Source organism: Flavobacterium araucananum, from assembly GCF_002222055.1.
GTDB classification, from domain to species: domain Bacteria; phylum Bacteroidota; class Bacteroidia; order Flavobacteriales; family Flavobacteriaceae; genus Flavobacterium; species Flavobacterium araucananum.
The window spans coordinates 288,358-403,700 of sequence record NZ_MUGS01000004.1; the positions used below are offsets into that span (position 1 = coordinate 288,358).

At 34.4% G+C, this 115,343-nt stretch carries 50 protein-coding genes (2 of these 50 only partly in view); 43 read left to right on the top strand and 7 right to left on the bottom strand.

Annotation, left to right across the window (positions count from 1 at the left end):
* The 9 genes from tssD to B0A64_RS03790 form a co-directional block, all read left to right on the top strand.
* Positions 1-683, top strand: the 3' portion of a protein-coding gene (gene tssD, locus B0A64_RS03750) for a type VI secretion system tube protein TssD (RefSeq protein ID WP_123875873.1). The gene continues 889 nt to the left of window position 1, outside the view; 683 of the gene's 1,572 nt are visible here — the last part of the coding sequence; its start codon lies beyond the left edge, outside the window; it ends in the stop codon at positions 681-683.
* Entirely contained in the window at positions 658-1,092 is a 435-nt protein-coding gene (locus B0A64_RS03755; RefSeq protein WP_089478206.1) for a hypothetical protein, read from the top strand. The genes tssD and B0A64_RS03755 overlap by 26 nt, the downstream gene beginning before the upstream one ends.
* Positions 1,093-1,126: 34 nt before the next feature.
* The gene (locus B0A64_RS03760; RefSeq protein WP_089478207.1) at positions 1,127-1,414 is read left to right on the top strand and encodes a hypothetical protein; all 288 of its coding nucleotides are present in this window, start codon (positions 1,127-1,129) and stop codon (positions 1,412-1,414) included.
* Positions 1,392-1,919: a hypothetical protein gene (locus B0A64_RS03765; protein ID WP_089478208.1), complete on the top strand. Its 528-nt coding sequence runs from the start codon at positions 1,392-1,394 to the stop codon at positions 1,917-1,919. Before B0A64_RS03760 ends, B0A64_RS03765 begins: the two co-directional genes overlap by 23 nt.
* A 184-nt stretch (positions 1,920-2,103) precedes the next feature.
* Positions 2,104-2,568 (top strand): hypothetical protein, encoded by a 465-nt coding sequence (locus B0A64_RS03770; protein ID WP_089478209.1) that lies wholly within the window; start codon positions 2,104-2,106, stop codon positions 2,566-2,568.
* Between the two features lie 37 nt (positions 2,569-2,605).
* Positions 2,606-3,085 carry a hypothetical protein gene (locus B0A64_RS03775; RefSeq protein WP_123875874.1) on the top strand — a complete coding sequence of 160 codons (480 nt, stop codon included), beginning with the start codon at positions 2,606-2,608 and terminating at the stop codon, positions 3,083-3,085.
* Between the two features lie 54 nt (positions 3,086-3,139).
* Positions 3,140-3,574, top strand: coding sequence for a hypothetical protein (locus B0A64_RS03780; protein WP_089478211.1), 435 nt, complete (start codon positions 3,140-3,142; stop codon positions 3,572-3,574).
* 159 nt (positions 3,575-3,733) lie between these two features.
* Positions 3,734-4,195, top strand: a complete 462-nt coding sequence (locus B0A64_RS03785; protein ID WP_123875875.1) for a hypothetical protein — start codon at positions 3,734-3,736, stop codon at positions 4,193-4,195.
* A gap of 234 nt (positions 4,196-4,429) precedes the next feature.
* Positions 4,430-4,915 carry a T9SS type A sorting domain-containing protein gene (locus tag B0A64_RS03790; protein ID WP_165769752.1) on the top strand — a complete coding sequence of 162 codons (486 nt, stop codon included), beginning with the start codon at positions 4,430-4,432 and terminating at the stop codon, positions 4,913-4,915.
* Positions 4,916-5,139: 224 nt separating this feature from the next.
* On the opposite strand, the gene B0A64_RS03795 is transcribed toward B0A64_RS03790, so the two are convergent.
* Positions 5,140-7,260 (bottom strand): M13 family metallopeptidase, encoded by a 2,121-nt coding sequence (locus B0A64_RS03795; protein ID WP_089478214.1) that lies wholly within the window; start codon positions 7,258-7,260, stop codon positions 5,140-5,142.
* A 270-nt stretch (positions 7,261-7,530) separates the two neighbouring features.
* Complete coding sequence (locus B0A64_RS03800; RefSeq protein ID WP_089478215.1) at positions 7,531-8,199, bottom strand: response regulator; 669 nt, start codon at positions 8,197-8,199, stop codon at positions 7,531-7,533.
* A gap of 345 nt (positions 8,200-8,544) precedes the next feature.
* On the opposite strand from B0A64_RS03800, the gene B0A64_RS03805 reads away from it, so the two are divergent.
* The 33 genes from B0A64_RS03805 (at position 8,545) to B0A64_RS03970 (ending at position 111,753) form a co-directional block, all read left to right on the top strand.
* Complete coding sequence (locus tag B0A64_RS03805) at positions 8,545-8,775, top strand: hypothetical protein (protein WP_089478216.1); 231 nt, start codon at positions 8,545-8,547, stop codon at positions 8,773-8,775.
* A gap of 109 nt (positions 8,776-8,884) precedes the next feature.
* Entirely contained in the window at positions 8,885-10,897 is a 2,013-nt protein-coding gene (locus tag B0A64_RS03810) for a tetratricopeptide repeat-containing sensor histidine kinase (protein ID WP_089478217.1), read from the top strand.
* Between the two features lie 212 nt (positions 10,898-11,109).
* Positions 11,110-11,832 (top strand): thioesterase II family protein, encoded by a 723-nt coding sequence (locus B0A64_RS03815; RefSeq protein ID WP_089478218.1) that lies wholly within the window; start codon positions 11,110-11,112, stop codon positions 11,830-11,832.
* A gap of 52 nt (positions 11,833-11,884) precedes the next feature.
* Positions 11,885-13,528 carry a cyclic peptide export ABC transporter gene (locus B0A64_RS03820; RefSeq protein ID WP_089478219.1) on the top strand — a complete coding sequence of 548 codons (1,644 nt, stop codon included), beginning with the start codon at positions 11,885-11,887 and terminating at the stop codon, positions 13,526-13,528.
* 76 nt (positions 13,529-13,604) lie between these two features.
* A complete protein-coding gene (locus tag B0A64_RS03825; RefSeq protein WP_089478220.1) occupies positions 13,605-18,053 on the top strand; it encodes a non-ribosomal peptide synthetase in 4,449 nt (1,482 codons plus the stop codon).
* A 99-nt stretch (positions 18,054-18,152) separates the two neighbouring features.
* Positions 18,153-19,043, top strand: a complete 891-nt coding sequence (locus B0A64_RS03830) for a DUF6734 family protein (protein WP_089478221.1) — start codon at positions 18,153-18,155, stop codon at positions 19,041-19,043.
* Between the two features lie 9 nt (positions 19,044-19,052).
* Positions 19,053-21,008, top strand: coding sequence for a lanthionine synthetase LanC family protein (locus B0A64_RS03835; protein WP_089478222.1), 1,956 nt, complete (start codon positions 19,053-19,055; stop codon positions 21,006-21,008).
* A 1-nt stretch (position 21,009) separates the two neighbouring features.
* Positions 21,010-21,648, top strand: coding sequence for a 4'-phosphopantetheinyl transferase family protein (locus tag B0A64_RS03840; RefSeq protein ID WP_089478223.1), 639 nt, complete (start codon positions 21,010-21,012; stop codon positions 21,646-21,648).
* 7 nt (positions 21,649-21,655) lie between these two features.
* Positions 21,656-23,593, top strand: coding sequence for an alpha/beta fold hydrolase (locus B0A64_RS03845; RefSeq protein WP_089478224.1), 1,938 nt, complete (start codon positions 21,656-21,658; stop codon positions 23,591-23,593).
* A gap of 2,049 nt (positions 23,594-25,642) precedes the next feature.
* Positions 25,643-34,363 (top strand): non-ribosomal peptide synthetase, encoded by an 8,721-nt coding sequence (locus tag B0A64_RS03850; RefSeq protein ID WP_089478225.1) that lies wholly within the window; start codon positions 25,643-25,645, stop codon positions 34,361-34,363.
* A 101-nt stretch (positions 34,364-34,464) separates the two neighbouring features.
* Positions 34,465-42,333: a non-ribosomal peptide synthetase gene (locus tag B0A64_RS03855; protein ID WP_089478226.1), complete on the top strand. Its 7,869-nt coding sequence runs from the start codon at positions 34,465-34,467 to the stop codon at positions 42,331-42,333.
* On the top strand, positions 42,330-43,319 hold the full coding sequence (locus tag B0A64_RS03860) for a TauD/TfdA family dioxygenase (RefSeq protein ID WP_089478227.1): 990 nt from the start codon (positions 42,330-42,332) through the stop codon (positions 43,317-43,319). Before B0A64_RS03855 ends, B0A64_RS03860 begins: the two co-directional genes overlap by 4 nt.
* A gap of 57 nt (positions 43,320-43,376) precedes the next feature.
* Complete coding sequence (locus tag B0A64_RS03865) at positions 43,377-54,224, top strand: non-ribosomal peptide synthetase (protein ID WP_165769753.1); 10,848 nt, start codon at positions 43,377-43,379, stop codon at positions 54,222-54,224.
* Positions 54,225-54,238: 14 nt separating this feature from the next.
* Positions 54,239-58,705: a type I polyketide synthase gene (locus B0A64_RS03870; RefSeq protein WP_089478229.1), complete on the top strand. Its 4,467-nt coding sequence runs from the start codon at positions 54,239-54,241 to the stop codon at positions 58,703-58,705.
* Between the two features lie 76 nt (positions 58,706-58,781).
* Complete coding sequence (locus tag B0A64_RS03875) at positions 58,782-60,383, top strand: MBL fold metallo-hydrolase (protein ID WP_089478230.1); 1,602 nt, start codon at positions 58,782-58,784, stop codon at positions 60,381-60,383.
* Positions 60,384-60,433: 50 nt separating this feature from the next.
* Positions 60,434-63,841, top strand: coding sequence for a non-ribosomal peptide synthetase (locus B0A64_RS03880; RefSeq protein WP_089478231.1), 3,408 nt, complete (start codon positions 60,434-60,436; stop codon positions 63,839-63,841).
* 13 nt (positions 63,842-63,854) lie between these two features.
* Complete coding sequence (locus B0A64_RS03885) at positions 63,855-71,621, top strand: hybrid non-ribosomal peptide synthetase/type I polyketide synthase (RefSeq protein WP_089478232.1); 7,767 nt, start codon at positions 63,855-63,857, stop codon at positions 71,619-71,621.
* A 16-nt stretch (positions 71,622-71,637) separates the two neighbouring features.
* Entirely contained in the window at positions 71,638-76,083 is a 4,446-nt protein-coding gene (locus tag B0A64_RS03890) for a type I polyketide synthase (RefSeq protein ID WP_089478233.1), read from the top strand.
* 835 nt (positions 76,084-76,918) lie between these two features.
* A complete protein-coding gene (locus tag B0A64_RS03900) occupies positions 76,919-79,291 on the top strand; it encodes a condensation domain-containing protein (protein WP_089478235.1) in 2,373 nt (790 codons plus the stop codon).
* A 97-nt stretch (positions 79,292-79,388) separates the two neighbouring features.
* Entirely contained in the window at positions 79,389-80,747 is a 1,359-nt protein-coding gene (locus B0A64_RS03905) for an aminotransferase family protein (protein WP_089478236.1), read from the top strand.
* 13 nt (positions 80,748-80,760) lie between these two features.
* Complete coding sequence (locus B0A64_RS03910) at positions 80,761-86,481, top strand: non-ribosomal peptide synthetase (protein WP_165769754.1); 5,721 nt, start codon at positions 80,761-80,763, stop codon at positions 86,479-86,481.
* A 223-nt stretch (positions 86,482-86,704) separates the two neighbouring features.
* Positions 86,705-97,153, top strand: coding sequence for a non-ribosomal peptide synthetase (locus B0A64_RS03915; protein WP_089478238.1), 10,449 nt, complete (start codon positions 86,705-86,707; stop codon positions 97,151-97,153).
* 81 nt (positions 97,154-97,234) lie between these two features.
* On the top strand, positions 97,235-99,601 hold the full coding sequence (locus tag B0A64_RS03920) for a TonB-dependent receptor domain-containing protein (RefSeq protein WP_089478239.1): 2,367 nt from the start codon (positions 97,235-97,237) through the stop codon (positions 99,599-99,601).
* A gap of 45 nt (positions 99,602-99,646) precedes the next feature.
* Positions 99,647-100,024, top strand: a complete 378-nt coding sequence (locus tag B0A64_RS03925; protein WP_089478240.1) for a hypothetical protein — start codon at positions 99,647-99,649, stop codon at positions 100,022-100,024.
* Positions 100,025-100,051: 27 nt separating this feature from the next.
* Positions 100,052-101,002: an NAD-dependent epimerase/dehydratase family protein gene (locus B0A64_RS03930; protein WP_089478241.1), complete on the top strand. Its 951-nt coding sequence runs from the start codon at positions 100,052-100,054 to the stop codon at positions 101,000-101,002.
* 74 nt (positions 101,003-101,076) lie between these two features.
* Complete coding sequence (locus B0A64_RS03935) at positions 101,077-101,832, top strand: hypothetical protein (protein WP_089478242.1); 756 nt, start codon at positions 101,077-101,079, stop codon at positions 101,830-101,832.
* Between the two features lie 299 nt (positions 101,833-102,131).
* Entirely contained in the window at positions 102,132-102,653 is a 522-nt protein-coding gene (locus B0A64_RS03940; RefSeq protein ID WP_089478243.1) for an RNA polymerase sigma factor, read from the top strand.
* Between the two features lie 46 nt (positions 102,654-102,699).
* Entirely contained in the window at positions 102,700-102,909 is a 210-nt protein-coding gene (locus B0A64_RS03945) for a hypothetical protein (protein ID WP_089478244.1), read from the top strand.
* Positions 102,910-102,921: 12 nt separating this feature from the next.
* A complete protein-coding gene (locus tag B0A64_RS03950) occupies positions 102,922-103,764 on the top strand; it encodes a FecR family protein (protein ID WP_089478245.1) in 843 nt (280 codons plus the stop codon).
* A 100-nt stretch (positions 103,765-103,864) separates the two neighbouring features.
* Positions 103,865-106,483 carry a TonB-dependent receptor gene (locus B0A64_RS03955; RefSeq protein WP_089478246.1) on the top strand — a complete coding sequence of 873 codons (2,619 nt, stop codon included), beginning with the start codon at positions 103,865-103,867 and terminating at the stop codon, positions 106,481-106,483.
* Positions 106,484-106,487: 4 nt separating this feature from the next.
* Positions 106,488-107,327, top strand: coding sequence for a DUF4249 domain-containing protein (locus tag B0A64_RS03960; RefSeq protein ID WP_089478275.1), 840 nt, complete (start codon positions 106,488-106,490; stop codon positions 107,325-107,327).
* Between the two features lie 539 nt (positions 107,328-107,866).
* Complete coding sequence (locus B0A64_RS03965; RefSeq protein WP_089478247.1) at positions 107,867-109,123, top strand: M12 family metallopeptidase; 1,257 nt, start codon at positions 107,867-107,869, stop codon at positions 109,121-109,123.
* Between the two features lie 389 nt (positions 109,124-109,512).
* Positions 109,513-111,753: a DUF6055 domain-containing protein gene (locus B0A64_RS03970; RefSeq protein WP_089478248.1), complete on the top strand. Its 2,241-nt coding sequence runs from the start codon at positions 109,513-109,515 to the stop codon at positions 111,751-111,753.
* A 145-nt stretch (positions 111,754-111,898) separates the two neighbouring features.
* Here B0A64_RS03970 and B0A64_RS03975 read toward each other — a convergent pair whose 3' ends face one another.
* Together B0A64_RS03975 and B0A64_RS03980 are read right to left on the bottom strand one after the other, a co-directional pair.
* Positions 111,899-112,669: an SDR family oxidoreductase gene (locus B0A64_RS03975; RefSeq protein WP_089478249.1), complete on the bottom strand. Its 771-nt coding sequence runs from the start codon at positions 112,667-112,669 to the stop codon at positions 111,899-111,901.
* Between the two features lie 33 nt (positions 112,670-112,702).
* Positions 112,703-113,458 (bottom strand): SDR family NAD(P)-dependent oxidoreductase, encoded by a 756-nt coding sequence (locus B0A64_RS03980; RefSeq protein WP_089478250.1) that lies wholly within the window; start codon positions 113,456-113,458, stop codon positions 112,703-112,705.
* A 109-nt stretch (positions 113,459-113,567) separates the two neighbouring features.
* Here B0A64_RS03980 and B0A64_RS03985 point away from each other — a divergent pair, with 109 nt between their 5' ends.
* Positions 113,568-113,921, top strand: coding sequence for a winged helix-turn-helix transcriptional regulator (locus tag B0A64_RS03985; protein ID WP_089478251.1), 354 nt, complete (start codon positions 113,568-113,570; stop codon positions 113,919-113,921).
* A gap of 65 nt (positions 113,922-113,986) precedes the next feature.
* Here B0A64_RS03985 and B0A64_RS03990 read toward each other — a convergent pair whose 3' ends face one another.
* The 3 genes from B0A64_RS03990 to B0A64_RS25480 all read right to left on the bottom strand — a co-directional run.
* On the bottom strand, positions 113,987-114,484 hold the full coding sequence (locus B0A64_RS03990) for an SRPBCC family protein (protein WP_089478252.1): 498 nt from the start codon (positions 114,482-114,484) through the stop codon (positions 113,987-113,989).
* Between the two features lie 253 nt (positions 114,485-114,737).
* The gene (locus tag B0A64_RS25475) at positions 114,738-115,307 is read right to left on the bottom strand and encodes a M20/M25/M40 family metallo-hydrolase (protein ID WP_244285341.1); all 570 of its coding nucleotides are present in this window, start codon (positions 115,305-115,307) and stop codon (positions 114,738-114,740) included.
* Positions 115,304-115,343, bottom strand: the end of a protein-coding gene (locus B0A64_RS25480) for a M20 metallopeptidase family protein (RefSeq protein WP_244285342.1). The gene runs 686 nt beyond the window's last position; 40 of the gene's 726 nt are visible here — the last part of the coding sequence; the start codon falls outside the window, past its right edge — the gene reads right to left on this strand; its stop codon occupies positions 115,304-115,306. Before B0A64_RS25480 ends, B0A64_RS25475 begins: the two co-directional genes overlap by 4 nt.

A 115,343-nucleotide genomic window follows, 5' to 3' on the forward strand; every position in this document is an offset into this window, starting at 1 on the left:
CATTATGTGGCACTGCAGCTCTTTTGTATTTTTACGCTCAAGATTTTAAAAATGATTTTTATAACAATTATATGAAGTTCTTTAGAACAGGAGAAATAATAATAAATAGATTTAGATTGACTCCAAATTCTGCTTTGTATGATTTCAATCCAAACTTAAGTAATTTAAAATATCCTCATTATGACAAATTTTCTAACGGAAAGCCATGTATACCTCACCAATTAATGCATCAAACAGATTGGATCATCTTAGCAGGAACCAGGAGTTCTTCTAATAAAAAATATTTAGGAGAGAAAGGAGAAGACTGGGATGCTATAAATTGGCCTAGTTATATGAGTGATGTTGCTGTTAATTTATATGGAGCTAGTCTCGTTGCAGATGAAACATTTATTACAACGGGTAAAAATTTTTCAAATAAATTATTAGAGATACAGAAACTGTATATTCAAGGTTGGCATATTATTTTGCTAATAGATTCAGATATGCTAGATGATTCAATAAGTTATTTAGGATGTGCAACTCAGTATCACTGGATTGCTTTTGAAGGGGATTTACAAATAGATCCAATAAAGGGAGTCTACAGCTTTTCATATTATTGCTGGCAGAACTTAAATATAGGTACACATATACGTAACACCGTTTTTAATACTAATTTTTATGGATACATCAAATTTAAAAAATAAAACTATATTTCTTTTTATCCTTATTTTAATGGGATGTAAGAGAGAATATACTTGTAAAGAGTATGTTTTATCGTATAACTATACTTCGCTTCAAATAGAAAGAATAAATGAAAATGAAATTAAAAATTTGCGATTTTTTGTAAAACGCAATGATAGTATAATTAATAAAGGTCATTTAGAAGTCATTGAAAAACTTTCTAAAAATAGAACATTAGTTAAATTTAAATTTTTTAAGGTAGATACAATCTATAAAACGGATACTATATATTTAAATTTGAAAAACGCATCACATTACATAACTGGAACAGAAGAAGTTTGTGTCGAAACAACTGTAGGAGCACCTTTTATAAAAGTATATAAAATTGATGGTGTTGAATTTACAGAAGGAGAAGGTTTTTTGAAAAATTGATACATAATTTAAAGCTGGATACAAATTAATCTTAATGATTGATTCGGATTTAATAGATGATGATCCAGATTTTTATTTACCAAAAAATCTTTCAATTCAAGAATTAAAAAAAACAATAAAATCACCTTTTGAGTTTGAATATCATTGGATAGTTTTAGAATCACAAATTATAGAATTTCCTTGGTTAACACGAGAAGGAGAAACAGAATATAAGCTTGATTTTAAAGTATATTCTTGGGGTACTAAAGGAAAAAAATTAAAACAACAAATTACTTTCGGGCATTTTATAAACAATTTTTATGGATATATTAAAGTTAAATAAACAAACAATTATCCTATCACTATTAATCATATTTCTAGGATTTTACATCTTTAAAGGGCTTCATGGAGAACAAGAAGACGAGTCAAAAAAAGATGCTAAAATAAAGGAATGTAAAAATGATCTTTTTGTCGCTCAAAATATTTATTGGATATATTGTAATCAATATAATTTACACGATTTAGTAAATTTAAATGCTAATATTATTCGCAAAAATAAAATCATAAAAATATTTTACAAAAAGAATATGGCAGATAATTATTTTTCTTTTGAATATAGTGATTTAATGAAATCAGATACCATAATGGTAACAATAAAGAACGATATTTATTATATCCATAGTTTTGAAAATGATTATTGGATAGGCTATAAGCCACAAGATTGTTACTTAAAAAAGTATAAAATAAATAAAACAGATATAAAAGATAAGGGTGTTATTTATGAGAAAAAACATTATGATTTATCTCCAACAAATAAAAAAATCTACTTAATTAAAGAAGATTTATAATGAAAAGCCAGACCTACTAAAATAGTTTTAGAATCACCGATAGTGTGGAATTATACGCCAAAATTTTTAGGCTCAAAGATCGATGAAATTGATTTTAAGGTTTATTCTTGGGCTACAAACCCGTTTGGTCCTTCTAGATATTTAAAAAAGAAAATAACATCAAATCATTTTATGAATAATTATAATGGATATATCAAAATTAAATAAAGTTGTATTAATATTTTTAATTCTTATAAGTTGTAATAATAAAGATCACAACAATTGTGATTCTTATATAGCTGCCGGAGAAGGATTTTGGATTTCATTTAAAAATTATTCAAAAGAATACTCGCAAAAAGACTTAGAAAATTTAAAAATACAGATTAATAGTAAAGATATTAAATATACAAAAGAGGACTTAAAAGATTATTTATATCAAAACAATTATAATATAGGTGTCTCTGAAAAAGTATTGCTTAAGGATACTATGGTTATCAGTATCAAAAGTAAAATTATTAAGATATATGATTTTACTAATATTGTTGAAGAAGGATTTGATCAAAGTCATAATAAAATTCGAGTTTGCCGTTATTGTAAATCTACCGTGAATAATCAAAAAATGGAAGATTATGGTAACAATATTATTATAATAGATTTAGAAAAATACTAAAGAATAATTTTAATCAAATTACAATGGATATATGAAAATGAAGAAAATCATATTTTTTTTTAGTAACAATTGGTTTTTTCGTTTTCTATATATTAAAGTAGAAGATTTTAAAAATGAAGCTAAATGTGAATCATCGAAGTTTATTGCAGACGGAGGCAGGATTTATATTGGTTTTTCCAGGAATATAAGTCATGCTAAAATGATGAGAAAATTTTCTATTGTTTCAATAGGAAAAGATGGCAAAAGAAAACAAATTAAATATCAAAAAAAATTAGATGCAGTAGATAAATATTATACAGATAATAAAATTTTAAAATCTGATACTCTTATAATTAAAGGAAACGAAAATAAAGTACAGAAACTCTATGACTTCAGAAATATTACGACAAGAATAAGAGCGGGAAAAAATAGAGGAAATTATTATTGCAGTCTAATTTACAAAGATAATTTTCATAACGAAGGTCATTATCAGGATAATTCTACATCAATTAATTATATATCAATAGATCTTAATTAATAAAACTAAGGGCTAATCCTTTTTGTTCTATTTAAACCTTTAGCACTAATTTTTATGGATACATCAAATTTAAAAAATAACTTAAAAATATTCCTTTTCTGTATTCTATTTATTGGTTGCAAGAATACAGACGATAAAGAATATGTTCTCACAAATCAACTACCTATCATTTCTATTGTAAGTAGTACTGAAGCAGAACTAGTAAATTCTAAATTGATTCTTAAGCGCAATAATGCTAATATTGATATAGGTAGCCTCATTATATATTCTAAATCTAATAATACGATTGACGTTGAAGTGTCATTAAAAAAAACCGATACTGTATATAAAACTGATACTATTGTTATTTCTATAAAAGATAAAAAAATTACACTTTCTGAAATTGAAAGAAAAGGTGTTATTAGCTCTGGAAGACCATTTTTTCTTAGTTATAAAATTAATGGTGAAAAATTTATTGATAGAAATGGAGTTTATATTTTACCAAAATAGATCAAAAGCATCTTTAGTATGTTAAGATCTATATCTTCTATTTAAGCCTTCTACTTGATTCTTACTAATAGTTTAAGGCAATAACGTTGTGAGACTTATGATTATTTTATCATGAATACATCAAATCATTTTATGAATAATTACAATGGATATATAAAAATGAAGAAAATCATATTATTACTAGGCGGAATTATTCTGTTTTTTATTTTTCGATTTTTCATTATTAAAGTAAATAATTACTCTAATATAAATGAATGTAATACTTCTGAATATGTTGCTGACCGAGACAGAATATGGATAAAATTAGATTCACACTTCAATAATATGAACCTAAAAGACATTAAAGTAAAAATTTCAAATAATAAAGAATCTATCTATAATACTGATTCCATAAACAAGCTAAATTTTTATGTTGATTCCAAAATTCTACTAAAAGACACTTTAACTATCTCACTAAAAGATAAAATCTATAAAATTTATGATTTTAAAAATGGTAGCCGGTTAGCAAAATCAGGACAAGACAGAGGTAATTTTCATTGTGGTATTTTAAAAGCTAAAATAAATGGTAAAAGTTGTGATTTCTATGGATATAACGAAATTTATTTAGATGTTGAAAATTAGTAGCACATTCCACGCCATAGTTTCAAATATAAATAAATCAGAATAATTAAATAAAACTTGATATCGTAAAAATGAAGCTATTGCCAATCCCAACTGGTCTAAAGATAACGGAGCAAATTATTCATCCGGTACTATAAATGTTACTACAGAATCTGCTTGTGAGAGTTATACCTGGCCCGTAAATAATACTACTTATACAAGATCAGGAAAATTTACGGTTGTACTACCCAAGAATTGGATTTGACCGTAAACGATCCAATTGATCCAATAGTCGAATATAGCGGTGGGGTGCTGACCTCAAAAGTATCCAATGCAACATACCAATGGATAAATTGCAGCAATGGCAATTCGCCAATTTCAGGAGCAACAAACCAAACTTTTACGCCTGCAACAACCGGAACTTACAGTGTTGTTGTTGCTTTAGGAAGTTGTTCTGCAACCTCAAATTGTATCGCGGTTACCACTTTAGGAACAGCCAATTTTGATCCGGTTTCAGCATTAAAAGTATATCCAAATCCTTCTCACGGCATCTTTAATATTCAAATAGAGAACAGCTCAAAACTAGAGGTTTATGATAATCTTGAAAAAGAATTGAAAAGCGAAAATCTTACTGAAGGAATTTCAAAAATAGATTTAAGCAGATTCCCAAGCGGATTGTATTTTCTAAAAGTAACAAATGAAAACAATCAGGTTAAAACAGTTAAAGTCGTTAAGAAATAACTTAAAACCTTGGAGGTAATGTCTCAAAAAATTTCTTTAGCACATAGTACGTATGTCTAACAAGAATACAAAAACAAATACATTTTTTTCATAAAAATAGTTAGATGTATTTTATAAGAAGTAAAAGCCAGTGAAAAATGATTTCACTGGCTTTTTTTATTGCTTTATATCATTAGTGTTACAAATTATCTGGAGGAGTATTTTCTTGTACATTTAGAGAAAAATCACCAAATACGAACTCTTTTTTCCGGCACCAGATACAGCACATCTTCTTTATTGATATCGAATGCTTTGTACCAGGCATCAATATTTCTAACCACACCGTTTACACGATATTCTGCCGGAGCATGATAATCTCTGGATATCGTTATGCGATAGGCTTCCGGGGTATAAAGGCTTCGATTAACCTGAGCAAAAGACAAAAAATAACGCTGGTCAGGAGTATAACCATTCAAAGTTACAGGTTTGTCCCTCTGGTCCTTACAATACAATTGATATGCTTCGTAAGCAACTGAAACTCCGGTCAGGTCACCAATATTCTCGCCCAGAGTTTGTTTTCCGTTTATAGGAACACCGTCGGCTGTCGAGAAGGCATCATATTGTTCCGTAAGCAATTTGGTTTTTTCTTCGAATGATTTTCGGGTTTGAGGAGTCCACCAGTCCCGCAACAAACCATTACCATCAAACCTTGATCCTTCATCATCAAAGCAATGTCCCAATTCATGACCTATAATAGCGCCAATAGCACCAAAGTTTACAGCAGGATCAACAGAAGGATCAAAAAAGGGAGGTTGTAATATTCCGGCAGGAAATTCGATTGAGTTATAGAGCTTGCTGCTGGTTGCATCGACAATTTGCGGAACCTGATACCAATCTTTGGTCGTATATGTTTTTTGAAGCAGTGACCGCTCATACTCCCAATTTGCTTTTGCAATAATATGCTCATTACCAACAGGATTTTTAACATCAAACTCAATAAACGAATAATCCCGCCAAACATCAGGATATCCAATCCTGACCGTAACAGCATCCAGTTTTGCTTTTGCTTCTTTCCTGCTGCTGTCATCCAGCCAATCCAGTTTTTCCAGTCTAATTGCAAAAGCCTTACGAATATAAGTCACCAGATCGTTGATACTTTTGCGGTATCCGGCAGGAAAATACTGTTCGACATACAATTTCCCAACCACTTGTGCCAGACGGTTGTTAACGTACAAAATTGCTTTTTGCTCTCTGGAAACATCACTTGCAATTCCGTTTAAAGTAGTAGAGTAAAATTCAAACTGATTCTTGCGAAACTCCGCAGGCAAAAGCGCAGCGTGATTTACGATCCAATGAAAAGCAAGATAAGAAGACCAAACTTCGATGGCGGTATTGGCAAACAAAGCAGCTTTTGCTTTTATAGCAGAATTTGCCTGTAAGATCACCTGATCTACAGTATCTACCTGTCTGGTTGCCAAAAATACTTTCCACGGAAATCCCGGTGCATAACTATTAAGTTCTGATGTACGAAGCAAAGCCGAGTTAATTTTGCTGTCCCGCATTTGGGCAGGTGTCCATTGTACAGCTGCCAATTTGGTTTCGATTTCGAGGATATCGTTCGCACGTTTTTCAGGATTTGAAATTCCGGCAAGCTTAAAGGTTTTTATGATATATTCTAAATAAGCTTTGCGATAACCCGGATAAGCACCATCTTGTTTTTGATAATAGTCCGGAGCAGGTAAACCAATGCCACTTTCGCTAAGCAGGACCAGAAATCTACTCCTGTTAGTAATATCCGGTCCGGTATGAATGGATACAATGGAGAAAGATTTTGGATTCGCCATCCATTTTGCAACATCATCATAATTGTTCAGGGCAAGTATTTGTTTTAGATCCTGCCCGATAGGTTTAAGCCCTAGTTTTTCGATGTTGTCTGTATCAAGATAGCTTAAGTAGAGTGTACCTACTTGTTGCAACGCTGCTTGAGAACTGCCTTTAAGAGTTGCTCCCTGATGAATGATACCAGCAATTCGTTTGTTTATTTTGGCGCTGGCTTCGCTATAGTTGCTAAATCCTGAAGAGCCTGCCGGAATTGTTTTCGACTCTAACCAGCCTTCATTTACATACTTGTAAAAATCATTGCCGGGTAAAATGGTCTTACTGATAAACGCTGTTTCGACCCCCGAATTTTCGACATTGGTTTTGTTTTTATCACTGTTTTCAGATTGTGCTTTACTATAATAAGGATGCAAACACAATGCAACAATTGCTATAAAATGTACTATTGGGCAGTTTAGTGCTAATACTCGACTTTTTTGAGATGGCAAAGCGATTGGCAATCTTGAAGATTTTATTTTATAATTCATTTTAGATTCTTAGTAAGTGCCAAAACTAGCTCTAGAATTTGAATTATAATTGTATAAATGCGAATGTTTTTTAAGTTATGCAATTACAATCGCTATAGTAACGGGTTGGGTGTAATTGTGTAAAATTTTCTTTGACATAGAGGGTCATGTGTTTTTAAAATAAGTGAAACATCTTTTTTTGAGTAAACAGATTTGTGTTTCTATATTATCGAAAATAATTACACCCAACAAGTTATATTGGTTTAAGGAAAAGAGGTAAAATAAGTAAAATTACAATAATCCTAATTTTTTAGCCTTTCCAATCAGGTCCCGGTCGCTGCCTTTTCCCATTAATAATTGTCCTTTTATATTGGCCTTTCTTTTTTCTATAGCGCTCATTGATAACGGAATATAGTTAGGAAGATTGACCGTTTTGACCCCCTGACATATTAATGTAAGGATTTTATTGTCGTGGTTGTCCCAATTAATATTCTTTTTAAACAAATCTCTTTGCGATTGTATAATAGTGGGGCTACGATATATTTCGTCATCCATAATTTTTTTACAGATAACCGGAAATAGCTCAAAGTTTATATCACTTTTAGCAATAAAACCTTCCGGATTTATCTCTTTAATGATTTTATCAACCGTAAGAGGCTCACTGTGCATAGTAAGCAGAATTATTTTGCAAGAAGGGTTTTTTTTTCTAAGAATTACGGCAAGATCAGCACCGGTCTCGATGTTTAATTCTTTGTAAGGTGGAAGATTGATATCTAAAAGAGCCAGATCAATCTTTAGGTTTTGTTTTAGTTGAAAATTAATTTTGTTATGAGCATCTTCACAATTATAGCTTTTTAAAAAAGTTGGTAAATTTTCTTTATAGTCGACACTAGATAATAGGTTTATATATCCATCAACTGTCATAGGATGATCATCAACAATCAAAATATTATAGCTCATAAATTGTACTTTAAATTTGTATCAATATTAATTAATAATTTGATATGTCTGTTACGTGATCGCGTAAAATGTTATAGTTTGTTATGAATTTTAACATTAAGACAATATATAATTCAAATTTCTAGGTTTTTTACTACTTTTTTTTGAAGTTGAAGGAAAAATTTCACAATTTATTTACTTCCTTTTTTTGTAAAAATTAGCCATTTTCTTACTTAATTATTTTAATTCGATAGGGTTACTATTGTTTATTTCTTTTTAAATGTAATTTAAAGTTTACGGATATACCGTAATATGAAAACAAAATGTAGTCTTTTTTTTGTATAAATGATACTAAACCAAATTATTATGAAAACAAGATTATATGTTGCTGCATGCGTTTTTCTTTCCTTTTCTATCTTCTCTTGTTCTACAGATGATATTGATCAACAGACTGAAGCTAGCGGTAATAATTTAAAAAAAGAAGTGCAAAAAAACGGCAATGAAAATATTTATGCCAGAGCAAAAGATACTATAAATGCAAGTACAAATACAACAGAAGGAGACCCAATTATTGTAAAACCACCAAGAAAGGATTAAGTTAGTTATTATTATTTTTCACAAAAAGACTATTTCATTTATTCTTAAATTTTATAGTCTTTTTATTTCAAAACGCTATATTTGAAATTGTAAAATAATACTTAAACTTTTGACGACACCTTTTAAAATAATTTGCTTACTTCTTGTATTGTTATTTTTTTCATGCAAGAAAACAGAACTTGCCAGTTCTAAAATTAAATCAACTATTTCGTTTGATGATAAACACTTAGTTGGTAAAAAAAAGGAAAAGTATTTAGATTCTATTTTTGATTTGTTAAAGACTCAAAAAAATGATTCGGTCATTAGAAATTTATATTTTAAACTATCTACGGAGTATTATTATAATAATAATCTGAAAAAAACTTTAAGGGCTAGTTTAGAAGCATACAGGTTATCAAAAGAGGTTGATGACAAGGAAGGAATTGCAAAGGCACTTTATTATATTGGAGACAGTTATGGAAATGTAAAAAAGGATAGTGCCTATTTTTATTATTTGCAGGCAGAAAAAGTATATTACAAGTTGTCTGATTTTGACAATACAGCAAGGATGTTATTTTATAAAGCCTGCGTTTTATTTTATGACGGAAATTATATAGAATGCGAAGTCGAAATTTCTAAAGCTTTACAGTTTTTAAAAGAGTCCAAAGATCAACGGCTCCTTTATTCCTGCAATGGATTAATGGGTAATTGCCTGGAGAAGTTGCTTAATTATGATAAGGCATTGTGGTACCACCAGATGGCTTTGAATAATTTAGAAAAAATGAAATTTAATACTATTGATAAAGACGAAATAAGTAATTACAACGTTGCGTCTACGATCAATATCTGTAATCTTTATGATTTGAAGGGAGAATATTCAAAATCTATCATAAAGTTGCAGGCTTTGCTTACTAAAGATCTGGAAAAAAAATGGCCCAGATTATATGCTAATGTTCTTAGTAATCTGGCTTATTCTAAGATGAAAAGTGGGCAATATCATACTGTTTATGCGATGTTTTCGAAATCATTGGAGATTTTGAAAAAATATGGCGATGAGTCGGATATTTTATATAAAAAGATTCATATTGGGGAGTATTTTTTAACGCAAAAAGATACCTTAAGGGCTATTGAAATCCTTAAGGAAGCAAACCAATTGGCGAGTAGGATCCAGAACAGTAATGAAGTTTTGACAACATTAAAACTACTTTCTAATCTGGATAAAAAAAACAGCTTGTGTTATGCAAATGAATACATTACGTTGAGTGACAGTATTAACATTGTTCAAAAAAATGCGCATCAAAAATATGCAAGAATTGAGTATGAAACCTCAAGAATAGAGGACGAGAATAAAATTTTGACTAAAAAAAACTTTTATATTTTGATTACTTCATTTGGATTAATTCTATTATTGGTTATCGTTTTTGTTTTAAGATATTTTAAATATAAAAACAAAGAACTCCGGTTTTTAAAGATACAGCAAAAAGCTAATGAAGAAATATATGTATTACTCACGGAACAAAATGAGAAAATAAATGCTGCCAAAGACTATGAAAAAGCTAAAATAGCCCGAGAACTTCATGACGGTGTTATGAATAGAATTTATGGTGTCAGGATGAATTTAGGTTTTTTTAACTCGAAGATTGAACAGGATATAATCGAAAAACGAAAAGAATATATTTCTGAGTTGCAAAATATCGAAAATGAAATTAGAACTATATCGCATGACTTAAGCCGAACTTCTTTTTTGGATGGGAATGATTTTAATATCTTACTGTCGAGCTTAATCGAAAATCAAAAAGATATTAGTCAAACCAATTTCAGGTACATAACAGATTCAAATTTTGACTGGGGAGATGTCCAGAATATTTATAAAATAAACTTATACCGCATCGTTCAGGAAGCTATTTTGAATGTTAATAAATATGCCCATGCAAAAAATTGTGAGATAAGCATCCAGAAATACAATAATAAATTCCTGACAATGTCTGTCGTAGATGATGGACAGGGCTTTGATACTAAAAGCAAAAAAAATGGTATAGGATTAACCAATATCAAAGAGAGAACAGAGTCACTGGAAGGCGAATTTTATTTGGAATCAAAAATAGGAATAGGAACAAGAATTGAGATTACACTTCATTTTTAAATCCATACTTCACATAATTTTTAAAATTATCTCTTTTAGTATTTCTTACTTTTAGAGCAATATACTACGACCTTAAATTACTGATTTTAAATAATATTATCTTCAAATAAATACAATTCCGTAATTTTTATATCCAAAGCCCGTAATTTTTAGATAAATGTTACAGCTATTTTCGTGAAAGAAAAATCGACAATTATTTTTACGAATTAACAATGTATTTAGAAAAACATACACAATTATTTTTATTGCATTTTGCGGGAGGAAATATCTACTCTTTCAATTTTCTTAAAAGGTTTATTAATCCTGCTTTGGAGTTTATTTCTTTAGAGCTTCCGGGAAGAGGTATGAGGCATCAGGAAAAACTTTTAAGGGATAAAAATGATACTGTAAACGATCTTGTTACTCAAATTAAGAAGTTACGAAACGGTAACCCCTATATCATTTTTGGTCATAGTATGGGGGCAACACTAGGTTTGTCTGTTGTCAACGAAATGGAGAAAGCAGGCGATTTGCCTAATGCCTTAATCGTCTCCGGCAATGCAGGTCCGGGATTACCAAAAGAAGATAAACCCAAAAGGTATTCATTAGAAGATGCTGAGTTCAAGGAAGCACTTAAAAAATTAGGAGGAGTACCACACGAACTTCTCGAAAATGATGAATTGTATAATTTTTTTAGCCCAATCATGCGAGCTGATTTTGAAGCGCTTGAAAAAGATGACTTTTTAGAACGCGATATAAAACTAAAAACGCCAATATATGCCGTAATGGGATCTGAAGAAAAAACGTGTGACAAAATCGAAAACTGGGAAAATTTTACCACCGGAAATTTTCAGCATAAAGTACTACCCGGAAATCATTTTTATATCTACGACCATCCAACAGAACTTGCCGGTATCATTGCAAACTTTTCTCCTAGTTCAGTTATTAAAGAATAAAAAATAAATGTTTTAAATAAAACTTATATAAACACCAAAATCCCACTAAAGTATGTTAAAATTAAAATTCGTAAATATTATTTACATAATACTATATGCAATTCCTAACACGATATTAAGTTTTGGAACTTTATATATTATTAATAATGCAATTTCGGGGAATAAAGAATTTATAAAAGGGTACATGTGGATTGTTTTTGTAGCCGTTGTTGTTTATACCTATTTGTTGAATATTATTTTTCAGAAAAAACTGAATCAATATACCTACAACATACTTTATGAAAACGAAAAAAACGTTTTTAAAAAAATATTACAGACACCGCTTATCGTTCTTGAAAAATTTGGTTCGCAAAGATTTTATACGGCAATAGAAGATATCAGGGTTTTTGGTTCATTTTCAGGAGTCGTAACCCATACCGTAAACTCCTTATTGATGCTGGTACTTTGTCTGGCTTATATGTTTGCGATCTCTTTATATTCTGCATTAATTGTTCTGGGATTGATCATTTTAATAGCGGCAATTTTTTTCGTAGTTATCAATTCAATGTCTCAAAAACTCGCTGTTTTAAGAAAATTCAACGAGCACTATTATAACTATGTAAACGATGTTATCAAGGGATTTAAAGACCTGAAAGTAGATCGAAATAAAAGAAATAATTTGATGAACAGGCATCTGACCCCAAACAGGGATGATGCCAAGGATTTGGACTATAAAATTAATTTTGTTTTTTTATCGATTAACCTGATCAGTCAGTACGGATTGTATCTGGTAATTGGCGCTATTTTATTCTTGTTGCCGGCTCTTAACCTTCTTACCAGAGAAGAGGTAGGATCTTATGTTGTTATTTTATTATTTATTACAGGACCTATCAATAATTTAATAAACATGCAAAATGTTTATGCACAATATATGGTGTCAAACGACAGAATTAAAAAGTTTCTGTTTGATTTTCAGATTGCAAAAGAAGAAAGCACAGTGCCAACCGAAGTTTATACCGGCGAATTCGATTCAGTAGAATTAAACAACATTGGGTTTCGTTACAACAATAGCGATGCCGATACTATTTTTGAATTAGGACCATTAAATCTAAAAATTGACAAAGGCGAAGTAATCTTTGTTATTGGAGGAAACGGAAGCGGAAAAAGTACTTTTATAAATATTTTGACCGGTTTGTATGAGCCTTCAAGTGGCGAATTACTCTTGAATAATGAAGATATAACAGCAGATAATACCGTAATTCAAAACCTGATAGCAGCCGTTTTTACAGACAATCATATCTTCTCGCACAACTACGACGATTATTTGTTAGAGAATAATGATAAATATAGAAAACTGTTGGAAACAATGGAGTTGGATAAGGTTATTGTAGATGATAAAGAAGAATCTGCAAGACGTTCTTTCTCTAAGGGTCAAGGCAAGAGAATGTCATTGATTTTTGCTCTTTTAGAAAATAAACCAATTTTGGTATTAGACGAATGGGCTGCAGATCAGGATCCTCATTTTAGAAAATATTTCTACGAAAAACTGGTCCCTAAATTAAAAGAAGAAGGCAAAACAATTATTGCCGTTACGCATGATGATGCTTATTTTAAGTATGCTGACAGAATTATTAAATTCGATTACGGACAAATTGTAAAAGATTTTGAAGTAAAAGAAGAGGTACTGCATACAGAAAGTTTGTGGCATAGAGATTAACCAAACTCAAAACAAGCTGCAATGACACCTTAAAATTTGTATTACACAACCTAAACGGCTAACACCAATTTTTTTCATGAAACTTACTCTTCCGCAACAAGATGTTTATTTCGAGCATTTATTATATCCCAGCGAGCCTATACATAACATAGGTGCCAAGATTGAAATTAAAGGAGTAATCGATATCGAAATATTTAAAAAAGCATACCATGAACTCATTAACCAGCATGATGCTTATCGCAGTACGCTCGTTAATGACCAGGAATATGTTACCATAAAAATAGCCGAAGAGCATCATACAACATTAGGTTTTGTTGATTTTTCCGGAAGCGAAGACGCTTCTGAAAAAGCAAATTTTTATATGCAGGAAGAGTTTTCTAAACCATTTGATTTATTTGGCGAGCACCTCCTGCATACCTTTACAGTAGTAAAAGTAACCCGGGATTTTCATTACCTGTTTTCTGTCTATCACCATCTGATTACAGATGGCTGGGGAACCTCATTGATGTTTCAGAGATTAGTGCAAAACTACAATGAGATTTTTGAATTTGGAGAAGTTAGAACCGTCTATCCTTTTAGTTATAAGGATTTTATAGAAGATGATTTACTGTATCAAAATTCAGAATCCTATACTCAGAATAAAAACTATTGGGTTCATAAATTTGAATCCCTGCCGGAAAATTTGTTCGAAAAAACAGACGACACACTTCCGGCAAACAAAAGCGATCGTAAAGAACTAATTGTCAAGAGAGAAATTTATAACCAGTTAAATACACTCGCTTCCCAATACAAATGCTCCACCTTTAATTTAATTTTAGGGGTCTTATATGCTTATTTTGGACGAAAACATCAAAACAATGATTTTGCGATAGGGCTGCCTGTTTTAAACAGAAGTAAATCGAATTACAAAAAAACAGTCGGGCTTTTTATGGGTGTAACCCCCTTAAGAATTGCTGTAGACTTTGACGCTACTGTCGAAGAATTACTAACAGACATCAAAAATCAGCTCAGATATGATTACCGCCATCAAAGATTTCCGTTAGGCAAACTGATTCAGGAACTCAGATTGTTTAATGAAAAAGAGCGTTTGTTTAATATTACACTTTCTTACGAAAAACAGAATTATTCGAGCGATTTCAAAAACACACAAACCAGTGTAATTCCGTTAACACATAAATCAGAGCGTGTCGCTTTGGCCATTTATATCAGAGAGTTTGATGAACTTGAAGATGTAAAAATCGATTTTGATTATAATTTAAGTTATTTCAATGAGGCACAAATTGCACAAGTTGTCGCTCATTTTGAAAACCTTTTAACAGACCTGTTAAACCATCCCGAAAAAAAGCTAAAAGAACTCGATTATCTGTCTCCACAAGAAGAAAATCAGTTATTAAAAACATTTAATAATACAGAAAGCGAATATCCAAAACAGCAGACCGTAATTGATTTATTTGAACTTCAGGTACAAAAATCACCCGGAAAAGAAGCCTTAAAAGACGATTATAAATCCTATTCATACTCAGAACTGGACAAAATATCCAGCCAGATAGCAGAGCAGATCATTGGTGTTTATGGCAAAAAAGACAAATCGCCAATTGCAGTACTATTAGGCAGATCTGCCAATATGGTGGTGGTTTTGCTGGCTATATTAAAGTCTGGAAGATCTTACATTCCGCTTGATCCTGCGTTTCCAAAAGACAGATTGCGATACATCATCGACAATAGTGCGTGCAAAGTACTTATTATCGAAAAAGAATATCAATTAGAAGTACTTGATGATGTAGCAGTCGTGCCATTAGAAAATATCTTAGAAGGGATAAATGACTTTAAAGGCATAATCTCAAAAAAAACTTTACCAACAGATACTGCTTACATAATCTATACCTCAGGTTCTACAGGAAACCCTAAAGGCGTTGAAATTGGGCATCGCTCACTCGTCAATTTTTTGACCAGTATAATAAAAGAGCCCGGAGTAAAACCTGCCGATATCTTATTTTCTGTAACAACGTACTCCTTCGATATTTCGATATTAGAGTTTTTTGTACCCCTGTTATCAGGAGCTACTTTGTACATTGCAGACCAAAACACACTAGCAGACCCTAACTTGATTATAAAAAAGTTAGAAGAAATAAAACCAACCATTATTCAGGCAACACCCAGCTTTTATCAAATGCTTTTTAATGCCCAATGGCAAGGAGACAAACAACTAAAAGTAATGTGTGGTGGTGACCTTTTGAGTGAGGCACTGGCAGAGAAATTGATTTTTAGTACGATGGAACTCTGGAACATGTACGGACCCACAGAAACTACAATCTGGTCCAGTATCAAAAGAATTACACATCCCGCTGAAGCCTCAAATATTGGAAAACCAATACACAATACCCGGTTTTATATACTGGATCAATTTTTTAGTCCAATGCCAATTGGTACGGCCGGTGCAATTTATATTGCAGGAGACGGATTGGCAAAAGGATATTATAAAAATGAGTTGTTAACCACCCAAAAATTTATTGCAAATCCGTTTGACGCAAATACCTTGTTATATGAAACCGGAGATGTTGGAAAATGGAATAATAAGGGCGAGATAGAATTTTTAGGACGCAATGATAACCAGGTCAAAATAAGAGGATATCGAATAGAATTAGGCGATGTAGAAGCACAATTAAATCAAATTTCAGGTATTAAAGAAGCAGTTGTTATTGCTAAAAAAGAAAGCCAGCAAGAAGCTTTTTTAGTCGCTTATATTTTAAAGACCGAAGAGGAAATAGATACCGAAAAAATTATTTCGGTCTTAAAAATCAATCTTCCTTATTATATGATTCCAAATGCAATTATCGATTTGGAAGAGTTTCCGCTTACACCCAATAAAAAGATTGACAGGAAAGCCCTGATGCTCAAAAGTATTCAGGTAAATATAAAACAAGACGATTATAAAGCCCCGGTTTCTGATCTCGAAAAAACATTGGCAACCTATTGGAAACAAGTTTTAGATCGTACAGAAGACATCAGTACAAAAGCAAATTTCTTTTCGCTTGGTGGTCATTCCTTAAATGCCGTTAGATTGATAGGCTTGATTAGCCAAGAACTGTCGTTTGCCATAACCCTAAAACCAATATTTGATCACCCTACAATCGAGTCACTAGCGCAATATTTGCAAGTGCTAAAAGTAAGTGTACCTATAGAAATTCCGGTATCAGAGCCTAAATCATTTTACTGCCTGACGCCATCTCAACATAATATTTGGTTGGCATCGCAACAAACAAATACTTCAATCGCATACAATATGTCTGCCGGATATAGTATACACGGTGCTGTTGATCTTGAAAAAATGATTGCGGCGATCAATGCAATCCTGTATAAATACCAAATTTTAAGAACCAATTTTATCGAAATCGAAGGTATTCCGTACCAAAAAATCAATGCTTTCGACAAAGAAAAGTTTAAGATCATAAACAACAAATTAAAACCTGAAAACCTGGCTCAAGCCATAGATCAGTTTATAAATACCGAATTTAATTTAGAGACTGATCTATTAATACGAGTAGAACTTATTCAGGTAGAAACAGGTCAGATCCTATTGCTTTTCTCTACACATCATATCATTATGGATGGATTTTCGCTGGAGATTTTTACCAGAGAATTTATTAAAAACTATAATGAAAAACATAATCCTTCCGAATTTTTAGGCGAAGATGCTTTAAAATTTCAGTTTAAAGATTATGCAGAATGGTTTAATCAAGCCCTAAAAGATGATGTTTTTGATAATGAGCTCGTTTGGGAAAAATACCTTCACGGATATCAGAAAAAAGCCTCTTTTGATCAGGATTTTAGCAGTGATAACAATCAGCAAAACGGAAGTAAGCATTTGTTTGAGTTAGATCCTGAGGTAACGATTGGCTTAAAAGAAGTAGCCTTTGCTAAAAAAGTCACTTTGTATACCGTACTGGCAGCCGCTCTAAACGTTCTGATTTTTAAAATTTCGAATCATACTGATATTTGCATCGGAACAGTAAATTCCGGGCGAAATTCTGTCCAATTAAACGATCAGATTGGCATGTTTGTTAAAACACACGTTTTAAGAACACAAATAGGATCAGATCAGGATTTTGATGCCCTGCTCCAAAATACTCAGGAAAATTTATTGCTTATTAATGATTATCAATCCGTTCCTTTTGATCAACTCCATGCATCCTTATTTGATGTTATGCTGGTGTATCAGAATCCGGAGTTTTCGTTTGAAAATATCAATGAATTCAACGATTTAAAATTAACATCTTATAACGTTGATAATAAGTACAGCCGCATTCCTATTGTATTTAATGTATTTGAAAGCAACGGCAAATTGAAAGGTATCATTGATTATAACGCTGATTTATATGATCCGGAAACCATTGCGATTATAGCACAAAAATACTGTAATCTTTTAAGTCAGATAGCCCAAAAAAGCGTAGAGAAAATTGATCTGATTGATGTTAAACTGGATTTCGAAAAGAATGTTTCCTTCGATTTTGATTTTAATTTTTAGAGGTCATTTATTAAATATAAAAAATGCTATCAAGCTTTTGATGTGTTTAAAAGAATGGAACCAACAGGTAAAAAATAGTAATTAATGTAAAACTAGTGAATGAAAATTGTTCAAAGTCTTTGGATAAAGCCTAGTCTGAAAAAAGAAAACGTAAACGTTTCTGATCGAAATAAAGGCGGTTGGTTTGATAAAAAATACAATTATATGAGTTGGGCACTTAGTTGTCTGCAATTCAAAAAATATTATGACAAAGTCGAGTTAGTGACAGATGCACTGGGCTATGATTTGCTTATAAACAAATTAGAATTGCCGTATACCAAAGTCGATGTAAGTCTGGACGTTCTTAACGATTATCATCCGGATTTGTGGGCATTAGGTAAAATTTATGCATACAGTATTCAGGACGAACCTTTTATACATGCCGATGGGGATATTTTTATTTATAAAAAGTTTGAAGAAAGTTTCGAAAAATCGGCACTGATCTCACAAAATCTGGAAAAAGGATTTGATTATTATGATCAGGTCTTTACATCGATAAAAGAAAATTTTGATTATGTACCGGATTATCTATATGAGTCTCAAAGCAAAAACAATCAGATTATTGCTGTAAATGCAGGATTGTTAGGTGGCTCAAGTTTAGATTTCATGAAAGAGTATACCGCAGAGGCCTTTAGATTTGTGGACAATAATACGGCAAACCTGGACAAAATTAATATAGGTATGTTTAATACTGTTTTCGAGCAGTTTTTATTTCATTCGATTGCAGAGAAAAAAGAGATCGATGTTAGTTACTATCTGTCTAATGTAAATCATGTGTTTGATGGTCTGGCAGATTTTACGGCTCTCCCAAACAAAGGCGCTTATATTCATACCGTAGGCATCTATAAAAGAGTAAAATATATTTGTGATTTATTGGCACACAGATTATTAACGGATTATCCCGAATATTATTATAAGATTATGACCCTGATCCGTACCAACCAAATCTAATTTTGACTCATGGAAATAGCAGAAGAAAATAAAACGGATATAGTACTAAGGATCGAAGAATTCCTGAAGATAATAGTAAACGCAAGTTTTGAGGAACTTGTCGAAATTGCAAAAAAGAATAATAAAGAGATCAAGCACCATTTAGTTTCAGATAATTTAGAGAATCTGGAAACGGGTATTGCCGGATTTTTACTTTTTGTATTAGATTTTTACAAATATGCTAAAGACCACTATTACCTGAAAAAAGTGGAGTTTTTGTCTAAAGAATTGCTCTCTTATTGCAAGAATAATGCAACAAACAATTATTCGTTGTATAACGGCAGAGCGGGATTTATTTACTTTTTGATAGAATTGTATCGAGTAAATCAAGACGAAACTTTATTGCAGGAATGCGAAAATCTAATCATTGCGGCAGAGCAGGACTATTTAGAATCAAGTTATACCTCAGATTATTTGTATAACGGCAGGGCAGGAACATTGCTGGTTTTAACAGCTTTGTATTCCTTATCTCCATCAGAAAATATCCTTAGGCTGATTCATAAATTTAGTGCAGCTATATTTCAGAATGCTTTTTTTACAGAAAATGGTATTTCATGGAAAGCAACTGACGAAATAAACCTTAAAAACTCCTGTGGTTTTGCTTTGGGATCTTCGGGAATCGAATATGTTTTAAAACATCTTGATGCCAATTTTTCCAGTGATTCTCTGGATTATAGTATTAAAAATACAGGCAAGTACAAAGAATCTTGTTGGAATCAGGAAAAACAAACGTGGTTAAATTTTGAAAAAGACATTCTTGACAACAACGTTTTGGACCAGCTTAGAGAGCAGTATAAAGCTCATGATTCCTTATTATACACACCAACAACCAAAATAAACTGGTCGCAGGGAAGCATCGGAATATTGTTGTCTGAAGCATCTTCAAAAGAAATAAATTTTGAATTGCAGAGAACTGATTTAGCCCATAGTCCAACCAATATTTACGAAGGTTTATCCGGAATAGGACTGGCATTATTAGAAAATAATACTATAAAAAACAAAGGCGAATATCTCAAAGCAATTCAAGAAGAAATAGTAAACAGAGAATTGCCAGCCACACTAAACGGTGGTTTGTTGTTTGGTAGTTTAGGAGCGCACTATTTTTTATTAAAAGTCATTACAAAAGATATTTCGGCTACTATCGTGAAGCCATTTAAGATAAATGTCGTACCAAAAAAAGGAGTTTTGGACCTGAATCTTAGAGAAGTAAAAAAAGTTTTATTGTCTAAAACTTTTACGAAAACAATGCCATTGTTAGAAAAGATCTTCAGTCAGGAATTAAACAATTTTTTTGATAATCCTGATCCTGAATTACACGATTCAGACTTTACAAAGTTTGAAGAATTTATAGTAAACAAACTTATAAAAGTAGAAACTCCTGTCAATAATGTCATCAGAGATGCGTATGGCTTTGACAAAAACAGAAACGCATTTTTTAATAGAGAAACGCGAACCCATTTGCAAGTATATCTCGATCAATTGCAGCATTGTGATACCGTTATAAAAGCCCTGAACAATCCTGATGAATGGATTTTAGAGCAAAAACTAAAAATTTCTGATACCGTAAAAATAGTACATTCAAAATGGGATTGGGAAGCAACCAATAACAGTCAGTTCACAGAGAATTTTTATAAAGAATCCGGAAACAATGAGTTTTTGTTTCTACTCACAGAAGAGAATAAAGTACTGGAATATTCGCTAAAAATTGATGGTTTAATCCTGCACCGTTTCGATTATACCAAAAAAATTGGTGATGCCCTGCAGGAAATAAAAGGTTATTGCCAGACACAACCGGCAGAAATGCTAAAAGAGTTCTCTCAAAATTCAGGCTCAAGAGACGTGAATGATTTTATAGGCAGATTAGACTTTTTAGTACTGCACAAAGTAAAACAGCTTTTGTATCAGGGTATTTTAGAAATCGTTTAAGATGCTGTTGTTATATTCAAAAATTTCTGAGGATGCCCATGACAGTATCGTAAAACAATACCTGAATGATTTTGACCAGGATTTTCAGAAAAAAATTTTAAGATATCGGAGATGGCAAGACAGTCAGCTCTCCTTGTTAGGCAGGCTTATGTTGCTAAAGGCCTTTGAAGAATACGGAATTTGCGGTGCCGAAATAAATAATCTGGAGTACAATAAGTTTGGGAAACCTTTTTTAAAAACAAAGGCGGTGTTTTTTAATATTTCGCATTCCGGAGATTTTGTCATTTGTGCCGTAAGCAAAAAATCTGAAATAGGAATTGATATCGAGAAAATGACAGCGATTGATCTAGCCGATTTTAAACCGCAAATGACGGCTGATGAATGGAGCAGGGTTGTAGAGTCTGAAAACAAACGAACCTCTTTTTTTGAATATTGGACCCAAAAAGAGGCCGTAATAAAAGCACACGGGCACGGATTAACATTGCCCCTAAAATCATTTGAGGTTTTAGATAACAAAACGATGATTGATGGTGAAGATTTTTATCTGAAAGAGATAGAAATAAACGAGGAGTACAAATGTTACATTTCGCAAAGCATTGCTATTGATGAAATTTTAATAAAAGAAATTCTAATTAATTAATAAAAAAATGAAAAATTTAATACGCTTATTTCTACTGCTGTGTCTGCTACCGACCTGTTTGTTTTCGCAGACAAATTCTTTTAAATTAGAGAAAACAAGTACTTTTTTTCCAAATTGGGAAGATTTAAAAAAAGAGAAAATAGACTTTTATTACTTGTCAGTACCAGAGGATTGGAGTAATCCGGCGAGTAAAAAAATTAAAATTGCCGTAGCAGTTGTAAAGAGCACATCAAAAAATCCAAATTCAAATGCTACCGTTTATATAGAGGGAGGTCCGGGTGCAGGAGGTCTTAACGGATTATGGAGATGGCTTGGACACCCCATACGAAAAAACAGTGATATTGTAGTTGTAGATGTTCGCGGAACAGGATATTCGTTTCCTAAATTTTGTCCGGACTTAGGAAAAAAATTCTTAGAAATCCTGGCCGAAAACCAAAGTAAAACGCAGGATGAACAACAAAAAACAATTGCTGCAGTAGCGTGTAAACAAGAATTAATAAGCAAAGGAATTGATATCAATGCCTACAATAGCAAAGCTATTGCACAGGATTTGAATGCACTGAAAAAAGAATTAAAATATACAAATTGGAATGTTTACGGTGTTTCTTACGGAACTTATACCGCTCAGGTTTATGCAAATGATTTTCCGCAAGATATAAAGTCATTGATTCTTGACTCTTCGATTTCAGATATAGCACAGTATTATAATGCCAATGCCTCTAATTATGTGCACAGCTTAAACAAGATTTTTGAGGATTGCAAAAATGATCCAAATTGCAATAAACAATTTCCGGAATTAGAAAAAGTTTATTACGAAACAATCGAAAAACTAACCAAAAATCCCGTAACCGTAGCAGTAGATAAAAATATTATCCCAAAAGGGAAATTTACTTATAATGCCGAAGATTTTAAAATCGCTATTCAGCAAGGCTTATACAACAGCCAGTTGATAGAGGTTATCCCAATGTTGATTTATGAATTTAACAAAGGAAATAAAAGTACGTTGAGCTCACTTGTTGCTGCTTTTTCCGGTGCGTTAGGGTTAGATTACGGACAATATTATTGTGTGAGTTGCAATGAAGCATTACCAAACAATTCGATTACAGCTTTTGATAAAGATGCCCAAAAATATAAAAAATTACTGGGAGGATTGTCGTTTTACAGATCAGACTTTTTAGTTTGCGATAAATGGAATTCAGACAACAAAAAGTCTCCGGCAGTTATAAACGATTTATCAAACTTATCGACGCTAACGGCACCGGTATTAGTATTCTCCGGTGGTTTTGATCCAATTACACCCTCTACAAACGGAAAACTAACAGTAGATAAATTTAAAAACGGTTATCTGATCAAAGCACCAATATCAGGGCATGTACCGGGTTTCTCGAATGCAGGAATTCAAATTGTAGATCAGTTTATACAAAATCCGGGAAAAACCCCAAATGCCAAAGAATTAGAGTCAGAAACTAAAGTTCATTTTGTTTCAGACGTAACTATAAATGGTGGTGTAGCCAATTTTGGAAACAGCTTAAACGAATTTAATTTATTGTTTTTTGCTCCCCTATTTATTGCTGTTACGATCATGCTGGTTGCCATTTTTAGTTTCATCTATGTGTTAATAAGAAGAAAAGAAACGTTACCAAATAAGATCATTAAAATTTTATTGATAATAGCCTCAATAGTATGTCTGTTTATCTTTGTTCAGTTGGCATTGGCTTTAAACAGTACAGCTCAGGGTAATTTTTATATTCTTGCTTTTGGTTTACCAAATCAGTTTGGTTATTTGTTTACGCTGCAATGGATCTTTGTTGCAATAACGGTACTTGCTATAATTTACTTTTTGTTTACTATTAAATCAATCTCTAATGCAAGTGTTACAGCGGCGATTTTATTCTCGCTTGTTTTAATTGGAGTTTACTTTCAATATTGGGGTTTTTTGTTCTAGAAACTTTTAGAATTTAGCCAGCAACTACAAAAAACCATTCGCCGAGGCGAATGGTTTTTTTTTGAATTATGCTGAAATCCTCACTCTCAAATCCTGTCTTATTTTGATGCTTTAATATCTTATAGGTTCTGTTACTACATAAGGACGGATTAAAATCCGTCCCTACAAAATAATCCGAGCCGAAGGCTCTGAAAAAATTCCGTAGGTATGATCTATCTTGTAGCAACGGATTTTAATCCGTTGGTTTAAAAAGAAAATCAACATAAAGTTCCATAGGAACGCCATATATTAGGCGTTACAAAATGAATGAAAACTTGACAAAAGTTTTTTAATTTTCCTTTTTGCTTCTATCCTTCACGCGAAACCGTTAAACGAGATATTTGGATATTTGGATCGTTTTGGACGGATTAAAATCCGTCCCTACAAAATAATCCAAGCCGAAGGCTCTGAAAAAATTCCGTAGGAATGATCTATCTTGTAGCAACGGATTTTAATCCGTTGGTTTAAAAAGAAAATCAACATAAAGTTCCATAGGAACGCCATATATTAAGCGTTACAAAATGAATGAAAACTTGACAAAAGTTTTTTAATTTTCCTTTTTGCTTCTATCCTTCACGTGAAACCGTTAAACGAGATATTTGGATATTTGGATCGTTTTGGACGGATTAAAATCCGTCCCTACAAAATAATCCAAGCCGAAGGCTCTTAAAAAATTCCGTAGGAACGAGCTATCTTGTAGCAACGGATTTTAATCCGGTGATTGAAAATAAAATCAACATAAAGTTCCATAGGAACGACATATATTAGGCGTTACTAAATGAGGGACGGATTAAAATCCGTCCCTACAAAATAATCCAAGCCGAAGGCTCTTAAAAAATTCCGTAGGAATGATCTATCTTGTAGCAACGGATTTTAATCCGTTGGTTTAAAAAGACGATCAACATAAAGTTCCATAGGAACGCCATATATTAGGCGTTACAAAATGAATGAAAACTTGACAAAAGGTTTTTTAATTTTTTCTTTTTGCTTCTATCCCTCACGCGAAACCGTAAAACGAGATATTTGGATATTTGGATCGTTTTGGACGGATTAAAATCCGTCCCTACAAAATAATCCGAGCCGAAGGCTCTGAAAAAATTCCGTAGGAATGATCTATCTTGTAGCAACGGATTTTAATCCGTTGGTTTAAAAAGAAGATCAACATAAAGTTCCATAGGAACGATGTATATATATATTAGGCGTTACAAAATGAATGAAAACTTGACAAAAGGTTTTTTAATTTTCCTTTTTGCTTCTATCCCTCACGCGAAACCGTAAAACGAGATATTTGGATATTTGGATCGTTTTGGACGGATTAAAATCCGTCCCTACAAAATAATCCGAGCCGAAGGCTCTGAAAAAATTCCGTAGGAATGATCTATCTTGTAGCAACGGATTTTAATCCGTTGGTTTAAAAAGAAAATCAACATAAAGTTCCATAGGAACGCCATATATTAGGCGTTACAAAATGAATGAAAACTTGACAAAAGGTTTTTTAATTTTCCTTTTTGCTTCTATCCTTCACGTGAAACCGTTAAACGAGATATTTGGATATTTGGATCGTTTTGGACGGATTAAAATCCGTCCCTACAAAATAATCCGAGCCAAAGGCTCTTAAAAAATTCCGTAGGAATGATCTATCTTGTAGCAACGGATTTTAATCCGTTGGTTTAAAAAGAAAATCAACATAAAGTTCCATAGGAACGATATATAATACACCTCTTAATCGTTTGTTTATCAAGGTGCTAAATCCCTTATTTCTAATCCGTAATTTTTCTCTGAAAAGTCCGTAATTTTTAGAGGTATGCTGTACTTAATTTAGCTCAAAATCAACTTTTCTTGTCGATGAGCAAAATTATTATTTTGATGATTCTTCATAAACTTTTGTTGTCTTTAAAACAGGATTGTAATCCTATCGAATAGAAAACAAAAACCTGAAAAAAGCTGATTTTTATAAAAAGTAGTATAAAAGAAAAAACTGTCTGTCATCAAAAAGAAATTTTAAGGTTTATGAGTAGAAGCGAATTTCGAAGTAATAATTTTATCTCAAAATATTGGAAAAAGAAAACATTAAATAAAATATCTTTTAATGGATCAGATCAATTTCAAATAAATCTTGAAGACGTTTTTATTGATGCAACAGCACTAGATTATTTTAATAAAATCACCAATAAAAATACAGTAGCACAATACACGGTTATTAGCGCTGTTTACTCCTTTTTGCTTAGGCGATTAGCGAATGATTTTGATGGGAGTATTGCCTCCGGATATGATCAGGCGAATCCGTTATTATTGTCATTATCTACAGATCTCAAACTGTCTTTTAAAGAATACCTTCAAAAAGTAAAAAGTGAAATCCTCGAAACATTAGAAAATGAGGATTATGAGCCAACAGAAATTCAGGATTTAAGCCTGTTTTCAAATTATGGCTTACGTTTTAATTCCGGCTTGGCATTAAGCTGCAATGGCATTTTGCTGGATGTAACGATCAATGATTCCGGTAATATACATATTAAGGCTTCCTATCTCGAAGGGTTTGTAAAAAATAATATAGCCCAATATCTGGTTCATCATTTTAAAAATTTTATAGCACATCTGGAAGATAACTTAAATGCAAACTTATCAGAATATCAATTATTATCTCAGGAAGAAAAGAATCAGCTATTGGTTGATTTTAATGCTACTAATATTGCATTTCCAACAGATAAAACGATTGTTGATTTGTTTGAAGACCAGGTATCAAAAACACCACAGAATATAGCTGTTGCGCTCGATGGCAAAGAAATAACTTACTTAGAGTTAAACAAAAAAGCAAATCAGTTCGCGAAGTACATTGCTGCACAACATCATATAACCAAAGGAGATATAGTGGGTGTGCTTTTGTCAAAGTCAGAAATGGGAATCGTTTCTTTATTGGCGATTTTAAAGATAGGAGCAGTGTATTTGCCTATTGATGCTAATTATCCTGTCGAAAGAATCAATTATTTGATACAAGACAGCGGTTTAAAATTGCTAATTACTGCTGATACAACTACTTTGAATGTTAATAATTGCGATTTAATATCTATAGATTCAATAGAACTGGACGATAATAATTGGACTAATATTGATACCGCTATTTCGCCAAAAGATTTAGCGTACATCATTTACACTTCTGGTTCTACAGGATTGCCAAAAGGAGTAATGGTAGAGCATCAGAGTACGATAAACATGTTTCTGGATCAGATTCGATCTTTTGAAATTACAGAAAAAGACAAAATTATATGGTTTGCTTCTGTTTCTTTTGATGCCTCTATATCAGAGATTTTAATGGCTTTGATAAGTGGGGCCGCATTATGTATTCCTGCCGAAGATGTTATTAAAGACAAAGAACTGTTTAAGGTCTTTTTGAAAGAGACACAAGCAACGGTAGTCACTTTTCCGCCAAGTTATTTAGCCTTATTGTCAGATGAGGATATTTTAGGATTAAGATGTATTATAACTGCCGGAGAGTCTGCCAATCCTGCAAAAGCATTTAGCGTTACAGCACTTGGTATTGACTATTATAACGCTTATGGTCCTACAGAATGCACGGTTTGTGTGTCTATTTATAAAGTTACCAAAGACGATTTCGACAAATCTATGATCTCAATAGGCAAACCCATTGCAAACACCAGGGTTTATATTTTAGATCAGGATTTGCAACTATTGCCTGTAGGAGTTTCAGGAAAAATATATGTTTCGGGAGCAGGATTAGCAAGAGGTTATCTCAATAAAACAGCCCTTACCAACGAAAAATTTATTGCAAATCCGTTTATAGAAGGAGCGCTACTGTACGATACAGGCGATTTAGGTCGTTGGTTGGCAAATGGCACGATCGAGTTTTTAGGACGAAAAGACGAGCAGATAAAATTACGCGGATTTAGAATTGAACTGGGCGAAATCGAGAATACGATTTTACAATATTCAAAAGCTATAAAACAAGTCGTGGCAGACATAAAAGAGCACAATAACGAGAAAACACTTGTTGCTTATTTTGTGGGAACAAACCTTGTTGATAAAGCAGATTTGCGCACTTTTTTGCAAAACAGATTACCGGATTATATGGTTCCCGGTTTTTATGTACCACTAGAAAAATTGCCGTTGACTCCTAATGGCAAAATAGATAAAAAATCATTGCCTGCAATTTCTGGCGCTGATAGTATTAGAAAAATATATGTTGCGCCACGCAATAAAACCGAAGAAGATCTGGTAGCAATCTGGCAACAAGTTTTGGATGTTAGAAAAATTGGTATTACAGATGATTTTTTTGAATTAGGCGGACATAGCTTAATTGTAGGGCAGGTAATCAATAGAATAAACCAAGAATTAGGGAAAACAGTTTCTTTTAAAACATTTTTTTCTAATGCTACTGTCGAAAAAATAAGCACACACTTAAAAGACAATAATTATACAGCAATCGAGAAAGGAGCCAACGCAGGGTCTTATCCGCTAACGGCATCACAAAACCGATTATGGATTTTGAGTCAGCTGGAAGGTGGATCATTGGCTTATAATATGCCTGCTACAGTAAAGTTAACGGGAGATCTTGACAGCAAAAAGTTCGAAGAATCTTTTGCCTTATTAATAGAACGTCACGAAATTTTAAGAACCTGTTTTAAAACAAATGCAACCGGAGAAGTGCAGCAATATGTATTGCCTGCCGAAGAGGTTAATTTCAAAATTTTGTACGAAGATTTTACTTTGGCGGAAAATCAGGAAGACGAAGTTCAAAATTATTTGTACCACAGAAATAAGGTAACTTTTGATCTGGAAAAAGCACCACTTTTACGAGCTTCTTTATTAAAATTAAAGAATCAGGAACAGGTGTTTTTCTTGTCATTGCACCATATTATTGGCGATGGCTGGTCGATGGAGTTGTTAATTTCTGAAGTTATAAAAACCTATAACGCCTTAATACAAGGAAAAAATATCGATTTGCCGGTATTAAAGATTCAGTACAAGGATTATGCTTTGTGGCTTAATACTGCCATACAACAACAAAAACAACAAGAATCAGAACAATATTGGCTGGAACAATTTTCAGGAGAAATACCGGTTTTAAACTTACCAAGTTTCAAAACGCGTCCCTTGGTTCAAACCTATAATGGTGATCAGAAAAGACACGAATTTTCGGAAACATTTTTAGAGCAATTAAAAGCATTTTCGATACAGCAGGACGTTACCCTTTTTATGACTTTAATGGCAGGAATAAACACCTTGCTTTATACTTATACCGGTCAGGATGATATTATTTTAGGAACACCAATTGCAGGAAGAGAGCATCCGGATTTAGAGAATCAGTTAGGGTTGTATCTTAACACACTTGCGATCCGCACAAAATTTAACGAGAACCATAGCTTTGCAGCTCTTCTTATTGCCCAAAAAGAAACGTTGTTAGAAGCCTACGAACATCAAAATTATCCTTTTGATGCCTTGGTGGGTAAACTTAATTTAAAACGTGACACCAGTCGCTCTGCTTTATTTGATGTCATGGTGGTTTTGCAAAGCCAGGGACAATTAAATAATATAGAGAAAGAAGCACTTTCTAATCTGGCAATAAGTCCATACGAGTTTAAAAGCAAGACTTCTAAACTGGATTTAAGTTTCACTTTTATCGAAAACGAAGGATTAAGTTTGGTAATCGACTATAATTCTGATACCTACGATTCGTATTTGATCGAAAGAATGTTTGCGCATTTTGAGAATCTTATTACGGCAGCTGTGGCAAAACCAGAGACGGTATTGCATGCCATAGAGTACCTGACAATAGCCGAAGAATACCAATTATTAAAAACATTTAGTGATACGGCAGTAAATTATCCAACAGATAAAACAATCATTGATTTATTTGAAGAGCAAGTTGCCAGAACACCGCATAATATAGCCGTCGTTTTTGAGGATAAAGTGCTTACTTATAGTCAACTAAACGAGAAAGCGAATCAGTTAGGGCATTATATCAGACAAAATAATAAGGTACAGCCAGATGATTTAATAGGTATTAAACTGGAACGAAGCGAAAAAATGATTGTTTCTATTTTTGCCATCTTAAAGTCAGGAGGAGCTTATGTGCCTATCGATCCCGGTTATCCGCAGGAAAGAATCGAATATATAGAAAAAGACAGTAAGAGCAAGTTTGTTATTGACGAACAGGAACTCGAATTGTTTTACAAACAGCAAGACCAATATTCTAAAGTAAATCCGGAGAAAATAAATTCGCCGGAGAATTTAGCCTACGTTATCTATACTTCAGGAACCACTGGAAATCCTAAAGGTACATTGCTGGAACATAAAAATGTAGTACGCTTATTTTTTACAGACAAACCCTTATTTGATTTTGATGAAAAGGATGTCTGGACAATGTTTCATTCTTATGCTTTCGATTTTTCGGTTTGGGAAATTAACGGAGCCTTATTGTTTGGAGGGAAATTAGTAGTAGTTCCCAAAATTATCGCTCAGAACACACCTGCATTTTTAGAATTGCTGTACGATCAGTCTGTAACAGTATTAAATCAGACACCTTCGTCGTTTTATAATCTAATTCAGTACGAAAAAACAGAAGCAAAGAAAGACTATAAACTGCGCTATGTAATTTTTGGAGGAGAAGCATTAAATCCTTCTTTATTAGGAGACTGGCACAAAAAATATCCCGATACAAAATTAATCAACATGTACGGTATTACAGAAACTACCGTACACGTGACTTACAAAGAAATAGGATCAAATGAAATCGCATCTGAACAATCGAATATTGGAAAACCAATTCCAACTTTGGGCTGTTATATTCTTGATCCAAATAAAAATATTGTTTCTATAGGTGTTTTTGGAGAATTGCATATTACAGGATCCGGATTAGCAAGAGGATACCTGAACCGTCCGGATCTAACTTCAGAAAAGTTTATACCAAGTCCGTTTGTCGAAGGCGAATTGATGTATAAAACAGGAGATTTAGGAAGATGGTTGCCTGACGGCGATATTGAGTATGTGGGACGAATTGACCATCAGGTAAAAATAAGAGGCTTTAGAATTGAACTTGGAGAGATCGAAACCGCAATTGCACAATATTCTGATACGATCGAAAAAGTAGTTGTCGAAGCAAAAGAAGTCAATCAGGAAAAAGTATTAATCGCTTATCTGGTTGCCACTAGTGCTATTGATAAAGCAGAATTACGATATTATTTGCAAAGTAAATTACCAGAATATATGGTTCCGGTTTTTTATACAGCACTAGAAGCTATCCCGCTTACCTCAAACGGAAAAGTAGATCGTAAAGCTTTGCCTGTCATAAAAGGAGAGGATTTATTGCAAAAAGAATACAGCGCTCCAAGAAATGCAACCGAAGAGAAACTGGCAGCAATATGGAAAGAAGTATTAGCAATTGACCAGATCGGAATTACGGATAACTTTTTTGAATTAGGAGGTCATAGTTTATTATTAGGTCAGGTCATTAATAGAATTCACAAACAATTAGGGCAAACAATCTCTTTTAAAACATTTTTTATCAGTCCAACAATCGAAGGACTCAGCAAACAATTACAAGAAAATAGTTATAGCGCTATAGAACGAGCGCCGGAGTCAGAATTTTATCCTCTAACGCCTTCCCAAAACAGATTATGGGTTTTAAGTCAGTTAGAAGGTGGCGAAACTATCTATAATATGCCTGCAGCTGTAGAGCTGAAAGGGATTATTGATATTGTAAAATTCAATCAGGCATTTATTCAATTGATAGCGCGTCACGAAATATTGAGAACCTCTTTTAGAACGAATGAAGATGGAGAAGTGAGCCAATTTATTGTTGGGATCGATCAGGTAAAATTTAAAATTACAGAAAAAGATTTTACTGCAATAACAGATAAAGAGCAACATATTGCTGCTTATTTAGAACAAAAAAATAACGAAATTTTCGATTTAGAGCAAGCACCTTTAATCAAAGCTTCGGTCATAAAATTAGACCAAAACGACTATCTGTTTTTCTTATCCCTGCATCATATTATTGGCGACGGCTGGTCTGTAGAGGTATTAATAGCCGAGGTTACAAGAATTTATAATGCCTTAATGCAAGGCAAAGAAATTAATTTGCCGGCATTAAACATTCAGTATAAAGATTATGCCGTATGGTTAAATAAAGACCTTCAGCAAGAAAAACACCAGAAATCAGCGCAATATTGGTTGCAACAGTTTGCGGGAGAATTGCCTGTTCTGGATTTGCCAAGTTTCAAAAAACGTCCGTTAATACAAACCCATAACGGTAATAATATAACGCATCAATTTTCATCTGATTTTTTAGAAAAACTAAAAACATTTTCAAAAGAACAGGATGTAACCTTATTTATGACTTTAATGACAGGTATCAATGCATTATTGCATTTGTACACAGGTCAGAGTGATATTATAGTAGGAACACCAATTGCAGGCAGAGAACATCCTGATTTAGAGAATCAGATAGGTTTGTATCTTAATACATTGGCGATTCGTACCCTATTCGAAGAAAATATCAATTTTGCAGATTTGCTAAAAAAGCAGAAAGAAACGTTAGTAGATGCTTTCGAACATCAGAACTATCCGTTTGATGAGTTGGTAGGCAAACTAAACTTAAAAAGAGATAGTAGCCGTTCGGCTTTATTTGATGTTTTGGTTGTACTGCAAAACCAGACACAGTTGAATAATCCTGGTACCAAAGAATTAACCAATCTTGAAGTTCGCAATTATCAATTTTCAAGAAAATCATCTCAGTTTGATCTTAGTTTCACCTTTGTAGAAAATACAGGATTAGACTTAAAAGTGGAGTACAATACAGATATATATGATGCGTATTTGATCGAAAGAATGTTTTCGCATTTCGAAAAATTACTTACTGTATCTATAGCGCAGCCAGAAATAGCGGTACAAAAAACAGCGTATTTAAGCGAGGATGAAAAACAAAAAATACGAGTCGATTTTAATGCGACCAAAGTTATTTATCCAAGCGACAAAACGATTGTAGATTTATTTGAAGAACAGGTAACTAAAACGCCTGATAATAAGTCTGTTTTATTCGAAGAAACCGTATTGAATTATACAGATCTAAATAAAAAAGCCAATCGATTAGCACATTATTTAAGAGCAAACTACAGCATAAAACCAGATGATTTAATAGGCATAAAACTGGACAGAAGCGAGAGCATGATTGTTGCTATTTTGGGTGTGTTAAAATCAGGAGCAGCCTATATACCAATAGATGTTAATTATCCGCTGGAAAGAATCGCTTATATCGAGAAAGACAGTAATAGTAAGGTCATTATTGATGCAGCTCTATTCGAATCCTTTATCGAAATTCAGGAAAAGTACTCCGCAAATAATATTCAAAAAATTAATGTGCCAGGTAGTTTAGCTTATGTAATTTATACTTCGGGTACAACCGGCAATCCAAAAGGAGTGATGGTAGAACATACCAATGTGATTAATTTAATATCACATCAGTCTTTTGTTTTTGGTATTAGAGATACAGAAAATATACTACAGTTTTCTAATATTTCTTTTGATGCATCTGTAGAGCAAATATTTTTAGCTCTTTTAAACGGAGCTGCATTAAGTATCCCTAATAATGAGACATTACTAAATGGCAAAAAGCTGGAAGAATTTATTGCCATACAAAATATTACGCACCTGCACGCTGTACCTTCTTTATTAGAAAATATAGAACCTCAGAAATTCCCATTTTTAAAGCGTGTTATTTCCGGAGGTGATGTTTGTCCTGTAGAACTGGCAAATAGCTGGAGTACGTATTGCGATTTTTACAATGAATATGGTCCAACGGAAACTACCGTAACGGCGATCGAATTATTGTATCATAAAGAGGAAGATTTCTCGATAGGCAGACCCATTGCAAATACACAGGTTTATATTCTAAACCAGGCATTGCAGCCATTGGCAATTGGGGCTACCGGAAAAATATTTATAGCCGGAGCCGGAGTTACCAGAGGCTATCTAAACAAACCGGAGCTTACGGCAGAAAAATTTATCGCCAATCCTTACAGCAAAGATTCCCTGATGTACGATACAGGAGATTTAGGCAGATGGTTGCCTAATGGTACGATCGAATTTCTGGGACGAAAAGACCAGCAGGTAAAACTACGCGGATATCGAATAGAGTTAGGAGAAATAGAAACCGTAATAGCTCAGTTTTCCGGAGATATTAAACAAGTTGTTGTAGAACTAAAAGAGATCAATTCTGATCAGTTTCTGGCGGCTTACCTCGTTTCAAATGTAGCTGTAGATACGCAGCAACTTAAACATTTTCTACTGGGGAAACTACCCAATTATATGATTCCGGGTTTTTATATAACACTCGATAATTTTCCTTTAACGCCTAACGGAAAAATTGACAGAAAAGCACTGCCGGATGTTTCAGGAAACGACATTATAAAAAAGGAATATACTGGTCCCCGAAACGAAACCGAAGAAAAATTGATCGAAATATGGCAGGAAGTTTTAGGAGTAGAAACCATAGGCGTGTACGATAATTTTTTTGAACTGGGAGGACATAGCCTAAAAGCAATGAAGCTTATTAGCCTTATCTACAAAGAATTTGAAATAAAAGTTTCTATAAATGATTTGTTTCAAAATATCGTATTAGAAGATCAGGCGCTGTTAATAGAAAATATTTATACGGCTTATAATACTGAAATGAACCAGGATGAAAATGATATTGATGTAGAAATATTTTCTATCTGATATCCTTTTTAAAATAGTTGAAAAACCAACATAATTAGGTTAAGATTCATAGAGAATTAAAGAGATAAGGTAATTAATTAGATTTTAATAGACCAAAAAAGATGCAGACGTTACTAAAAAAGATAAACAAGTTTAATATCAAACTGGATTACGTAGACGAAAAATTAGACATTCAGGCTCCAAAAGGAACGATGACCAAAGAGCTATTGGATGAAATTAAACTGCATAAAAATGAGCTAATAGAATTTATTACCCTGCATAGAAAAGCCGAAAAACAAATATTTATATCCAAAACGTCTCAGAAAGAAGGGTATGTTTTATCCTCATCGCAACGCAGGCTTTGGCTGTTAAGCCAGCTTGACGGTGGTAATACGGCTTATAATATGCCAAGTATTTTTAAGGTAAACGGTAAACTCGACAAAGAGTCTTTGCAAGCTGCTTTTAAGGCAGTTATCGAACGTCATGAATCGTTACGCACTATTTTTAAAGAAACAGAATCTGGCGAGGTGCAGCAAATTATAGTACATCCTGAGGCTACCAATTTTTTATTGCAATACCAGGATTTAAGCAACCAAACAATATCTAAGGAAACGATAGAAGAACTTATTCAAAAAGAAATCGACTATTCATTCGATTTGTCATCAGACTCTTTGGTACGTGCCAAATTAATAAAAAGAGCTCCTGAAAGTTATGTTTTTATTTGCTTAATTCATCATATCGTTAGTGATGGATGGTCTTCAGGAATACTTACCACAGAATTATTTACAATATACGATGCTTTTGTAAACCAAAAATCTAATCCGCTGCCCCCGTTAGAACTGCAATACAAAGATTATGCAGCATGGCAACAAGAGCAATTAAAAAAGGATACTATTGAAATTCATAAAACCTATTGGTTGCAAAAATTTCAAGACGAAGTGCCGGTGCTCGAAATTCCGGCTCAGCACCTAAGACCCACCATAAAAACCTATAACGGCAAATCGATCAAAAGATTTTATGACCAGCAAATACTAAAAGATTTTGATGCTTTATGCAAATCTCAGGACAGTACTTTGTTTATGGGACTTTTGTCTGCGGTAAAAATTTTGTTTTACAAATATACCCATCAAACTGATATTGTAATTGGAAGCCCAATTGCAGGAAGAGAACAAATCGAATTGCAAAATCAGATTGGTTTTTATGTCAATACACTTGCCCTAAGAACACAATTTGCAAAGACAGACAGTTTTAAGGAAGTATTAAAAAATGTTAAACAAGTTACCCTTGGCGCTTATGAGCATCAGGTTTTTCCGTTTGATGATCTGGTAGAAGCCTTGCCGCTAAATCGTGATATAAGCCGCAATCCGCTATTTGATGTAATGGTGCGAATTCAGGAAAATGCCGCAAAAAGCTACAATCAGGAGTTATCAGGAATTACAATTCTCGAATATGAACCGGAAGAAGATAATTCGAGCAAGTTTGATCTTGAATTTGCTTTTAAAGAAACGGATGGAAAACTGGGTTTATACCTGTTTTTTAATACGGATATCTACAGTACAAAATTTATAGAAGAGGTATCCAGCCATCTCGAAGTGGTACTAAAAAGTATTGTCGAAAATCCCGATACAGCTATTGCTTCATTGGCGTATTTGACCGAAACCGAAGAACACCAAATTTTATCCGGCTTTAATGATACTGCTGTAACTATTAATAAAGAAGCATCGATCATAACTTTGTTTGAAGAACAAGTTCAGAAAAATCCAAATCATATCGCCGTACAGTTCGAAGAAACGGCACTTACCTATCAGGAACTAAACGAAAAAGCAAATCAGTTTGCCGCTTATTTAATCGCAAATTATGCGATTGAAGCAGATGATTTTGTGGGTGTAAAATTAGAAAAAAGCGAAAAATTAATTATTACCATCGTAGGGATTCTAAAATCCGGAGCTGCGTATGTGCCTATAGACCCGCATTATCCACAAAACCGAATCGATTTTATAGAACAAGACAGCAATTGCAAAGTAGTTGTAGACGATCCGGAACTGGAGAAATTTGAGAACGTTCAGGAAAAATACCCTGTTGACAATATCAATGTCCACATAAAAAATAACAGTCTCGTTTACCTGATTTATACCTCTGGCTCTACAGGTCAGCCTAAAGGAATCATGATGGAGCACATTTGTATGCTCAATCTGATCCTTTTTCACAATGAGGAGTTTAAAGACGAAAATGTTCAAAAAGTACTGCAATTTACAAGTATAAGTTTTGATGTTTCATTTCAGGAAATTTTTTCAACGCTCTTATGCGGAGCTACTTTATATCCTATTAACGAAGCGGCAAAAAAAGATTCTGAAGAGCTGTCTTTCTTTATCAAAAACAATACTATAGATACTATTTTCCTGCCTACTTCTTATTTTAAGATTTTAATGAATTTTAGTTCCTTTTATTCCTTACTCGAATCAAATGATATAAAAAACATTATTGTAGCCGGAGAGCAACTAACATTGAATGAAGATGCTTTAGAAAAAATAAAAAATTCTAAAACAAACCTTCATAATCATTACGGTCCTGCCGAGACTCATGTGGTTACGACCCTAACACTAAAAGACAAACACTTAATCGCAAATCCGTCTATTGGCAGCGCAATAGCAAATACCCAGCTTTATATACTCGACGATGCAATGCAACCTGTTGCTATTGGCATAACCGGAAAATTATACATTGGTGGTTTAGGAGTTGCGAGAGGCTATCTGAACAGAGCAGAACTAACCACAGAAAAATTTATACCAAATCCTTTTACCGCAGGTTCCCGCTTGTACGATACCGGAGATTTAGGAACATGGTTGCCGGATGGTAATATCGAATTTAAAGGACGAAAAGATCATCAGGTTAAAATAAGAGGATTTAGAGTAGAATTGGGAGAAGTAGAAAATGCGATTTTGCAATATTCTGAGGATCTAAAACAAGTTATTGTAGAGGCAAAAGAAATCGATCAGGTAAAAGTTTTGGTTGCTTATTTTGTATCTGTAACCGTAATAGATAAATCTGATTTAAAGATTTTTCTACAAGACAAGTTACCGGATTATATGTTGCCTGCTTTTTTTATAGCACTGGAAACTATGTCGCTAACGTCTAACGGAAAAATAGACCGTAAAGCGTTGCCTGAAATTCAGGCCCAAGACCTTATAAAAAGAGAATATGTAGCACCAGAAAATGCTACCCAAGCCAGTTTTGCCCTGATATGGCAAGAAGTATTGGGAATTGACCGAATAGGAATTACAGATAACTTTTTTGATCTGGGCGGACACAGTTTAATTGTTGGGCAGGTTATTAACCGCATTTACAAACAATTAAACAAAACTGTAAATTTTAAAACCTTTTTTGCAAACCCAACCATAGCCGCATTAAGCAAAGTAGTGCACGAATCTTCGTTTGTAGCGATTCCTAAAGCTATCGAAGCATCCTCATATCCTGTAACCGCTTCGCAAGGTCGATTATGGGTTTTGAGCCAGCTCGAGGGAGGTTCACTTGCTTATAATATGCCCGCAGTTATTGTACTAAAAGGTATTGTTGATGTAGATAAATTTAGAGAATCGTTTCAGTTATTAATAAGTCGTTACGAGATTCTAAGAACTTACTTTAAAACAAGCGATCAGGGAGAAATTCGCCAATATATAGTTCCTGCCAATCAGGTAAATTTTGATATAACCCTTAAGGATTATAGCCAGACCAGTAATCAGGAAGAAGTGGTTGCCCGGTATTTGAAGGAAATTAACAGCGAACCTTTCCATTTAGAAAAAGCACCGCTAATAAGAGCTTCGTTGCTTCATTTGAAAACAGCAGAACAAGTGTTTTTCTTGTCCATGCACCACATTATTGGAGATGGCTGGTCGATAGAATTATTGATGTCTGAGGTTATAAAAGTTTATAATTCATTGTTGCAGGGACAAAAAATTGTGCTGCCGGAATTATCCTTACAATACAAAGATTATGCGGTATGGCTTAACGAAGAATTACAGCAGGAAAAAAATACCTTATCAGAGGAGTATTGGTTAAAACAGTTTTCAGGAGAGCTTCCTATACTGAATTTACCAAGTTCAAAAACACGTCCGTTAGTTCAGACTTATGCCGGCGACAGTCTTTCGTACAGATTTTCGGGTTCGTTTTTAGAGCAGTTAAAAGCGTTTTCAAAATCGCATGATGTTACTTTATTCATGACCCTGATGAGTGGTATCAATGCATTGTTGTATCGCTACACCGGCAATGATGATATTATAATTGGTACTCCGGTAGCAGGCAGGGAACATCCGGATTTAGAGAATCAGTTAGGTTTGTATTTGAATACACTTGCCATACGATCAAAAATAGCAGAGCAAAACAGCTTTCTCGATTTAGTAGCCGTACTAAAAGAGAATTTGCTTGGAGCTTACGAACATCAAAATTATCCTTTTGATCTTTTGGTGGGAAAACTAAACCTGAAAAGAGATACCAGCCGATCTGCTTTATTTGATGTTCTGGTGATTTTGCAAAATCAGGGACAATTAAATAATATAAACAACGAAGAACTGCTTAGCCTTCAGGTAAGCGATTACGAGTTTAAAACCAAGACCTCTAAGTTTGACCTTAGCTTTACTTTTGCCGAAGACGAAGAATTAATCTTAACCATCGAATACAATACAGATGTTTATGATGCCCATTTGATCGAACGCATGTTTGCCCATTTAGAGAATCTCTTGACCAATTGTATAGCGCAACCAGAAACTGATATTCTTAAAGTTGCTTATTTAACCCAGCAGGAAAAAGATCAGGTACTTACTCAATTTAATGCCACAGCAGTAGCCTACCCAAAAGAAAGTACAGTTCTCAATTTATTTGAAACACAGGCACAAAAAGCGCCGGACAGCATTGCTGTGAGCGATGATCAATTTTCGTATACCTATAGAGAACTGGACGAATTATCCAATCAGATTGCTGCTTATTTAAGCACAGAACTTGGCGAAAACGATAAATCTTCGATAGCAGTAATGCTTACCAGATCATCAAAACTTATCGCCGTATTGTTGGGTATTTTAAAATCAGGAAGATCTTATATACCATTAGATCCTAAATTTCCTGTAGATCGACTGGCCTGGATTATATCCAACAGCGAAGCAAAACTATTAGTTACAGAGAATAGTATTGAGGTTGATTTTGAAGAAGGCAAAATTGATAATGTAATTTATACAGAAGAGTTATTTAGCAAATTACCGGACACAAAAGCAAAAAATCAGCTTAAAGTATCGCAAGACGATACCGCTTATATCATTTATACATCCGGTTCTACCGGCAACCCAAAAGGGGTAGAAATTGGTCATGGGGCATTAGTTAATTTTTTGTTGAGTATGGCTCATAAACCCGGAATAAACAAGGATGATATCTTGTTTTCGGTTACTACATATTCGTTTGATATTTCGATTCTCGAGTTTTTCTTACCCTTAATCACAGGCGCAAAATTGTATGTGGCAAGTCATGAAACGTTGATCGATTCCGGATTAATTATAGACAGAATAAGTGCTGTAAAGCCAACAATACTACAAGCAACTCCAAGTTTTTATCAGATGTTATTGGATACCGGCTGGAAAGGAAGCAAGGAATTGAAGGTACTTTGTGGCGGGGATTTACTGAGTGAGGCTCTTGCCGAAAAATTGGTCGATCATACTCTGGAAGTCTGGAATATGTACGGACCAACCGAAACTACGATCTGGTCCAGTGTCAAAAAAATAGAGCACCCAAAAGAGGCTTCGAATATAGGTAAACCCATCAACAATACACAGTTTTATATACTCGATCAATTCCTGAACCCTAAACCGGTAGCAACAGCAGGATCGCTGTATATCGCCGGAGACGGTCTTGCCAAAGGATATTATAAAAATGAAGTTTTAAGCAAAGAAAAATTCATTAAAAACCCATTTAAAGAGAACAGTTTAATCTACGAAACGGGCGATGTGGGCAAGTGGAATGAGAAAGGCGAAATCGAATTTTTGGGCAGGAATGACAATCAGGTTAAAATTCGCGGATTTAGAATAGAACTGGGAGATATCGAAACCGCAATACTGCAATATTCGAATGATCTAAAACAAATCGTTGTCGCCGTAAAAGAAAATAGCGGACAAAAATTTCTGGTAGCCTATTATACAACTACTGCCGAGATCGAAAAAACGGACTTAAGAGATTTTCTAAAAGAGAAATTGCCGGAGTATATGATTCCTGGTTTTTATGTATCGCTCGAGGTTTTGCCCCTAACATCAAATGGTAAAATAGACAGAAAAGCGCTGCCCGAAGTAGTGCAGGATGATATTATAAAAACAGAATATGTTGCTCCGGGAAATGATACTGAACAGAAACTGGTATCGATATGGCAGGAAGTTCTGGGAATTGACAAAATAGGGGTAACGGACAATTTTTTTGAATTGGGCGGAAATAGTCTGGTTATAGTTCAGGTTATAAATCAGGTTTTTAAAGAATTAGGTAAAAAAATCTTATTTAAGGATTTCTTTTCTGATCCTACAATTGAAAGATTATGCAAGAAGTTCATCGCATCAGATTATACAGCAATACCTAATGTTCCGGTGTCGGGATCTTATCCTGTATCCTCTACTCAAAAACAATTATGGGTCTTAAGTCAGTTTGACGGCGGTTCATTGGCGTATAATATTCCGTTGGCATTAAAAATAAGCGGAAACTTAGATATTGATAAACTCGAAAAGTCTTTTGACAGGCTTATAGAACGTTACGAAATATTAAGAACGTATTTTAAGCTGAGTGATTCGGGAAATATTGAGCAGTTTATTGTAGATAAAAAAGAGATTGATTATAAAATTGAAGTTGTTGACTTTTCATCAAAAAAAATGGAAAGAACAGAAATTTCAGATTATCTAAATAATATCAATGCCCAACCGTTTGATTTGCAAAATGCGCCCTTACTCAAAAATGTATTGATAAAGACAAACGAAAAGGAGTTTGTATTTTTCTTTTCGATTCATCACATTATTGGAGACGGACAATCGTTGGAAATTATTATCAGAGAGATCTTAAAGGTTTACAACCAGTTAAATAAAGAAGGTATTGAAGAGGTTAGGGACTTAAAAATTCAATATAAAGATTTTGTTTCCTGGAAAAATAAGGAAACTGAAAATTATATAAAATCCGAGCAATATTGGCTGGAAGAGTTTAAAGGAGAATTGCCAACGCTTGACATACCAACTTTTAAGAAACGACCTTTAATTAAATCGTACAACGGAAATAAAAAATCGTATCAGTTTTCGAATGAATTTTTGAATGATACCCTGCTTTTTGCCAAAAATAATGATGTTACGTTGTTTATGACTTTATTATCCGGTTTCAATTTGTTTTTATACACCTATTCAAATCAGCAGGATATAATTTTAGGTACACCATTTAGCGGAAGAAGTCATCCGGACTTAGAAAATCAAATCGGATTGTTTATTAATATTTTTCCAATAAGAACCAAAATTAATGTTGAGGGGACTTTCAAGGATTTACTGACAGATCAAAAAGCCAATATCCTGAATTCGATCGAGCATCAAAATTATCCGTTAAATGATTTGATCGAAAAATTAAATATTAACAGAGACACCAGTCGCTCAGCATTATTTGATGTAATGATGGGTTTAAATACAGAAATTCAAAGCATTGATTATACTGAATTTAAAGAATTTAAGATCGAAGATTTTAAATTTAATAAGCAGTCATCTCAATTCGATTTAAATTTTGTATTTCATAAATATGAAGCTTTTGGACTAGACATAGAATACAATACTGACGTTTTTGAAGAATTTGAAATTGACAGAATGTTCAAAGATTTTCAAAATATTATGAATAAGGCATTTCATAATCCGGACTTGAATATCAAAGGATTTACAGAAAAAGATAAAGCAATTAAAAACCGAAACATAAATAAACTTTCTAATTTTTCAAAAAAACAGTTATGATAGACAGAATTAATAAATTAAAGAATCAGGATCATAAAAGAGTCAATCTGGAAGAAAGTGTAAAAGCTACTTTTTTTGATAATAAAACATTTCCATTAGTAATTTCTTCTGCTAACTCAGGATATAGCTTAAAAAATTGGTTATCAGAAAACAGTAAAAAATTTGAAACCGATCTTTTAAAATATGGTTCTGTATTGTTTAGAAACTTCAGGATTAATTCGATTGAAAAATTTCAGGAATTAATGACCATTTTTCCTAAAGAGCTCTTAGAATATAAATTTAGATCGTCTCCAAGGTTCGAGTTGGTCGAGAATGTATATGTGTCTACAACTTATCCTGAGGATGAAACAATCAATATGCACAGCGAAAACTCTTATGCTGCAAATCCTCCGGCAAGAATCGTATTTTGTTGTATTACCGCTGCAGAGTATCGTGGAGAAACGCCTATTGCAGATAACAGACTTGTTCTTGAATATATAAGCGAGCCCCTGAAGAAAAAATTTAAAGAAAAAGGAGTCTTATACCGTAGAAATTTAAACGGAGTGCTGGGATTATCCTGGCAGGAAGTTTTTCAAACCTCAGATAAAACAATAGTGCAGCAAGAATGCGATTCAAACGGTATTAACTACACCTGGGTAAAAGAAAATGAGCTTGTACTAACCTGGAAAAAAGAGGCCATTTGCCAGCATCCTGAAACTAATGAATGGGTTTGGTTTAACCATAGCTTATTTTTTAATAAGTACATGCTTCATGAAGATTTTCTAAATTCTATTGATAGTGATGATGAATTGCCCAATAACACTTTTTTTGGTGATGGCTCAGAAATTTCAAGAGACGAAATCTTAGAATTAAAAGCAGCGTATCAAAAAGCAACTATCGAATTTACGTGGATCAACGGAGACGTATTGTTCTTAGATAATTTACTTTTTTCTCATGGCAGAAATCCATACAAAGGAGATCGAAAAATTATCGTCTCAATTCTATAGTCTGTAAACAGGACATCAATAAAAAATAAATTTTAAAATCACATAAAGGTTATGAGTATGAATGATAATATTGTAGGCTATGAATTATCTGAAAACCAAAAGAATTTATGGAATGTTTCAAAAAACAGTCCTGACTTTTTTTACAATCAAGTTATATTGAATGTAAAGAGTAATTTATCTATTGATGATTTTTTAAATGCGTTAAATGTTGTTATTAAAAACAATGATGTTTTAAAATTCAGGTTAGTTCAGGATTCAAACTTCACATATCCATTTCAGATAGAGTCAACTGATACTGCTGTAGTATGGCACGAAATTGAGTTGGACACTAATACTGTTGAGGCCAACTCTGTTTTAGATTATTCATACAACCCCTTGACGGATAATCCTGTCAGAGTTTGCTTTGCAAAAGAAGCCGGACAATTAAAACAAGTGGTTGTAAGACTTTATTCTTTATGGGGAGATGCCTACAGTTGCCTTTATTTATGTGATGAAATTGGTAAAATAATAGTATCAGACAAAAAGGAAGATATTCAGGATAAGGAAACAATTGATTACGCCAGTTTTAGCACCTGGCAAAATGATTTAATAAATGAACCTGAACGTGAAGCGATTGTATTCTGGAAAAATTATAATTATCAATTAACAAATACTTTAATCCCTTTTTCTAACGAAGCAGCTTCTTTTAGACCTGAGAAAAAACAAATTGGGACTATAACAGGGGATGATTATCTTAAAATTAAAAATTATTGTCTGACAAACAATTGCCAGATTAAAACTCTTTTTTTATTAAACTTTATCTCGTATCTGTTTCAGTTCTCTGAAGATGAACTGACTATTGGTTTATCAGGATTTAAAAGAGAATATACAGAACTTGATGCTACTTTAGGACTTGTATCGAAGAATATTCCTTTGAAAATCAGTAAGATAAATGAATTTGGTTTTGCCGAAGCAGTAAAAAATATAGAAACACAAATTGAATTTGTACAAGAGTGGTCAGATTTTTTTACTTTAAACAGAGGCGATGCAACTACACGTTTTTCTAAAACAGCCTACTTTAATTATTGTTTCGAATTTATCGATTTGGCTACAACTTTTCCCGAAGCCACTGATCTGTTTGAATTTAAGGAGTTGTATGCTATTCAGGATATTTTTGATCTGAAAATTTCCTGCATAGATTCCGGCAATTCATTTTCTGTAGCGTTGTATTATAACCAGGAATCTTTTAATGATGTAGCTATTGATATTATTTCAGGACAGTTTCAAAAAAACTATTTAGCCCTGATAGACAATACAAACTTTGAGATAAGCGATATAGAAAAAAGTATTATTGAATCGTCGAATAATACGCATGCAAATTTTCAGGAATACAGTTCTGTAGTACAATTATTTGAGCAACAAAGTAAACTTTTTCCGGATCGCATTTCTTTATTTAATGAGCACACTCAGCTCAGTTATTCTGAGCTTCAAACACGATCTAATCAATTTAAAAATTATTTGATCGAAGAGCATAATATTAAAAAAGGTGATGCAATATGCATTGTAGGCGAAGGATCAGAATGGCTCATAACTTGTATTTTAGGAATCATAAAAGCGGGTGCTTATTATATACCTATTGATAATAAATATCCAAAAGACAGAATAGAATATATTATAAATGAATCTAATTGTAAGGTTTTAATCAGCGATCCTGCTAATGAAATTGTCAATGCCATTTCTCACATCGTAAAAATAGATCCTTTTAATCCCGAAATTTATACTACAGAAAGAAAAAATTACCCAATCGAAATAAGACCCGAAGATTTAGTTTATTGCATCTATACTTCAGGTTCTACAGGAAACCCAAAAGGGTGTATCATTAGCCATTCCAGTTTATTGAACTATATACAATGGGCAAACGAATATTATTTTGAAGGTTCTGATTGTGGAAATTGGGGATTAATTACTTCTATTTCTTTTGACTTGACTGTAACATCAATATTTACGAGTTTAACAAGAGGAAAAAAATTATGGCTGGGTGATTTTAAAAAAGATATTAACGACTTATTGATTGAAGCCTTTAGTAATTCTCAAATAGATACTCTAAAACTTACACCGGCACATATTTCGCTTTTAGGCGAATTGGAAATTAAGAGTTCGACCATTAAAAAAATAATTTGTGGCGGCGAAAAATTACTAAAATATCAGGTAGAAGTATTAAAAAGCATTAATAACGAAATAGAAATTTATAATGAATACGGACCTACAGAAACTACTGTTGGTTGTAGTATTTATGAAGTTAAGTCATCGAATGAGGCTATTACGATAGGCAAACCTATTGCTAATACAGCAATTTATATCCTAACCGATACTAAATTGTATGCGCCAATAGGTGTGAGCGGAGAAATCTTTATTGGCGGTTCAGGACTGGCACAAGGATATCTGAACCGATTAGATCTTACTACAGAAAAATTTATTGTAAATCCTTTTATCAACGGCGAACGCCTGTACAAAACCGGAGATATAGGCAGGTGGTTGCCTGATGGTACTATAGAATATCTGGGCAGGATAGATGATCAGGTAAAAATTAGAGGGTATCGAATAGAACTTGGCGAAATCGAACAATTTATCTCGAATCAGGATTTTATAAACCAATCTGTTGTTATTGTAAAAGAAAGAGAAAACGAAAAGTTTCTCGTTGCTTACTATGTGGCAGAAAAAGAGATAGACAAAAAAGTACTTCAGGACAATCTAAAAAAGGTTTTGCCGGATTATATGGCACCAAGCTATTATGTTCAGCTAGAGACAATCCCTTTAACCTCAAACGGTAAGGTAGATCGAAAAGCTTTGCCGGGAATCGATAAAAATGATTTAATAAAGGCCGAATATATTGCAGCCCGAACCACAGAAGAAGCATTACTGGTACAAATCTGGGGAGATATTTTAAAGCACGATTCAATAAGTATCAAGGACAGTTTTTATAACCTGGGAGGAGATTCTATCAAATCGATATTAGTAGTTTCAAGACTTAGACAAAAAGGATATTCATTAAAAGTAGATCAGATATTACGCAATCCCGTACTCGAAAACCTGGCTAAATTAATAGAAAGCAATACACAATTTATTGATCAGGCAGAAGTAAAAGGGAGCGTTGTACTCACACCGGTTCAGAGAGATTTTTTTGAGAATGAAACCATCACCAACAAAAATTATTTTAACCAGTCTGTACTCTTAAAAAGTAACCAGAATATAGATCCGATTATACTGGAGCGTTGCATCGCTGCTTTGGTTTTGCACCATGATGCTTTAAGAATGGTGTATACTCCTGAGCAAGGTTCATGGCAACAATACAATGGCGATAGTTCAGAAGCGCATTATAAAATTAATTTTTATGATTTACAGGAAGATTCAAATCAAGTAGAATCTTTAAGTACAATAGGGGCACAATTACAAGCTGGTTTAGATATTAATTCAGGAATTTTATTTCAGGCAGGACATTTTAGAATGTCTGATGGGGATCGTTTGGCATTAATTATTCACCATCTCGTAATCGATGGAATCTCCTGGCGTATTTTATTAGAAGATTTGTCGAATTTGTATGAAGCGTTTCAAAATAATAGTGTTTTTAGTTTACCCTTAAAAACAGATTCTTTTCAGCGTTGGGCATCACTGCAACAAGAATATGCTTTGAGCGACAAAATGCAACAAGAACGTTTGTATTGGGAAGAACTTAGTAAAACCCCGATTGCGTTATTGCCAAATGACCGTAAATTGGGCGAAGATTCTAAAACCAGCCAATCCAAAGGTTTTGTTCTGGATGCAGCGATAACCCAAAAACTGCAAACCCAATCTCATCAGGTTTATAATACAGAGATCAATGACATTCTTCTAGCGAGTTTAGGACTTGCAATACGCGAAGTTTTTGACGTAGAAAAGACCGTTGTAAAGATGGAAGGACATGGGCGTGAAGACATTATTGACGGAGTAGATATAGGACGAACAATAGGATGGTTTACCAGCTTATATCCTTTTATTTTGGATGTTTCAGAGACAGAAAATCATGTATTGATATCTGTTAAAGAAGCATTGCGTAAAATACCAAATAAAGGAATTGGTTACAGTATTTTGAAATACATGGATAAAGATTTCTCTAATGAATTGATTCCAAGTATTCAATTTAATTATTTAGGGGATTTTGGCAACAATGCAGTTGGCAGCAACAAAGACGCTCTGTTTAATTTTTCATCAGAAGATATAGGTCCATCCGTAGCAGCATCAAATAAGCAGAGTGAAGTATTATTGGATGTAAACGGAATGATGGTTTCAGGCGAATTAAGCTTGAGTATCAATTATTCATCTCATGCATTTAGTCCTGAAACTATAGAAAAGCTGGTAATTTCATACGAAAATCAATTGCGTGATTTAATAGAAGCATTGACAAGTATTGAAGAAAACCATCTAACACCTTCTGATCTAACGTTTAAGGGTCTTGCATATAAAGAATTAGCAGCATTAAATAAAGAAAATAATGTAGAGGATATCTATGAGCTTTCTCCTTCGCAGCAAGGAATGTATTACCATTGGCTAGTAGACAATTCGAGCCCAATGTATAGTATACAAACCTCGTACAGGTTGCATTTTGAAGATTTAGCGATTGATACCGTCAAACAAGCTTATGAGCAATTAATAAAAAGATATTCTATTTTGCGTACAAGCTTCTCTAACAGTTATGGCGGAGTCCCTTTGCAAATAGTTCATAAAGCAGCTCCTGATACATTTTCGTACGAACAAATTTTAGAAATAAACGATCAGGACGCCTATTTGCATCAGGTCAATGTCAACGATAAATTGAAAGGTTTTGATTTTGAAACTCCTGCTTTAATGCGCTTAAAAGTACTGGAATTAGCAGCAGGACAATACGAGTTTCTCTGGAGTTATCACCATATTCTTATGGATGGTTGGTGTATAAGTATTGTAATCAATGATTTCTATAGCATTTTGTCTGCTATAAAAAATAATCAGGAACTTAGTTTACCGGAACCCATCAAGTATTCAAACTATATTAACTGGTTATCTAAGATTGATAAAAAAAGTGCTCTGGGATACTGGAAAAATTATTTAAAAGATGTAGCGTCCATAACTCAGATTCCTTTTCAAAAAAAGAAAGCAGTATCAGATAACGTTGTAACGTTTAAGAGTCAAAATTTTAATGTCGAAGGCGAATTGTTTCAAAAAATAAATCAGGTTTGTCAGGAACTGGAGATCACACCAAATACTTTTATACAAGGTGTTTGGGGTTACTTGCTATCGTCCTACAATAATACAAATGATATCGTTTTTGGCTCTATAGTTTCAGGAAGACCCGGAGACCTCGCAGGAGTAGAAAACATGATAGGATTGTTTATGAATATGATCCCTGTAAAAGTGTCCTATTCGAGAGGCGAGACTATAAAATCATTCTTAAAAAAGATGCATTCAGAGGTACTAGAAAGTGCCCCTTATCACTATTTTAATTTGTCTGAAGTACAGTCGCAAAGTAGTTTAGGAATGGATTTGATTAATAATTATATCGTATTCGAAAACTATTTTATTGAGAGTTCCAGAGAGCATCTGGCAGATGAAAGTTATACTAAAAGTGAATCAAACATCGCTTTAGAAAGAATGATTTATACAGATCAGTCCAATTATGATTTTAGTATAATCGTGCTGCCATCAGCAACATCATTTGATATAGAATTTAAGTATAATTCAGATTTATTCGAGTTAGAAGCAATTCAAAATATTGTATCTCATTTTAGTACTGTAACAAAACAATTTAGCGATAAAAACGACATATTATTAGAAGATATTACATATCTATCTGAGCAAGAGCAACACCAATTGTTGGTAGACTTTAATGCAACGGCAACCGTTTATCCGGGCGATAAAACATTCGTAGACCTTTTTGAAGAGCAAGTAGCCCGAACACCAAACCAGCCTGCCATTGTTAGCGCAGACGAGCAAATAAGCTATAAAGAACTCGATGCAGTATCGACCACCTTATCAAAAATCCTGCGCAAGGATTATGCCATAGCAAAAGGAGATATGATTGGTGTACAGCTCAATAGAAGTCCTTGGAGTATGATTTCGATTTTGGCCATCTTAAAATCAGGCGCCGTATATATCCCAATCGATTCAGAACTGCCAACCAATCGCAAAACTTTTATCGCTGAGGATACCGCCTTAAAATTATTGATAACCCAAAGCTCTTTTATACCCGAATTAGATTTTTATCAGGGAGCGGTTTTAGACATTACCCAGGATTTTGATACAACACTTTATCACGATATTACTTTAGATCCTGTTGCCTTAGAACCTCATGATCTGGCGTATATCATTTATACCTCAGGATCAACCGGTAACCCAAAAGGGGTAATGATCGAACAAAGTTCCCTGACCAATTATTTGAGTTGGGCAAAAGCCTATTATTTAGGTCAGGAGTTGCAAAACACCAACTTTGGACTCTTTACCTCGTTGTCATTTGATTTAACGATTACCAGTTTGTTTTTGCCGCTAATAAGTGGCGGACATCTCAAAATATTTAAGGCAGAAGACGATGTTTTAACCGTACTAAAAGACTATTTCGAGAGCGATTTGTCTTGCATAAAACTAACACCTGCACACATAAGTTTGCTGGAGAGTTTAGAGATCAAATCAGACCAAATAGAGATTGCGATCGTTGGAGGCGAAGAACTAAGAAAAGATCATGTTGCGATTTTAAAACGTATCAACCCATCGATAAAAATTTACAACGAATATGGCCCGACCGAAGCTACAGTAGGTTGTAGTATCTATGACGCTACACAAGCAGAGCAGGACATCACCATTGGAAAACCAATTGCCAATACAGCAATCTATATTTTAGACGAGTTCAACAACCTGCAAGGCACAGGAGTTATAGGAGAACTTTGTATAGGAGGCGCCGGATTAGCAAGAGGATATCTAAACCGTAGTGATCTAACCACCGAAAAATTTATTGCGAATCCGTTTGTAGCAAACGAGCGCATTTATAAAACCGGAGATCTGGCCAGATGGTTGCCAGACGGTTCGATCGATTATTTAGGACGAATCGACAACCAGATCAAAATACGCGGTTATCGCATTGAGTTTGGAGAAATCGAAAGCAGTATTTTTCAATATTCTGCTGCCGTAAAACAAGTTGTTGCCGAGGTAAAAGTTATCAACGACGAGAAAGTAATTGTGGTTTATTACGTTTCAGAAACCCCAATAGACAAATCAGATTTAAGAGCCTATTTGTCACAAAATATTCCGCACTACATGGTACCCGGTTTTTATGTAGCGCTGGATGCTTTGCCTATTACTTCAAACGGAAAAGTAGATCGAAAAGCCCTGCCGGAGGTAACAGGCGTTGATATAATTAAAAAAGAATACCAGGCACCCCGAAATGAAATCGAACAAAAGCTTGCTGTAATCTGGCAGGAAATTTTAGCGCTGCAAAAAATAGGGATAAGCGATAATTTTTTCGAACTGGGCGGAAACAGCCTTTTAGTTCTTCAGGTATTTAATAGAATAAAACTCGAACTGGGCAAAAATGTAGCTTTTACTATATTTTTCGAAAACCCGACAATAGCATTTCTAAGTACTCAATTGCAGGATTCAGAATATGTTAGAATTCCTCAGGCACTAGTTTCAGAATCATATCCGTTGAGTAATTCCCAGCAAAGATTTTGGTTGTTAAGCCAACTCAAAGGTGGCGGTTTAGCCTACAATATGTCTACAACAGTACAGCTTACCGGAGTAGTCGACCAAGCTAAATTTCAGCAAACCTTTGGATTCTTAATGGAGCGCCATGAGATCTTGCGAACAGCATTCAGAACCAATGAGCAGGGAGAAGTTCGCCAGTACATCATAGATCCGTCAGTATTAGAATTTACAATTCAGCAAAAAGATCTTACAGGGCAATCAGGGCAACAAAATGGGGTAGCAGACTATTTGCAGCAAAGTAACAGTATCCCATTCGATCTGGCACAATCGCCACTTTTGCGCGCCAGCATGATTCGTCTGGACAACAACAGTCATGTATTTTCGATCACCATGCACCATATCATAGGCGATGGCTGGTCTATAGAATTGTTAATCTCAGAGATGGTACAAGTCTACAATGCCCTTGTAGAAGGACAAACTGTAAACCTGCCCGAACTGCCAATTCAGTATAAAGATTATGCCCAATGGCAGAACCAGGAATTGCAACAAGACAAAAACCAACAATCAGAACATTATTGGTTAGAACAGTTTGCAGGAGAATTGCCTGTTTTAGAGCTTCCAGGTTTTAAAGCACGTCCAATTGTACAAACCTATAACGGTGAGAGCCAAAAGCACAGTTTTGGAAAAGAACTGTTAGAAAAATTAAAGAAATTTTCAGAAACACAAGATGTTACCCTGTTCATGACCCTGATCTCCGGCATCAATGTATTGCTTCATAAATATAGCAGCCAGGACGATATTATAATTGGAACTCCAATAGCCGGAAGAGAACATCCGGATTTAGAGCACCAGATAGGCTTGTATCTCAATACACTTGCTATTCGTACCCGCATACAAGCACAAGATCAGTTTTTGGAGCTGTTAGCAGCACAAAAACAAACCTTATTGAAGGCGTACGACCATCAAAATTATCCATTTGATTTGTTGGTAGGTAAATTAAACCTGAAACGTGATACCAGCCGTTCGGCCTTATTTGATGTTATGGTTGTGTTGCAAAACCAAGCACAGCTTAACACTCTCAATAACGGAGACAGTTTGCAGGGATTACAAGTTCAAGCGTATGATCTCGAACAAAAAACCTCAAAACTGGATCTCGAATTAACCTTTGTAGAAACAGCAGACGGCTTATTGCTAAACATCGTTTACAACACTGATATCTATGGTCAGGACCAAATACATAAAATATTTAAAAACCTCGAAAATGTATTCGATCAGGTTTTAGAGCAACCTGCAATCCAGCTTCAGGATATCACATATCTATCTGAGCAAGAGCAGCACCAATTGTTGGTAGACTTTAATGCAACGGCAACCGTTTATCCAGGCGATAAAACATTCGTAGACCTTTTTGAAGAGCAAGTAGCCCGAACACCAAACCAGCCTGCCATTGTTAGCGCAGACGAGCAAATAAGCTATAAAGAACTCGATGCAGTATCGACCACCTTATCAAAAATCCTGCGCAAGGATTATGCCATAGCAAAAGGAGATATGATTGGCGTACAGCTCAATAGAAGCCCTTGGAGTATGATCTCGATTTTGGCCATCTTAAAATCAGGCGCCGTATATATCCCAATCGATTCAGAACTGCCAACCAATCGCAAAACTTTTATTGCTGAGGATACCGCCTTAAAATTATTGATAACCCAAAGTTCTTTTATACCCGAATTAGATTTTTATCAGGGAGCGGTTTTAGACATTACCCAGGATTTTGACACAACACTTTATCAAGATATTACTTTAGATCCTGTTGCCTTAGAGCCTTATGATCTCGCGTATATTATCTATACCTCAGGATCAACCGGTAACCCAAAAGGGGTAATGATCGAACAAAGTTCCCTGACCAATTATTTGAGTTGGGCAAAAGCCTATTATCTGGATCAGGAGTTGCAAAACACCAACTTTGGACTCTTTACCTCGTTGTCATTTGATTTAACCATTACCAGTTTGTTTTTGCCGTTAATAAGTGGCGGACATCTCAAAATATTTAAGGCAGAAGACGATGTATTAACCATACTAAAAGACTATTTCGAGAGCGATTTGTCTTGCATAAAACTAACACCGGCACACATAAGTTTGCTGGAGAGTTTAGAGATCAAGTCAGACCAAATAGAGATTGCGATCGTTGGAGGCGAAGAACTAAGAAAAGATCATGTTGCGATTTTAAAACGTATCAACCCATCGATAAAAATTTACAACGAATATGGACCAACCGAAGCTACAGTAGGTTGTAGTATCTATGACGCTACACAAGCAGATCAGGACATTACCATTGGAAAACCAATTGCCAATACAGCAATCTATATTTTAGACGAGTTCAACAACCTGCAAGGCACAGGAGTTATAGGAGAACTTTGTATAGGAGGCGCCGGATTAGCAAGAGGATATCTAAACCGTAGTGATCTAACCACCGAAAAATTTATTGCGAATCCGTTTGTAGCAAACGAGCGCATTTATAAAACCGGAGATTTGGCCAGATGGTTGCCAGACGGTTCGATCGATTATTTAGGACGAATCGACAACCAGATCAAAATACGCGGTTATCGCATTGAGTTTGGAGAAATCGAAAGCAGTATTTTTCAATATTCTGTTGCCGTAAAACAAGTTGTTGCCGAGGTAAAAGTCATCAACGACGAGAAAGTAATTGTGGTTTATTACGTTTCAGAAACGTCAATAGACAAATCAGATTTAAGAGCCTATTTGTCACAAAATATTCCGCACTACATGGTACCCGGTTTTTATGTAGCGCTGGATGCTTTGCCTATTACTTCAAACGGGAAAGTAGATCGAAAAGCCCTGCCGGAGGTAACGGGAGAAGATCTGATTAAAAAAGAATATCAGGCACCCCGAAATGAGATCGAAGAAAAATTAATTGGAATGATTGCCAATATTTTGAATTGCGATGAGAACGAAATCGGAATTAACGATAATTTCTTTGACTTGGGAATGAATTCTTTGACGTTGATAAAAATGGTCAACTTAATAAAAATGGAATTAAAAACCGAGGTTACAATTTCGATGCTTTTTGAGTTTTCGAATGTGAATCGCTTATCTGATAAAATTTTTAATTTGATAAGTGCCCAGGTAGATGATTTATTTGACAACAGCGAAGATTATGTCGATCTGTCTCAGGAGACAGAGGATTTTTTAGAACAATTTATTGATTAATTAATTAGATTTTTATGAACAGAGAATCCATAAAGAAAGATATTGCTATTATTGGTATATCCTGTAAATTTTCGCAATCAGAGAATATAAATCAGTTTTGGAAAAATTTAAAAGAAGGAAATGAATTAATACAGTTTTATACAGATGAAGAGCTTATTAAATCCGGAATTGATCCGGCGGTATTAAGCCATCCGGATTTTGTTAAAATAAAAACTTTTATAGAAAACTCAGACAGTTTTGATTATCCGTTTTTTTCATATACCAAAGATGAGGCGAATTTAATGGATCCTCAAATCAGGGTTTTGCATGAACAGGTTTGGCTTGCAATCGAAGATGCAGGTTATAATCCTTTGGCCTATAAGGATAAAGTTGGAGTCTACACCGCCGCGGCAGATAATTTTAATTGGGTGGCACATAGTTTAATGAGTGATAATAAAAATATTGATCCTTTTTTCTTATCCCACATCAACAATAAAAATTTTATCAGTACCCTGATATCTTATAATTTTAATTTTAAGGGACCAAGTATTGTTATAGATTCTGCATGCTCAAGTTCATTAACAGCAGTACACCTGGCCAGTAGAGCATTGTTGCTAAGAGAGTGTTCTCTGGCAATTGCCGGAGGTGTGCACCTAAATACAAGTACTACAAAAGGATATTTTTATCAGGAAGGAATGATTTCGTCCAAAGACGGTTATTGCCGAACCTTTGATGAAGAATCGTCAGGAACTACAGAGGCAAACGGAGCAGGTATTGTGGTCCTGAAAAGATTAGAAGATGCGATAAAAGACAGGGATAATATTTATGCTGTTATTCGTTCTTCGGCAATTAATAACGATGGAAAACATAAAGTAGGTTATACCGCACCAAGTATTGCCGGACAATCAGATTGTATAAAAATGGCGCATAAGTTTGCTAATATTCCGTACCATACAATATCTTATATCGAAGCTCACGGAACAGCAACCAAACTGGGAGATCCTGTCGAGATCGAAGCGCTTAACAGAGCATTTGATTATGATACGACTTACAAATGTGCAATAGGATCCTTAAAATCAAGCACAGGACATTTGGGTCATGCAGCTGGAATAGGAGGATTTGTAAAAACAACACTCGCGCTAAAAAACAAAATTATACCGCCTTCCTTACATTACAAAAATTCGAATCCTGAAATTAATTTTAAAGGAGGTCCATTTTATGTCAATACCAAAGCGACAGCATGGTTGCAAAAAGATGCATTGCCGTTAAGAGCGGGAGTAAGCAGCTTTGGGATAGGCGGTACGAATGCACATGTAGTTCTGGAAGCATTTGATCCGGATAATAAACCATCAGAATCGAGACCTTTTCAGTTAATTTCATATTCTGCAAAAAGTTTAAAATCTCTAAAAAATTACACACTTAAACTTAAGAAATATGCAGATAATGAGTTGTTTAGTCTTCCTGATTTAGCGTATACCTTAAACACAGGAAGAGAAGTGTTTAACTATAAAAAGTTTATTGTTTCGAAAAGTAAAGAATCTTTATCCACCAGTTTAAAAGATACAATTAGCAGTAATGCGACGCAATTTACAACTCAAAAAGACAAGAAGAACCTCGTTTTTATGTTTTCAGGGCAAGGAAGTCAATATTTTAAAATGGGGAAGGATTTATACCAACACGAACCTGATTTTAAAATGATAATGGATCAGGGTTTTAAAATATTACTGGAACGTACCGGCGAAAATTATTTAGAAATAATAGGCTATCATGTAAACGATACCGTAGATACAGACCTTATAAATAATACAAAGTATACACAACCCCTTCTTTTTTTAATAGAATATGCTCTTGCTACTGTTTTATTAAAATGGGAAGTACAACCTAATTATATGATAGGTCATAGTTTAGGCGAGTATACAGCGGCTTGTATTGCAGAAGTATTTTCGCTTGAGGATGCTTTAAAATTAATTGTAAAAAGAGCACAATTAATGAGCGATTTAGATCAGGGCGACATGATTGCAGTAGCAGCAACAAAGGAAGCAATTGCTCAAATATTGCCTGCAACGCTCTCTATTGCAGCAATAAACGCTGAAGATTCATGTGTTATTTCGGGTAATAAAAATGATATAGAGGGCTTTGTAGCGGTATTGAATTCTAAAGAAATTGCATATTCAGTACTAAAAACTTCTCATGCATTTCATTCAGAGATGATGGATCCTATTTTAGAAAGCTACAAAGAAGAACTGGCACAAGTAACATTTTCGAATCCTAAACTGCCGTTTATCTCGAATTTATCCGGAAAAGAAATTCTTGATTCAGAGGCAACTTCTCCTGAATACTGGATTAAACATTTAAGAGAAACAGTTCATTTTAGAGATGGATTAGACTTTTTACTGGACCAGAACACTTGTATTTTTATCGAAATTGGACCAGGTAACACATTGTTGAAATTAGCAAAGCAAAATAAAAAATACTCCAACAAGAATGCAACAATAGAGTTGTTAAGGCATTATAAAGAAGTTATCGACGATAATGAGAAATTTACAACCGGTATAGGCGAAATCTGGAACCAGAATATTAAAATCAACTGGGAAAAGTATTATTCGTTAGAACTGCCCAACAGAATCTCGGCACCTACTTATTGTTTTGATCATTATAAGCTTGATTTTATAGTCGACCCTTTTCAAAAATTAGTCAATAAGCAAAGCATTCATGATATAAAACCATCTCACGAATGGTTTTACATGCCTGCCTGGAAAAATACATTTTTGATTAAGAAAGAGGAAAATAGTACTGAAGTCAAAAAATATTTAATTTTTTCTGATGGGGGCAAATTGATTACAGCTATAAAAGAAGAACTTGAAAAAAGAGGAAATGCTGTATTTGAAGTTAGAAAAGGACAGATTTACAGTCGTATAGAAAAACAATTATCGATAGTTAATCCGGCGGACGAAAATGATTTCATCTCCTTATTTAAAGACTTAGAGAAGGACAATACCCGTTTTGATCAAATTATTTTTAACTGGTCTTTTCAGGATGAAAGTTATAAATCTGTAGGAGCAACTTTTTCGATCTTTAATAGTCTGTGCAAAAACAGTATAGATCATTTTCCGGAACACAAAAAAAAGATCACAGTTTTGAGCGAACTAAATCATGAGATTTTAGGTCACGAAAAAAGAAATAACACCATGATATCAGCTATCAGGCAACTTTATGTGTGTTCTCAGGAAAATCCAAATATTTTTAGTTGTAGTATTGATATCAATCAGGAGATTATTGATAATCAAGTTGTTTCAAGGGTTATAAACGATATAAACTTTAACTACTCTGATACTACTATAGCCTACAGAAATACAAACAGATGGGTCGAATTTTATGAGCAACTGGATCTTGATACAGTAAACAAAAATAAATATCTGGGGCATAATAAGACTTATTTAATCACGGGAGGATTAGGAAAAGTGGGTAAAATTCTGGGCAGTTACCTAAGGGATACGTACAATTCTAAAATTATCCTTACCGGTAGAAAATCTCTGCCCTCTGAGGATCTATGGGATGCTCTTTTACAAAACCCGGCAACAGATAATGGTATTGCAGATACGATTACAAGTATTAAAGAACTCAGAAAAGAAAACAGACAATTTTTTTACTACACCGCAGATGTTTCTGATTTTAATTCTTTTAGCGAAGTGGTTCGTAAGATAGAAAACGATCACGGAACGATCACGGGAGTTATTCATGCTGCCGGAAATGTAGACGATGCTACTTTTAAACCTATTGAAAATCTAAATAGCGAGATCGCCGTAAAACAGTTTTTGCCTAAAGTAAACGGAATCATTAATCTGGAAAAAGTATTTGAAAATCATGCATTAGATTTTGTATGGATTACGTCGAGTTTAGCATCGATATTGGGTGGCTTAAGTTTTGGAGCTTACTCAGTTGCAAATGCTTTTATGGATTCGTTTATAAATGACAAAAAGCAAGAATTAAAAAACTGGTTTTGTGTTAATCTGGATGGAATTAACGAAAGCAGAATTGGCAATGATAAGCTAATCGAAGTATTCGAAAAATCATTTGCGATTGATTTTTATCCTCAGGTAATAGTATCGGTAAAAGACCCTAATTTATTCAAATTAAATCAGGACGTCGCACCCGAAGAAACGGTAGCTGATGAGATTGATCTCGAAATAGACCGAAATGATTTAAGCGAAGATTATGTAGCGCCTGAGACAAAAACCGAAATTATTATCTGCGAAATGATTGAGTCTTTTTTTGGACATAAAAACATAGGCATTCTCGACAATTTCTTTGATATAGGAGGCGATTCGCTTAAAGCAATGACATTTATACGAAGAATCAATAAAGAATTTAAAGTAGAGGTAAGCATTCAGGATTTCTATTCGAATCCAACCATAAAAGACCTATCCAACGAAATTGATCTGGCGATAAAAGTTATCAGTATCAAACAAAATGCAAAAAGAGAAAATACACTTACGATATAATTCAAAAATTAATATCGCATTACCACATAAAACAACCAAACAATTAACTGTCGAAAATAAATAATTAAATATTAAAATGGAAAACGAAGTAAAACATTATTTGAAATTAAACGTAGCAATAGAAGCATTAATAGACAGATGGTACGCATGGTCTCATCTGGTATCGCCGGCTACTGCTGCTATGAATATCAAAGAAAGACACTTAAAAATAATGCAGTCCTATATAAAAAATCCTAAAACTCATGCAGCAGCCGTCAAAAAGCCCGAAATGTTAGGAGGACCTTTTATCGATTATAATGGCGAACGAGTAGATGAAATAAGCGAATTGTATGAGCAAACATTAGTAAAACGCGAGAACATGTTGTTGCTGTACGACGCTGTTCATGAGCTAAACACCATGTTGCAAAAAAATGCCATAGGATACTCCTTAAATCCGTTATACAAAGAAGTACCTGATAGCTTAAAAGGTTTGGTCGAATTGTATTATGATTTGAACAATAAACCCAACTTTCGCTTTTTTGAGCATCTTTTATATAAAACCGAGTTTTATGATGAAGCAACACAATCAATTTCGCTGCAATTAATAAGTGCAGATGATTCCCGATCGTTCGTTTTAAGCACACCAAGATTAGATGATGAACATTTGATTCACCTGGATCTTGAATTTAAAAACGGTTTGATAGACGAATTATTCAAAATGAAAAGAGTTCCCGGAGACGCAAAATCAATCCTGAAAAAACTAGGAATAAAACCGGAACAAGAAGGTTTGTTCGAAAGTTTTTTTACAACCGAAGCACCAAAAAAATATCAAAAATACGAAGGAGACGGTATCAGAACCAGATATTTTGGACATGCATGCGTTCTTGTAGAAACAAAAGACATTTCGATACTTGTAGATCCCGTTATTAGTTACGACGGATACGAAACAGATGTGAACCGATATACAATCAATGATTTACCGGAACAAATAGATTATGTTTTAATCACACACAATCATCAGGATCATATTTTGCTGGAGACTTTATTGCAATTGCGACACAGTATAAAAAATATTATTGTGCCTTCGTCCGGCAAGGGCGATTTGCAGGATCCTAACCTAAAACTGATGTTTAATGCAATAGGTTTTAATAATGTAATTGAGCTAAATGATATGGAATCTATTCAGTTAGATAAATGCGAGATCACTGGAATCCCTTTCCTTGGCGAGCATTCAGACATTGACATTCGATCTAAGTTGTGTTACCACGTTAGTTTGCATAATGATTTTAAAGTAATGTTTGTTGCTGATTCGTGCAATATAGAACCTATAATTTATGAAAGAATTCATGCTGTTATAGGAGCAGTAGATGTTATTTTTCTTGGTATGGAGTGCGATGGAGCACCATTAAGCTGGCTTTACGGACCCTTGATGTTTGACAAATTGCCTCGCGAAATGGATCAGTCAAGACGTCTTGCAGGTTGTGATTTTACACAAGGAGTAAACCTGATCGATATTTTTAAACCCAAAAACGTCTTTGTTTATGCAATGGGACTTGAGCCTTGGCTGGAATTCATAAGCTCAATAAAATACACAGATGAATCAAGACCTATAATCGAATCCAATAAACTGGTAGACTATTGCAGAGAACGAGGAGTTGAGGCAGAACGTTTATTTGGCGAAAAAACAATCGAATATTAATAAAAGGCAGGTTTTAATAATTGCAAAATAAATAGCATTAAATTTTAGATATGAAACACTTATTATCTGAGTTAGAGAATCACAATATTCAAATTTCGTTAAATGGAGATAATCTTGATTTAAGTTTCGATGGTACCGAAATAGATCAAAATTTACTTAATGAGATACGAACACACAAATCAGAGTTAATTGACTATTTGAAGAAATATGCTCATTTTAATAAAAATGAACATATAAACCCTATTGATAAAAATAGTAGTTACCAGTTGTCTGATACCCAACGCAGATTATGGGTGCTTTGTCAGTTCGAAAATGCTTCAAATGCTTACAATATGCCAACACGTATTTTTCTTGAAGGAGAATACGATCCGTCAAAATTTGGTTTTGCAATTGCTGCAGTATTAGAGCGCCATGAAATCTTGCGTACCCTATTTAAGAAAGATCAAAACGACGAAATCCGTCAATGGATACAGCCGTTAGAAGACTTAAATTTTCAACTGGATTATAAAGACTTTACAAACGAAGCTTCTCCCATTGCCAACGCCGAAAATTATATTGCCAATGATTCATTTAAGGCATTCGATTTAGAGAAAGGCCCCTTAGTACGTGCCAGTTTATTGCAGGTAGCGGCAAACAGTTATATTTTTTATTATAATATGCACCATATCATAAGCGATGGCTGGTCTATGGAAATCCTGGGAAGAGATGTAATGTCGTACTATCATTTTTATCAAAACGATACACCTTTAAATCTTCCTGAATTAAAAATTCAGTACAAAGACTATGCAGCATGGCAAATTACACAAATCGATAGTGATGTTCTAAGCACCAGCAAAAAATATTGGTCAGAAAGGTTCAAAGGAGATCTGCCTACAATAGCTTTACCCAGTCAAAAAAAACGACCAAGAGTTAAAACATTTAATGGTCATAGTCTTAGTACACAAATTCCTTTTGAACAAACGCAGGGATTGCGCAATCTTTCGCAGGAAGCAGGAGGTAGTTTATTTATGGCATTATTAGCTGTCTGGAAAGTTTTAATCTATCGCTACACCTCGCAGGAAGACCTGATAGTTGGAACCGCTGTGGCAGGCAGGGATCATACAGATCTCGAAGATCAGATAGGTTTTTATGTAAATACGATAGCTTTTAGAAATAGTATAATACCCGAAGAAACTTTTAATCAGACCTTTGCCCGAATAAAAGCAAGCACACTAGAAGCCTACAACCATCAAATGTATCCCTTTGATCGATTGGTCGAAGATTTAAACGTAGTAAGAGATTCCAGCCGAAGTCCAATATTCGAAGTAATGTTTACAATTCAGAATCTTGGAGACAGGCAGGCAAAAAAACAATTTGAAATAAGTGACGCTATAAGGGATTTGGGAGAAAGCAAATCCAAATTTGATCTCGCAGTAACTTTTGAAGAAATGGGCGAACATTTGTCTTTTGTAATTACCTACAATTCAGATGTTTATAAAAACGAAATGATTACACAATTAATGATTCATTTCAAGTCACTATTGAAAGAATTATTAAAAAATCCGGATCAAAAAATTAGTACTGTTGATTTTTTATCTCCAAGTGAGAAAAACGTATTATTACTTGATTTTAATACTACCGAAGTTAACTATCCAAAACATCAGACAGTTTTAGATTTATTTGAAGAACAAGTAGCTGCTAACCCGGAAAAAATTGCAGTATCATACGAACAGGACAAGCTTACTTATAGAGAACTTGAAGAAAAATCGCGTCAATTGGCGCAGTACTTTATTGGTAACGGGATTGAGAAACAATTAATTCCTATTTGTGTAGACCGTTCTCTCAAAATGGTAATCGGGATATTAGGAATCCTGAGATCAGGCAACGGTTATGTACCTGTCGAAGGCAGTTTTCCGCAAGAAAGAATACAGTATATCCTAGAAGATGTTCGATCAGAATATGTTGTAACCAATACTCTTTATGCATCAGTTTTTGATACGGTAAAGTGCATAAATCTGGATACTTTCGAGTATCATTTGCAAAACACAGCAGCAATAGACATAAAGATAGCGCCAACAGATCTGGCATATTGTATTTATACCTCCGGAACAACGGGAGTGCCAAAAGGCGTGGTAAATGAACATGGAGGATTATTGAATCGCCTGTTATGGATGCAGAATGATTTGCAAATAAACTCAGATTCAGTACTGTTGCACAAAACACCTTATGTATTTGATGTTTCGGTATGGGAGTTAATTATGCCGTTTATTGCAGGAGCGCAGTTAGTGATTGCTAAACCGGATGGACATAAAGACCCTGAATATTTACTGGATATAATAGAGGGAGAAGCTATATCGATTGTACATTTTGTTCCTTCTATGTTTGGAATGTTTTTAGAATATGCTGTCGAAGAAAAATGTAAAAACCTATCGCATATTATTTGCAGCGGCGAAGCTTTGCCCATACAAATGGTTCAAAAATTTAAGGAAATATTCAAAAACGTAAAACTTCATAATTATTACGGTCCTACCGAAGCAGCAATAGATGTAACAGCAATAGATTTAACACAAAGCAATTTGCAAAAAGATACCGTTAGTATAGGGAAACCTGTTGCAAATACTAAAATTTATATTGTAGATAAATTGTTGAACCTACAACCATTAGGTGCTGTTGGAGAATTGCTTATAGGAGGAGTTCAGGTAGCAAGAGGTTATCTCAATAAAGCAGAATTAACGAGGGAAAAATTTATAGAAAGCCCGTTTACAAAAGGCGATCGCTTATATAAAACAGGCGATCTGGCACGTTGGTTGCCTGACGGCACCATCGATTATATTGGCAGGAAAGACAATCAGGTAAAAATAAAAGGACATCGTATTGAACTTGGAGAAATAGAACATGCTTTATCTAATTATGAGGACATAAGTAACAGCGTAATAGTGGTAAGGGAAAGAAACGAAAACAAATATCTCGTTGCTTATTATACTGCAAAAGAAGAGCAGGACGCTCTGGAACTTCGGAATTTTTTACAGAATAAATTGCCAATCTATATGGTGCCGGAGTATTTTATGTATCTAAAAGAATTTCCGTTGACCGTAAACGGAAAATTAGATGTAAAATCTTTACCGGATGTAGAAGTTACAGTAGGCAATAATTATGTAGCTCCTTCGAGCGAGTTAGAAGAACAACTGGTTGAGATTTGGGCAAACGTACTTAAACTCGATAAAGAAGTGATAAGCGTAAACCGAAATTTCTTTGAACTGGGAGGTAATTCAATGGATATCATAATACTAAACAATAGAATAAACCTCGAATTTAATTCCAGTATTTCGGTTACAGAAATGTTTGGATTAAGCACCATACTCGAAGTGAAGGAATTTATTTTGAAAGGCGGAAACGGGCAATTGCACCAGATAGAAGATAATATTGAGCATGCTATTAATGATGCTACTGAAAATTTAAGACTACTAGATAATTTTTAAAAAGTTTACGCACATGAGTAATTACACAGGTTTAGAGGTAGCGATTATAGGAATGTCCGGAAAATTTCCGGGCGCAAATGATATAGAGAATTTTTGGGAAAATCTAAAAAACGGAGTAGAATCAATTGAGTTCTTTACTCCCGAAGAGTTATTGGAAGAAGGAGAAGATAAACGAAATATAGAAAACGAAAGGTATGTAAATGCCAATTCGTATCTAAAAGACAAAGAATATTTTGACGCTGATTTTTTTGGTTACCTGCCGGACGAAGCAAAATTAATGGACCCACAAGTTCGTTTGTTTCATCAGGTTTGTTGGGAAGCCCTGGAAGATGCAGGATGTAACCTTAAGGATCCTTCAAACAAAATAGGATTATTTGCAGGAGCAGCCTCAAATATAAACTGGGAAATGTATGCGGCGCTAATCAATAATCAGGGATTAGTAGATGATTTTTCGGCTTTTCAGTTAAGGAACTCGAGGTTTCTTGCTACCAGAATTTCGTATGCTTTTAACCTGAAAGGAGTTTCAATGTTTGTTGATTCTGCTTGTTCTACTTCCTTGGCGGCAGTACATCAGGCATGCAGGAGCTTATTGGTTGGCGATTGTAACATCGCTATAGCCGGTGGTGTTGCGATTACCAATAAATCCAAAAAAGGATACATGCATCAGGAAGGAATGATAAATTCCAGAGATGGTCATTGCAAAGCTTTTGATGATGATTCGACTGGTACCGTAATAGGTGAAGGCGCGGGAGTTGTTATTTTAAAATCTTTAAAAAATGCAATAAGAGACAGAGATCATGTATATGCTGTAATTAGAGGAACAGGTATAAATAATGATGGCGATAACAAAGTAGGATATACAGCACCCTCTATCGACGGACAAATGGAGGCTATCATGACGGCTCAAAGATGGGCAAAAGTAGATCCTGCCTCTATTGGTTATATAGAAGCCCATGGAACGGGAACGAAACTGGGAGATCCGGTAGAAATTGCAGCCTTAAAAAAAGCATTTAATACGGATAAAAAACAATTTTGTGCAGTAGGATCTGTAAAAACAAATATTGGTCATCTGGATACTGCATCCGGAGTAGCAGGATTAATAAAAGCCGTTTTAGCCTTAAAACACAAACAAATACCACCAAGTTTACATTTCAAAAATCCAAATAAAGCGATAGATTTTGCCAACAGTCCTTTTTATATCAATACAAAATTGCAAAACTGGAAACAAGGCGATACACCACTTCGAGCCGGAGTAAGCTCTTTTGGAATAGGAGGTACCAATGTGCATATTGTTTTAGAAGAAACACTTACCAAAGAAAAAGGCTCCGCAAGCAGACCTTATCAATTATTGTCATTGGCAGGTAAAACCCCCGAGGCGTTAAACCGAAACATAAATAAGTTTACCAATTTTTTAAAAAATAATACCGAAGACGATCTTGCAGATATTGCCTATACGCTACAAACAGGGCGAGAATCATTTGCTTACAGAAAGACTGTAGTTTGTAAAGACAGAGCAGAAGCAATTGCATTATTGTCATCAGAAAACACAATCGACGCTCATAAAACAGCCGGTGTATCAAATAACAGTACACCAAAAATAGCATTTATGTTTTCTGGTCAGGGATCGCAATACCACAATATGTGTGTAACGTTATATCAAAACGAACCTGCTTTTAAGGCTATTACAGATCAATGTCTGACCTTTATAAAAGAAAAATACAATAAAGATTTAAGTACTGTATTGTTTAGCGATCAGCAGGCAAAAGAAGATTCAGGCATTGATGATACTGAAAACACACAACCTGCCTTATTTATAATAGAATATGCTCTGGCACATGTCTTAGAATCCTGGGGTATAACTCCGGATATCATGATTGGTCATAGCATAGGCGAATATGTTGCAGCTTGTATAAGCGGCGTTTTTACTCTTGAAGAAGCCTTGCATCTGGTGGTAAAAAGAGGAGAGCTAATGCAAAAAATGCCACGAGGTAAAATGGTAAGCATTGCAATAGCAGAGCAGGAGTTACTACCTTTATTAAAAGATCATAAAAACATATCGTTAGCCGCAGTAAACAGTACTGAATTGTGTGTGGTTTCAGGAGAAGATGATGCAATCGAAGCATTTCGATTAGCTCTGGAAGAAAAAAACTACGTGTGCAGACCTGTGAGAACCTCACATGCGTTTCATTCTTATATGATGGATGAAGCATTGGAGGACTATAAAAAAGAATTTGCAAACATAAAATTCAAGAAACCTCAAAAAAGTTTTATCTCCAACCTGTCCGGTACAATTGCCTTAGATCAGGAAGTTACAACAGCAGAATACTGGTTGCGCCATTTGCGTGAAACTGTTTTGTTTGCCAAAGGTATCGAAACTATTTTAGACCATAAAATTAGTACCCTTGTAGAAGTTGGACCCGGAAAAGTGCTGAGCTATTTAGTAGCAACCAACAACAAAAAAAGTGCTAACCATAATATTGTAAACTTAGTAAGAAGCGTTAAAGAAGAGGGAGATGATTTGCAGCACCTTCTTGTCGCTGTTGGCAAATTGTGGGAGCAGGGATTTTTGCCACAATGGTCAAAATATTATCAAAACGAACAAAGAAACAAAGTCTCGTTGCCAACGTATGATTTCGAGAAAACATCTTATCCAGTTAATGTAAACGCTGTTGACTTAATAAAAGAACAATTTGATGCAGTTGGTTACAGCAATAAGAACGAAACCATTGGGGTAAATGTATCTTCGTGGAGAAGTTCATTATTGCCCAATTCAGGATTTGGACAGAGCGAAAAAAGAAATTCTTTTTTGGTTTTTTCAGGAAACGAAAATTTCAGTCCGTCAGTAATCAAGGAGCTTGTTGCCAACAATCATAAAGTAATCGAAGTTAAGTTTGGAGCAGAATTTAAGGAAATTTCAAAAGAGATTGTAGAAGTAAATCCTCAAAATATTTCTCAATTGTGGCACTATCTTAAACAAGCTTCGATCACGATTGGAGATATTGTTTATTGTGCAGCATTAAGTCAGGAATCAGGAACCGTAAACTACGAGGTGATAGACGACCAACTAAATCAGGGATATATTGATTTATGTTATATAATGCAGTCTTTACCACATCTTGATCCAGATGAAAAAATAAGTATAACCGTATTTAATAATCATATTGCAAAAGTTTTTGACGAGGATAAATTTAATTCATTAAAAGCCACCATACTTGCACCTGTTAAGATTATACCTTCAGAAATATTTCAGGTAAGTTCTAAACTGATCGACATACCATACCCATTTGCAGATGCGGTACGAGCAGCAAAATATTTGCCTAAACTTATTAACGAGTTGTTTTACGAATCAGACAACAGCCCGTTTGTAGCATACAGAAACGAACAGCGCTGGATTCCTGGTTACGACACCCTTACAGACAATCAGGAGTTAAGTTCCGGAGTAACCATAGTTCCGGAAGGTGTTTATATTATTACAGGAGGATTTGGAGGTATGGGATTTTCTATAGCTCAGGATTTAGTCTTTAAAAAAGGAGCAAATGTTGTTTTATTGCATCGTTCTGCTTTTCCGGATCGTTTAGCATGGACTGATCTGTTGTTAAACAAAGACAAAGCATCAGGAAAAGAAGCAGATGTGATCCAGAAAATAGAGGCACTTATAAAAATGGAAGCCACAGGATGTATCGTACAATTGCATCAGGTAAATGTGTCTGAAGAAGCCGAAGTAAAAAATGTTCTCGAAGAAATAAAAGAGCAGCATTCTAAAATAAATGGTCTGATATGGGCAGCCGGCGAAATAGATTACGGAGGCATTATCCTGAATAGAAACCGCGAATCATTACTAAAATACAGTAGCTCAAAAATAGCAGCAGTTTTGTTGTTTGAAAAATATTTGAATTTTGCCGAATTAGATTTTGTAAGTCTTTTTTCGTCTATAGGAAACGTATTCTATCAGTCAAAATTTGGACAGGTTGGCTACAATGCTGCAAACGAATTTTTGCAAAGTTACGCCGCTTATTTAGAACAAAAACTAAACATTCACGCTTTTGCAATCAACTGGTGCGATTGGTTAAATGTAGGTATGACCGTAAAATCGTTGCAGAACGCATCAGAGCAAAGCATCGAAAATGCAAACAATCAAATCGATGGTATTTATCCGGAAGAAGGAGTGGCAGTATTTTATCGTTGTCTTGAAAGTAAAGCCGTTTCTACGACCGTATACAAAGGCAATCTGACAGAAGCCATTAAACAACACGAAGCAGAATATCAAAAAATAAAAAAAGAACTGACTTTGCCAAACGCAGTAGCAATTACGGCAATTGAAGATCAAAATGTAAAGAGCGCAGAAGAGATCGTAATCGAAGTTTTCTCGCAGTTTTTTGGCAAAACAGGCTTCGATTTAAACACAGATTTTTTCGAATTAGGCGGAGATTCCTTAAAAGGGATGACCTTGTTGTCGCGTATCAATCAGCAAATAGGTTCTTCGTTATCAATTGGGGATTTGTATAAACATTCGACCATACAAGCATTGGTCAAATTACTGTCAAAAACAGCAATAGGCACCCATATAATTCAAATTCCTAAAGTGCCGGAAAAAGAAAACTACAAAGTATCCTCTGCACAAAAGCGAATGTACTTTTTACAATTTCTAAACCAGGAAAGTATTGCTTACAACGAAATACAGATATTAGAAGCAAAAGGTATCCTGGATCCGGTTAAAATAAAAAAGGCATTAGAAAAACTGGTCCAGCGTCATGAAAGCCTTCGTACTTTTTTTGAATTGGATAGCGGAGCAATAGTTCAAAAAATAAACAAAGATATTCGCCTCCATATAGAAGAGTATGTTTCAGACAGAGAGGGTATAGAAACGATAATTAAAGCATTTATCCGTCCGTTTGATTTAGCTGTAGCACCATTGTTTCGTTTTGGAATTATACAATTGTCAGAACAGGAGCATATATTAATTCTGGACATGCACCATATCATTACAGATGGTATTTCGAAAAACACATTAATTAGTGATTTTCTAACCTTTTATAATGGGGTAGAATTGCCGGATTTAAAATTACAATATAAAGATTATGCCGAATGGCAACAAAGTGAATCAGAACAACAGCGAATTATCAAACAAAAAGAATTTTGGTTAAACCAATTCTCTGATGATATCCCGGTGCTGGAATTGCCTCTGGATTATGTTAGGCCTGCACATAAAAATAATGTGGGAGATTATGTAGAATTTAGCTTAGATACAGCAGACACAAATGCCTTAAAAACATTGACAGAAGGGCATAACGTATCCCAATTTGGCTTGTTATTGTCTATTTTTAATGTCCTGCTAAGCAAAGTATCCAATCAGGAAGATATTGTAATAGGGACCTCAATGTCTGGTCGTTTGCACGCTGATCTGGAAGGTATTTTAGGAATGTTTGTCAATGTTTTACCGTTGCGAAATTATCCTGACGGAAACCTGAGTTTTATTGAATTATTGGCAAATGTAAAATCAAATACATTGGCTTGTATGGACAATCAGGGCTATCAGTTTGAAGATTTGATAGAAGCACTCGGGATAAAGCCCAATGCAAGCCGTGACGCCTTATTTGATGTTTTATTTGATTACCATAACTTTGAAGAAACACCGGCAGCAGAGATTTCAGATTTAAGTTTTAGCGGTTATGGCAGAAAGCAAAAAACCTCAAAGTTTGATCTTACCTTAAGAGCAAAAGAAGTAGAGAACAAAATCTATTTAGGTTTTGAGTATCGAACAGATCTGTTTAAAAAAGAAACCATAGAGCAATTTGTAAACTATTTTAAAATAATAGTCACTACCATCATTGCAAACAAAAATGTGCGATTGTCAGACATAAATATCCTGGATGAACACAGTACAAATAAATTACTGCATGTTTTTAATGCTACAAATGTCGAATATGCGGCAGATAAAACCGTATTGGATTTATTTGAAGATCAGGTCGCAAAAACACCTGATGCCGTTGCCGTAGTTTTTGAAACTAAAAAAATCACCTACAAAGAACTCGATAGTTTATCGACTCAAATGTCTTATAATTTAATACAAAATTATACTGTCGAAAAAGGGGATATGGTTGGTGTGCTCCTGAACCGAAGCGAGTGGACGATTATTACCATTTTAGGAATTTTGAAATCAGGCGCAGTATTTATTCCTGTCGATTCAGAATTGCCAGCAAATCGTCAGGCCTTTATTGTTACCGATACAGCCTTGAAACTATTGGTTACAGAAACCTCATTTTTACTGGACCTTGATTTTTATGAAGGAAACGTAATGTCTGTAGACGTAGAGTTTGAAACCTTTGCAGATGCTTTAAATATCGATAGTATCGATTTGGCTCCAAATGACTTAGCCTACATTATCTATACCTCAGGATCAACAGGACAACCCAAAGGTGTTATGATCGAATATCGCTCATTAACTAATTATTTGCTATGGGCAAAAGAGCAGTATTTAAGCGGAAGCCTGATCAATAAAAATTTTGGTTTATTTACCTCTTTATCTTTTGATCTAACCATAACCAGCTTGTTTCTGCCTTTGATAAGTGGTGGAATACTGAAAGTACTTCCTTCAAGCAGTTCTGTAGTGAACTTACTCGAAAACTACCTTGACAGCGACCTGTCCTGTATTAAATTGACGCCTGCACATATTAGTGTTTTAGGCAATTTGGAGATACAATCAGACAAAATCGAAGTGGCAGTAGTAGGAGGAGAAGAACTTAAAAAAGAACATGTCGAAATATTAAGAAAAATAAACCCTTCGATAAAAATCTATAACGAATATGGTCCTACCGAAGCCACAGTTGGTTGTACGATTTTTGAAATTAAATCGTCTGAAGAACTAATCCTGATTGGTAAACCAATTGCAAATACTTCGATATATATCCTCGATAAGTTCAACAGATTACAACCAGAAGGTGTTTTAGGAGAAATAAGTATTGGTGGTTCAGGATTAGCCAGAGGTTATTTGAACAGATTGGACCTGACATCAGAAAAATTTATTGCAAACCCGTTCATAGAAGGAGAACTACTCTATAAAACAGGCGATTTAGGAAAATGGCTGTCCAATGGTACCATTGATTATAAAGGCAGGATCGATCATCAGGTAAAAGTAAGAGGGTATCGAATCGAATTAGGAGAAATCGAAACGCATATTTTGCAATTCTCACCAGCTATAAAACAGGTTCTGGCGCTAATAAAAGAAGTAAAAAACGAAAGTTGCATAGTCGTTTATTATGTTGCGGATCCTGAAATCGATAAAGCCGAATTGAGAAGTTATCTTCTTAAAAACCTGCCAGAATATATGGTTCCTGATTTTTATGCAGCACTAAAATCAATACCCTTAAACTCCAGCGGAAAAGTAGACAGAAAAGCGTTGCCCAATATTACAGGCGATGATTTGATTAAAAAAGAATATGTCGCTCCAAGAAATGAAATAGAAGAAAAACTGATAAAAATAGTAGCGACTATTCTGGAAGCCAAAGAAAATGAAATTGGTATAAATGATAGTTTTTTTGATCTGGGGATGAATTCTCTAAAACTAATTATCATGGTCAATCACATCAAGACAGAATTAGGTTTAGGGATCAATATTGCCATTCTTTTTGAGTTCTCGACTGTTAATGAACTGTCTGGTAAAATAGACGAATTAATAAACGAAACAGAAGGAGATAACGAAGATTTATCAGGTAAGGAAGAAGAAAACCAAACTGATTTATTAGAACAATACGATGACTTTTTAGAACAGATTGTAGATTAATTAAGAAGAATATTTTATGAATAGAGAGTCCATAAAAAGAGATATTGCCATTATAGGTATTTCCTGTAAATTTTCGAAATCCGAAAATCCAAATGAGTTTTGGGAAAATTTGAAGGAAGGAAATCAAATGATACAGTTTTACTCAGATGAAGAACTTGCAAAATTAGGGGTTGATAAAAGCACGATTAATAATCCGGCATACATTAAAAGAAAGTCTACGATACAAAATTCAGATAGTTTCGATTATCCGTTTTTTTCTTATACAAAAGATGAGGCAAATTTAATGGATCCTCAAATTCGAATCCTGCATCAACAAGTGTGGTCAGCCATAGAAGATGCAGGCTATAATGCGTCTGCGTACAAGGATAAAATTGGAATGTACATGACTGCCGAAGATAATTTTAACTGGATTGCCCACAGTTTTATCAGCGAAAACAAAAATGTAGACCCCTTTTATTTATCCTTTATAAATAATAAAAGTTTTATCAGTAGTTTAATATCCTATAACCTAAATCTAAAAGGTCCTAGTGTTGCTATTGATACGGCTTGTTCCAGTTCCCTGATGACAGTGCACCTTGCCAGTAAAAGTTTGTTGTTAAGAGAATGCTCATTGGCAATTGCCGGAGGCATTAATTTGAATACAAAAATAAATAGAGGACACTTTTATCAAGAGGGAGGGATAGGTTCAAAAGATGGATATTGCCGCACGTTTGATAGCGAATCATCCGGAACAACAGGTGCCGAAGGTACAGGAGTAGTAGTGCTAAAAAGGCTCGAAGAAGCGATAAAGGACAGAGATAATATTTATGCCGTTATTCGTTCCTCTGCCGTTAACAATGATGGTCGAAAAATAGGCTATACCGCTCCAAGTGTAAAAGGACAGGCAGAGTGTATAAAAATGGCGCATAGAATGGCAAATGTGCCTTATAATACCATATCGTATATCGAAGCACACGGAACAGGTACAAAACTTGGTGATCCCATTGAAATTGAAGCCCTCAATCAGGCATTTAATTATGATACAACACATCAGTGTGCTGTAGGATCGTTAAAATCTAATATTGGTCATTCCGGAAATGCTGCCGGAGTGGGCGGACTGATAAAAGCCACTTTATCTTTAAAAAATAAAATGATTCCGGGAGTATCAAATTATAAAATTCCCAATCCGGAAATAAATTTTAAGGGAGGCCCCTTTTTTGTAAATAACCAATTGACAAAATGGGAATCAAAAAATAATTTGCCGCTTAGAGCCGGTGTAAGTAGTTTTGGGATTGGAGGAACGAATGTGCACATCATCCTGGAAGAATTTGAAAAGACCGAAACACAAAGCGCTTCACGTCCGTTTCAGTTAATTACCTATTCTGCCAAAAACGAGAATTCATTAATTAACTATAAAGAAAAGCTAAAAACCTTTGTCGAAAATCAGCCTTTTCAATTGGCAGATTTAGCCTATACGCTAAAAACGGGCAGAGCAGAGTTTGCCTATAAAAGTGTGATAGTTGCAAAAGACAAAGAAGAGTTAGGATCAAAATTGCAGGATTCGAATCTGGCAATCGAAGTACAAAAAGAAAAGAAAGATCTTGTTTTTATGTTTTCCGGACAAGGAACACAGTATTTTAAAATGGGAAAAGATTTGTACGATCACGAACCCGAATTTAAAAAAATAATAGACGAAGGATTTCAAATCCTGCACAAAAATACCGGAGAAGATTTTGCCCAAATTTTAGGCTATCGATCAAATGAGACGATCGATGAAAATCGCATAAATGAAACACAATACACACAGCCGCTTCTTTTTTTAATCGAATATGCATTGGCTTCCGTATTACTAAAATGGGGAATAAAACCCCATAATATGATTGGTCATAGTCTGGGCGAATATACCGCTGCGTGTATCGCTGAGGTATTTTCGTTTGAAGATGCCCTGAAATTAATTGCAAAAAGAGCACAATTAATGAGCGGGGTCGAAAAAGGCAGTATGGTTGCCATTGATGCCTCTATTGATACAATTGTAGGATTACTGAACACCAATCTATCGATTGCAGCCATAAATTCGCCTACATCATGCGTGGTTTCAGGAACCAAAAATGACATCGAAAATTTTATTCAAATACTCACCTTACAGGATATTTCATGTTCTCAGTTAAAAACCTCACATGCCTTTCATTCCGGTATGATGGATGTTATTTTAGAAAAATATGAGCAGGAACTCGATACAATTCAATTCTCGAACCCTAAGTTGCCATACATTTCGAATCTTACCGGAAAACAAATTCTGGATACAGAAGCCACTTCGTCAAAATACTGGGTAAGACATTTAAGAGAAACCGTAAATTTTAGAGACGGAATCGATTTTGTACTTCAAAAACCGAATGTTGTTTTTATAGAAATTGGTCCGGGAAAAACACTATTGTCGCTAAGCAGGCAAAACCAGAAATATACTAATACCCATGTGGCGATCGAATTGTTGCGACGTTTTAATGAGTCGACAGATGATAATGAAAAATTTACGACTGCCATAGGAAAAATATGGAGCAACGGAATAAAAATCGACTGGAACGAATATTATGCAACAGAAGAGCGAAACAGAATTTCAGCTCCTACCTATTCTTTTGACGGTTATAAACTGGATTTTTTGGTCGATCCTTTTCAAAAAATTGCAAGCGGATTATCAGATTATAAACCATTTGATCAGTGGTTCTATATGCCAAACTGGAAAAAAGCAGTTTTAGCAAAAAGCAAAGATCAGGATACAAAAAGTAAACATTTTTTAATTTTTTCTGATGATAACAACGTCTCAAATTTACTTGAATCACAACTAACTACACAAGGAAACAGTGTTATAAAAGTGATAAAAAGTGATGATTTTGAGCGTGTCAATGACGAATTGTTCCAATTAAATCCAGGCAAAGAGCACAATTTTACAGCATTGTTCAAAGAACTTGAGCGTAACAATACGCCAATAGATCAAATTATTTTCAATTGGAATTTCGAAGGCGAAGATCAGGAAGCAATGTTGTCTGTTTTTAATACATTCAATGCGTTATGCAAAAGTTTGATTAATTATAATCCGGATTTCAAAAAGAAAATTACACTACTATCCGGTTTGAATCATGAGATTTTAGGAGACGAGAAAAGCAATATTGCTTTGATCGCTTCAATGAAACAATTGTATGTTTGCTCGCAGGAAAATCCCAACCTGTTTAGTTGCAGTATAGATATTAATCAGGAAATAAACGATCCTGAAATAATTGCCAAAGTGATCGAAGACCTACAGTATAACTACACAGATACTACGATCGCGTTTAGAAACGGAAACCGTTGGACGCAGTTTTACGATAACCTGAATCTGGAAGTAAAGGAAGAAAACAAATACCTTAAAACAGATAAAACCTACCTCATTACCGGTGGTTTAGGAAAAGTAGGCAAAATATTGTCAACGCATTTATCAGATACTTACAACGCAAAAATAATACTAACAGGCAGAAGCAGTATCCCGCCAGAAGATCTTTGGGATAACGTTTTAAGCGATTCCGGAACAAATGCTAAGGTAGTTGCTGCCATCAAAGCGCTAAAAGAGTTAAAGAAAACGAACAAACAAGTTTATTATTATACCGGAGACGTTTCTGATTATAGCACTTTTAGTAAAGTAGTCGAAAAAATAGAAGCAGATCACGGTCAAATTTCCGGAGTAATTCATGCTGCCGGAAACATAGAAAATTCAACTTTTAAGAGCGTAGAAAATTTAAGCTCAGAGATTGCCGTAAAACAATTTTTGCCTAAAGTTCAGGGGACCTTAAATATCAATTCCATTTTTGAGCACAAATCTTTAGATTTTGTATGGATAACGTCAAGTTTAGCGTCTGTTTTAGGCGGATTAAATTATGGTGTATATGCAGTATCAAATGGCTTTATAGATGCTTTTGTCAATTCCGGACGAAGAGAATTAAAAAATTGGTTTTATGTAAACTTAGATGGCTTATCAGAAGAGAGAATAGACGATAAAAAACTAGTTGAGGTCTTTGAAAGAACCTTTTCTTTACAAGATTCAGCCCAGCTAATTGTATCTGCAAGAGATCCTAATTCGTTCAAATTAAAACATGGTATTGATAGTATAGAAGACCAAACCATCGATAACGAACGCACCGTAGATCGAAATGTTTTGAGTGTAAGTTATCAGGAGCCTGAAACTGAAACAGAACAAAATTTATGCGAAATGATTCAGTTATTTTTTGGATATCAAAAAGTAGGAGTACTCGATGACTTTTTTGAGATGGGCGCAGATTCTCTAAAAGCAATGACCTTGCTAAAAAGAATCAATAAAACGTTTAGCGTAGAAATGAATATTCAGGACTTTTATTCGAACCCCAATATAAAAAAACTAGCGGCAGAAATAGAACTGGCAATAGAAATTGTGAGTTTGCAGGACAATCGAAAAGGGGCAAATACATTGGTTATTTAGTTGTTATATTTCAGGATTTATGAATTTAGACTAGATTTTCTTTTGCCCTTTCAGGGCAATAATGTCGCTTAATTTAGATCATAGTGCGATGCACTATGCTCTTGCTTTTGGACTTTCAGTCCATTATTTTAGATTTGGTGTACTAATTTCAAAATGGTTGCGCTATCATTGAATTAAATGTTATTAAATTAAAATAAAATTTAAAAAGATCTTCCGGGAGTTTTACTTCCGGGAGATTTTTTTTTGACAAATTTTTCATGAAATTAAGAAAAGCGCTCTGAAAGAGCCCTGGCAATAGTATGGTGCGGAGCGCCATAAAATAAAGGATAATTTGTATTTTAAGCCCTGTAAGGGCGAAAGCAAATGCCCTAAGCAAACGTTTATTGTAATTATTTATTAAAAAAAAGAAAAAGTCTTACTATGAATTTAGATTAGATTTTCTTTTGCCCTGAAAGGGCACAAATGTCGCTTAATTTAGATCATAATGCGATGCTCTATGCTCTTGCTTTTGGTCTTTCAGGCCATTTTTTTAGATTTGGTGCAATGATGTCAAAATGGTTGCGCTATCATTGAATTAAAAGTTATTATCTTAAAATAATATTTAAAAAGATCTTCCGGGAGTTTTACTTCCGGGAGATTTTTTTTGACAAATTTTTCATGAAATTCAGGCTCTTTTAAACCATCTGATTTAGAACAACTTCTTTGTTTATTTATCGAAATAAAGGGAGATTTTAAACCCCGTAATTTTTATTTAAAAACCCCGTAATTTTTATCCTCATTCGAGCATTATTTTCGCAATAGTAGGCAATTACGATTTTTAAGTACGACAGACACGATGGTTGATTTAATAAAAGAATTACAAGAAAAAAACATAAGAGTTTCATTGAAAGAAAACAATCTCGAAATCAATTTTGATGGCGAGATCGATGATGTAATTTTAAAAAAATTAAAAGAAAATAAAACCAGACTAATGGATTTCCTTACTCAGCATTCAAATGTGAATAAAGGAATCAAAAATGTACAATTATCCGAAAGTTATCCAATCTCTAATGCCCAAAAAAGATTATGGATACAAAGTCAGAACGAAGAAAATTCTAAAACCTATAATATTTCAAATCTGGTTGAGCTTAACGGAGATTATGATGTAAGTATATTCGAAGCTGCAATTTTTGAAATGATTAACAGGCATGAAATACTCAGAACTATCTTTAAATTAAACGAAGACGGAGAAGTAAGACAATTGATTTTGAGCCACACTCAATTAGATTTTAAGGTAGCGCATCTTGATTTTAGAAATGACAAAGAGCCTTATAACAAAGCCATAGCCTATATCCATAAGGATAATGATACGGTTTTTGATCTGGAAAACGGTCCGTTATTAAGAGTAGCTTTTATAAAAACAGCTGATAATTTGTGCATTTTTTATTTTAACCTACATCATATTATTACTGACGGATGGTCATTAAAAATATTGCAAAGAGATTTATTTGCTTATTATGAAGCTATTAAATATGGCAATAAATGCAATCTCGAAAATTTAAGAATACAATATAAAGATTATGCATCGTGGCAGTTTTATGCGATAAAAAACGGAGATTATAAAAAACATGAAGAATTCTGGGCGCAATTATTATCCGGAGACTTACCAAAATTAGACCTGCCGGGTATAAAAACCAGACCCAAAACAACTACCTACAACGGCCATGCTTTAACCACTTATCTTAATCCGGTTTTAACCGGCAGGATTAAGGATTTTTGCATCCAGAATGGCGGAAGTTTGTTCATGGGACTTTTATCAGTACTTAAAGTGCTCCTTAATAAATACACCGCTCAGGACGATATTATTGTAGGTACTGTGGTGGCGGGCAGAGAAGATTCTGATCTCGAGGATCAAATAGGATTTTATGTAAACTCTCTTGCTTTAAGAAATAAAATTGATGTAAACGATAGCTTTTTGCGGTTTTTTAATAACGTAAAAAAAGCTACACTTGAAATATTCTCGCATCAAATTTATCCGTTTGATGTACTTGTAGAAGAGATAAATCCGGCAAGGGATTTTAACAGAAATCCATTTTTTGATATCATGTATGTCCTTCATAACATAGTCGATACAGACAATCAACCCATAATCGACGAAGATAAATATGATACTGTAATTGATTCCGGGAACATGAAATCTAATTTTGATTTGAATTTTGAGTTTGAGGAAATTGGAAATTCAATTTCTTTTGTCACAATTTTTAATGAAGATCTTTATGATAAAGTGAAGATTGAGAAATTCATGACCCATTTTAAACAATTACTTGCGGTACTCTTAGAAAATCCCAATGCAATTGTAAAAAGTATAGAATACCTGACAACTGCAGAAAAAGAAGAACTCCTGGCAGCGGAGTATTGGAAAGGTGTTTTTGCAGCAGGAATTCCTAAAGTCAAATTTCCGTTTGAGAAACAAAGACCTGAAAATTATACCTATACAACAAATAAAATACAGTTTGAAGTTGACAATGAACTTACAAAACAATTAAAAATAATTTCCGGTAATCCTGAAGACAGCCTGCATACGACAGTATTATTTTTAGTAAAACTCCTGATTTATAAATATACAGATCAGGATAAAATTATGATTGGTTCGCCATTTTATTCAATAGAGAAGGCTGGCGACAATAATTCTTCAGCAGCACACAATTTTTTGCCCATTGTTTCGAATATCAAAGAAGATGATTCCTTGCAATACCTGTACGGATCTATTAAAAATAGTATTTCAAGTATACAGGATGATTTTTGGATTTCATCAGAAGTACTACGGGAACAAATAGCATACAAAGAAGAGCAATCGTACTCCGGACTTTTTAATGTTTTTGTAGATTTTCAGGAAAAAACGAATCCTTTATCCGGTGCCGGAACATTGGCAAAAGAATTTCAAAACAATACTAGTCCTGACAATGACCTGTTAAGTCAGTTTGATCTTTCGTTAGAATTTCAGGAAAAAGCAGATGGCTTAGATTGTATTTTAACCTACAACAATTCACTTTTTGATAAAATTCATATCGAGCTTTTTGCAAACAGGTTTTTAAATCTGGTCAGGCAGGTAACCCATCAGGAAAACGATTTTGGCACCACACAAATAAGTAATCTTAATTTAGATTTTAACCTGCAACTGCCTGCGGGTAAGGATAAACAAAACACCATTTTAGAAGAAAATTTCTAAAACAATAATACAGCATTTTCTATACAGGAATACCTTTTTTTTTAGAAATGCCATGAAATGAAGAATCTTTTTAATTAAACATTTTGACGAGAAACACATGATCAAATCATTAATTCAATCAATGGTAGTTTGCCCAGATATGAGCAAAACCTATCCAAAAATTCAATACGGAAAAGGGATTTATCTTTTTGACGAAAACGGTAAAAGATATTTAGACGGATCAGCAGGATCTTCTTCTGTAGCAAACATTGGTCATGGACGTCAGGAAGTGGCAGATGCCGTGAGCCAGCAAATCGCCAGAGTGTCTGTATTGCCAACACATGCTTTTAGTTCAGAGGTTGTCGAGAATTATCTGGACAGGCTTGTAGACTTTGCTCCGGCTGGTTTTCAAAAAGCATGGACGGTTATGAGCGGTACAGAAGCGGTCGAAAATGCCTTAAAACTTGCCCTGCAATACCACCAATTAAGAGGTGATACAAAACGCTACAAGATCATTTCGAGATGGAGTACCTATCACGGAAATTCGGTTTTTACACTTGATGTGGGCGGCATGAAAGCAAGACGCGAATTGTACAGCAAATGGCTCAATAATTTCCCGCACGTATCTGCAGCTTACAACTACAGAAGACCGGGTGAATATAATGAAGCCGAATATGTAGAAAGTCTTCTTAATGAGTTTGAAACTACTATAGTCGAAGCTGGACCTGAAACCATTGCAGCATTTATTGCAGAGCCTGTTATTGCCGCAGCATTAGGAGCGGTTCCGCCACCTGAAAATTATTTTAGAGGGATTTATGCCATCTGTAGAAAATATGGAATATTAGTGATATCTGATGAGATTTTGTCCGGATTTGGAAGAACAGGTGAAAATTTCGGGATCAATAATTTTGGAGTAGTTCCGGATATTATTGCTTGCGGAAAAGGAATCAGCGGCGGTTATTTTCCGTTATCAGCAGTAATCGTTTCAGAAAAAGTGATGTCACCATTTGTAGATACAAAAACAGCCTTTTTAGGCGGTCATACTTTTGCCTGCAACCCTGTAGGGGCAACCGTTGGTAATCTGGTACTGGATATCATCGAAAGAGAAAAATTAATCGATCACTCGAAAAATATAGGAGCAATTTTTCTTAAAAAACTAGAATCTCTTTATGAGTTTGATATCGTTGGCGATGTTAGAGGAATTGGGTTACAATGCGGGATCGAACTGGTTCAGGATAAAATTACCAAACAACCGTTTCCTGCCGCAATGGGAATTTCTAAAATGATTGGCGAAAAATCGATCGAAAAAGGCGTAGTTCTTTATCCCGGCAAAGGTTCTGTAGATGGCATTTCAGGAGACCATATCCTGATAACACCTCCATTGACAATAAACGAAGAGCAACTGGACGAAATTATTTCGGTTTTAAGAACTTGTTTAAAAGAAGTTACAACAGAAATTAAAAAGCAAAGAGTATAACATGGAAAACACGATGAATTTAAAAAAGGCTATAGTCGAAGAATTTCTAAATAAATTTTTGACGGATAATCTGGATACAAATTCAATTTCATTTTTTGGAGGAACAAACTTAAAAAATGAAAACTCTTTAGATAAAGTAAGAGTGTATTTGAATAAACAGGATGTAACTAAGGTAAACGAACTTTGTAATAGTTCTGATGTTTTAGTATTTGACTTTTATTTTAGTACGTTAAGCATATTACTATCCAATTACGAAGAGAATTTTTCCTTTTTATCTTCTGCAAATCAGTTTGATTCGTTACAAAACGAAAAAGAACTTTTTGTCTTAAAACCTGTAATCGATCATTATCAAAGTTTTAAAAGTATCTTTTCGTCTCATAAAGGAGATATTTTAAAAGCAATTGACCATACTTTTGATCTGGACATTTTTAAGGACTCTTTTTTAAATTTTGAAGATTTTCAAAAAAAAGTACATTTTGGTATCGTCATAAATAACGAAAGCCAGGAAGTAGCTTCAGCAGTAAAAACCATATTCAATTTTAGTCTTGATGCCCAGGCTCCGTATTTGGAAATAAGCATTAAAGGCGAAATGTATGATACGCAGCTGTTAACCCTGTTTGGTGAGAATTTTAATAAATTACTAAACGAAATACTGCAAAACACGAACGCGATCGTAAAAGAAATCGAGTTTAGAGGAGACACAGAACTCAGTTTTTTAAACGAAGTAAACAAATCAAAAGCTTATTTTTCTCTGGATAATAATATCGTAGATTTATTAAACGAGCAATGTAAAAAACAGCAGGATAAAACGGCTATAATAAGCGGTTTAGAAACCATTACTTACAGTGGTTTATACAAGCAAACCAATAAAATTGCCCGATATATTCTGGAAGAATATGAAGCCAAAAGAGATGATCTTTTTGGGGTTATGTTGTCCAGATCTATCAATATGGTAAAAGGGATTTTGTCTGTCTGGAAAGCCGGAAGTGCTTATGTACCAATGGCAACAAACCTATCAGACGAAGCACTTTTGCACATCATAGAGAATTCGAATTTAAAAGCCGTTATTACAGATGATCCCAAAGTCAGGGAACAGCTAAACAGATTAAAGACAAAGGTTTCGATACTGGATTTGAATGAAATAGATTCAAAAATAAGTGCTCTTTCAGAGGCTGTACCTGAAGTCGATATTGATTTAAGCGATTTGGCTTATGTCATCTACACCAGCGGTTCTACAGGTAAGCCAAAAGGGGCAATGATCGAACATTTTGGAATGCTGAATCATATTGGCGCCAAAATAACAGAAATTACAATTGATAACAATAGTATTGTGGCACAAAATGCACCGCATACTTTTGATATTTCGGTTTGGCAATTTTTTGCGCCTTTGGTTGCCGGAGGTACAAGTATTATTTACGACGACGAACGGGTTTTAAACGTCAATCAGTTTGTAGATAAAATTGCTGTCGATCAGGTTACCGTATTAGAGCTCGTTCCGTCGTATTTGCTGGAAATGCTCAATTATATGGAGAGCGAGAGCAAAACGGTATTAGTTTTAAATTCTGTAATACTAAATGCAGAAACGCTGACTAAAGCAATGGTCAAAAGATGGCTGGATTTGTATCCCAACATTCCAATCATAAATACTTATGGTGCCACTGAAGTTTCGGATGATATCTCTCATATTTTTATGAGTCAGGTTCCCGGAAATTATTCCGTTCCCGTAATGAAAGATCCTATCCAAAATTGCGAAGTTCATATTGTAGATCAAAATATGCAACGCGTGCCTATTGGGATTAAGGGCGAAATATTACTGGCGGGTCCTTGTGTGGGTCGTGGCTATTTTAATGATGAAAAACGTACAAAAGAGGCTTTTCTAAAAGGACCAATGATTGGTATAACGACTTCGGAAAGAATCTATAAAACAGGCGATTTAGGACGTTTTATGCCAGATGGCACAATGGAATTTATTGGCAGAAATGACAATCAGGTAAAAATATTAGGACATCGAATCGAGCTTGATGCCATAGAAAATATCGCAAATGAAATTGAGCAGATAAAAAATGCAAAAGCAATTGCTTATACAGACAAGCAAATAATTGCGTTGTATTACCTGTCTGAAAACGAAATTGATAAAGCCGTTATTGAAGCACAGCTTTTAAAAAAATTACCAAAATACATGATTCCTGCTGCATACATACACTTGCAGAGTTTCCCTTTGACTAAAAACGGAAAAATTGATAAAAAACGGTTACCGCTTATTTCAGAACAAGATTTAGTCAAAAAGGAGTATGTCGCACCAAGAAACGAAGTCGAGGAGCAGTTGGTCGAGATATGGCAGGAAGTTTTGGCGATTGAAAAAATTGGAATAAACGATAATTTTTTCGAACTGGGCGGTCATAGTTTATTGGCTTTTCAGGTGTTTAACAGAATCAACAAAAAGTTGGGAAAAAGTGTTCCGTTAAAAATATTTTTCGAGAATCCAACTATTCAGGATTTAAGCAGCCATCTAAAAGAACTAACGTATACTGCAATTCCTCTTGCAGAACCGGCATCGTCTTATCCTGTAACAACTTCTCAACGCAGATTCTGGATCTTAAACCAGCTCGAAGGTGCGGCATTGGCTTATAATATGCCCACAGCTGTTAAGTTTACCGGTACTATCGATGTACCAAAATTCGAAGAATCTTTTCGGAAATTGATAGAACGACATGAAGCCTTAAGAACCTATTTTGATACAAACGAAGACGGAGAAGTACGACAATACATAATCCCGACAGAAGAATTAAAATTTAGTATCGAAGAAGAAGATTTTAGCAATGAGCCGGATCAGGAGACTTTGATATTCGACTACTTTAGAAACAAAAATGCAGCACCTTTTTCTCTGGATCAGGCACCTCTTTTAAGAGCCTCAATGATTCGTTTAGACCAGGACAGCCACGTGTTTTTCTTATCCATGCACCATATTATTGGAGACGGATGGTCGATGAAATTAATGATTTCAGAGATCGTACAAATCTACAATGCATTAGTTCAGGGTAAAGAAATTAATTTGCCGGATCTCAAAATACAATACAAAGATTATGCGGTATGGCTTAATGCCGAAGTAAAAACGCAGGAGCTAAAAGCATCAGAGCACTATTGGCTGGAGCAGTTTTCAGGAGATTTACCTGTTCTGGATTTACCGGGTTACAAAGCACGTCCGTTAGTGCAAACCTATAATGGGGATAACGTTTATGATAAGTTTTCGAAACCAGTACTGGATAAAATAAAAGCTTTTTCGAAATCGCATGACGCTACCCTGTTCATGACCTTAATGACAGCTATAAAAGTACTGTTGTACAAATATTCTAATCAAACAGATATCATAAGCGGTACATCGATTGCAGGAAGAGAACATCCGGATTTAGAGAACCAGATAGGCTTGTTTTTGAATCTTTTGCCTATCAGAACCAAAATTGATAAAAAAGAAAGTTTTGCAGCTTTATTAAAAAAAGAAAAACAAATATTATTAGAAGCTTATGAGCATCAGTCTTATCCGTTTGATGAACTTGTAGAGAAATTAAATATAAAAAGAGACAGAAGCAGATCTGTTTTATTTGATGTCATGATCGATTTGCAAAATCAGGATCAACTGACGAATTTAGAGAACAAAGATTCGCTCAAAGATCTTGAAGTCGAAGGATATGGAATAGAAGGAAAAACATCAAAGTTTGATATCGAATTTACCTTTATCGAAGCAATAGACGGATTATCCCTGAATATCTCTTACAACACAGATATTTATACAAAAGATCAAATGACTGCTATATATTCTCATTTAGAGCATATTTTTACGCAGGCTTTTGACAATCCTGCTATTCTTATTCAGGAAATCGATTGTTTGTCAGAAAAAGAGAAGTCGAAACTATTAGGCTTTAATGCCGCTACTATGGTGGCACCTATAGAAAAAACTTTTGTACAATTGTTTGAAGATCAGGTTGCATTAACACCAGATGCTGTTGCAGTTGTTTTTGATGGCGGAACATTAACCTACAAAGAGCTGGATCATTTATCGGCTCAGTTGTCGCATACTTTACGAACAGAATTTGACATTGCAAAAGGCAACACGGTTGGTGTACAATTAAACCATAGCAAGTGGTCGATTGTTTCTATTTTAGGAATCTTAAAATCCGGTGCCGTTTATATCCCTATTGATTCAGAACTGCCGGATAATCGCAAAGCTTTTATTATAGAAGATACAGCGTTGAACTTATTGATAACCGAAACGTCTTTTATCTTTGAATTGGATTTTTACGAGGGTAATATACTGTCTATTGATGTTGAATTTGCTCCTGTTGAAGATTTTAATGAAGACAAAATTGATGTTGCACTAAACGATGTTGCTTACATTATTTATACATCAGGATCTACAGGATTGCCAAAAGGAGTTACGATTGCACATCGTTCCTTGTCTAATTATCTGGTTTGGGCAAAAAATCATTATTTAAAAGAAAATCTAACCAACACAAATTTTGGGTTATTTACCTCGTTATCTTTCGATTTAACGATTACGAGCTTATTTCTTCCTTTAATAAGTGGTGGCAACCTTACTGTTTTTGATTCTACAAGTCAGATTTCAAATGTGTTAGCGAAATATTTAAAAAGCGAAATTTCTGGTATAAAATTAACGCCTGCGCACATCAATGTTTTAGGCAATCTGGATATCAGTTCAAATACTATCGAAGTTGCAATAGTAGGTGGCGAAGAACTACGTCAGGAACATGTTGCGATCTTAAAGAAAATAAACCCATCGATCAGGATTTATAACGAATACGGCCCAACAGAAGCTACAGTAGGTTGTATTGTTTATGAAGTGAACGCAATTGGAGCGCCCATATTAATTGGAAAACCAATCTGGAATACGTCGATCTATATTCTCGATGAATCTGATAATTTGCAAATAGAAGGAGCCATTGGAGAAATCTTTATTGGAGGAGCAGGATTGGCAAAAGGATACCTGAATCGTCCGGATCTAACGGCCGAAAAGTTTCCGGAAAGCAAATTTAATAAAGGAGAAAGAATCTATAAAACAGGAGATCTGGGCAAATGGCTTCCCGATGGTACCATAGATTATAAAGGCAGAATCGACGATCAGGTAAAAGTAAGAGGATATCGAATAGAATTAGGAGAAATTGAAACCCATATTTTAAAATATTCAGAGACGCTGCAACAGGTTGTCGTATTGATTAAAGAAGTAAATCAGGAAAAAACAATTATAGCCTATTATGTTGCTGGTGGAGAAATTAATAAAGCACAATTGAGAACGTATCTCCTGAGCAATATTCCGGAATATATGGTGCCGTCCTTTTTTGTCGAATTACAAAATATACCCTTGACCTCAAACGGTAAAATAGACAAAAAAGCTTTGCCAAATCTTACCGGAGATGATATCATAAAAAAGGAATATGTAGCACCAACAAATGAAACCGAAAGAGAAATTGTCGAAATATGGCAAGAGGTTTTAGGCATAGACGAAATAGGGATCACAGACAATTTCTTCGAATTGGGCGGGCATAGTATTATAGGAATTAAAATTGTGGCTGAGATCCAGAAAAAACACAATGTAAAAATTGATCTTGTAAACCTTTTTAGAGAACCTACAGTACAAGGCTTAGCAGAAAAAATAGTAAATGAAATCTGGTATAATAATGATGTTATCGAGGACGAAGTAACGGATAAGATAACGATCTAAAAAGAATAAGATGTAGTTTGAAAAAACAAATTATCAAATAGAAACATAGATGAGTATATGCATTTAAATTATTGAAAAGCCTTTTTTTTTAATAAACAAAATCTATGTTTCTATGTTTTAGAATTAAGGATACCCAACGAATTGTTGCAAGTATTGATCCAGGAATAATTAAAGATGATCTGGCGGAAAAAAGATTGAATACTAATACGAAATTTTCATAAAAATGATTAAATCAGTTAAAGATTTACTTTCAGAATTAAGACAGCAAAATATAAATCTAATTTTAAACGAAGAGAATAATATTGAAATTACCGCTAGTAAGGGTAAGATTCCGTCTGACTTAATAAATGAAATCAAAGATCAAAAAAATGATATCATTAATTATTTAAAGTCAATTAAAAAAGCCACAAATTCCGGCATAAAAAAAGCGCCGGAAGCAGAGAATTATGTAATCTCGTCATCGCAAAAAAGTTTATGGATAGTGAGCCAGATCGAAGAATCTTCTATTGCTTACAACATTCCATCGGTTATAAAACTGGATAATATTGACAATCCTGCATTTTTGCAAAAAGCCATAGAATCCGTAATTGACAGGCATGAAATATTACGAACTGTTTTCAGGCAGGATGAAAATGGAGAAATAAAACAAATTATACAAAATAGAAACCAATCCGGTTTTGCAATAGAGCACAAGGATTTTAGAGCAGATCCGGATAGTGACTTAAAAATAGAGGCTTTTATTGCCAACGATTCCTTAAAAGCATTTGACCTGGCAAACGGGCCATTGCTAAGGGTTTTTCTTTTGCAGCGCGCCAATAACAGCTATGTTTTTTATTATATATTGCATCACATCATTACAGATGGCTGGTCGAACGAAGTTTTGGAACGAGAAGTACTTTCGTTTTATGAAGCTAATCTAAAGGGGATTTCTCCAAGTTTACCACAATTATACCTTCAGTACAAAGATTATGCAACCTGGGAGCAAGAGCAATTGGCAACTGAGGGAATGAAAGCTCACAAAGACTATTGGTTAGAAAATTTGTCCGGCGAATTGCCTGTTTTAAATTTACCCGGCAACAAAACCAGACCCAAAGTAAAAACATATAACGGTCGAAGCCTTACAACTTATATTTCGTCTCAGGAAGTAATCGCATTGCGAAAGTTAGTACAACCCGAAGGCGGAAGCCTTTTTATGGGATTTTTGGCAGTGCTAAAAATACTGTTGTACAAATACACCAACGAAAAAGATATCGTAGTAGGTACGGTCATTGCAGGTCGGGAAGAGCAAGCTTTGCAGGATCAGATCGGGTATTATGTTAAGTTATTGTCGTTGCGCAATCAATTGCAGGAAAACGATAGTTTTTTGACTTTTTTTAGAAGATTAAAAGAAAATACATTATTGGGCTACAAACATCAAAATTATCCTTTTGATCAGTTGGTAATTGATCTTAATCAGAGAAAAGATACGAGCCGAAACCCAATTTTTGACTTTACGGTCGATTTTCATAATATAAAAACAAGCCATGAAGGTCTTACGGCAATAAATTTTGATCGTATCGAGGATTTGGGCGAATATATTTGTAAAACAGATATCGAATTTCATTTTCATGAAATTGGCGATGTAATCTGTTTCAATACCATACACAATAGTGATATTTATGACCAAAGCATAATCTCGCAATTAATGAAACATTTTAAGTCATTATTGCAGGAATTACTGGTCGCTCCCGAAGCAAAAATAGACGAAGTAAATTATTTGTCTACAACCGAAAAACAGCAATTATTAATAGACTTTAACAATACCGGAGTCGATTATCCAAAAGATAAAACGGTGGTTGATTTGTTTGAAGAACAAGTTAAAAAAAGCCCCGATGCTATAGCTGTACAAGATGATCAATTTTTATATTCGTATCAGGAACTCGATCAGCTTTCAGATCAGATAGCAGCTTATTTACTGGCAGAATATGGTCCGGAAGATAAATCTTCGATTGCAATAATGCTTACAAGATCCTCAAAATTGATCGCAGTATTATTAGGGATCTTAAAATCCGGGAGATCCTATATTCCGCTGGATCCTAAATTTCCTGTAGACCGACTCAATTGGATTGTATCAAATAGTGAGGTCAAATTATTAATTTCAGAAAAAAGTATTGATGTTACTTTAAACGAAGGTAAAATAGACAGTATCCTTTTTCTGGAAGAATTTCTGGATAAATTACCCGATACAAATACTAAAAAACATACGGCAATTGCAGCAAATGCTACTGCTTACATTATTTATACCTCGGGATCGACAGGTAACCCTAAAGGAGTTGAAATTGGTCATCGTTCATTGGTCAATTTTTTAGTAAGTATGGCTACAAAACCGGGTATAAGCAATGAGGATACCTTTTTTTCGGTGACGACTTATTCCTTCGATATTTCGATATTAGAGTTTTTCCTGCCTTTGATTTCCGGTGCCAATTTGTATGTGGCAAGCCACGAAATTTTGATAGATCCCGTATTGATTATCGAAAAAATGAATGCGCTTAAACCTTCGATAATACAAGCAACACCAAGTTTTTATCAGCTATTGACAGAAAGTGGCTGGAAAGGAGATCCGGACTTAAAAGTATTTTGTGGAGGTGAACCACTAAGTGTCAGCTTAATAAAAAAGCTAAAAAACAGCTGTAAAGAAATCTGGAATCTCTACGGACCAACCGAGACGACAATATGGTCAACGGTAAAAAAAGTAGAAACAGAAAGTTCTAATATAGGCACGCCCATAAACAATACCCAAATTTATATTCTCGACAATCAGCTTAAATTATTGCCGGTAGGTATGCCCGGTTTGATTTTTATTGGTGGTGATGGTCTTGCAAAAGGCTATTTGAAAAATGAGGAACTAACTAATGAGCGGTTTATAAAAAATCCTTTTGTCGACGGAGCATTAATGTACAATACCGGAGACATTGGCAAATGGCTGGCAAATGGTACTATTGATTGTTTGGGCAGAATTGATGATCAGGTCAAAATTCGCGGACATCGTATTGAGTTAGAAGACATAGAAAGAAACTTGCATTTGCAAAAAGGCATAAATAAGTCTGTAGTTATTGTAAGTGAGAATGAAGGCGATAAATTTTTGGTTGCGTATTATGTTTCAGATACAGTTTTAGACAAAAAAGCAATACAATCCGGTTTAAGCAAAGTACTGCCGGATTATATGTTGCCAGGTTATTTTATTCAATTAGAAGCATTGCCCTTGACACCAAACGGAAAAGTAGATAAAAAAGCACTTCCGGAAGTTCAGGAATCAGATCTTATAAAAGAAGAATATATAGCACCCCAAACACCACAAGAAATGGTATTGGCTACAGTCTGGTCCGGATTATTGGGGTATGAAAAAATAGGTATAAAAGATAGTTTCTATAATCTTGGAGGAGATTCTATAAAGTCGATCCTTGTAATTTCGAGATTAAAACAGCAGGGTTATGTCTTAAAAGTCGATCAGATACTGAGAAATCCCGTATTAGAAGATTTAGCAAAATTAATGGTCTCTAATACCGTTACCATCAATCAGTCTGAGGTAGCAGGAGACGTTTTTTTGACACCAATACAACATCATTTTTTTGAAAGTGATTTTATTTCCAACAAAAATCATTACAACCAATCTGTAGTATTGTTTAGTGCGCCGGAAATAGCATCAGATCTATTAGAGCAATCGATTGTAGCGCTCGTAAGGCATCATGATGCGCTGCGTATGGTGTATACATTCGAGAATAATTCCTGGAAACAATACAACAAAGATACCGCTGAGCAACAGTATAAAATTAACTTTTATGACTTGCGCAAAGAACAGGATGAGCGTGCTGCAATGCTCGAAATTAGCAAAAAATTGCAATCCGGTTTTGATATCAGTTCTGGGGTTTTATTTCAGGTAGGACATTTTAGACTATCTGATGGAGATCGATTGGCGTTAATTGTTCATCATTTGGTAATTGATGGAGTCTCTTGGCGCATTTTATTAGAGGATTTATCAGGTTTGTACAACGCATACCAATTGGGTAAGCCGTTTGAATTGCCTTTAAAAACCGATTCGTTCCTGCATTGGTCTTATTTGCTGCAAGATTTTGCAAAGAGCAGAACAATGCAAAAAGAACGAAAATATTGGGACGAAGTTTCAAAAAAATCAATTCCGTTATTACCCGTTGATTACAATGAAAATCAACATGTGGCAAAAATTAACAAAGAAAAAAGTTTTGTATTAGACAAAAGAACTACAGAAATACTGCAAACGCAAGTACATCATGTTTATAAAACAGATATAAACGATATTTTATTAACGGCGCTTTCTCTGGCAATTCAGGACGTTTTTAAAGCCGAAAAAAGCGTTGTTCTAATAGAAGGACATGGTCGTCAGGATATCATCGAGACAGTAGATATTAGCAGGACCATTGGCTGGTTTACCAGTCTGTATCCTTTTGTATTGGATATAACAGCTGCTGCAGGTCATGAATTAATTACGGTAAAAGATTCTTTGCGCAAAATACCAGGTAAAGGAATTGGGTATGGTATTTTGAACCATTTGGATAAGAAATTCGATACACTATTGTTACCCTCTGTTCAGTTTAACTATTTAGGAGATTTTGGCAGTAATCCAATCTCAGATACGCCCAATTCATTATTTAGCTTTTCATCAGAAAGTATAGGCGCATCAGTTCCCGAAGAGAACACACAAAGTACTATTTTATTGGATGTTTCAGGTATGATAGTTTCAAAAGAGCTTAGCATGTCTGTTCAGTATTCAGGTGATCGATATGCTGATCAAACGATCGTAAAATTCCTAAACTCCTACAAGGATCATTTAGAAAAACTTATTGCAACGGTGTCAAATAGCGATAACAGTCGTTTGACATCCTCTGATTTAACCTATAAAAATCTTTCATTCAAGGAATTATTGGTATTGGATCAGGACAATAACATAGAGGATATCTACGAACTTTCGCCTTTGCAGCTTGGTATGTATTACTATTGGCTGCGCGATCCGTCAAGTCCAATGTATTTTGAGCAAATGGCATATACCTTAAATGGCGAAGAATTATCTATAGAACTGGTTCAGCAAGCTTTTAATGAATTAATAGCAAGATATTCGATCTTAAGAACAGCTTTTAGCAATAATTTTGGAAGTCAGCCCCTGCAAATTGTTTATAAAAAAGTAGCAGGTCATTTTTCGTATGAAAAAATAGCAAATACGCAAGAGCAAACTATTGAAGAACATATCGAAAAAGTAAAAGCAGCAGATAAACTTGAAGGTTTTGATTTTGAAACCCCTTCTTTAATGCGCCTCAAAGTTCTGGAAATAGAAAAAGGCAGGTATGTTTTTTTATGGAGCCATCATCATATTCTGATGGATGGTTGGTGTATCAGCATTTTGATAAATGATTTTGCAGCCCTTCTGGAGGCTATTGCAACAAACAAAAAAAGTAATCTTCCGGTACCGGTAAAATATTCAGAATATATAAATTGGTTATCAAAAATTGACAAAGATTTATCGTTAGCCTATTGGAAAAATTATTTAAAAGGTCTGCAATCTATTACAGATATTCCTTTTAAGATCAGCAAAGAAAAAGCAACAACGTACAACGAAAAGCTGGAAACACTCTTTATTGATGGCACTTTATTTAATAAAATAGCGAATCTGTGTCAGGAAATATCCGTAACCCCCAATATTTTTATACAAGCAGTTTGGGGCTATTTACTATCAAGATATAACAACGTTCAGGACGTGGTATTTGGAGCGGTAGTTTCAGGCAGACCAGGCGAATTATCCGGTGTCGAAGATATGATAGGGTTATTTATTAACACTATTCCGGTGAGATTAAAATATACAAATAAAGATACGCCAATATCATTATTAAAGAAATTACAAGCTGACGGAATTGAAAGCAACTCGCATCATTATGTAAATTTATCTGAAATTCAATCTCAAAGCGAACTGGGAATGGATTTGATAAAAAGTTTAGTGATTTTTGAGAATTACTTTGTACATGAAAATGAAGTAGAAGTAGAAGAGCAGGAGGAAAATAAACCAAGATTATTATTAGAAGATCTTAATGTTTTTGAACAAACGAATTATGATTTTAGTTTAACGATTGGTATTTCATCTGTTTCATTAGAAGTTTTATTCAAATACAATTCAGAAGTTTTTAAAGAAGATTTGATAAAAAATCTTGTGGCTCATTTTGCCAATTTAGTAGAGCAGTTTAGTACACAAAAAGATACCTTGCTTCAGGAAATAGACTACCTGACAGCTCAGGAAAAACAACTATTGCTAGTAGGATTTAACAATACTCAGGTCGATTATCCTAAGGATAAAACAGTAGTTGATTTATTTGAAGAGCAATTGGCAAAAACACCTGATAATATTGCTATTGTATTTGGGGACACAAAACTTACCTATAAAGAATTAGACGAGCAATCCAATCAATTGGCGGCTTACCTAATAGAAAATTACGCGATAAAAGCAGATGATTTGGTGGGTATAAAACTGGATAGGAGCGAGCGCATGATAATTTCTATTTTCGGAATCCTGAAATCAGGAGGCGCTTATGTACCAATAGATGTTCATTATCCGCAGGATCGAATTGATTATATCGCCAAAGATGCCGGTTTTAAAGTTTGTATTGATGAAAATGAATTAGGGAAATTTAAACTAAATCAAAATCTTTACAAAAAAACAGCAATTCAGTTAAGCCAGTTAAATCACTTAGCCTATTGCATTTATACGTCTGGATCTACAGGAAAACCAAAAGGAGTTTTAAACCACCATGCTGGTTTATACAATAGGTTATTTTGGATGAAAGAGTATTTGAAGGCAGATGAACACAGTGTTTTTCTTCAAAAAACACCTTATACTTTTGATGTTTCTGTGTGGGAATTAATCTTGCCGTTTATTACCGGAAGTTCGCTTGTTATTGCACGTCCGGAAGGACATAAAGATGTTGCTTATTTGCAGGAAATTATAGAAAAAGAACAGGTTACAGTCCTTCATTTTGTTCCTTCGATGTTAAGTTCTTTTTTAGAATATACAGAAAAAGGACAATGCGGTTCTCTGTCCCACATTGTATGTAGCGGAGAAGAATTGACGGCTGCAACAGCTCTCGATTGCAAACAAAAATTTTCAGGAGCACAATTACACAATCTGTACGGTCCAACTGAAGCAGCAATTGACGTAACTGCTATAGATTTGACTCAGACAGATGTTATTAAACATGGAGTAAGTATTGGGAAACCAATAGCAAATACAAAAATATATATCGTTAATAATACCCTGCAATTACAGCCTTACGGGGTTCAGGGAGAATTGATAATATCTGGAATACAGGTTGCCAAAGGGTACTTGAATCTGGAGGAAATGACGAAAGATCGTTTTATAAAAGACCCTTTTAGAGAGGGCTATCAGGCATATCGAACAGGCGACATTGCACAATGGCAAGAAGACGGATCAATTGCGTATTTAGGTCGAATTGATAATCAGGTCAAAATAAGGGGACATCGAATAGAATTAGGAGAAATTGAAAGAAACCTGGCTTTAGTAGAAGAGGTAAGTCATGCTCTGGTTGTGGTTCATGAAAACGAAGGAGATAAATTTTTGGTAGCCTATTATGTGGCAACAAAAATTTTGGATAAAAAAGAAATCAAAGTAGCTTTATCAAAAGTATTAACAGACTACATGGTTCCTAATTATTATGTACAGCTTGATGTTATGCCGCTTACATCAAGTGGTAAAGCAGACAGGAAGGCTCTTCCGGCTTTTAGTAATAATGATTTAATTAAGGAAGAATATGTGGTTGCAAGAACCGAAGAAGAAAAACTTTTAGTTTCTGTTTGGTCCCAAGTACTAAAATATGACACTATAAGTATCAAAGACAGTTTTTATAATTTAGGAGGTGACTCGATCAAAATCATCAGGATAATTTCGTTACTAAAACAACAAGGTTATACGCTCAAAGTAGAGCAAATTTTAAACAATCCAATTGTCGAAGATTTGGCTAAGCTCATAAAAGCCAATACCGTTTCGATCGATCAGTCTTTGGTAAAAGGCGAAGTTGCCTTAACCCCAATTCAATCTTATTTCTTTGAGAACGAAGCTATATTAAATAAAAATCATTACAATCAAGCGGTTGTATTAAGGAGTAAAGCAAGAATAGATTCGGCTATTTTAGAGCAATCAGTGGCGGCATTGGTTTTGCATCATGATGCTTTACGAATGGTTTATAAGCAAGAAAACAATTCATGGTTGCAGTATAATGAAGATACTGTAGAGCAACATTATAAAATTAATTTTTATGATCTTCAGGAAGAATCCAATCAAACAGAGGTCTTGCATCGCATAGGCGACGAATTGCAGGCTGGTTTTGATCTGGGTTCAGGAGTACTTTTTCAGGTTGGTCATTTTAGACTTTTAGAGGGGGATTGTTTACTCTTAATTGTTCATCATCTTGTTGTCGACGGCGTTTCATGGCGTATTTTGCTGGAAGATTTTTCTAATAGTTATCAGGCATACCAATCCGGAAACGACTTTAAACTGCCGCTAAAAACAGATTCGTTTTTGCGCTGGTCCCATTTGCAAAAAGAGTTTGCCAAGAGCGACAAAATGCAAAAAGAAAGAGCCTATTGGCAGGAAATTTCAAAAGAGGTGATACCGGTATTGCCTGTAGATTTTAAGGATAATCGAGGGATTTCGAAACTTGACCAGCAAAGTAGTTTCGTATTGGATAAATTGGTTACAGAAAAATTAAAAACCAAGATACACCATGTCTATAACACAGAGATAAACGATATTCTTTTAACGGCTTTGGCACTATCGATCAGAGAGGTTTTTGGGGTCAATAAAAGTGTTATAAAAGTAGAAGGACATGGTAGGGAAGAAATTATAGACGGTATCGATATTGGCAGAACGATAGGCTGGTTTACCACCATTTATCCTTTTGTACTGGCGCTTTCGGATACAGACGAAAATGAACTAATTGCAGTAAAAGAATCTTTGCGAAAAATACCGAATAAAGGAATTGGATATGGAATCCTGAATTATTTAGACAAACGATTCGAAAACCAATTAACGCCAAGTATTTTGTTTAATTATTTGGGAGATTTTGATACGCAGTCAAACGATGGCAAGGAAGAATCAATATTTGAGTTATCAGCAGAAAGTATAGGCTCAGAATCTGATCCGGCTAATAGTCAGACAGATGTATTATTGGATATTTCAGGGATTATGTTTTCTGAAGAGCTTAGTATGACGATTCGTTATTCAGGTACTTTATTTAAGCAAGAGACAATAGATAAACTGATCGCATTGTATCAAAATCAATTGACAAACTTAATAAACGAATTATCTGTAAAACAATCTAATGTTGCCTATCAGGATGATGATCGCGAATGGCAATATGGCGATATGCTGGAGACAACGCCTAATCAGAGACGTTTTTTAAAATTAGCGTCGTCATCAGTCACTGTAAATTTTGAAATATCATCTTTTAATGAAGTTACATTTCAGGAAAGATTCAGAGAATTTCTTTCTCAATTCCCGGCTTTAACGGTAGAATTTGTAGCAGATAAAGATCGTTTATTTCAGCGTTACATTTCGGCAGACGAGGTAAAAATTAATTGGTTGTTTCTTGATGTTTCATCTGTAAAAGCAGAAGAAATTGATGCAATAGGAAGAACTTTTTTATTGAGCAGGTTTGATGTACTTAACCAGGAACTTATCAGGGTTTTTATACTTCAAAAAGAAAAAAATGCAACCGTTTTTGTAGCTGTTCATCATGCACTGGCAGATAACTATACCGGAAAAATATTAAAAAAAGAATTAATCAGTTTCTTTCAGGAGAGTACCGGTCAAAAAACAGATTATTATCATCCGTTTACTTTTGCCAGCAATCAAAAAGAGTTTTTGGTTTCAAAACCTGCATTGGAAGAAAGAAAGTATTGGGTCGAAAAATTGCAGGATATAGTAGCACCAAACCATCAAATTGAAATACAAAATGAAGAGTTTGATTTTGTAATTCAGGAAACCATTGTTTCAGGTACATTATTCGAAAGTATTCAAAAATTCTCGATAAACTTTAATCTTCCTCTAAGTGCGTTGTTCAATACTTTTTTTGAAATGATCTTAAATGATCTTGACAATACTGATAAAAAGATCTATCGTGTTTTGGTCGATTGCAGAGAGCAGGAAATTAAAAATTTAGAAACCTCTAAGGTACTCGGTGTCATAGATAATATATTGCCATTGACCTACAGTCGTTTTGATTTTGATGCTGAAGCTGAAGCTGTTAGAAAATGTTATGCAAAATATCTGGAGGCAAGATTGTATCAACGAATACCGTATGAAATCATCAGGGAGGATTTGATAAAAGCGACCCAAAAAGATTTAGATAAAAGTACAATTGGTTATTTTAATTTTCTGGTCGAAGAAGGAGATTTGTATATAGACCATTCCGGTAGTCAGACTAAAAAGTATTTGGACAAAAATCCGGACTTCAAAGGGATTAATTTAACATGTAATTTGCATAAGAATTCAATTACAATTAAATTAGTTTTAGAAAATGATTACAATACCCAAAATAAGGAGATTGATTTAAATAATGCTTTAGAAAAGTTTATCAAATTAATGAACTCAGCCCTATAATTTAAGACTAAATATTAATATAATAAAAATACCTATTGATTTTAGCACAATAGTATTCAGGTTAAGTAACTAAAAAAATACATGAAAAAAGTAATACAATTAATAATCTTGCTACCATTTTTTTGTTTTTCGCAAGTAAAAATAAGTGGTCGAATAATGAGTCATACAGAATCAGTTCCTTTTGCAAATGTTGTTTTAACAGATCAGTCTACCCAGTCTATAAAAGGCGTGGTGACTGATGATAAGGGGAATTTTGAATTAAGTGTTCCCAAAGGAAGTTATAAACTGACGGTTGATCACATGAGTTACGACAATTATAGCAAAGAAATTATTGTAGAACAAGATCAGACATTAGAGGTTATAGTATTATCTGAAAAACCAAATAGCTTAGAAACAGTTGTTGTAACCGGAGCAAAAAAAAGGATTACGAGAAAAATAGACCGCATGGTTGTTAATATCGAGAACAGCCCAATTGCCAGTGGTGGTAATGCTTTTGATGCATTAAAATCATCTCCGGGTTTAGTGCTAAAAAACGATGAGATTTCGATGTTAGGAAAAAGCGGCGTAAAAATAATGGTCGACGGAAGAATGATTCAGTTATCAGGCGAAGAGCTAAAAACTTTTTTGAATTCGATCTCTGCCAGCGATATCAAAGAAGTAGAGGTAATTACGACCCCTCCGGCAAAATATGAAGCCGAAGGTAATAGCGGAATTGTAAATATCGTGTATAAAAAAGGAAGAAGAAATGCTTGGAACAACAGTACCACACTAACGCAAATACAAGGAAAGTATGGTAAACAATCTTTGAACAATAGTTTTAGTTATCAAAAAGGTAAAGTAAGTTCTCTTTTGACACTTGGCTATAATTATGGTTATGAACATTATAAAGAGCTTTCTAATATTTTTTACTCAGATCGAAATGATCACTTGGTTTTTAATCAAAAAGCCAAATTAAATGATTTTTCAGGACGACTTTTATTCGACTATAATGTAAATAGTACGACAAAAATTGGAGTACAATATTTAGGTTCGTTAACCAATAAAAGTACAGATGACAAAGTAGATACTACAATCTTAAAAAATTCCGGCGAAGTAGACTCGTATTTGCATGGTAATGGAAATTTGAATAACAAGAATAAAAATAATTTGTGGAATGCCCATTTAGAAAAACAATTGGATACGATAGGCAGAAAAATGTTTATTGACCTGGATTTTCTGGATTACAACAAAGTTCAGGATAATAATATTTTATCCAAAAACTATGATGCAAATGATGTCGTGATTGGTACAAACTTTGACAATCTAAGTAATTCTGAACATAAAATACGCAACTATAATGCTAAAATAGATTTTGAGCATCCGTTAAAATTTGTAAATCTTTCTTACGGAGCAAAGTTTAGTTTTAGTGATACACAGTACTCTTTGAACAATTATGATGTACTAAATGATATTACACAAATTAACCAATTTGAGTTTAAAGAAAACATTCAGGCAGCTTACCTAAATGGATCTAAAAAATTGAGCGATAAATGGGAAATGCAATTAGGCTTAAGATCAGAATATACAGAAACAAAAGGAATTTCCAGATTATTGGATCAGGTTAATAAAAACGATTATTTTAAAATTTTCCCGACTTTCTATTTACAATATAACAAAAGCGACGATAACAAATTCATTTTTAATTATAGTAAAAGACTTTACAGACCCAATTATTTTCAGTTAAATCCGGCACGATATTACATAAGCAGTCAATTATCGTATATGGGAAACCCATATTTAACGCCTTCTTACAGTCACAATCTCGAAGTGTCACATATTTATAAAGATAACTTTACAACCAAATTAGCCTATTTTGCACAGACACAATCCTTTGGCTATATTTTTCAGGCAAACGATGCTGCTAAAGAACAAATAACGACAGCTAAAAATTATTATACAAAATATGCCTATTCCTTAACCGAGACTTTTCAGCTAAAAATTACGCCGTGGTGGAAAGCTGATAACACCTTGTTTCTTAATTATTCCCAATCAGAAAAAACAGATGCAGCAGTAAATGCAGTTTTAAAAAATGGTTTTGAATTTTATGGTTCCATCAATAACCAGATTACGTTAAGCAAAGCAAAATCTATTGTGGGCGAAGTTAATTTTTGGTACGATTCGCCATACAACGATAATATATACAATTATACCAAGGCAAGCTCCCTGGATATTGCATTATCGTTCAATTCGCTTATTAAAAACTTTAAGCTTACTACAGGTTTCTATGATATATTCAACTCTAGTCGCCCAATAATGTATTCGCAGGTAAATGGTATAAATCAAAACTTTGTGAGCTATCCCAATAACAGGTATTTTAGAATTTCCCTTATCTATAATTTCGGGAATGATAAAATTTCAACGCAGGAAAGAAACTTTGGTAATGAGCAGGAAAGAAACAGAAGTAATTAAGAAGAGAAATTGTAAGGTATAAATTTTAAATAAATTAAAAAGTATATGGAGAATAGTATAAGAGAAGTGTATGGTGTTGTAAATGGTTATGTATATATATTTGACATTAAGACCAGAATTCAGAACAAAAGTGATCTTGAACCCATCATTATTAATGATATCGCAATCTCAGAAAATTTATCAATGAAATTCAGATATATTTTAGGAAGCCTGAATTTTATGTTCAGTGAAACATTATCTACAAATTATAATGCAGAGAAAAGACAATCACTGGCAGTAAAAATTATAAAATTACTATTAAAGATAGTCGAAGCTTTTGAGGACAATACTGACATTAACAGTATTGAAGAAAGAATTTACCAAATCGACTCAGATTGGGGAGAATTAAGATCTAAAAAAGCACATTATCAATTAAAGAATTAAAAAAACGCTAAATCATTTTCAATAAGTATGAGCAAGAAAATTTTAGTTATAGGTGCGTGTGGTCAGATTGGTACGGAACTTACCCAGAGATTGAGACAAATTTATGGTGTCGAAAATGTCATTGCATCAGATATTGTAAAACCTGAAAATGATAGTGTGAATCAGGGTTATTTCGAAATTATCGATGCGCTTAATTACAACCAGATCGAACATTTTGTAGATAAATATGCAATTGAAGAAGTCTATTTGTTATCGGCATTATTATCTGCCTCGGCAGAAAAAGCAACGGCCCATGCCTGGGATTTAAATATGAATTCGCTTTTTCATGTACTCAATCTGGCAAAAGAAAAGAAAATAAAAAAAATATTCTGGCCGTCAAGTATAGCTGTTTTTGGCAATAATACACCGCGCGACAATACGCCCCAATATACCATTATGGAGCCTTCGACCGTATACGGGATTAGTAAACAATCTGGTGAGAGATGGTGCGAATACTACCATAAAACTTTTGGTGTTGATGTTCGAAGCCTTCGATATCCCGGAATTATTAGTTGGTCGGCCCCACCGGGTGGCGGTACAACAGACTATGCTGTTGATATCTTTCATTGGGCAATAAAACAGCAAAATTATGAGTGCTTTTTATCAGCAGAGACCAATTTGCCTATGATGTATATTGATGATGCTATCGATGCAGCAATACATATTATGCAAGCACCGGCTGAGCAGGTAAAAATTCGTTCGTCATATAACTTATCCGCGATGAGCTTTAATCCTGCCCAAATAGCGGCCGAAATAAAAAAGCAGCTTCCTAATTTTAAGATATCTTATAAAGAAAACGATTTTCGCCAGACAATTGCAGATAGTTGGCCCGATAGTATTGATGATAGTTGTGCAAGAAATGACTGGAATTGGAACAATAAGTTTGATATAGAAACTATGACTTTAGAGATGCTGGAGAAATTAACCGTAAATGTCTAAAACTAAAATAACAAAGCCCTTGTTTGTACAAGGGCTTTGTTATAATAACCGCCACTCTTAAAAAACGAATTATTATGATGAACTCAAAAAAGTCTAACGTTCGCACCATCTGGAAATATTTTTTGTTATTGCCAATAATGGTGTTATTTACCTGGTTTATTTATCAACCGGCAGCGCAGAGTCAAACAGTTAGTTCAAATTCAAAAAAAGAATCAAATCAACATTTAAACATTCAAAACGAAATGAAAACAGAAGGAAATTGGTTTGCCACTATTCAGGGTGAGACCGTAAATATTGAATTTAGAGGTAGTAAGAATAATAGCTCCTCGAACAGTTTCGAGTTAAGCGATTTTAGCAATCTTCCCAGAGATAAACAAGGCGATTTTACATTAATACGGGAAGCCGGAACAATGTCTTTTGTCGGAAAATTTGACGGAAACAAAGGAACAGGAACCTATAATTTTACACCGGATAAAGAGTATGCCGCTGCACTGGTCAAAGAAGGAGTTGTGAGTACAAAAGACAGCGATCTTATGATTTTCTTTTTGATGAATGTAAAAGCATCCTATGTGCAAATGCTAAAGAAAAACGGATATAATAATCTGGATATAGATCAGATACTTCCGCTTGTTTCCCTGCATATAGACGAAGCTTACATTACATCTATCAAAGAGGCAGGAGTTACAGCTATCGATCTGGATCAGTTACTTGCTTTTAAATCATTATCGATAAGCAAAGAGTTTATTGTAGAAATACACAATGCAGGCTATAAAAATAATACGCCGGATGATATTATAGCCTTAAAATCTCAGGGTATAGGTGTTAAGTAGACATCAGCTTTTAAAACAACCATTAGTTCAGGATCGGGTTACGGCATTTGTTTTAACAAAAACGGCACCCGGGTTGTAAGGACTAAAATAAGCCCAAACCGAAAGGAATGGGCTTATTTTTTGAGGTTACGTCAGAAAATTTTGAAGACAATATTTTTTTGGCAAATATTTTTGAATAAAATTTCTGTTATTTGCATCTTAAAGTTTATTCAAAATAAAGAATACAGTTTTAGTCTGTAGCTTTAGTGCACAATATTATTTAGGCATGTAGAGTTTAGACTAATCATCATAGTTAGGTTATGGACAATAAAAAGTTTATATTAAGTTTAAAAAAAGGTAATGAAGCTTCTTTCAAAGAAGCTTATCTTAATTACTATGATAAACTGATAAACATTGCCAGACGATTTAATTTTACAGTTCTCACACCACAAGACTTTGTACAGGAAACTTTTTTAAGAGTATACAATAAAAGAGAATTGCTTAATGAAGAGGTGTTATTCGATAAACAATTGTTTACAATCTGCAAGAATATCATAATCAATCATGTCAACAGAGAAAATAAAATAATTCAGCTTGATCCTGCTCAATTCGAAATGGTGCAGGAGGATCATGATACAGGTATTTTTGAAGAAAGAAAAGAAAAATTATATAATTTTATCAATCTTCTTCCGGAACAGCAACAAAAAATATTTACCCTACATAAACTGGAAAACCTTAGCTATAAGGAGATTGCAGCAATAACAGATCTTTCTGAAAAAACAATTGCCAATCATATTTATCTTGCCAGTAAATTTATTAGAAAAAAAATCGAAGATCATTAGGAACTTTTGTGTTCTCGTTTGTTATAGATATAAACAGAAACAAAAAATGCATATTGAGTCTTATAAAACAGATGTTAAAACCAAAGAAGAAGCAAGCTTTATTGTTGTTCTTTTACAGTTTATTATTTCTGATTGTATCATGAATTTTGACTTAGACGATAGTAGTACTATTCTAAGAATCGAAACCAACAGAGATATCAAAGAAATGGTTTACGGGGTTTTTAATAAACAGGGATTTTATTGTCAAAAACTTTAACGCTCAAAAAACATGGACGAAAAGAAATTAGAAGATCAATTAAAAAAAATCTGGGACGAAACCCCTATTTCACATTCAGATAAAGAAAAAGAAGTTTCTTGGGAGGAATTTCAGTCAAAAGCCTTTGTTTCAAAAAAGAAACAAAATAAGTTTTGGCGTTATTATGCGGCGGCGGCTGTATTAATTTTTGTTTTTTTGGGAACTGCCCTTTATTTTAATAATGATATCACTAATACCAATACTACGCTAGCCGAAACTACGGTCAAAAATGCGACTTCTATTTTAAAAATAATAGTCTTGCCGGATAGTTCGAGAGTAGAATTAAGTCCAAATTCGAAAATTGTGTACGCCAGTAATTTTGCTTTAAACAGAAAAGTGCAACTTATTGGTGAAGCTTATTTTAAAGTTACAAAAGACAAAAAACATCCTTTTCAGGTGTTTTGCAACGAAACATCGACCACTGTATTAGGCACTTCGTTTATTGTGAAAGGATATACCCAAAAAGAAGTTTCGGTAGAGCTTTATGAAGGAAGTGTTGAGATGAGTGTAAAAAATCAGACTAAAAAATGGATACTCAAACCCGGCGAAAAATTTACCTACGGAAACGAAACTGCGGTAGTAGCCGGATTTGACAGGTTTGTAGATTTTGATAATGAAAATCTAAGTGCTGTCAGTACTTATATCGAGTCTAATTATGGTTATAAAGTAACAATCCCGCAGCAGTATGACAACCAGAAAATTACGGTGCGAATAAATAAAAAAGAAGATTTAACAACAATAGTCCAATTAATAGCAGAAATGTATAACCTAAACTTTGAAATAAATGAAAAAGTAAAACAGATTACTTTTCAATAGAAAAGAAAAGGATGTCCTAGCCGCGAAACTAAACATCCTTCCCATAGTAAGAATAGTAAAAAAACTATCCATTTATTAATATTCAAAAATACAAAATTTCATGAAGCATATAATTTCAGCATGCTTTTTTTTATTCAGTTTGTCTGTGTTCTCTCAAAACATAACTGTAACTGTAGATAAAACGGTAACTCTAAAAGAATTATTTAAACAAATAGAAAGCCAGACAGACTTTAAATTTGCTTTTACAGATCAGATCAATACAAGTCAACATTACTTTACGCAAAAAAATACCTACAACAATATCGAAATTAAGGAGCTTATCAATGAGTTAAATCACAGTAAGTTAATCCAGTTTTCGATTGTAGGGAATAATATTTTTGTAAAACAGAAATCTTCTAAAACAACTACTTCTAAAAAAAAAAACAAGTTAACAGGTCAGGTTCTTGACGACAACAGAGAATCTGTTATTGGGGCCAATGTTTATATCAAAGAAATAGGGACAGGAGCTACAACAGACAAAAACGGAATGTTTTCTATAGAAATAGATAACGGAACGTATACGGTTTTGATAAGTTATGTGGGGTTTAAAAATGTAGAAAGACAAATTACTGTTTCCGGCGACGAAAGAATTGATTTTAATATGGGTGGCGACAGTCAACAATTAGAGCAAGTGATTATAACAACCTCTAAAGCAGTTGATGTTAGAAATACTCAAATGAGTGTAAATAAGCTTACGATGGAAGAGATTAAAAAGATTCCCGTTGCCATGGGCGAACCGGATCCTTTAAAATCTTTGCTAACATTGCCGGGAGTTACAAATGCCGGAGAAGCCTCGTCAGGATTTAATGTTCGTGGGGGAGCAGCAGATCAAAATTTGATTCTTTTAGATGGAGCTCCTGTTTATGCAGACTCGCACATGTTTGGATTTTTCTCTATTTTTAATGCAGATATTATTAGCGGACTGGATTTATACAAAGGAGGAATTCCGTCCCGATTTGGAGGACGTGTTTCTTCTGTTCTTGATGTAAGCCAGCAAGTAGGCGATTTTTCAGATTATAAGGTAAATGGGGGTATTGGTCTTATTTCAAGCCGACTGTCTGTACAAGGACCAATAAAAAAAGAAAAAGGCTCGTTTATCATTGCCGGAAGAGCTTCGTATGCACATTTATTTTTGAAACTGGCAGACAATAAAAACTCTGCTATGTTTTATGATATCAATGCTAAATTCAATTATAAATTAAATGCCAATAATACACTTGCTTTTTCAGGATATCTGGGCAATGACTTATTCGATATTAATAAGCTTTTTTCAAGTGTTTATGGTACAACAATGGGAATTGCAAGTTGGAAACATAAATTTTCGGAAGATTTAAATACCAACTTATCTGTATTTTACAGCGATTATAAATTTAATCTGGAGCTCAATTACGAAAAATTTAAGTGGGATAGCAGTATCAAAAGTTACGGACTTAAATACAATTGGAATTATGCCATGTCTGAAAAAGTTAAAATCAATTATGGTATTGATGGTTTGTATTATGATTTTAATCCGGGTACTGTGCAGCCAAGTGAGGCTGATTCGCAGTTTAACTACAAACAATTAGATAAAAAATATGCTTTAGAATCATCTGCTTATGTTGATTTTGAACATCAGATTACAGAGAAACTAAATCTGCGTTACGGACTTCGCTATAGTATGTTTTATCGTTTAGGAGGTGAAGATATAAACACTTATCAAGATGGAAAAGCAGTAGTTTATAATCCGTTATATCATATTTATGAAGAAGGAACTCCAACCGGAACTGTTTCTTACGGAAAAGGAAAAACCATAAGCAAGTTTGATAACCTTGAACCACGATTTGCACTATCATACTCTTTTAGCGATGATGCATCTGTAAAAGCAAGTTACAACAGAATGGCGCAGTACATACACATTTTGTCAAATACAAGATCTCCGTTGCCAACCAGTATCTGGACTCCAAGCGGGCCTTTTACAAAACCTCAAATGCTGGATCAGTATGCAGTGGGATATTTTAAGAATTTTAACGAAAGCGAATACTCGTTTGAAGGAGAGTTATTTTATAAAACCATTAAAAACCGTATCGATTATATAGATGGTGCTGATATTCTGGCAAATAATAATATCGAACAGGTGATCCTGAATGGTAAAGCCAGATCGTATGGTATGGAGTTATTAGTTCGAAAAAACACAGGTAATTTTAAAGGATGGGTTTCGTATACGTTGTCCAGAGCAGAGCAAAAAACTCCGGGAAGAACTCCGGATGAACCGGGTATTGCCAATGGTGACTGGTATTTATCAGGATATGATAAAATGCATAATTTGAATGCGGTAGGAAGTTATGATTTAAATCCTAAATGGTCTTTTAGTGCTAATTTCTCTTTGCAGTCCGGTCAGCCTACAACGTATCCAAACGGATATTATGAATTTGGCGGAATCAATGTGCCTAATTATACTTTAAGAAACGCAGACAGGCTTCCGGTATATCATCACTTAGATCTGGCAGCAACTTATACCCCTAAACCGGATAAAAAGAAAGGATGGCAAAGCTACTGGGTATTTAGCATTTATAATATTTATAATAGAAAAAATGCTGCCTCAATGAATTTTACCACAAATGAAGACACGGGAGCGAATGAAGCCAGAAGGCTGTCTATTTTTGGCTTAGTACCGGGTGTTTCGTATAATTTTAAATTTTAATAGTATGCTAAGATTAAAAAAATATAATTTTAAAACTAAAGCGCTGGCTTTATGTAGTCTTCTTTTGGTTTTGTTTTTTTCATCCTGTGAAGATGTTGTAAATGTCGATTTAGAAACAGGTGATCCCAAAATAGTGATAGATGCTGAAATAAGATGGGAAAAAGGAACGACAGGAAATGAACAATCGATAAAAATAAGCCGAATGGCTCCGTATTACAGCAAAGGGACACCTCAGGTTTCCGGTGCACAGGTAAAAGTAGAGAACACTAACGGAACCGTTTTTACCTTTACTGAATCAACACCCGGTTTATATGTTTGTCATGATTTTGTGCCTGTACTTAATATGGATTATACACTAAAGGTAACCGTAGAGGGGCAAAATTTTACAGCTGTCGAAAAATTAATTTCTGTTCCGCCAATTGATAGAATAGATCAGGAATTTATACCAGATATTACGGGACCTGATCTTATAGCAGTAGAGTTTGATTATAAAGACCCAATCGATCAGGGCAATTATTATTTGACAGATTTTAAAAGTGATTTTTTATTATTTCCGCAGTACGCAGCATCAAGTGATGAATATGTTAATGGAAATGAAATAACGGAAAGATTTGCAGATACAGATTTAAAGCCCGGAAAAATTATTGAAATAACGCACCGTGGTATTTCTAAAAACTTTTATAATTATATGAATTTAATTCTGGAAGTGACAAACGGAAATCCTTTTGCAGCAGCACCCGGCAATATTAGGGGTAATGTCATAAACAATACAAATCCTGATAATTTTGCATTAGGCTATTTTAGACTTTGCGAAACCAATCACGTGTATTATACCGTAAAATAAAAATTTAATTGAAGGTTGATTTGTAAATACATCTGGCATTATAGATAATGTCAGGTGTATTTTTTTTTGCAATGTTGTTTCTTGGGCAATACTTTGCATCCTTTTATTTAGAGTGTCATACGGGCAACACTTGTTGATGCTATTTGTATTTACCCATATATCTTATCTTATTGGTATTATAACTCATAGAAGTATAATTTAATTCTTTTCGCTTTTAGATTGGTTGTTTAAAAATTCTAAACGGCCAAAATGAAAAAACTTTACCCAAACCTCTTGTACGAAGTCGGGAGACTTCGTACAAGAGGTTTATTTTGTGACTAGCTAAACTGAATAAAGTAAGTTTATTTTTGGTTTAATTTAATATTGTGTTCAGAAAAAACTTAATTTTTTAACATGTTTTTAATATATTTGATTTGTCTTTTAGGAAAAAGTTTAAAAAAAATCGCTTGATAAAACTAAAACTTAATAACCAGACAAGGAGAAGAATTTGATCTGAACACTCCCAAAACAAAGTAAGGCAAAACTAATAATTAGAGAGTATGAATAAAAAATTTAAAATTAAAAGCAAGTTTTACAGTACATCACTACTTTTTTCATTTATGATTTTGGTACTATTATTATTTCAAAATTGTTCTAGCGAAAGTTCTATTGAAGAGAATGCCCAATCCAACACAAATGACAAACAAACTGTTTTAGCAGGAAATTCTAAAGTAGAACTAGCATTTCCCGGCAGTGCTGGAAAATTGATTGAAATAAAATCGAATACAGGAAAGAATATTATTTTAGAACAAAAAGAGAATGAGTATGTCTTATCCGGAGATATTCTTTTAACACCGGATCAGGTTTCTTCATGGTCACAAGCAGCATCACAAACCGGAAGAACAGGTCTGTCAGATTTATCAACAAGATGGGCATTTTGCACCGTTTACTATTATATAAATCCATCCTTGCCTAATCAGCAACGAGTTACAGATGCAATTGAGCATTGGAAATCAAATTATCCGATAAATTTTGTTTTGAGAACCAATCAGGCTAACTATATAGAATTTATTCCCGGAGATGGTTGTTACTCAAATTTAGGTATGATTGGCGGTCGTCAGGTAATAGGATTAGGACCAAATTGTACAACAGGTAATACCATACACGAAATAGGACATGCCGTAGGTTTTTTTCATGAACAACAAAGAACCGATAGAGATAATTATATTGTAATAAATTATGGCAATATACCATCAAACTATCACAGTCAGTTTCAAACTTATGTTCAGCGTAATGAAAACGGATATCAAATCGGGCAATTGGATTTTAATTCGATAATGATGTATGATTCCTATGCTTTTACATCAAATGGTTTACCGACCATGACCAAATTAGACGGATCTACTTTTCAGTCTCAAAGATCAGGACTTTCGGCTGGTGACCTTGAAATGATGGCATCCATGTACACTTGTCATTTGCCACCTGCACCAAAAATTACAGCTCAGGGACCTGATTATATGGATTCTTCTGTAAATATAATAACATGGAATTATACAGGTAACTTGGCCAATGCAGATTTAGATAGCATTATTTGGTGGTATAAAAAAATTAATACGAATGGAGAACCTTATGCAATAGGCTGGGGGGCTTCCGGATTTTTTATGTCAGTTGCTGACACAGGATATTCTGACCCTGGTTTAAAAACTTCTGATTTTGAAATATATTTTACAATAAAAACAACAGCAGGGGTAAAATACACCAGTTCAATTTATCATATCATGAAAAAAGGAAAATTTAAATTAGAAAATGCACTATAAAAAATAAAATCTAAAATACTTTACACCCATCTGGTTACTTATTAATTAAGAGTTACACTTTTTTTAAATCCCTTTAAATTTATTTTAAAGGGATTTTTTATTTAGCATTCAGTAGTCTTTTACCACTTCAAATTGAACCATAATCCCCATTTAATACGATTAAAAGTAAAATGATCTGTAGACTCGTTACAGATTAAAATTACTTTTAATCGTATTAATTTGCACTTAGTCGATTATTTTTTGTTTTTGTATTTATATTAATACGTATATTCGCAAACTTAATTTTAAATGTTATAATTACATTTAAGTATGTTTAAGCCTTTTTTAAGGTCTTATAAAAGTAGATTTATAATTTACCATCGTTATGTAACCCCCAAATTACTTACTATATGAAAAAACTTTTATTACAAGTTGTGCTCTTTCTTTGCAGTTACCTTGCAACCGGGCAAAAAACGCTATTTACACCTACAGAATGGAGTAACCCCGGCAATGAATTTTATAATAACATTTCGACCTCCAGAAAATACGAGTCTACCAACTTTGTGCTGTATTGGGGAGACAAGGTGGGAACCAATCCTGCAACGTATTCTGACAAGGCATTGCGATTTACGCCTAAATCGGTTGCAGATACGCTCGAACACAGTTTTAAACGTTACATAACCGATTTAAAATTTATCAATAATTCGCCAACGACCAATTTTGGAAAATACAAAATCATCATTATAATGATGAACACCTGGAACTCTACAGATCCCCGTTTAGAGGCTTTTGCCCAGGCGAGTTCCTTTAGCAACACTATTGGCGCTATGTTTGTGCATCCTGAAGCAACCAGAGATGGTGGCGCATTGTCTCATGAGTTTGCCCACACACTACAAATGATGATGGGGATTCAGGAAAACCCGGGCAACGGAACTGCTTTTTCCGGTTATGACTGGGCAGGGCCATTTTATGAGGGTCATGCCAATTTTATGCGTGCCCAAGCGTACCCGCAATGGGCAGAAATTGATGGAACATTGACCAGATGGATACAAACCAGAAATTTTATGTGGTCTTCTAACCGCCATCATTATACTAATTTTCATTTGATGTATTATGTACAGGAAAAAGAAGGCTTTGATTTTACGAGAAGAATGTGGGCTGAGTCCAAAAATCAGGAACATCCGCTTGAAACCATCAAAAGGCTTAAGGCATTTACTCAGGAGCAGCTTAACGATTATCTCTGGAATTATGCGCAGAGACAGCCGGCATTTGATTATCCTATTCAGTGGACGTCTCAAATAAATACAACCAGTAATTTTGGCAAAAAAATCAGAGAGACCTATGCTTTGATTAAAAACAATATGCCCCGCTATACCAGCAGACAATTTACGCTTTTGACCAAAGTTACCGGTACTACAGATCAGTATTATACCAACAACGATTGGGCACCCCAGGATTATGGTATGAATATAATTCCGTTGTACCCAACCTGTACGGGAACAGAAAAAAAAGTAACCATAAAATTTAAAGGCCATACAGAAGTAAACCCAACACAGGCAGGATGGCGATATGGTTTTGTTACCACAAAAACAGATGGCACAGTATCTCGTTACAGTCCAATGTATGCTACAGATGGAGAAGCCTCATTTACTCTAAATTCAGCCACCGAAACAGGAATTTATCTGGTTGTATTTGCTGCGCCAAAAGTTCATGTAAACTACAATATGGATGTGGGTTATCCTAAACAAAGGAGATATCCTTATGAGTTAAAGATCGCAAATGCCAATCCGGAAGGATTTCAGCCGGCAGCCGATTTTAGAAAATTTCTTAAAACAAACGGACGCATCCATAGCAATGGAGGCGGATGGGTTTCTAATACTGCCAGTGTAGCAACATCTGTATATGTAGGACCTTATGCAATTGTACGAGGCGGAACCCTTTCTGGAAATGTACGTGTCGAAGGATATGCAATGGTCGACGGTGGTAATCTGAGCGGCAACGCTATTGTTCGTGATAATGCTTGTGTCTATAATGCAACTTTGTCGAGCAGCGCAATAGTCGAAGGAAATGCCTGGATGGAAGGTGGTTCTGTCGCAAACACTGCAAACATAAAAGGAAATGCGATGTTGTTCGCCGGAAATTTTGGTGGATCGGTTGTTGTGGGCGGCGATGCCGAAATAGGAAGCTGTTCTACAGCAGGAGTATACCTTCAATTTCCGTATTGGAGAAACGGTCGCACAGAATGTGATGGTAAAGGGGCAAATGATACCTCAAATATTGATATCAATCCTGCATTTACAAACTTTTCGGCTGCGACAATGGCTTTTAGTACAACACCTGTATGCAGTACTGCAACTACGCTTAAGGTAAATACATCAATTTTAGATGATACTACCAATTATGATCTTAGTATATATCCTAATCCGGCAGGAGACAACCTGAGCATTTCGTTTATGCAAACAGAGCAGGAAAAAGTAACTATCACGTTGTTTGATCTTAACGGGCGTAAATTGGATATTATCACCAATCAATCTTACGAAATTGGTCGCATAGAGATTCCGTACAACTGTAGTCGTTTGACTGCAGGTGTTTATTTACTGCGCATTCAAACAGGAAATTCAATCGTTAATAAAACATTTATTAAACAGTAAATATCCTTAATCAAAAATTAAAGCCCTGTCAGTAAGAGATCTGACAGGGCTTTTTTTTATTTCACCAATTCTTCTTTTTGATAAGTTTTACTACTTGTCTGGTCCTGTGTGTGTCATTTTACTGGGAAATTTTCAGAATAAAAAATTATTTCATCAGACTGATATTAGTAAGACCACCATCTGAGAGTATTTCTGTACCCACTATAAAAGCTGAATCATCTGAAGCCAGAAATACAGCAGCGTTCCCAATATCAGACGGAAGACCTTGTCTGCCGACTGGTGTGATATCGATCCAGAGTTGTTTTACTTGTTCTAATTGTTCCTGCGGCACAATTTTTCCAAAAACAGGCGTATCAATAGAACCAGGCGAAAGTGTGTTAACACGTATTTTTCTGGACAACAAATCCAGCGATAATCCTTTGGCTAGTGATATGATTGCTGCTTTTGCTGCTGCATAAATTGTCATTCCCGGTGCGGCACGATGTGCGGCACTTGATCCAATAAGTATGACCGAAGCACCATCATTAAGATACGGAAGCGATTTTTGAACACTGAAATAGGCGCTTTTTAAATTCAGATCCATGTAACCGTCATAATTTTCTTCGGTAACATCGTTTATGGCAGCCATAGGAATACCATCTACAATGCCGCCTGCATTTACGACCAGCACATCAATTTTGCCAAATTTATCAAAGGTCTTTTTAAATATATTTTCTAAATCATTGCTATTCGTGACATCCCCTTTTATGCCAATAAAATTAGAACCCAACGTTTCGACAGTATTATCGAGTGTGATCTGATTTCTGCCGGTAACTGTACCAACAGCGCCTTCATTCCTGAATGCTTCGGCAATACCGTAACCTATACCACTATTGCCCCCTGTAATCACGGCAACTTTGTTTTTTAATTTACTCATTTTTTTATTCTTAAATTTTAGTCAGCCCAATCTTTATATCCCGTAAATACCACCAGATACATTCAGTTTTTCTCCCGTAATCCATGCAGCTTCATCAGAAGCCAGGAATACCGCTACTTTTGCAATATCCTCAGGTTGTCCGGTACGGCCAAGTGGGGTGGTGGCAATTAATTTTGCTTCGAAATCACTGCCAATAAACCCGCCACTATGCGAACCTTCTGTTTCTACCACGCCCGGCAAAATAGAGTTGATACGGATGTTTCTGCCGCTAAATTCTTTCGACAAAGAAATCGTAATGGCATCTAAGGCTGCTTTGGTTGCAGAGTAAACAGCTGCTGTTGGCAGTGGTGTATTGCTCGCGCCTGAGCTAATATTGATAATATTACCTCCTTTTTTACCAAACAATTTTAAAGCTGCCTGAATCGTAAATAAAGAGCCCAAAACATTGGTGTTAAATTGTTTATGAAAAGATTCTTCCTGATCCTCTTCGATAGCTGCATACAGATAAATACCGGCATTGTTGATTAATATATCCAATGTCCCAAATGCATTTTTTGTTTCTTCGAATAGTCGGGTCACGTCTGACTCTTTAGACACATCGGCTTGTACCGAAATTGCATTTCCGCCGTTATCTGTAATAGCTTTTACCACTTTGTCAGCATCTTCTTTGCTGGAGGCATAATTTACCACAACTTTTGCGCCTTCTGCAGCAAAATGTTTTGCAATCGAAGCACCAATTCCTTTAGAAGCTCCTGTAATTATTGCTACTTTGTTTTTTAATCTATCCATTTTTATATTTTTTATAATGTTTAACGGGTACAAATTTATAACGGATTAATTTATTTTAGTAACTTTGTAACTAAAAGTAACAGTAACCTTGAAGTAACAAAGTAACATTATGGAGTGTAATATAATTGAGAAAGAGCAGCACAAGAAGGAGATGATGGCAGTTCAGGATTCTATGGATGTACTGAGCGGAAAATGGAAAATCTCGATTATTTCGTCGATTTGTTTGTATAACAAAAGACGATTTTCGGATATTTTGAATGATGTTGTTGGCATTTCGAACAAAATGCTGAGTAAGGAATTAAAGGAGCTTGAAATAAACAAATTAATCAAGCGAACTGTTCTGGATACGCAACCCATTACGGTCAAATATGAGCTTACACCGCATGGCAAAACATTGCAGACTATTATAAACAATCTGACGGCGTGGGGAATTGAACATCGAAAAAAAATTATTGAGAAATAGTTTTTTTCGGTGCCTCTTTTTTATTTCAAAAGTATTTCAGAGTACTGTTTTTGTAGTTAGAATCATTATTGCGATAAGGTAGTCAATAATTTTTCGAGGTTATCAATTGTCATTTTAAAACCTTCTACAAAACCCATTTCAAGAACCTTTTCCATACGCTCAAGAGATTCATTTGTAATGCTGATATGCAATACTGTGATGCCATTTTGTTCGCTAAAATTAAAATCCCAGACAGAACCCGGCAACTCAGGATTTTCGTCTTTGTCTGCAAACGAGTTGTACATTTTGTAATTGGTTTTTGGCGTGATCGAAGTATATTCCTGAATCGACCATCGCTCTTGTCCTTCGGGGCTTACCATGGCATAGAATCTTCGTCCACCAACTTTAAAATCCATGTATTTTGTTTTGGATATCCAGGGTTTAGGTGCGACCCATTGATCGAGTATTTCCGGTTGGGTAAAAGCATCCCAAACCAGTCCGGGCTTAGCGGCAAATTCTTTGGTTATGACGACCGTTTTTGTTGTTTTGTCAACGGTAAAATCAAATAGTAAATCGTTGCTCATTTTTTTATCTTTTTAATTGCTGGTCCTGATCTGTTTCTATCTGTTGAGACCAACAGTATTTATGAATTAAAATTAAACCGTTGGGTGTAATTATGTGTCAAAATTAATTTCACCCAATGGGTTAAAATTAATAAAAAAATAGATAAAAATTATATAACGTATTGAGATTTAGTAACTACAGAAGTTATTGCTACAAAAAAAAAAAACCGACTGTTGTGCAGTCGGTTTTATTGATGTGATAGTGTATGGCTGTTTATTTTGCAGTAAGTCTTTCTATTATTAAAGACGAAAAAGTGGCCACACCTGTTTTTATACACGTTTCATCGACTCTAAAATTAGGGGCATGATTCATGGCCACAATTCCTTTTTCGGGATTAGAACCTCCCAAAAAAAAGTAAACACCTGGAATTTTTTGCTGAAAATAAGTAAAATCATCATTAAAAAAGGGCGCCTGCCCATAGCCAAGAGTGACAAATCCTTTTCCGTAAATTGCATTCAATTTTTTGATTACAATCCCCGTCAGTTTTTTATCATTTATAACTGTTGGATTTTCCTGTACAAACGTAACAGAAAGCAATTTATCTGTCAGATTTTCGGTTTCGATTACCTGTTTGATTTCAGGAATTATATTTTTTAGTTTATCGGCATTGGTTTCATACAAATAAGCTTCGAGAACACGTTCCTGATTTTTAGAATATATATTAAAATTATCATCCATTATTAGATAATCCTGAAATATAGTATTAGGGTTTGCAAGTCCAATTTTTGGGTCATTAATATTTTGTATTTCCCAGGGTTTGCTGTTGTTTTTGGTACGGGTCAAAACGGTGTGTATTTTTTTGTCAGTTCTTTTGCTTGT

What these genes read in the sequence shown, in the direction of transcription:
- B0A64_RS03910 (WP_165769754.1), top strand. Translation starts at nt 80,761, where the DNA reads ATGAATTTAAAAAAGGCTATAGTCGAAGAATTTCTAAATAAATTTTTG.
- B0A64_RS03875 (WP_089478230.1), top strand. Translation starts at nt 58,782, where the DNA reads ATGGAAAACGAAGTAAAACATTATTTGAAATTAAACGTAGCAATAGAA.
- B0A64_RS03975 (WP_089478249.1), bottom strand. Translation starts at nt 112,669, where the DNA reads ATGAGTAAATTAAAAAACAAAGTTGCCGTGATTACAGGGGGCAATAGT.
- B0A64_RS03965 (WP_089478247.1), top strand. Translation starts at nt 107,867, where the DNA reads ATGAATAAAAAATTTAAAATTAAAAGCAAGTTTTACAGTACATCACTA.
- B0A64_RS03940 (WP_089478243.1), top strand. Translation starts at nt 102,132, where the DNA reads ATGGACAATAAAAAGTTTATATTAAGTTTAAAAAAAGGTAATGAAGCT.
- B0A64_RS03765 (WP_089478208.1), top strand. Translation starts at nt 1,392, where the DNA reads ATGGATATATTAAAGTTAAATAAACAAACAATTATCCTATCACTATTA.
- B0A64_RS03805 (WP_089478216.1), top strand. Translation starts at nt 8,545, where the DNA reads ATGAAAACAAGATTATATGTTGCTGCATGCGTTTTTCTTTCCTTTTCT.
- B0A64_RS03935 (WP_089478242.1), top strand. Translation starts at nt 101,077, where the DNA reads ATGATGAACTCAAAAAAGTCTAACGTTCGCACCATCTGGAAATATTTT.
- B0A64_RS03825 (WP_089478220.1), top strand. Translation starts at nt 13,605, where the DNA reads ATGAAACTTACTCTTCCGCAACAAGATGTTTATTTCGAGCATTTATTA.
- B0A64_RS03945 (WP_089478244.1), top strand. Translation starts at nt 102,700, where the DNA reads ATGCATATTGAGTCTTATAAAACAGATGTTAAAACCAAAGAAGAAGCA.
- B0A64_RS03800 (WP_089478215.1), bottom strand. Translation starts at nt 8,199, where the DNA reads ATGAGCTATAATATTTTGATTGTTGATGATCATCCTATGACAGTTGAT.
- B0A64_RS03870 (WP_089478229.1), top strand. Translation starts at nt 54,239, where the DNA reads ATGAACAGAGAATCCATAAAGAAAGATATTGCTATTATTGGTATATCC.
- B0A64_RS03770 (WP_089478209.1), top strand. Translation starts at nt 2,104, where the DNA reads ATGGATATATCAAAATTAAATAAAGTTGTATTAATATTTTTAATTCTT.
- B0A64_RS03865 (WP_165769753.1), top strand. Translation starts at nt 43,377, where the DNA reads ATGAATGATAATATTGTAGGCTATGAATTATCTGAAAACCAAAAGAAT.
- B0A64_RS03990 (WP_089478252.1), bottom strand. Translation starts at nt 114,484, where the DNA reads ATGAGCAACGATTTACTATTTGATTTTACCGTTGACAAAACAACAAAA.
- B0A64_RS03890 (WP_089478233.1), top strand. Translation starts at nt 71,638, where the DNA reads ATGAATAGAGAGTCCATAAAAAGAGATATTGCCATTATAGGTATTTCC.
- B0A64_RS03905 (WP_089478236.1), top strand. Translation starts at nt 79,389, where the DNA reads ATGATCAAATCATTAATTCAATCAATGGTAGTTTGCCCAGATATGAGC.
- B0A64_RS03775 (WP_123875874.1), top strand. Translation starts at nt 2,606, where the DNA reads ATGAAGAAAATCATATTTTTTTTTAGTAACAATTGGTTTTTTCGTTTT.
- B0A64_RS03780 (WP_089478211.1), top strand. Translation starts at nt 3,140, where the DNA reads ATGGATACATCAAATTTAAAAAATAACTTAAAAATATTCCTTTTCTGT.
- B0A64_RS03850 (WP_089478225.1), top strand. Translation starts at nt 25,643, where the DNA reads ATGAGTAGAAGCGAATTTCGAAGTAATAATTTTATCTCAAAATATTGG.
- B0A64_RS03815 (WP_089478218.1), top strand. Translation starts at nt 11,110, where the DNA reads ATGTATTTAGAAAAACATACACAATTATTTTTATTGCATTTTGCGGGA.
- B0A64_RS03925 (WP_089478240.1), top strand. Translation starts at nt 99,647, where the DNA reads ATGGAGAATAGTATAAGAGAAGTGTATGGTGTTGTAAATGGTTATGTA.
- B0A64_RS03760 (WP_089478207.1), top strand. Translation starts at nt 1,127, where the DNA reads ATGATTGATTCGGATTTAATAGATGATGATCCAGATTTTTATTTACCA.
- B0A64_RS03785 (WP_123875875.1), top strand. Translation starts at nt 3,734, where the DNA reads ATGAAGAAAATCATATTATTACTAGGCGGAATTATTCTGTTTTTTATT.
- B0A64_RS03755 (WP_089478206.1), top strand. Translation starts at nt 658, where the DNA reads ATGGATACATCAAATTTAAAAAATAAAACTATATTTCTTTTTATCCTT.
- B0A64_RS03795 (WP_089478214.1), bottom strand. Translation starts at nt 7,260, where the DNA reads ATGAATTATAAAATAAAATCTTCAAGATTGCCAATCGCTTTGCCATCT.
- B0A64_RS03960 (WP_089478275.1), top strand. Translation starts at nt 106,488, where the DNA reads ATGCTAAGATTAAAAAAATATAATTTTAAAACTAAAGCGCTGGCTTTA.
- B0A64_RS03920 (WP_089478239.1), top strand. Translation starts at nt 97,235, where the DNA reads ATGAAAAAAGTAATACAATTAATAATCTTGCTACCATTTTTTTGTTTT.
- B0A64_RS03985 (WP_089478251.1), top strand. Translation starts at nt 113,568, where the DNA reads ATGGAGTGTAATATAATTGAGAAAGAGCAGCACAAGAAGGAGATGATG.
- B0A64_RS03830 (WP_089478221.1), top strand. Translation starts at nt 18,153, where the DNA reads ATGAAAATTGTTCAAAGTCTTTGGATAAAGCCTAGTCTGAAAAAAGAA.
- B0A64_RS03955 (WP_089478246.1), top strand. Translation starts at nt 103,865, where the DNA reads ATGAAGCATATAATTTCAGCATGCTTTTTTTTATTCAGTTTGTCTGTG.
- B0A64_RS03980 (WP_089478250.1), bottom strand. Translation starts at nt 113,458, where the DNA reads ATGGATAGATTAAAAAACAAAGTAGCAATAATTACAGGAGCTTCTAAA.
- B0A64_RS03840 (WP_089478223.1), top strand. Translation starts at nt 21,010, where the DNA reads ATGCTGTTGTTATATTCAAAAATTTCTGAGGATGCCCATGACAGTATC.
- B0A64_RS03845 (WP_089478224.1), top strand. Translation starts at nt 21,656, where the DNA reads ATGAAAAATTTAATACGCTTATTTCTACTGCTGTGTCTGCTACCGACC.
- B0A64_RS03855 (WP_089478226.1), top strand. Translation starts at nt 34,465, where the DNA reads ATGCAGACGTTACTAAAAAAGATAAACAAGTTTAATATCAAACTGGAT.
- B0A64_RS03860 (WP_089478227.1), top strand. Translation starts at nt 42,330, where the DNA reads ATGATAGACAGAATTAATAAATTAAAGAATCAGGATCATAAAAGAGTC.
- B0A64_RS03915 (WP_089478238.1), top strand. Translation starts at nt 86,705, where the DNA reads ATGATTAAATCAGTTAAAGATTTACTTTCAGAATTAAGACAGCAAAAT.
- B0A64_RS03950 (WP_089478245.1), top strand. Translation starts at nt 102,922, where the DNA reads ATGGACGAAAAGAAATTAGAAGATCAATTAAAAAAAATCTGGGACGAA.
- B0A64_RS03835 (WP_089478222.1), top strand. Translation starts at nt 19,053, where the DNA reads ATGGAAATAGCAGAAGAAAATAAAACGGATATAGTACTAAGGATCGAA.
- B0A64_RS03885 (WP_089478232.1), top strand. Translation starts at nt 63,855, where the DNA reads ATGAGTAATTACACAGGTTTAGAGGTAGCGATTATAGGAATGTCCGGA.
- B0A64_RS03880 (WP_089478231.1), top strand. Translation starts at nt 60,434, where the DNA reads ATGAAACACTTATTATCTGAGTTAGAGAATCACAATATTCAAATTTCG.
- B0A64_RS03820 (WP_089478219.1), top strand. Translation starts at nt 11,885, where the DNA reads ATGTTAAAATTAAAATTCGTAAATATTATTTACATAATACTATATGCA.
- B0A64_RS03970 (WP_089478248.1), top strand. Translation starts at nt 109,513, where the DNA reads ATGAAAAAACTTTTATTACAAGTTGTGCTCTTTCTTTGCAGTTACCTT.
- B0A64_RS03930 (WP_089478241.1), top strand. Translation starts at nt 100,052, where the DNA reads ATGAGCAAGAAAATTTTAGTTATAGGTGCGTGTGGTCAGATTGGTACG.
- B0A64_RS03900 (WP_089478235.1), top strand. Translation starts at nt 76,919, where the DNA reads ATGGTTGATTTAATAAAAGAATTACAAGAAAAAAACATAAGAGTTTCA.